This is a genomic window from Kitasatospora indigofera, assembly GCF_014655955.1.
Taxonomy (GTDB): domain Bacteria; phylum Actinomycetota; class Actinomycetes; order Streptomycetales; family Streptomycetaceae; genus Kitasatospora; species Kitasatospora indigofera.
In genome coordinates this window covers 225941-307839 of record NZ_BNBO01000004.1, presented here as the reverse complement: position 1 = coordinate 307839, position 81899 = coordinate 225941, and the positions used below count along the sequence as shown (strand labels likewise).

Here is an 81899-nt window from a genome sequence, read left to right as displayed (position 1 = left end):
GCGCCGGCCGGGTCACCGGCCGCACCCCGCCAGTGGGCCAGGCTGCTCCGGGTGCCCAAGGTCTTGGGGTGGTCCGGCCCGAGGACACGCAGCCGGTCGGCCAGCAGCTCCTCGAACGCCGCCACCGCGCCGGCCGGGTCACCGGCCGCACCCCGCCAGTGGGCCAGGCTGCTCCGGGTGCTCAAGGTCTTGGGGTGGTCCGGCCCGAGGACGCGCAGCCGGTCGGCCAGCACTCCCTCGAACAGGGCCGCCGCGCCGGCCGGATCGCCCGCCTCCCCCCGCCACCGCGCCAGGCTGCTCCGGGCGGTCAGGGTGTCGGGGTGGTCGGGGCCCAGCCGGTGGCGCCGGTCGGCGAGCAGCTCCTCGAACGCGGCCGCCGCACCGGCCGGGTCACCCGCCTCCCCCCGCAGCCGGGCCAGCAGGTGCCGGGTGCCGAGCGAACCACCGTGGTCCGGCCCGAGCACCCGGAGCTCGTCCACCAGCAGGGCTTCGAGCGCAGCCACCGCACCGGCGAGGTCGCCGTCCACCTCGCCACGCCAGCGGACGAGGTTGTGGCGGCCGGCGAGGGTGACCAGGTCGTCCGGTCCCAGCACGCGGAGCGCGTCGGGGAGCAGGTCCTCGAAGGCCGCGTGCGCGCCGGTCGCGTCCCCGGCCTCCCCGCGCCAGTGGGCGAGGTCGATCCGGGTGGTCAGGGTGTCGGGGTGGTCGGCGCCCAGCCGGTGGCGCCGGTCGGCGAGCAGCTTCTCGAACGCGGCCGCCGCACCGGCCGGGTCACCCGCCTCCCCCCGCAGCCGGGCCAGCAGGTGCCGGGTCCCCAGCACGTCGGCGTGGTCCGGCCCGAGCAGCCGGAGCTCGTCCACCAGCAGCGCTTCGAGCGCCGCCACCGCGCCGCCGAGGTCACCCGCCTCACCGCGCAGCTGGGCCAGGTCGTACCGGGCGGCCAGCACCTGCGGATCGTCCGGTCCGTGGGTGGCGCGCCGGCCGACCATCGCGGCGCGGAGCTTGCGCCGCGCACCGGTGAAGTCACCGCGCCGGCCGAGCTCATGGGCGTCCGCCTCCGGGGCGGGCCGCCCTTCGGACCGGTCGTCCACCGGTGTCTCCTGGTCGCGCCGGGCCAGCAGGAGGCGGGCCATCTCCTGCTCCAGCGCCTCGGCCCGGGACTCCGCCGCGGCCTGCGCGGCCTCCGCCGCCCGCGCGGCCGTCTCCCAGCGGGTACGTTCGGAGTCCCCCTGCCGGGCCGCCTCGTCCGCCTGCTCCTCGGCCTGCTCCAGCCGGTGCTCGGCGGCGGTGCAGCGGGTCTCGGCGGCCACGGCCCGGTCCTTGGCCCGGCGCAGCGCACGCTCCAGCCTGGCCACCCGTTCGCGCAGGTCGTCGCGTTCGGTGCGCAGTTCCTCCCGCTCCTCGACCAGCAGGTCGAGCTCGACGCTGTGCCGGGCCTCCCGCGTCCGGGCCTGTTCCAGGGCCCTGCGCACCTCGACGAACCCCTGCTCCGCCCGCTCGGTGGCCCTGGCCAGCCGCTCCTCCAGCAGGTCGGCGGTCGCCTCGGCCGTGGCGAGTTCCTCCTCCAGCACGGCGACGGTGTCCTCGGCCTCGTCCTGCCTGCGGCGGGCCACCGCCACCTCGTCCCGGAGGGCCTGGAGCCGGGCGGCGTTGGGCCTGGCCTCGTGCAGGGCGGCGCGGTGGAGCTGCCGCAGGGCCTCCCGGGTCTCGGTGGTCACCGGGCGTCCCGTGTGGAGGTCGCCGTCGTCCAGCAGGCGTTCGACGAAGTCGGCCCCGGGGATCTCCTGGCCGCTGAACCAGCGGGAGAGCGTGGAGCGGTTGCGGTGGAGCGAGGCGGCGTAGCCGGTCATCGTGTCGTTCAGCCGGGCGGCCTGCATCCGGAGGTTCTCCGCGAGCGCGCGGACGGGCGCCGGCAGGTCCTCGTCGATGTCGCCGGCGAACTCGACGCGGCGGCGGGTGCGTCCGCGCCGCCCGGCCGGCCCGGGCGCGGCAGGCACCCCGCCCGTGACGTCCCTGGCGGCCGGTACCGCCGGCAGCCGGGCCTCGGCGGCCCGCCCGTCCCGGTCGGACGACGCTTGCTGGTCCGGCACCCGTCCCCCTGGTGTTTCGCGATCCTCGCAACGCGTTGCGGCTTACCGCAACACCGGCCATCCAACCAGGCTGATGGCAGTCGCACCGACAATCGGTGCATCCGGAAACGGAGTTGATCATGCGTCAGGGAACAACGGACGCCGGCGCCGGCCGCGCCGCCGGCCGGGTCCTGCCGGGACTCACGGCCGGCGCGGGGCTCGCCGGCGGCGGCGCCGGGCTGGCCGGCCTGGCGGGCGCGCCGTGGTGGGTGAGCGCCGCGAGCCTCGCACTGGCGGGCGCGCAGATCGCGGCGGCCGCCGTGGTGGCCGTCGTCCAGGCGGTGGTCCCGCAGTCCTCCGGCGACCGGCGCCGGGTGTGGGAGGCGCTGCTCGCCGGCGGACGGCGGGCGCGGCACCCCGGCGCCACCGGCCGCGAGGATGCCGGCCGCGAGGATGCCGGCCCGACGGACGACGGCCCCGCGGACGAAGGCACCGCGGACGAAGGCACCCGGGGCGCCGACCCCCGGCCGGCCGGTCCCGTGAGGGCCGGAACGAGCCATGGTTCACACCACCGCAGCACAACGTTCGCACTCCGCCGCCACCCTGGGACAGGGGCGGACGGTCCGTCACCGCGAAGCACCCGGGAGTGACCATGACCGCCGGACGTCAGCTGCATCTCGCCGTATCCCTGGACGGGTTCGGGGCTCACCCGGCCGCCTGGCGGCGCACCGCGCGCACCCCGGAGTCGGCCTTCGGCTCCGCCGCGCTGCACCTGGACGCGGTGCGGCGGGCCGAGGAGGGACTGCTCGACTTCGTCACGCTGGACGACTCCCGGCCGATCCACGCGCAGCGGGACGGCCGGGCGCACGGCCGGCTGGAGGCGGCCCAGGTGTTGGCGGTCGCGGCCGCGGCGACCAGCAGGATCGGGCTGGTGCCGACCGGCCTGACCGGCCGCCCCCCGGGCGAGCTCGCGGACCGGATCGCGACCCTGGACCACCTCAGTGCGGGCCGGGCCGGCTGGCGGCCCCGGGTGAACGTCACGCCGGAGCAGCTGCAGCTGGCGCTGGAGCCCGACGGCGGGCCGCTGTTCGTCGAACTCTTCGACGAGGCGGACGAGTTCACCCGGGCGGTACTGGGCTACTGGGACAGCTGGGCCCCCGGCGCGCTGCTCGGCGACCTGGCGGGCGGGCAGTTCGTCGACCAGGCGCTGATCCGCCCGGTGGACTTCGACGGCGTCCACGTGCGGGCCACCGGCAGCGCCGCCGTCCCGCGCCCGCCGCAGGGCCGGCCGGTGACCGCGATCCTCGGGCACGCCACCATCCCGTACCGGCTGGTGGCCCGGCACGCCGAGGTCGGCTTCGTCACGCCGGTGGACACCGCCGGGCTGCTGGAGATCCGCGAGGAGGTGGAGGGGCTGCGCAAGGAGGCCGGCCGGGCCGACACGCCCTTCCGGCTGTTCGCGGACCTGAACGTGGTGCTGGCGGACACCGAGGCGGCCGCCCGGGAGCGGCTGGCGGAGCTGGACGCCCTCGACGGCGAGCCCTTCACCAGCGACGCCGCCGTGTACGCCGGCACCCCGGCCGGGCTGGCGGACCGCCTGGAGGAGTGGTTCCGCGACGGCGGGGCGGACGGGTTCCGGCTGCGGCCCGCCCTGCTCGCCGAGGACCTCGACGCGCTGGTGGACGGCCTGGTGCCGGAGCTCCAGCGGCGCGGGGTGTTCCGGACGGCCTACACGGCAGAGACCCTGCGCGGCCACCTGGGCCTGCCGGAGGCCGGGAGCGAGAACGGGAACGGGAGCGGCCAGGCGTAGCCACCCGTAGGACGGGCCCCTCCTCCGGGGGTGCGGCGGACCGCTCCGGCGGCCGGTAGGCATCGCGACCGGCCGGCCGCCGCGACCGGCACTCAGTCAGTCATGCAGCCGGGCCAGTTCGAGCAGTAGCTCCACTCCATGTTCGCCTGCCTGCTGCCACCGTAGATCCATTGACGGGCCGGCGCACCGTTGTCGGTGCGCCAGTCCGCGATCTCCAGCAGCAGGGCACTGTTGAGGTTCAGCAGGTACTCGGCCGTGTGGCTGTCGGCCGGGATGCCCGGGCCGACCTCCATGTACTGCCACTTCTGGTTTGCGCCGCCGGTGCAGTCCCACTGGCGGGCGGGCGCGCCGTTGTCCTTGCGCCAGTCCGCGATCTCCAGGCACTTCCCGCTGTTCACGTTGACGATGGCCAGCGCGCCATCGCTGTTGGCGAACACCCACTTCTGGTTTGCGCCGCCGGTGCAGTCCCACTGGCGGGCGGGCGCGCCGTTGTCGGTGCGCCAGTCCGCGATCTCCAGGCACTTCCCGCTGCTGTGGTTGACGAACGGTCTCCCGGTGGCCGCCCCCGCGGGCGAACCCGCGACACCTACCAGCAGCCCCACCGTGACGAGCACCGTCCCGAAGGCCCCGAACCGCCCTGGACCACTACGCATCGTTCTCCCCCTACGCCCGGCTGCGGAACGGTCCAGCGAGCGACCGTTCCGCGGCAAATTGCCGTCAGCCTAGGGCACACCCGCAACAAGAGACAGGTGGTTTCCGGCGCGCTCCCGCAGGGACCTCCTGCGCCGAAGGCCGACTCGTGTCCCTGCCGCCCGCGGTCGGACAGGCGCCGCGCGGTACCGACCCCGGGACCGTGCCCGGGGCCGGCGCCGCGCCGGTCACTCCTCGGGGTAGCGGCGCGGGGTCCAGACCACCTCGGTGCCGTTGTCCCGTTCGACGATCCGGGTCTGCGAGGAGCCGATCAGCAGCAGGGTCCGCATGTCGACCTCCGCCGGGTCCAGGTCGGCCAGCCGGACGGTCCGCACCCGCTCGGTGGGGCCGCCGACGTCCCGGGCCATCACCACGGGGGTGTCCGGGGCGCGGTGTTCGAGCAACAGGTCGCGGGCCAGGCCGACCTGCGTGGTGCGGCTCTTCGAACCGGGGTTGTAGAGCGCCAACACCAGGTCGGCCTCCGCGGCGGCGCGCAGCCGGCGGGCGATCGCCGTCCAGGGCTTGAGCCGGTCGGAGAGCGAGACCACCGCGTAGTCGTGGCCGAGCGGCGCGCCGACCCGGGAGGCGGCGGCGTGCGCGGCGGTCATGCCGGGCAGCACCCGGACGGGCACCGAGCGGTACGGGTCGGCGCCGGCGGCCTCCAGGACGGCGGTGGCCATCGCGAAGACGCCGGGGTCGCCGGAGGAGACCACGGCCACCTTGTGGCCGCGCCGGGCCAGGTCGAGGGCGAACTCGGCCCGCTCGGCCTCCACCTTGTTGTCCGAGCCGTGCCGCTGCTGGCCGGCCCGGACCGGCACCCGGTCCAGGTAGGTGGTGTAGCCGACCAGGTCGGTGGCGCCGGCGAGGGCGCCGCGGGCCTCCGGGGTGAGCCAGAGCGGTCCGGCGGGGCCGGTGCCGACCACCACCACCTCGCCCTCGCCGGGCACGGGCGCGGGGACGGGCCGGTCGATCCGGCTCGGCAGCACGGCCACCGAGAAGTACGGGACGGTGTCCGGGTCGACCTCGGCCAGCGGGGCCGTCCGCTCGGCGGCCATGGTGGCCCGCTCGACGTACTGGGCGTCCTCCAGCCGGCCGGCCCGCTCCAGCGCGCGGCGCACGGTGGGGAAGGTCCGGCCGAGCTTCATGATCACGGCCGAGTCGGTGGAGGCCAGCCGGGCCGCCAGCTCCTCCTCCGGCAGGGTGCCGGGCAGGATGGTCAGCACCTCCTCGGCCTCCACCAGCGGGCGGCCGAGCCGGGCGGCGGCGGCACTGACCGAGGTCACGCCGGGCACCACCTCGGTCGGGTAGCGGTGCGCGAGCCGCTTGTGCATGTGCTGGTAGGAGCCGTAGAAGAGCGGGTCGCCCTCGGCGAGCACCACCACGTCGCGGCCGGCGTCCAGGTGGGCGGCCAGCCGGGCGGCGGCCTCCTCGTAGAACTCGTCGATGGCGCCGCGGTATCCGCCCGGGTGGTCGGTGGTCTCGACGGTCAGCGGGTAGACCAGCTTCTCCTCCAGCTGGCCCGCGGTCAGGTAGCGCTCGGCGATGGAGCGGGCGATCGAGCGGCCGTGCCGGGCGCTGTGGTACGCCACCACGTCGGCCTTGCCGATGAGTTCGGCCGCGCGCACGGTGACCAGCGAGGGGTCGCCGGGGCCCAGGCCGACGCCGTAGAGCCGCCCGGTACCGCCTATGGTTGCCTGACTGTCCGTCACTCTTCCTCACTCGCAATCGCGTTGATGGCCGCGGCGGCCATCGCACTGCCGCCGCGCCGGCCGCGGACCACCAGGTGCTCCAGCCGGGAGGGGTGCTCGGCCAGGGCCTGCTTGGACTCGGCGGCGCCGATGAAGCCGACCGGCACGCCGATCACGGCGGCCGGGCGCGGCGCGCCCGCCTCGATCAGCTCCAGCAGCCGGAACAGCGAGGTCGGCGCGTTGCCGACGGCGACCACGGCGCCCTCCAGCCGGGGCAGCCACAGCTCCATGGCGGCGGCGCTGCGGGTGTTGCCCATCTTCTTCGCCAGCTCGGGCACCGAGGGGTCGGAGAGGGTGCAGATCACCTCGTTGTCGGCGGGCAGCCGCTTGCGGGTCACCCCGCTGGCGACCATCGACACGTCGCAGAGGACGGGTGCGCCGGCGCGCAGCGCCCTGCGGGCGTCCGCCACCACGCCCGGGGACCAGAGCAGGTCCTCGACCAGGTCGGTCATGCCGCACGCGTGGATCATGCGCACCGCGACCTGCGAGACGTCGGCGGGCAGGCCCGCCAGGTCGGCCTCGGCCCGGATGGTGGCAAAGGACTCGCGGTAGATCGCCGCCCCGTCCTTCTCGTACTCGATCACTTGGTCCTCCGGGCCCGGGCCACTGCGTCGGCCATCTGTTGCGTTGTCGTTGCTTGGTAGGTGGGTGTGGTGTCCGGGCGGCGGACGGCCACCCGGTACCCGTCCGGCGTGGCGAGCGCGTCCACCCACTCGCCGGCCGGGTGCCCGCAGCGCCGCTCGCAGCCCGACCAGTGCACGGGCAGCAGCCGTCCGCCGCCGGGCCCCGCGGCCGCCAGTGCGCGGGCCGCGTCGCCGCGGACGTCCGCCAGGGACTTGGCGCAGCCCGGGGTCCCGGTGCAGGCCATGGCGCGTTCCCACGGGGAGTGCGGGTCGAGCCCGAGTCCGGCGGCGGCCAGCCGGCCGGCCCACCCGGGCGACCGGGCCGGGTCGAGGCCGGGGAGCACCACGCCGCGCCAGGGGGTCACCCGCAGTTCGCCGGCGCCGTCGGCGGCGGCCGCGGCGAGCAGCCGCCACTGTGCGACGCCGGCCCGTCCGAACGGCAGCCCGGCCGCCAGGCCGTGCCGCCCTCCGGCCCCGGTCACCGGGCCGGCCTGCGGCAGCGTGCCGGGCAGGGCGGGCAGCGGGACGACCGGCGCTCCGGGCGGGGTCAGCCGGGTGCCGTCCGGGTCGGCCTCGCGGATCCGCCAGGCCTTGGTGCCGGTCCCGCGCAGCAGGGCGAGGAAGTCCTCGGCGGCGCGCAGCGCGGCGGCGACGGCCTCGCCGGGCGGCACCGGGAGCGCGGTGGTGGCACGCCCGAGGCGCAGGAGTGCCCCGCCGCCGGGGCTTGCGATCAATGTCACATCGGCGTCGAGCCCGGCGACGTCGCCGCGGCCGTCGTCGAGGGCGAACAGGAAGCGGCCGGAGAGCGCGCTCGTCCAGTCGGCGGCGCACAGGGCGGCGTCCAGCTCGCGGGCCCAAGTGGTCACGTCCGCATGCCCGTTGCCGTCGACACCGGCGAGCGGCGAGGCGACGATGTTGCGGACCCGCTCGTGCCGGTCGGAGGGCAGCAGGCCGGCCGCCCGCAGCCGGGCGCCGAGGTCCTGCCCGCAGTCCTCGGGGAGGCCGCGCAGCTGGACGTTGCCGCGCGAGGTGGTCTCCAGGTGGGCGTCCCCGAGCTGCTCGGCGGCGTCGGCCAGCACGAGGACCTGATCGACCGTCAGCAGACCACCGGGCAGCCGGACTCGGGCGAGCGAGCCGTCGTCGGCGGTGTGTAGGCGAAGGGCCCCCGGACACGCGTCCCCGCGCGCCCGGTCGGGCACGCCGGGGCCCGGTCCTGCGGGGTCGGGTGAGGGTGACATGGCGGCGAGCATACCCAGGATCCGGCCGGGGACTCTGTCCCGTGGATCACCCTCAGCACCTACTATGCTCCCGGGCGGATCCTTCGGGGTCCGCTCACGCCAGAGACGGCGCAAAGGGGAGGAAACCGGTGAGAACCCGGTGCGGTCCCGCCACTGTGACCACGGTTCACCGACCGTGGGAGCCAGGAACTCCTGCCGTCCCGATCCCCCCGGCCCGACGGCCGGGGATCCCCCACGGGGCGCGGACCCCGAGGAAGGCTCGACCTATGCGCTGCCGCATGCCTGCGCCCGGGCTCCCGCCCGCGCCGGGCGCCGTGCCCCTGCCCGGGCCCGGACCCGCGCCGACACCCGTGCTCGTGCCCCTGCCCGCCATCGAGGCCGGGAGGGCCTTCGCATGATCCTGCTTCTGTCGACCTCCGACACCGACCTGCTGAGCGCCCGTGCCTCCGAGGGCCCGGTCGGCTACCGCCTCGGCAACCCCGCCCGGCTCACCGCCGCCGACCTCCCGGCGCTGGTCGAGGGCACCGACCTGGTGGTGGTCCGGCTGCTGGGCGGGCGCCGCGCCTGGCAGGAGGGCCTGGACGCGCTGCTGGCCGGCCCCCGCCCGGTGATCGTGCTGACCGGCGAGCAGGCCCCGGACGCCCAGTTGATGGAGCTGTCGACCGTCCCGGCCGGCATCGCCGCCGAGGCGCACGCCTACCTCGCGCACGGCGGCCCGGCGAACCTCGCCGAGCTCGGTGCCTTCCTCTCCGACACCGTCCTGCTGACCGGCCACGGCTTCGCCGCACCCGCCTCCGCGCCCGAGTGGGGCCCGCTGGAGCGCACCGCGACGGCCGCGAACGCCGACGGCCCGGTGATCGCGGTGCTCTACTACCGCGCCCACCACATGAGCGGCAACACCGCCTTCGTCGAGACGCTCTGCCGGGCGATCGAGGACAAGGGCGCCCGCCCGCGCCCGCTGTACTGCTCCTCGCTGCGCGGCGCCGAGCCCGGACTGCTGGCCGAGCTGGGGCAGGCGGACGCGATCGTCACCACCGTGCTCGCGGCCGGCGGCACCCGCCCCGCCGACGCCTCGGCCGGCGGCGACGAGGAGGCCTGGGACGCGGGCGCGCTGGCCGCGCTGGACCGCCCGATCCTCCAGGCGCTCTGCCTGACCTGGTCCCGCGCCGCCTGGGAGGCCAGCGACGACGGCCTGTCCCCGCTGGACACCGCCACCCAGGTCGCCGTCCCCGAGTTCGACGGCCGCCTGATCACCGTCCCGTTCTCCTTCAAGGAGCTGGACGAGGACGGCCTGACCGTCTACGCCGCCGACCCCGAGCGGGCCGCCCGGGTGGCCGGCATCGCGGTGCGGCACGCCCGGCTGCGGCACATCCCGGCCGCCGAGCGGCGGCTCGCGCTGGTGCTCTCCGCGTACCCGACCAAGCACGCCCGGGTCGGCAACGCGGTCGGCCTGGACACCCCGGCCAGCGCGGTGCGCCTGCTGACCCGGCTGCGCGAGGAGGGCATGGACCTCGGGCCGCTGGACGGGCCGGACGCGCTGCCGGGCCTGGCGCCCGCACCCGGCTCGCCCCGAGCCGAAGGGGCCGCCGGTGCCGAAAGCGACGAGCGACGAGCGACCGAGGGACGAGGGAGCGCGGGAGCGAGGAACGTCGGCGCCGGGTCGGAGAGCCCGGAGGCGAGTGGGCGAGTACTGAACGACGCCCACGAGGGCGACGCGCTGATCCATGCCCTGATCGCGGCCGGCGGCTACGACCAGGACTGGCTGACCGAGGACCAGCTCGCCCGCAACCCGGTGCGGATCCCGGCCGCGGACTACCGCCGCTGGTACGCCGAACTGCCCGCGGGCCTGCGCGAGGAGGTCGAGCGGCACTGGGGCCCGGCCCCCGGCGAGCTGTACGTGGACCGCAGCGTCAACCCGGACGGCGACATCGTGCTGGCGGCGCTGCGGGCCGGCAACCTGCTGGTGCTGATCCAGCCGCCGCGCGGCTTCGGCGAGAACCCGGTCGCGATCTACCACGACCCCGACCTGCCGCCCTCGCACCACTACCTGGCCGCCTACCGCTGGATCGCGGCCGCCCAGGAGGACGGCGGCTTCGGCGCCGACGCGGTCGTCCACCTCGGCAAGCACGGCAACCTGGAGTGGCTGCCCGGCAAGACCGCCGCGCTGTCCGCGGAGTGCGGCCCGGACGCCGCGCTCGGCGACCTGCCGCTGGTCTACCCCTTCCTGGTGAACGACCCGGGCGAGGGCACCCAGGCCAAGCGCCGCGCGCACGCCACCCTGGTCGACCACCTGGTGCCGCCGATGGCCCGCGCCGAGAGCTACGGCGACATCGCCCGGCTGGAGCAACTGCTCGACGAGCACGCCAACATCGCCGCGATGGACCCGGCCAAGCTGCCGGCCGTCCGGGCCCAGATCTGGACGCTGATCCAGGCCGCCCGCCTCGACCACGACCTCGGCCTGGACGAGCGGCCCGAGGACGACGGCTTCGACGACTTCCTGCTGCACGTCGACGGCTGGCTCTGCGAGGTGAAGGACGCCCAGATCCGGGACGGCCTGCACGTGCTGGGGCAGGCCCCGGCCGGCGTCGACCGGGTCAACATCGTGCTGGCCATCCTGCGGGCCCGGCAGATCTGGGGCGGCGTCGCCGCGCTGCCCGGCCTGCGCGAGGCGCTCGGCCTGGACGAGGCGGCACTGAAGCTGGGCGCCACCGACGCGGCCGAGGCGAAGGCCCGCGAGCTGGTCGAGGCGATGGAGGCCGAGGACTGGGCGCCGGAGGCGGTCGAGAAGGTCGCCGCGGGGCTGCCGCCGGCCGTCGCCGAGGTGCTGGACTTCGGCGCCCGCCAGCTCGTCCCGCGACTCGCGGCGACCACCGACGAGCTGGACGCGGTGCTGCACGCGCTGCGCGGCGGCTTCGTCAAGGCGGGCCCGTCCGGCTCGCCGCTGCGCGGGCTGGTCAACGTGCTGCCGACCGGTCGCAACTTCTACTCCGTCGACCCGAAGGCGGTGCCCAGCCGGCTCGCCTGGGAGACCGGCCAGGCGCTGGCCGCCTCGCTGGTCGAGCGCTACCAGGCCGACAACGACGGTGCGTTCCCGGTCTCGGTCGGCCTCTCGCTCTGGGGCACCAGCGCGATGCGCACCGCCGGCGACGACATCGCGGAGGCCTTCGCCCTGCTCGGCGTCCGCCCGGTCTGGGACGACGCCTCGCGCCGGGTGACCGGCCTGGAGGCGATCGGCCTGGCCGAGCTCGGCCGGCCGCGGATCGACGTGACGCTGCGCATCTCGGGCTTCTTCCGGGACGCCTTCCCGCACGTGGTCAACCTGCTGGACGACGCGGTGCGGCTGGCCGCCCGCCAGGAGGAGGCGGACGAGGATAACCACGTCCGCGCGCACGTCCAGGCGGACCTCGCGGTGCACGGCGACGAGCGCCGGGCCACCGTCCGGGTGTTCGGCTCCCGTCCGGGCACCTACGGCGCCGGGCTGCTCCAGCTGATCGACAGCCGGGACTGGCGCACCGACGCCGACCTGGCCGAGGTCTACACGGTCTGGGGCGGCTACGCCTACGGCCGCGACCTGGGCGGCCGCCCGGCCCGCGAGGAGATGGAGACGGCGTACAAGCGGATCACCGTGGCGGCGAAGAACACCGACACCCGCGAGCACGACATCGCCGACTCGGACGACTACTTCCAGTACCACGGCGGCATGGTGGCCACCGTCCGGGCGCTCACCGGGAAGGCCCCGACGGCGTACATCGGCGACTCGACCCGCCCGGAGACCGTCCGCACCCGCACCCTCACCGAGGAGGCGGCCCGGGTCTTCCGCGCCCGGGTGGTCAACCCGCGCTGGATCGAGGCGATGCGCCGGCACGGCTACAAGGGCGCCTTCGAGATGGCCGCGACCGTGGACTACCTCTTCGGCTACGACGCCACCACCGGTGTGGTCGCCGACTGGATGTACGAGAAGCTCACCCAGGAGTACGTGCTCGACCCGACCAACCGGGAGTTCCTGGCCGGCGCCAACCCGTGGGCGCTGCACGGGATCAGCGAGCGGCTGCTGGAGGCGGCGAGCCGCGGCCTGTGGGCCGAGCCCGACCCGGAGCTGATCGAGCAGTTGCAGGCGGCTTTCCTGGAGACCGAGGGCGACCTGGAGGGCGAGGGCTGAGCCCCGCCCGACCGCCCCGGCCCTGACCGGCCGCACCCGGCTGCCCCGACCTGCACGGTCGGGGCAGCCTTTTTCACGCCCTCGCGGCGCCCTCGCGCCCTCGCCCGCGCCCTCGCCCTCGCGCCCAGGTCGCCACACCCCTCCAATGTCAAATAATCTGGACATGGTGTCTGTTGTTCTTTACATTGATGCCATGCCACTCGAAGAGAAACGCGTATGGATCATGGGCGTGGTCACCGTCGTGGTCTACGCCGGGTACCTCGCCACCGTGCTCGCCGGGGACGGCGGCGCCCCGCTCGACCGGCTGCCCTACGCGGCCGCACTGCTGTGGAGCGTCCTCGCCGCGGTGGTGGCGACGATCGTGCTGAACATCGCGGCCGCGCTCACCACCCGCGAGGACTGCGGGGGCAAGGACCAGCGGGACCGCGAGATCCACCGCTTCGGCGAGCGGGTCGGGCAGGCCTTCGTGGTGCTCGGCGGGGTGAGCGCCCTCGGGATGGCGCTGGCCCGGCTCGACCCGTTCTGGATCGCCAACGCGACCTACCTGGCCTTCGTCCTGTCCGCCGTGCTCGGCTCCGCCGCCAAGATCGTCGCCTACCGCCGGGGGCTCCCGGCATGGTGAGGCCGACCAGGGTCACCAATGTGATCCGCGCCCTGCGGTTCACCCACGGCGAGATGACCCAGGCGGAGCTGGCGGCCCGGATCGGCGTCACCCGGCAGACCGTGATCGCCATCGAGCAGGGCCGCTACTCCCCCTCGCTGGAGATGGCCTTCCAGATCGCCGGGGCCTTCGGCGTCCCGCTCGACGACGTCTTCCAGTACCCGGACGACCAGCCGGCCGGCGGGCCGGACAGTGCGGGAGGCCGACCGTGAAGGCCGTCGTCCAGGACAGCTACGGACCGCCCGAGGTACTGGAACTGCGGGAGGTGGAAAGGCCGGTGCCGGGCCCCGGTGAAGTGCTGGTGCGGGTGCGCGCGGCCGGTCTCGACCCCGGCGTCGGGCACCTCACCACCGGACTTCCCTACCTGGTGCGGCTCGGCGTCGGGCTCCGGGCGCCCCGGGTACGGACCCGGGGCATGGACGTCAGCGGGCAGGTGACGGCGCTCGGCCCCGAGGTGACCGGCCTCCGGGTCGGCGACGAGGTGTTCGGCACCTGCGCGGGCTCCTTCGCCGAGTACGCCGTGGTCCGGCAGGACCGGTGCGCGCCGAAGCCGGCGAACCTGACCTTCGAACAGGCGGCCGTCGTCCCGGTGTCCGCGGTCACCGCCCTGCGGGCGCTGCGCGACGCCGGGCGGGTACGGCCCGGGCAGCACGTGCTGGTGATCGGCGCGGGCGGAGGGGTGGGGTCGTTCGCGACCCAACTGGCCAAGGCCTTCGGCGCGGAGGTCACCGGGTTGTGCGGCCCCGCGAAGGCGGAGCTGGTCCGTTCCCTCGGCGCCGACCACGTCAGCGACTACACCCGCGAGGACTTCGCCGACGGGCCGCGGCGCTACGACCTGATCGTCGACACGGCCGGCAACCGCCCGCTGTCGCGGCTGCGGCGCGCGCTGACCCCGCGGGGGACGCTGGTGATCGTCGGCGGGGAGCACGACGGCCGGTGGCTGGGCGGCACCGACCGGGCGCTCCGGGCCCTGCTGCTGTCGCCCTTCGTCCGGCAGCGGCTGCGCGGCCTGCTCGCCGTGCCGGGCCGGGCCGACCTGGGCGGGCTGGCCGGGCTGATCGAGGCGGGCCGGGTCACCCCGCTGCTCGACCGGAGCTTCCGGCTGGACGAAGTCCCCCGGGCCGTCCGGTACCTCGCCGGGGGTCACGCGCGCGGCAAGGTGGCGATCACCATGGCCGGTCCGGCGGAGACCGGCCCGGAGACCGGCCCGGAGGTGACCGACGCGGCGGAGGGCCCGACGGCCTGAGCGAGCCGCCGCGGCATGCCCCGGCGGGAAGCCGGGCAGGCGGGCGGGGTGGAACTCTTCGACCGTCACCGGCCGCGTGGCCTGGTGACATTACGCACCGAAGCGGACAATCGGAGGATGTCACTCCGAGCCGCCCTGACCCAGCCCGCTCGCTACGCCTCACTGGTCGCGGGAGCCGTCCCCGTGCTCTGCTTCCCGGCCGCCGGGCTCGGCAGCCTGGCGTGGGTCTGTCTGGTCCCCGGCCTGCTGCTGATGCAGCGGTCCCCGGGGGCCCGGGAGGCGGCCGTCCGGGGCTGGTGGTTCGGCGCCGGGTTCATCCTCACCGCGATGTACTGGCTGATCCCCTCGATCGGGCCGGGACTGCTGCCGCTCGCGCTGCTGTTCGGCGCCCTGCAGGGCGCCGTCGGCCTGGCGGTGTGGCGGCTGCTGCGCCCGCCGGTGACCGCCCGGCGCGCGCTGGCCGCGCTGGTGGTCGTCCCGGCGGTCTGGGTGACCACCGAGTTCGCGCGCTCCTGGCACGCGCTCGGCGGCCCCTGGGCCCTGCTCGGCGCGACCCAGTGGCAGCACCCGGCGGTGCTCGCGCTGGCCTCGGTCGGCGGGATCTGGCTGGTCAGCGCGGCGGTGGTGGCCGCCAACACGGCGGTCACCGTGCTGTTGTGCGCCCGGCGGCGGCAGGTCCGTGCCCTGGCGGCGGGCGCGGCCGCCGCCGTGCTGCTGGCCGGCCCGCTGCTGTTCGCGCTGCGGACGGCGCCCTCGCCGCAGGGGTCCGCGACGGTCGCGCTGGTCCAGCCCGGCGTGGTCGAGGACGCCGGGCAGCGGCTGGACGCGAGCGTGCGGGCCACCGCCGCGCTGGCCGGGCAGCCGCTGGACCTGGTGGTCTGGGGCGAGAGCAGCACCACCGCCGACCTGGACCGGGACCCGGCCACGCTGGCCGTCCTGCGCGGCCTGTCGGCCGCCACCGGCGCCCAGCTGCTGGCCGGCGAGGACGCCCGCAAGGCCGACGGGCGGATCTCCAAGGACACCGTGCTGATCGACCGGGACGGCATCGTCGACCGCTACCGCAAGATCCGCCTGGTGCCGTTCGGCGAGTACATCCCGCTGCGGCCGGCGCTCGGCTGGATCGCCGGGGTCTCCCGCGCGGCCGGCGAGAACCGGGCCCCCGGCACCGCCTTCCACGTCCTGCCGGCCACCGGCCGGACGGGCACGCCGCTGCCGGTGGGCGCGCTGATCTGCTTCGAGTCGGCCTTCCCGGACATGTCCAGGGCCGCCGTGAACGAGGGCGCCCGGGTGCTGGTCTACCAGTCGTCGACGTCCACCTTCCAGCACACCTGGGCGCCCGAGCAGCACGTCTCGCTGGGCGCGCTGCGGGCCGCCGAGACCGGGCGCCCGGTCGTCCAGGCCTCGCTCACCGGGGTCTCGGCGGCCTTCGACGCCCAGGGCCGGGAGCTGGCCCGGCTGGGTACCGACCGCACCGGCGCGCTGACCGTGCGGCTGCCCCTGACCGCCCCGCAGGCGCGCACGGTGTACGACCGGATCGGTGACGTGGTGCCGCTGACGGCGGTGACCGTGACGGCCGTGGCCGGCGCCCTCGCGCTGCGGTCCCGGCGGCGGCCGGCGGCGGGGGCCGGGCCGGCCGCGCCGGTGGCGGGCGCGGATCAGCCCTCGGTGCCGGCCAGGTAGACGCCGAAGGCGGCGCCCTGCGGGTCCCGGAGGACGGCGATGCGCGGGCCGGCCGGCACCGAGGTGGGCGGCATCAGGACGTCCCCGCCGAGCGTGGCGGCCCGGGCCGCGGTGCCGTCGACGTCCGCGACCGCGAAGTACGGCAGCCAGTGCGGCGGGAGGTCGGGCGGGAACTGCTCGCCCATCGCGAGCATCCCGCCGAAGTCGGCGCCGTCCAGGCCCCACTGGGTGTAGGACTCGCCGGCGTCGACCGTCCAGCCGAAGACCTGGGGGTAGAAGGCCCGGGCCCCCTCGGTGTCGCGGGTGAGCAGCTCGGCCCAGCCGAGCGAGCCCGGCTCGTTGAAGACGCCGGCGCCGGCGAAGGTGCGGGCCTGCCAGAGCGAGAAGGCCGCGCCGGACGGGTCGGCGACCACCGCGAAACGGCCGATGTCGAGCACCTCCATGGGCTCCATCAGGACCTGCCCGCCGGCCGAGGTGACCCGGGCGACCGTGGCGTCGGCGTCCTGGACCGCGAACGAGACCGTCCACGCGGTGCGCTGCGCGGGCCCGTACAGCGGGCTGAGTCCGGCGGCCGCGGCGTCCCCCAGGTGCATGACGGTGTAGCCGCCGGCCTCCGGACGCGGGTCGGTCTCGGCGCGCCAGCCGAACAGCTCGCCGTAGAAGGCCTTGGCGGCCGCCGGGTCCGCGGTGGTGATCTCGGCCCAGCTGGGTGCTCCGACGGTCACTTCGGTCTGCTTCATCTGTCCGCGTTCCTCTCGGGCGGTCCGGGCGGGCGGGCGGGCCCCGGCGCTCGGGGACGCCCTTCCACAGAATGCGGCGCCGCGCGGTGGGTGGCGCGGGGCTGCTGGGCCGAACGTGGCGGCCGCTCCGAAAGGGAGTTGTTCAAATTGGAACTACGGGGTACGGTCGATCCTCGTCCACCGGTTCGAATCCGACCTTCCCGTCGCCCGGACCACCCCCCGCAGCATCGGAGGCCCGGCATGCCGCAGCACGGCACCGCCACCGTGCGCTCTCGCGTGCGCATCCCGCTGACCTTCCCCGACGGCTACCGCGCCGACGCCGAGGTCTTCACCTTCCACGGCCTCGACGACGGCGCCGAGCACCTGGCGCTCGCCCTCGGCGAGGTGCGCGGCACCCCGCTGGTGCGGCTGCACTCCGAGTGCCTCACCGGCGACGTCTTCGGCTCCGACCGCTGCGACTGCGGCCCGCAGCTGCGCGAGTCCGTCGAGCGGATCAGCGAGGCCGGCGGGTACCTGCTCTACCTGCGCCAGGAGGGCCGCGGCATCGGCCTCTACAACAAGCTGGACGCCTACGCGCTGCAGGACGCCGGCCTGGACACCTACGACGCCAACACCGCCCTCGGCCTGCCCGAGGACGGCCGGGACTACACGGCCGCCGCGCAGATGCTGGCCGCTCTCGGCGCCCCGGCGATCGACCTGCTCAGCAACAACCCCGACAAGGCGGCCCAGCTGTCGGCCCTGGGCGTCGAGGTGGGACGGCGGGTGCCGACCGGCGTGCACCTGTCCGAGAGCAACGTCCACTACCTGCGGGCCAAGGTCGAGCGCACCGGCCACTCGATCGCCCTGCCCAGCCTGGTCGGCTGACCGCGGGGCCGGGCGGGGCGGCCCCGGCGAACACCGGGCACGGCCCCGGCGGGCGCCGGGTGCGGCCGCCCTGGATGCCGGGCACGGCCGGGCGGTGCACCCTGGAACGGGGGGCTTCCGTCGAGGGAGGACACCGATGCCGGTGAACCACCGCACCCCGCCCGGCACGGGCCCGGGCCGTCCCGGGCGGCCGTCGTGACGGGCCCCGCCGCCGTCCCGGTCACCGTGGTCGGAGCCGGGCCGTACGGCCTCGCCACCGCCGCCCACCTGCGCGCCCGCCGGGTGCCCGCCCGGGTGCTGGGCGAGCCGATGGACGGCTGGCGGGACGCGATGCCGGCCGGGATGTACCTGAAGTCCACCCCCCGCGCCTCGAACATCTCGGACCCGGACGGAACCCACCGCTTGTGCGACTTCCGGGCCGGGGAGGGGCTGCCCCCGATCGGTGACCGGTACCCGATCCCGATCGACGAGTTCATCCGCTACGGCGACTGGTTCCAGCGGCGGTGCGTGCCCGAGGTCGAGCGCGCCGTGGTGACCGGCGTCGAGTACCGGCGCGACGGGTTCCAGGTCTCGCTGCGGGGCGGCGAGACGTACGTCAGCCGCGCGGTGGTGATGGCCACCGGACTGCGCCCGTACGCCCGGGTGCCCGCCGAGCTGGCTCCGCTGCTCGGCCTGGGCCTGGCCTCGCACACCTCCGACCACGCGGACCTGGCCGTGTTCGCCGGGCGGCGCGTCGCGGTGATCGGCGCCGGGCAGTCCGCGCTGGAGAGCGCCGCGCTGCTCAACGAGGCCGGCGCGACGGCGACCGTGGTCGCCAGGGCGCAACGGGTGCTGTTCGGCGACCCGCCGGAGAGCGACCTCAGCGCCGACCGCCCGCTGCCGGTCCGGCTGGCCAAGCCCGGCTCCACGCTCGGCCCCGGCTGGTCGCACGTGGCCTTCAGCCGTGTCCCGCAGGGGTTCCCGTACCTGCCGGACAACACCCGGGCGCACCTGGTGCGCACGGTGCTCGGCCCGTCCGGGGCCTGGTGGCTGCGGGACCGCGTCGAGGGGTGCCTGCCGCTGCTGACCGGGTACGCGATCCGCTCGGTCGAGCAGGCCGACGGGCAGCTGCGGCTCGGCCTGCGCGGGCCGCGCGGGCGGACCGAGACGCTGGAGGCCGACCACGTGCTGGCCGCCACCGGGTACGGGGTCGACATCGACCGGCTCGACCTGCTGGACGAGGGGCTGCGCCGGGCGGTCCGCCGCGGGAACGGCGGTGCGCCGCGGCTCTCCGGCACCTTCGAGTCCTCCGTCCCGGGGCTGTACTTCACCGGGCTCTCCGCGGCGGACACCTTCGGCCCGGTCCTGCGCTTCGTCTGCGGCACGGCCTTCGCCGCCGGCCGGGTGAGCCGGGGGATCGCCGCCGCGCAGGGACACTGACCGCAGGGACACTGACTGCCGGGACACCGGCCGCAGGGATACAGGCCGGCGCGCGCCAACCCGGACGTGGCCGGGGGTGGCCGCGCAGACGGCCGGCCGGCGTCCGCCGGCCGGGTCAGCCCCGGCGGACGCTCCCGGCCAGCACCCGCACCACCGAACAGCCGAACCGGGCGGCCTCCGCGACCGTGGGCGCGAGGTCGTCCCGGCAGAGCCAGGCCCGCTCGGTGCTCCGGCGGGGCCAGACGTCCCGCGGCGGGCGGCGCTCCCCCCAGGACGTGGCCAGCACGGACAGCAGGTCGATCTGCCCCACCCCGAAGCTGCGCGAGAGCTGGGCGCCCGCGGGCACCGGGCGCCCGGTGAGCGAGAGGTGCAGGGCGCGCAGCACGTCCACCCCGTCCACCGTCTCGAAGAGGCGGAACTGGGCGCCCGTCCGGGGGTTGAAGTCGACCAGCTTGTAGCGGCCGTCGCGCAGGTCCAGGCGCCAGTCCAGGTCGGCGACGCCGCGGTAGCCGATCCGCCGGCAGAGCCGGGCGGCCAGCTCGGCCAGCTCCGGGTTGGGGCAGGCCCGGGCCCGCGCGGTGACGCCCCGCCCGGGCGGCCAGGAGCGCAGCTTGAGGCCGGTGAAGACCACCAGCGGCTCGCCGTCGGGACCGCAGCAGAGATGGGTGATCCAGTCCTGCGACTGCTCCGCCGGCAGGTACTCCTGGGCGAGCACGGAGGCCCGGCCGTCGGCGGGCGCGGCCCGGGCCCAGGCGGCGAGCAGCTCCTGCTCGCTCCTGATCACCGTGGTGTGGCCGACCACCGGGTGGCGCAGCCGGGTGAAGGGCTCCAGGTTCTTCAGCACCAGCGGGTACCCCCAGCGGCGGCCCGCCTCGACCAGGCCGGCCCGGTCCGGCGGGGCGCAAGCCTGCGGGGTGGGCACGCCGGCCTCCTGGCAGATCGCGTGCAGGTCCACCTTGTTGGCGAGCCGGCGGGGCAGCGCGGCGGGCACCGGCGGCAGCAGGAAGTACGGCGCCAGCTCCTCGCGGTGCTCGGCGAGCAGGACGGCGGACTCGTCGTCGGTGGCCACCACCACGCTGGGCCGGCCGATCGCCCGGCCGGCCGCCACGATGGCCGCGAGCAGCTGCTCGGGGGGCTCGCGCCCGGTGCTGGGCCGGACGAAGGCCCCGGTCAGGTACCGCGAGACGGCCGTCGGGGTGAACCGGTCCTCGACCATGGCGTAGACGGGGACGCCGAGCCGGCCGAAGGAGCGCACCGCGCCGAGGTGGCTCGGCGTCTGCGGGTAGCGCCCCACCTTGACGGCGAGCACCGGGACCTCGGGGTCCAGGGCCGGTCCGCTGCGTCCCATGCCGGTGTCTCCTCCGCTCAGTGCTGCCAGACCCCGACCCACTGGACGTGGAGCTGGGCGGTGTCGACGGTGGGCGGCGGTGACTGCAGGTAGCCCACCGCGAGGTTGATCACCAGCTCCATCGCCACGTTCGGGACCTGCGAGGGATCGGCGACCTTGAACCTTTCTACCCCGTCGACGTACCAGGTGACGGAGTCGCGCTCCCAGTCCAGCGCGAGGACGTGGTACCCGGAGGCGAACTCCGCCGGGCCGTAGCGGCGTCCGACGTGCGCGTCGTTGCCGTCGGGGGTGCGCCAGTGCAGGTTCATGTCCAGGTACTGGTTGGTGTTGGGGAACTCGGCGATGTCCAGCTCGGGCGGGGTGCCCCGGGTGGCGGCGGGGATCAGCCAGAAGGCCGGGAAGAAGCCGGCCGGCTCCGCCGGGACGTTGACCGCCGCGGCGAAGTACCCGTAGGTGAAGGTGTGGCGGGGTGTACCGCTGTACGAGTCACGGCCGGTGCTGACCATGCCGGAGGCCCAGGGGTACGTCCGGCCGTCGCTGCCGTGCTGCTTGCCGCGCTGGGCGTTCAGCGTCAGGACACCGTCGGACACCTCGACCTGGCCGGGCTGGTACCACTCCTCCTCGCCGTTGCCCGCGTTGGTGCAGCCGCCGCCGAGCACCCAGTCGTAGCAGGTCACCCAGTCGGAGGCGTTCAGGGTCGTCCCGTCGAAGTCGTCCCGGAAGACCTGGTGCCAGGGGCCCGGGGCCACCGGCTGGTCGGTGGGAGCGGGCGTGCCCAGCCTCCCGGGGGTGTCGGACGGCTCGGGGTCGGCGGTCAGCGGCCGTCCGGAGCTGGTGAGGGCGCCGGCGCAGGCCGTGCTGAGCAGGAGCAGGACGGCGACGGACAGCCCGGCGGCCTGCCGCCGCGCCGTCCCCCGACCGGACGGGGAGCCGGGCAGGGAGCCGGACGGGGAGCCGGACGGGGAGCCTGGCCGCTCCGGGACCGGGGCGGCGGCCCGCCGCGGCTCACTCCCCTGCGGTCCGTGCTCCTCCGGGGCCCGCTTCCACGGCTCGGGGACGGCCCGGCGGCGGCGCGGCAGCAGCACCAGCGCCGTGGTCAGCGCCGCCAGCACGGCCAGTGCCCTGGCCACGGTGAACGCGCCGCCCAGGAAGAGCGGCACGGCCACCAGCAGCGACGCCGACGTGCTCAGCGCCACCACCAGGGCGGCCGTGGCCGTCCGGCCGGGCCGGGTGGCCAGCGGGGCCGGCGTGGGCCGGGCCCGCAGGAGCAGCGCGAAGCCCGGGCAGACCAGCAGGAAGGCGGCCGTCAGCGCGACCCGCAGCGGGCCGCCGGCCGGCAGCAGGGTGGCCGCCAGGGCCGCCCAGCCGGAGAGGGCGAGCACCCCGCGCGGGGTGATCCACCGCGGCCGCCTCATCACTGTTCCCACCTCCTCACTGTGCCCGCGTCCCGGTCACCGTGCCCACCTCAGCGCGGGTGGGCGGCGAACAGGCCGGTGCCGACCACGGGCGTGACGTGGCGGTAGATCACCGCGTCGTGGTTGGCGAAGACCGGTCGCAGGGTCGGCATGCCGGACGCCGCGAGCCGGACCTTCCCCAGGGTGTCCGTGGGGAAGACGCCGGTCAGCTCGCACTCGGCGGCCTGGGCCCGGGTCAGCACCAGGAAGGACGGCCCGACCACCGCGGGGTCGGACATGGTGCTCTCCAGCGTGGACGCCGGATCGGCCAGCAGGGCGCGCCGGTCGGCGACGGTCTGCTGGGCCAGCACGGTGCGGACCCGCTGCTCGTAGCGGAGTTCGAACCCGGGCAGGTCCGCGGTGAGCACCACGATCTGCGAACCGGGCGGCGCGTTCTGGGCGAGGTACTGCCCGGCGGCGACCTCCTGCGGGGTGAAGTAGTTGATGGCCTCCTTGCTGTAGTAGCCGCAGAGCGTCCCGGCGAGCAGGGCCAGCAGCACGACCGAGTGGACCACCGTCCCGGTCCGGGGGTGGCGCGGGGTGCGGGCGATCAGGGTCGCGATCAGGAAGGCGGCGGCCGGCAGCGCGAAGAGGTAGGCCCGGAAGATCATCTCTCCGCCGTACGGGTTGGCCAGCAGCAGCGGGAACGGCGCCAGCAGGAGCAGCGGCAGCGGTGTCCGGCGCCAGCGGCGGCGGCACGCCGCCGCGAGGGCCAGCAGCAGGACGGTGGCGGTCAGCCCGCGGTCCACCCAGGAGGCCATCACCTGGGCCGGCGCCGCGGCGGCCAGCCCGGCGAAGCCCGACACCGCGTTGCGGTCCGGCGAGGAGAGCGCGCCGACCAGGGCGCTGATGTTGGACGCCAGGTACGGGCGGGCCACGGTGGCGTCCCAGAGCAGGGTCAGGCCGGCCGCGGCGGCCAGCACCGGCAGCACCACCGCGCGGTTCGCCCGGGGCAGCGAGAGCAGCAGCAGGAAGCTGATCAGCATCATCGGGGTCAGCGGGTGGGAGGTGACGATCGCCCCGGTCAGCACCAGCAGCAGACCGAACGGGGCGAGCCGCCAGCCGCCGCGCGCGGGGGCGTCGGTGAACAGGCTCAGGGCCCGCGCGCCCGGCACCCCGGGTACCGCGGACGGCGCCACGGGCGGTGCGGCGGACGGCTCCGGGGAGGGGGCGCCGGGCGCGCGGGCGGCCGCCCGCCGGGCCGCCAGCTGCCGCAGGACCAGCCCGATCACGATCAGGAACAGGAAGTAGGCGAAGGCCTGCGGCGCGAAGTAGTCCTGCCCGACCCAGGAGGTCGCGAAGTAGAGCCAGACCCCGCCCCAGATCAGCCGGCGGTCCTTGGTGAGCGAGCGGTAGATCAGCAGCAGCGGGCCGATCAGCAGGACGTTGGCCAGCAGCGGGTACCAGGAGGCGTAGCCGAGCGCCGAGTGCAGGCCGGTCGCCCGCAGGAAGAGCACGTTCAGGTCGAAGAAGCCGGGCCACCGGTTGTAGATGTCCAGCTCGTGGGCGTTCGGGACGGTGCCGTTGTGCCGCATCACGGCGTCGACGATCGCGATGTGCTTCCAGGCCCAGGCGTAGCGCAGGGTCGGGTAGAGCACGCTGGGGGTGGCGTGGACCATCGTGATCAGGCCCAGCACGTAGGCGGCCGGCCAGCGCTGCGGCAGCCTGGGGTCGCGCAGCGCGGCGGCGAAGCCGACGGTGATGACGACCAGGCCCAGCCAGTAGGGCAGCGGGAGCGCCTGGAGCAGCCCGAGGGTGCCCATCCGGTCGAGCCGCGCGCCGCGCAGCGCCACCAGCCAGAGCACCAGGGCGACCGGCAGCGGGGCCCGCACCGCCCAGCCGGCGACCCCGGGGGCGGCGAGCCGCTGCCGGAGGGTCCGGCGGACGGGCCGGACGGCCGGGCCCGAGCGGCGGGCCCAGCGGATGGGCGGGCGCGGCGTGTCGGTGATCTGCTGCTCAATCATCCGACTGCCTCCTCGGGAGGGCCCCGCACGGTGACGGGTCTCGCACGGTGTCCATCACAGCAGCTCCGGTCCGCCGACCGGGCTGCCCAGCGCGGCCCGCAGGCGGCGGTACGTCCGCCAGCCCTTGGTCGCCAGGCGTTCCGGGGCCGGCGCCACGCCGGCCCCGCGGCCCGCCGTCCAGTCTTCGAACACGGCCGGCGGGGTGTCGCCCCGGACCATCAGCCGGGAGATCCGCATCGGGTCGTCCGCGTTCGAGCTGAACCGGTTGCCCACCGCGGTCGCCGAGGTCCACCCGGCCTGGCGCACCTTGGTGCGCAGCCCCGGGCTGGAGTACCCGTGCGGGTAGGCGAAGGCCGTGACCTCGTGGCCGAGCGCCTCCTCCAGCCGGCGTTTGCTGCCGACGACCTCGTCGGCGCACTGCCGGGCCTGGACGGTGTCCAGCTGGGCGTGGGTCTGGGAGTGGCCGCCGATCTCGATGCCGACCGCGTCCAGCATGGTGACCTGGCGCCAGTTCAGCATCCGGGCGGGCGGCAGCAGGCTGCCGGTGGGCTGCCCGCCGGGCGGGTGGACGGCCCCGACGGTGACGTAGAGGGTGGCCGGCATGCCCAGGTCGGCGAGGACCGGCGCGACCGTCCAGTAGAAGTCGGCGAATCCGTCGTCGAAGGTCAGGACGGCCGATCCGGGCGGCAGCGGGGGTCCGCCGTGGAGGGCGGAGACCAGCCGGCGCAGCGGTACCACCGACAGGCCGCTGTCCGTGATCCGGTCGAGCTGCTCCCGGAAGACGCGTGGGGTCACGGTGAAGGGCGCGATCCACGACGGCGGGTCGTCCGAGACCGAGTGGTAGAGGAAGACCGGCACGGCCATCATGATCAATACTCCTCACGCGCTCCGCGGCCCGGCGGTGGCGGACCCCTCGGTGGCCGGCGCCTCGGCGGCGGGCACCCGCGGGGCGGGCCCGCCGCGGCGGCCGGACCGCCCCGGCGGCACCGGCCGGGCGAGCCTGCCGAGCGCGTACCCGAAGGCGGTGGTCCCGGCGCCGGCGAGGGTCGCCCCGACGCTCCGCAGTTCGCCCCGGCGCAGCCCGCGGGCGATCGCACCGGGCAGGGTGTGCAGCAGGTAGCCGCGTTCGCTGGAGAGCGCCGGGCGGGCGCCGGCCAGCCGTGCCACCACGGCCTTGGAGCGGCCCTCCGCGTAGCAGCGGGCCCGGAAGTACGCCCAGCTGGTGCGGGCGGGCGGGACGTGGTGGCGGACCACCGCGCCGGGTTCGTGGCGCAGCAGGGCGGCCGGGGTGCGGGCGGCGATCCGCAGGCACAGCTCGGTCTCCTCGCAGCCGAGCGGCCTGCTGCCGACCCGGCCGAGTTCGGTGCGGAACCCTCCGGCGGCGAGCGCCTCGGCCCGCCGGAAGGACATGTTGGCGCCGATGAAGTTCCTGACCGCACAGGCGTGCCGGGGAAGACCGCGGTAGGAGCAGCCGACCACCCAGTCGAACTCGGGCGGGAACCAGCGGGGGCGGCCGGTCTCCCACCACGGCTCGACCAGGCCGCCGACGCCGAGCACGGCGGGGTCGCGGTAGCCGGCCAGCAGCCGGGCCGCCCAGCCGGGGGCGGCGACGGCGTCGTCGTCCAGGAAGGCCACGACCTCGCCGGCGGCGGCCGCCATCCCGGTGTTGCGGGCCCCGGAGAGGCCCTTGGGGCCGGTGTTGGCGAGCACCCGGGCCGGCAGTTCGGCGGCGGCCCGGCGCTCCAGCCCGGGGCAGTGGTCGATCACCAGCAGCAGTTCGGCGGGCGGCGGGTGCTGGGCGCGGACGGAGGCGACCGCGGCGCAGATGTCGTCCCAGCGGTCCGGGGTGTAGGCGCAGACGACGACGGACAGGGTGGGTTCGGCTGGGGCGGTCATGTCGGCCTCCGGTTCGCGAGGGGCAGCCAGCGCCGCAGGGTCAGCAGCAGCGGGACGGCGAGGGCGCATTCGGCGGCCAGCCAGGCGAGGCCGACCCCGTTGAGGCCCAGCAGCGGCAGCAGGCCCGCGGCGAGGCTGATCACCACGACGGCGAAGGCCAGCCGCAGTCCGATCATCCAGGTCACCGACCGGCGCACCCGGGCCACCTGGATGGCGACGCTGAGCACCGCGTTGGGTACCGCGGCGAGCACCATCAGGCGCAGCACGGTGGTGCCGTGCGAGGCGTAGTCGGGCCCGAAGAGCCCGAGGATCCAGGGGGCGGCGGCCACCACCACGGCCACCGCGCCGGCCAGCAGCAGGCCGGAGTGGCGCAGCATGTGCCGGGCCAGCTCCACCAGCCGCTCGGGGGCGTCGGCCCCCTCGACGACCAGCGAGTGGCCCATGCTGAACGCGGCCACGTACAGGGTGTCGGCGATGATGAAGGCCAGCGAGTAGTAGGCGCTCTGCCCGGCGCCGAGGTGGTTGAGCACCAGCAGCGGCACGACGCTGTAGGTGGCGACGCTGCACAGGTTGCCGACGTAGTCGGCGGTGGCGTACCGCGCGACCCGCTGGGGCGGCGCGGCGTCGGGCGGGCCGGACCCGTCGGACCGCAGCCGCGCGGGCATCGCCCGGCCGAACAGCACCAGGTTGGTGAGAAGGATCGCGAGGACCAGCGCCACCGACCAGGAGACCAGGATGCCCGTCCCCACGGCCAGCGCGGCGCACAGGGCCAGCATCCCCGACTTGGCGATCGCGAACAGGGCGTTCTCGCCCAGTACCCAGCCGGTGCGGCGCAGTCCGGTCAGCGCGCCGTCCTGGAGGACGAACAGCGCGTAGCCGGCCGTCGCGGCCATGAAGGCGGCCGCCATCACCGGCTCGCGCAGGTACGCCAGGCCCGGTGCGATCAGCGGGATCAGCAGCAGGAAGGCGCCGGCCGCCAGCGCGCTGAACACGGCGCTGGTGACGTAGCAGCGCAGGACCAGCCGGCGGGTGTGCCGGCCGGCGGTCGGCACGAACCGCACCAGGACGTCCCCGAGGTTGAAGCTGCCCAGGGTGGAGAGGAAGGAGGCGGCCGCGAGGGCGGCGTAGCTGCGGCCGACCGTCTCGGCGCTGTAGGAGCGGGTGGCGAGGATCCAGAACATCGAGCCCAGGCCCGCCGCCAGCAGCGAACTGGCCGCCAGGATGTGGCCGTTGCGCAGCAGGGGCTCCCCGCGGCCGGTCACCCGGACGGCCTTGACGCGGGCCTTGAGCAGGGTGGCGTACGAGCACTGGCAGGGGAGGGGCTGCGGGCAGGAGCACGGCCGCGCGGAGGCGGTCCGCCGGGCGGCGAGGACGGACATCACGGCCACTCCCCCGGCTGCAGGCCGCGCTGCTTCCACAGGCTCACCAGGTAGGCGAACGGGCCGCAGAGCAGGCCGCCGAACTCCAGGTGCCCGAGCCGCCGCTGGACGGTCCGGGCGGACGGCGCGGACCGCACGTGGCGGCGGCGGGCGGCCTGCCAGTTCCAGACCCCGCGGGGCAGCCGCCGCACCAGCTCGACCAGCAGGCCGGGCTCGCGGGACACCGCCGCGGCCAGGAAGGCCCCGTACCCCACCCCGAAGTTGAAGACCTGGGTGGTGAGGGCGTCCATGGTGCGCCGGTGGCGGTGCCAGACGATCGCGTCGGGCTGGTAGGTCACGGTGCGGCCGCTGCTCAGCACGTGCAGGAAGGCCAGCAGGTCCTCCCCGCCGCGGGCGGGGGTGCCGGCGCCGGTCGCGGTGTCGAAGCCGCCGAACCCGCGGAGCACGTCGGTGCGGAAGGCCATGTTGGCGCCGCAGCCGAAGCGGCCGACCGAGAACTGGACCAGCGGGTCGTCCGCGCTGTCGCGCAGCGACCAGCTCCGGGCCGCGTAGCCGCGGGCGGAGCTGCCGTACTGCTCCAGCAGGACCTGGGCCTCGGTCTCCAGCTCGGCGGCCAGGACCAGCCCGGTCACGCAGCCGACGGCCTCGTCCTGGGCGAAGGTCTCCACCACGGCGTCCACCCAGTGCGGGTCGGCGATGGCGTCGTCGTCGGTGAAGGCGCAGATCTCGCCGCGGGCCTCGGCCAGGCCCCGGTTGCGGGCCCAGGACAGACCGGGCACCGGCTCGCGGACGTAGCGGATCCGGTCCGGGTAGCGGGTGCGGACGAGCTGCTCGGTGGCGTCGCTGGTCGGCGCGTTGTCGACCACGATGATCTCGGCCTCGGGGTAGACGGTGCGGACCACCGAGTCCAGGCTCCGCCGGAGCATCTCCGTCCGGTCGCGGGTGCAGACGATCACGCTGACCAGCGGCCGCCGGGCGGTCGCGGGGGGCCCGGACACCGGGGCGGGCCCGTCGGGCCGGTCCGGGAGCGGGAGTTCGCGGGCCGCCTCGACCAGGGCCCGGCGCAGGCCGGCCGGGTCGCCGGCCGCGCCGTTGCCCATGACCAGTCCGATCGGGTGCCCCTGGGAGCGCACCAGCGCGAGCACCGGGCCGGCCGGCTCGACGGTGCCGGCCGCACCGGGCGGGCGCAGGCCGCTCGGCTCGTCCAGGTCGAGTTCGACGATCCGGGCCAGCGCGGGGGCCGGGCCGGCAGTGCGGTCAGACATCACGGACAACTCTCTGCTCGGACGCCGCGCTGCTTCCAGACGCTGCGCAGGTAGCCGACGGGCCCGTAGACCAGGCCCTGGATCTCCAGCCGGGCGAGGCGCAGCGAGGGCCGGCCGCCGGCGGCGGGCCGGCTGCGGACCCGGCCGGCCGCGAGGCCGAGGCCCTGCGGGAGCCTGCGCAGCAGCGCGGGCAGCATGGCGGGTTCATGGGTGAGGGCAGCGGCCAGGTAGGCGCCGAAGCCGGCGCCGTAGCCGAAGGCCTGGGCGGGCAGGGCGTCCATGGTGCGCCGGTGGCGGTGCCAGATCAGCGCGTCGGGCGCGTAGGCCAGGGTGTGCCCGGCGACCAGCATCCGGAAGAAGGCCAGCAGGTCGTCGCCGCCGTGGGCGGGTGTCCCGGTGCCGGTGGCGGGGTCGAACCCGCCGATGGCGCGCAGTTCGGCGGTCCGGAAGGCCATGTTGGCGCCGGAGCCGAAGCGCCCGGCCGCGAACGGGAAGAGCGGCTCGTGGCGGCGGTCGGCGAGCGACCACGTCCGGGCGGCGAAGCCCTTGCCGAAGCCGCCGTGGTTCTCCAGGGCGGCCTGGGCGGGGGTCTCCAGCTCGGCCGGCAGGATCAGGCCGGTGACGCACCCGATCCGGCGGTCGGCGGCGAAGGCGGCGGCCAGCGAGGTGAGCCAGGCCGGGTCGGCGAGGGTGTCGTCGTCGGTGAAGGCGCACAGCTCGCCGTGGGCCGCGTCGAGGCCGCAGTTGTGGGCCCGGGCCAGGCCCGCCACCGGCTCGCGCAGGTAGCGGACCCGGCCCGGGTACCGCCCGCGGACCAGCGTTTCGGCGGCGTCGCTCGCCGGGGCGTTGTCCACGACGATGATCTCGACCTGCGGATAGCCGTTCCGCAGCAGGGAGTCGAGGCACTGGCGCAGCATGCCTTCCCGGTTGTGGGTGGCGACGATGACGCTGATCAGGGGCGGGTCCGCCGGCACCCGGGCGCGGCCGGCCCGACCCGGGCGCGCCGCGGGTGCCGCGGTGGTCTGTCCGGCCGGCTCGGCCGGTCGGGGTGCGGCGGCGGGGAGCCGGGGCACGGAGGGTGCGGTGAACGGTGCCGGGGTCATCGCGGCCGGTGTCCGGTCGGACCGGGCGGGTACCCGCAGCTCGCGATGGGCGGCATCGACCAGCGCCCGGCGCAGCCCGGCGAGGTCGCCGCGCGCGCCGGTGGCTTTCACCAATCCGAGCGGGTGTCCGTGCAGCCGCACCAACGCCAACACGCGGCCTTCCGGGTCGACGGCGCCGGAGCCCCCCGGCGGGCGCAGCCCGCTCGGTTCGTCCAGGTCCAGTTCGACGATCCGAACGGGGGTGTAGAGCGAGTCGCGGGCGACTGGGCAGGGGCAGGCCGCTGCGGTGCGCCGGTCGGAGCCATTCATCATCCCTCCCCCACGGCAAGGGGCGCCGCGGACCGGGCGCCGGGGCGCTCGGCGAGCAGGGTCCGCAGTACCCTTCGGCCGTCGGAGACGGCGTGCAGGTGCGAGCGACCACTGCGGCGGGGAAGTTCGAGGCTCGGCACCTCGGCGATGCGCAGGCCGGAGCGCAGAGCGTGCGCGATCATCTCGGCCTCGATCTCGAAGCCCGAGGAGCGCAGGTCCAGTTCGTCCAGGAACTCGCGGCGGAAGGCGCAGAACCCGTAGCACAGGTCGGTCAGCCTGCTGTCGTACAGCCGGTTGACCACGGCGAGCAGCGCCCGGTTGCCGAGCGCGCGGATCCTGGTGAGGTCCAGCGAGCCGCCGCCGGCGATGCAGCGCGAGCCCTTGACGAAGTCGTAGCCGTTGTCGAGGAAGTGCAGGTAGTGCGGGATCTCGCCGGGCCACATGGAGCCGTCGGCGTCCATCATCACGATGTACTCGCCGGTGGCGGCCGCGAAGCCGGAGCGCAGGGCGTTGCCCTTGCCGGGGGCGCTCTGCTTGACGCTGCGGACGGTCGGCAGGCAGCGCCTGGCCACCGTGATCGTCGCGTCGACCGAGGCGCCGTCGACCAGCAGGACCTCGTCGACGCAGCGGGGGATCTGCTCGAACACCCAGGGGATGTTGCGGGCCTCGTCCCTGGCCGGGATGACCAGGCTCACGGTGTGCGTGGTGGCGACGGTGTCGCCGGAACGGCGCATCGGCCGCCGGCTGCTGACCGGGTCGGTCGACCGGCGCAGGGGGCGGCGGCTGGTGACGCGGTCGCTCGCCCGCCGGCTCGGCCGGCCGTCGTCGGCCGGGTGGGGCGGGGCGTCAGGGGGCAGAGTGGTACTCATCGAAGGCTGCCTCTCGGGAGGCGACGGGTACGCCGGTGTCCTCGGCGTACCGGTCGTGACGGAGCGGGCGCCCGCTGTGGTTGTCGGCAGGGCGCGGCCCGGGTGGGAATCCCCCGGACGGGAGGGCGGTGCGCGGGTCACGACGGTCGGGCCGCAGGGCGCGGCCGTGCCGCTCGTGAGGTGCTGCGCAGCTGGTGACGCACTACGCGCCGGCTGCTGCCGGTGACGCGGTCTCTGCCGGCCTGACGTGCGCCGGAACCGTGTCCGCCTGACGTGCGCTGGGCGCGAGTTGCGGAGTGCCGGTCCGCTGGGGCGCCGGAGCGCCGGTACTGCGTGGGCGCCGAAGCGCCGGACTTGCCTGAACTGGCCAATGTGCTCTCCGCACGAGGTGCGGTGCCAGGGCCTCATCGTGCCCATGAACCCGAGGGCAAGTCAAGAGCTTTGAACACATTTGTCCGTATTTTCTTGACGGGCTCCGAACGGGCCCCGCGAAGCCCCGGCCGTGCCCGCCCGGCCGTGCCCGCCCGGCCATGCGCGCCCGGCCGTGCGCGCCCGCACCGGGACTCCGGGTGCCGCGGGCTCCTGGTCCGGAGTCCGCGGCGCCCGGCCGGACGGGGCGCGGGTGGTTACCTGGGCGGCCCGCCCTCGGCGATCCGGCGGGCGATCTCCGCCGGACGCACCGGCCGGCCGAAGTGCCAGCCCTGCGCCCAGTCGCAGCCGATCGCGCGCAGCCGGTCGGCGTCGCCGCGGGTCTCCACGCCTTCCGCCGTGACCGTCAGGCCGAGCGTGTGCGCCAGGGACACCAGGCCGCTGACGATCCGCCACCCGGTGGGCTCGTCCTTGCGCGGGTCGTGCAGGTCCCCCACGAAGGAGCCGGCGATCTTCAGGCCGGAGACCGGCAGGTCGCGCAGGTAGGCGAGGTTGGACCAGCCGGTGCCGAAGTCGTCGATGGCCAGCGAGACGCCCATGTCGACCAGCTTGTGCAGCGTTTTCAGCGCCTCGTCCTCGGGCCCCACCACGGTGCTCTCGGTGATCTCCAGCTGCAGCCGGCTCGGATTCAGGCCGGTGGTCTGCAGGATCCGGCCGACGTCGCCCACCAGGCCGGCGTTGCGGGCCTGACGGACCGCCAGGTTGACGTTCATCTGCGGCGCGGCGGCGCCGAACCGCCGCTCCCAGTCCGCCGCCTGACCGCACGCCTGCTCCAGCACCCAGCGCCCGAGCGGCATGATCAGACCGGTCTCCTCGGCCGTCGCCACGAACTCGTCCGGGCCGAGCACCCCCAGCTGCGGGTGCCGCCAGCGCACCAGCGCCTCGACCGCGGCCAGCGAGCCGTCGGCCAGCGCGTGCAGCGGCTGGTAGTCGATGAAGAACTCGCCCCGGTCCAGCGCGGCCGGCATCCGCACCGACACCGCGTAGCGGCTCACCGCCCGCGCGGTCTCCTTCGGGTCGAAGAGGGTCCAGCGTCCGCGCCCGGCCTCCTTGGCGCGGTAGAGCGTGAGGTCCGCGGCCCGGACGGCCGCGCCCGGGGTGGTGGTGGCCACCCGGCGCTCCAGCACTCCGACGCTGGCGCCGACGGCGAGGCGGTGGTCGCCGATGTGCACCGGGCCGTCCAACGCGTTGAGCACCGTCTTCGCCGCGGCGACGGCCTCCTGCTCGCCGCGGCAGTTCTCCAGCAGCACCACGAACTCGTCGCCGCCGAGCCGGGCCACCAGGTGCCCGAGCGGGGTCAGCGCGGCCTTCAGCCGGTCCGCGACGGCGGTCAGCAACTGGTCTCCGGTCTCGTGGCCGAGGCTGTCGTTGACCACCTTGAAGCCGTCCAGGTCCACGTAGCAGAGGCCGAACCGGGCGCCCGGCTCCGGCTCCTCGAAGATCTTCTCCAGCCGTTCGAAGAAGGCCGCCCGGTTGGGCAGGCCGGTGAGCGAGTCGTGGGTCGCCTGGTGGCGCAGCCGCTCCTGCAGGCGGTAGCGGTCGGTGATGTCCTCCAGCATCGCCACCTGGTACTGCGGGGCGCCGTCGTCGTCACGGATCAGCGAGACGGTCAGCTGGGTCCACACCACCTCGCCGTCGCGGCGGTAGTACGGCTTGTCGAACTGCAGGTACTCGCGCTTGCCGCTGACCAGGTCCTCGTAGGCCTCCCACACGCCCGGGGTGTCCTCCGGGTGGACCAGCTCGTTGACCTTGTGGCCCTGGAGGTCCTCCGGGCCGGCGCCGAAGATCTCCTGGAGGGCCTTGTTGACCGCCAGGATGTTGCCCTCGGTGTCCCCGATGCCGATGCCGATCGCCGCGCTCTCGAACAGCGCGCGGAACCGGGCCTCGGAGGCCCGCAGCGCCTTCTCGGCCTCCTTGCGGGCGCTGTCGGCGGCCGTCCTGATCGCCTCCTGCTCACGCAGCGTGCGCTCGCGCAGCGCCGCCGCCCAGCCGGCCGCGAAGGCACCGCAGACCGCCGGGCCGCGCCCGTTGCCGTCCGGCTGGCGGTGCAGCAGGGCGATCGCCCTCGCCAGCACCGCCGGGTCGGTGAAGTGGGCGTCCACCAGCAGCGCGCCCGCCTGCTCGGCGAAGTGCACCTCGAACGGGTCCTCGCGGCGGGCCCGGTGCAGCAGGCCGGCGGTGCGGGCGACCAGGCGGTGCAGGATGCCCGGGTGCACGGCCGCGCCGTGCCCGGCCGCCAGCAGGCCGGCCCAGTCGTCGCGGAACCGGGCCGCCTCCGCCTCCGCCGGCTCGGCGCTCACGGCCGGAGCCCTACACCCGCCATGCCGGTCATCCGCTCAGGGTGCTCGCCGACGGCGGCGGGGTTCTCCGGGTGCCACTGCGGCAGGTACACCACCCCGGGATCGACCAGCTCGAAGCCCTCGAAGAGCGAGGCGATCTGGTCGTGCGTACGCATCGTCAGCGGAGTGGGCGTCATCCGGTACAGGGCCTGGTGGTCCTCCGCCTGGTCGGGCCGGCCCTCCAGCGAGGCGTGCGAGAGCACCAGCGCGCTGCCGGACGGGAGCGCGTCCCGCAGCACCGACACCGAACGCCACGGGTCCTCCGCGTCGGTGACGAAGTGCAGCACCGCGACCAGCAGCACCGCGACCGGCTCACCGGGGGCCAGCAGCTCCCGCACCTCGGGCCGGGACAGGATGTCCTCCGGCTCGCGCAGGTCGGCCTGGACGACGTGGCTGAGCAGGTCGTGCTCCAGCAGCAGCCGGCTGTGCGCGACCGCCACCGGGTCGCGGTCCACGTAGACCACCTCGGAGCCGGGGCGGATCGCCCTGGCCACCTCGTGCACCGCGCCGAAGGTCGGGATGCCGGAGCCGATGTCCAGGAAGCGCGAGATGCCGGACTCGGCCACGAACTGGACCGCGCGGCGCAGGAAGGCCCGGTTCGACCGCATGATCATCGGAAGGTCGGGCCAGAGGGCCATCGCCTTGCGCGCCATCTCGCGGTCGACCTCGAAGTTGTGCGAGCCGCCCAGGTAGTAGTCGTAGACCCGGGCCGCGTTGGGCTTGTCCAGGTCTGTTCCAGCCGGTACCCAGTCCGGTCGCCGCATGGCGGTACCCCTTTAGTTTCCCGGCTATATCCGGCTCGGAGGAGACAACAGGCACAGAAGATCATCCTCCGCACGCCGAAGGGGTGCAACCGGAGGCTCCCGGCCTGCCGGGGCAGGCGGAGGGCCGGATAATAGCACCGATGAGTGGACGGATTGAGGACTACGCCCTGATCGGGGACCTGCAGACCGCCGCCCTGATCGGACGGGACGGATCGGTCGACTGGCTCTGCCTGCCCCGGTTCGACTCCCCCAGTTGCTTCGCCGCGCTGCTCGGCGAACAGCGCCACGGCAGTTGGCGGCTGGCCCCGGCCGGCGCCGGGCCGTGCGACGCGCGCAGGTACCGCGGCGACAGCCTCGTCCTGGAGTCCGAGTGGCACACCGCCACCGGCAGCGTCCGGGTCACCGACTTCATGCCGCAGCGGGACAAGGTCCCCCGGCTGGTCCGGATCGTCGAGGGCCTCACCGGCAGCGTCGAGATGCGCGGCGAACTGCGGCTGAGCTTCAACTACGGCCGGATCGACCCCTGGGTGCGCCGCACCGGGCACCACCGGGTGGCCGTCGCGGGGCCCGACTCCGCCTGGTTACGGGTACCACCCGGGGTGCACACCTACGGCGCGGACGGCACCACCGTCTCCGACTTCACCGTCACCGCCGGGCGCCGGGTCGCCTTCCTGCTCACCTGGCAGCCCTCCCACCTGCAGAGCACCCCGAACACCGACCCGGACCAGGCGCTGGCCGCCACCCTGGGGCGCTGGCAGGACTGGGCCGGCAGCTTCCGGTACCGGGGCGAGTGGCGCGATCCGGTGCTGCGTTCGCTGATCACCCTCAAGGCCCTCGCCTACGCGCCGACCGGCGGCATCGTCGCCGCGCCCACCGCCGCGCTGCCCGAGCTGATCGGCGGCACCCGCAACTGGGACTACCGGTTCTGCTGGCTGCGCGACTCCAGCATGACGCTCTCGGCGCTGCTGCGCGGCGGGTTCCGCGAGGAGGCCGCGGCCTGGCGGCAGTGGCTGCTGCGGGCCATCGCCGGCGACCCGCGCGACCTGCAGACCATGTACGGCGTCGCGGGCGAGCGGGTGGTCACCGAGACCGAGGCCGGCTGGCTGCCCGGCTACGAGGAGTCCCGGCCGGTCCGGTTCGGCAACGCGGCCGTCGCGCAGCTCCAACTGGACGTCTACGGGGAGGTGGTGGACACCCTTCATCTGGCGCTGCTGGCCGGCATCCCGATGGAACGGCACGTCTGGGGGCTGCTGCGGGCCCTGATGGGCTACCTGGAGCACCACTGGCAGGAGCCCGACGAGGGCCTCTGGGAGTTCCGCAGCGCCCGCCGCCACTTCGTCCATTCCAAGGTGATGGCCTGGGTCGCCGCCGACCGCGCGGTGAAGCTGGCCGAGGCCACCGGGCTGCCCGCACCCGTCGAGCGCTGGCGCGCGATGCGGGACGCCGTCCACGCCGACGTCTGTGCCAACGGGTACGACCGGCGTCGCGGCACCTTCGTCCAGCACTACGGCGGGACGGAGTTGGACGCGGCCACGCTGTTCGTGGTGAAGAGCGGGTTCCTGCCGCCGGACGACCCGCGGGTGGTCCGCACGGTGGACGCCGTCCGGGCCGGGCTCGACCACGGCGGCTTCGTCCGGCGGTACAACGGGGTGCGGCAGGGCCGTTCCGGCGGACGGGCCGGCGGGCGGGCGCGGGGCGACGGGCGGACGGAGGCCGTACGGGCGGCGGCCGGCGGGCCGGGACCGGCGGGGGGACCGGTCCGGGCGGACGGGCTGCCCGGCGGCGAAGGCGCCTTCCTGGCCTGCTCGTTCTGGCTGGCGGACGCCCTGGTCGCCACCGGACGCCGGGACGAGGCGAAGGAGTTGTTCACCCGGGTGGTGGCCATCGCCAACGACCTGGGCCTGCTCGCCGAGGAGTGGGACCCGCTGGAGAGCCGCCAACTGGGCAACATGCCGCAGGCGTTCACCCATGTCGCGCTGGTCAACACGGCCTTCACGCTGGCCGAGCCGCCCCCCGGGTCCTGACCTGCCGGGGCCCGGGCCCGGCCCCGCCCGGGCCTGACCTGCTCGGGCCCGGCCTGCCCGGGCCTGACCTGCCCGGACCTGACCTGCTCCCCGGCGGCACGGTCTCCCCGGTGGAGTCAGGTCCGGCGAAGACAGGTCCGGCCGGCCCCGTGGTTCGGGGCCGGCCGGAGGCTGGGCGGTCGTTCACCAGTGGTGCGCCGGGGACCGGCCGCCGGTGTGGTTCGTCAGCTCGCGGTGCAGGTGAGCGTCGGCACCGAGTTGCTGCCGGAGTAGCTGGCGCCGAAGCCGAAGCCCGCGGTGGCACCGGCGGCGAGCGCCCCGTTGTAGCCCGCGTCGGTCACCGAGACAGCGGCACCGGTCTGGGTCTTGTTGCCGTTCCAGAGGTTGGTGATCTGCTGGTTGCCACCGAAGTTCCAGGTGACCTTCCAATGGCTGGTGGCGGTGGTGCCGGTGTTCTTGACCGTCACGTCGGCGTTGAAGCCGGCGCCCCAGTCACTGCTGACGGTGTACGTCGCGGTGCAGCCCAGGTTGCCCGTGCCACCGGTCGAGGCGGTGGTGACCGTGACGCTGTTGGAGGCGGCCGAGACGTTGCCCGCCGCGTCCTTCGCCTTCACCGTGTAGCTGTACGCCGTCGAGGCGGTCAGGCCGCTGTCGGTGTAGCTGGTGGAGGTGGAGGAGCCGACCTTGGTCGCGCCGCGGTAGATGTCGTAGCCGGTGACGCCGACGTTGTCGGTCGAGGCACCCCAGGAGAGCGAGACGCTCGCCGAGGTGGTGCCGGTCGAGACCAGCGCCGAGGGCGCGGTGGGGGCGACGGTGTCGCCGGTCACCGCGGTGGTGGTGGCGGTCACGCTGTTGGAGGCGGCCGAGACGTTGCCCGCCGCGTCCTTCGCCTTCACCGTGTAGCTGTACGCCGTCGAGGCGGTCAGACCGGTGTCGGTGAAGGTGGTGGAGGTGGAGGAGCCGACCTTGGTCGCACCGCGGTAGATGTCGTAGCCGGTGACGCCGACGTTGTCGGTCGAAGCCGCCCAGGAGAGCGAGACGCTCGCCGAGGTGGTGCCGGTCGAGACCAGCGCGGACGGCGCGGACGGGGCGACGGTGTCGCCGGTGCCACCGGTGACCGGCGGGTACGCGTTCTTCAGGAGCTCCTGGAACTGCGCGGAGAACCAGGCACCGGCCAGCGGCGCGTCCGGCAGGGCGCCGGACATCTGGTTGCCGTTGCGGGCGTTGCCCGTGTAGGTCGGGTCGCACATGCGGTCGAAGCCCTTGCCCTGGTCATTCGCGATGACCTTGGACGCACCGTCGGACTCGCCCGGAGGCTTCACCCAGACGTAGGCGTCGATGCCGGCGGTGGGGGCCGCCGTCGGGCGCTCGCCGAGACCCGCACCGGACTGGTTGCACCAGTTGCCGGCCTGGAAGCGGCGGTCGATGCGGCCACCGTTGACGTAGGCGTCACCGCTGGTCGTCGGGCCGGGGCCGGTCGGACGGTTGGCACCGCCCCAGCCGTTGCGCGAGGTGTCGATCAGCATGCCGATGTTGCTGTCGAAGCCGGACGCGGCGGCCTTCTGGCGGAACGCGACGGCGTAGGACTGCTCGTCGACGTAGCGGTTCCAGTCGACCCACTTCGAGGTGGCGCGGATCGACTGGCCGCCGACCACGTCGTCGATCGTGAAGTAGGGCTCCTTCAGCGCCGAGTAGTTGGCGGTGTTGACGATGAAGCCGTGCACGTTGGCGACGGTGCTGCCGGAGGAGGTGGCAGCGGTCTTCAGCAGGTCGATGGTCGGCTGCAGGTTGGAGTCCCAGCCGAGCCAGCCGTGGTGACCGGCGTCGATGTAGTTGTAGACGTTGGAGATCGCGCCGAGCTTGTTCAGCGCGTAGCCGACACCGTTGACGTAGTTGCCGTTGGCCTTCATCACGTCGCAGTTGGCGGTCGCGGTGGCGGTGCCGCCCGCGTTCGTGATCAGGTTCGGCAGCGAGTCGATCTCGATCGTGGTCACGATGCGCAGGTTCGCGTAGGCCGGGTCGGCCAGGATCGCGGCGATCGGGTCGATGAACTCGCTCTTGTAACGCGGCAGGTCGGTCGGGCCGAGCTCACCGTTGGAGGCAAGGGCCGCACAGTCACGGCCGGGCAGGTCGTAAACGACGAGCTGCACGACGTACGGCTTGCCGGCGGCCTGGGCCACGGCGGCGTTCAGGTGGGCGCGCAGGCCCATCGAGGTGCTGCTGCCGTTGATGGCGGCGATCCGGTCCAGCCAGACCGCGGTCGGCTGGTTGGAGACCGCGCTGCCACCGGGCTCGGCGGCGGCGAGGGCGGACCACTCCGGGTTCACGTAAACCCCGGCGCCGACATACGGGTTGTCGACCTTCGCGGTCGCGGCCTGGGCCGGCGCCGCGGCGGCGAGCGGGAGGATGGCCGTGGCGCTGAGCGCAACGGCGACAGCTGCGGTTCTGAGCCGGGCAAGGAGCTGTGCTGACACTTCTTGGATCCTTTCGGGTGGGGGGGATCCAGGGGGAAATGAGTGGGAGCGCTCCCACCATCGGGGGGCGAAGTCGGAGGGCATCCCGTTCCTCACGGCATATAAAGCCATGGGGCAACTGCTCCGTCAAGGTCTAGGACTGATTTCGACGATTCGACAAACCCGCCTCCACTAGCCCGCGTTGACGTGTCAATCGTGGGAGCGCTCCCGGGCATACGGCCCACGAGCAGCGCGGAAGCCGCCCGGGAGCCGGGCCGGAAAGGGACCGGAACGGAGCCGGAACGAGGTCGGGAGGAGGCCGGCATGAGGCCGGAACGGAGCCGGAACGGGGCCGCGGCGGGTGGGGCCGGAGCCCGGGACCGGGCCGGGATCGAGCCCGAAGTCGGGCGGATCGGGCCCGAAGCCGGACGGGAAGTCGGCCCGAAGCCGGGCCGGAAGGTGTCCGGGAGAGGGCCTCGCAGGGGCCCTCTCCCGGGCGGCCCCGGCGCTCGGGCCGGGTTGCCGGTCGCTCCGAACGGGTAGCCCGGGCAGGAGGGTTCGGCCGATCGGCGGGACCGCGACGAGTCGCCCGCGGAGGCAGAGGTCGTCGAGCACGCACGGCCGGGACGCACGCGGCGCAGCCGCCCGGACGGCGGCGGCCGGCACCCGTCGGGCGCGCGGCGCGCCGGGGCGGCCGGCGTCACCACTCAGGGGGTACCGGATGGATCTCAGCACCTACCGCCTCAGCAGCGCCTGGCAGTTCGACTCCCCACCCGGCCCGGTGCTGACCGTACTGACGGACGTCGCCGGATATCCCCGCTGGTGGCCACAGGTCCGTACGGTCCGGCGGACGGCGGCCGACGCCGGGGAACTCGTCGTCCGCTCACTGCTCCCCTACCGGCTGGTCTTCACCGTCCACGCCGCCCGGCAGGACGAGGCCGCCGGCGTCCTGGAAGCCCGGATGACGGGTGACCTGGTCGGCTGGTCACGCTGGACCGTCACCGCTCAACCCCTGGGCACCCAGGTGCTGTTCGAGGAGGAGGCCCGCCTGGGCAAGCCGCTGCTGCGCCTGCTCGCCGTCCCCGCCCGGCCGGTCTTCCTGGCCAACCACGCGGCCATGATGCGCGGCGGCGAACGCGGTCTGCGCGATCACCTGGCTACCGTGGCCGGGCACTGACCGCTGCCGCCCGGACGCCCCGGAGGTCCGACGGCCCGCGGTCGCGGGCGGATGAAAGCCTGGGCGCATGACCAACGACGATCTTGTCCTCACCGTCCGGCCCGACCTGACGGACGAGGCCCTCAACGAACTGTTCACGGCGGCCTGGCCCGACCACCGGACGACCGCCTTCGAACCCCTGCTCGCACGCAGTCTGACCTGGGTCGCCCTGCACCGGGCCGGGCGGCTGGTCGGGTACGTCAACGTGGTCGGCGACGGCGGGGCGCACGCCTTCGTGCTGGACACCACGGTCCACCCCGACGAGCGGCGCACCGGACTCGGCGTACGCCTGGTGCGCGCGGCGGCGGAGGAGGCCCAGACGCTCGGAGCGCACTGGCTGCACGTCGACTACGAGCCCGAGCTCGAAGCCTTCTACGCGCGTTGCGGGTTCCGCCCGACGGCAGCCGGACTGATGCGGCTCTGAACCGGCGGTGCCGGTGACGCCGGGCGGTGGGCGGGGGCGGCAGAGGGTCCGGTGGGCGGGATGACGGATGACCGATGACAGATGACGGCTGACGGCTGACAGATGTCAGATTTCAGATGACAGAGAGCAGCTGACAACAGACGGCCCACGCCCAGCGAAACCCGCCCGCCCCCGCACCCCGGCAAGTCACTCCCGCCCCTCCCCCACCCGCGTTAGCGTGACAGCGAGCCGCCCGTACCCGCCCAGCCCCGGAGGTCCGCGTTGGAACCGCACCCCGCAGCCGACCCGCGCCCCGGGGCGGAGTTCGACCGGCTCTTCGACCGCACCGGCACCGGCAGCATCAAGTGGGCCCGGGCCGGGGCGGCTCCGGGCGGGGTGATCGCGATGGGCCTGGCCGACATGGACCTCCCCGGGCCGCCGGCCGTCGCCGAGGCGCTGGCCGCCCGGGCGGCCCATCGCGCGTACGGCTACACCCTCTGCGACCCGGGCGGTCGCGACCTCGTCTCCCGGTGGTACCGGGACCGGCACGGGGTGGCGGTCGACCCGGACTGGGTGCTGCTGCTGCCGTTCAGTCCGCGCACCGCGCTGCGGCTGCTCCTGGAGGCGATCGCGCCGGCCGGGCCGGTGCTGATCCCCACCCCCGAGTGGGCCGGGTTCGGCGAGATCTGCGCGGCGGCCGGCCTGCCCTACCAGGAGATCGCGCTGTCCGTCGAGGGCGACGGGTACCGGCTGCCGGCCGAGGAGTTCGCCCGCCGGCGGCCGGGGGCCGTCGTGCTGAGCAACCCGCACAACCCCTCCGGCCGGGTCTGGACCCATACCGAGATCCGCGCCCTCGCCGAGGCCGCCGCCGAGGGCGGCGCGGCCACGGCCGGGGCCGGCGGAGCCGGACCGGCGGGCGGGGTGCTGCTCTCCGACGAGGTGCACGGCGACCTCCTGCACCCCGACCACGGCCTGCGGCACCCGGTGGCGGTGGTCGCGGCGGGCGACCTGGCACGGCACACCGTCACCCTCAACTCGGTGGGCAAGACCTTCAACACCTCCGGGGTCCCCAGTTGCTTCGCCCTCGTCCCCGATCCGGCCCTGCGCAGCAGGCTGACCGGCCTGATGGCCGGGTTCGGGCTCTGGGAGGGCGGCCTGCTGGAGCAGACCGTGCAACGGGCGGCGCTGCGGTACGGCGGTCCGTGGCTGGACGCCCTGCTGCGCCACCTGGTCGGGGCCCGGGAGCGGCTCACCGGGGTGCTCGGCAGCGCGGTGGTGTCCCGCCCGCAGTCCTCGTACCTGCTCTGGCTGGACGCCGCCGAGCTCGGTCTGCCCGCCGAGGGCGCGCGCGCCGCGCTGCTGGACCGGTGCGGGCTGGAACTCTCCGAGGGCACCGGTTTCGGCCCGGCCGGGCACGGGCGGCTACGTCTCAACTACGCCCTCCCGACCCCCCTGCTGGAGACCGTGGAGGCCCGACTGCGTGCCCTCTGACCTGCATGGACACCCGTTCATCGGAACTTTGCACGGCGGATCCGCATGCCCCGTAGCAGACTGGGCAGGAAGACCGGGCCGCAATCGTGAACCCCGAGGATGGTGAGTCCGGTGATACCTGTTCGCCCGAACCGCCCATCGGTCCAGCCGGACGCCGAGCAGTCGCCGCAGGCCACCCAGGCCGCGCGGCCGCCGTCGGCGCAGCGTGCCGGATCCGCTCCGCAGTCCCGAGCGGGCTCCTGCTCCCGGCCGGACACCCAGGCCCCCCAGGCGGTCACCCCGCTGACCGAGTCGACGGCCGAGAGCCATATGGCCGGCGTCTGTTTCAAGATCGGTCCGCCCCGGCTGGTCGGGGTGGAGGTGGAGTGGTTCGTCCATGACGACCGATGTCCCGAGGCGACCGTCACACCGGAACGCGTGGCCGCCGCCCTGGAATCGCTACCGCGTCACCCCGACGGCCAGGGACACCCCGGCCAGGTACTCCCCTCAGGGTCGTTGATCACCCTGGAACCCGGTGGGCAGGTCGAGCTCAGCTCCCCGCCCGCCGACAGCCTCGGCTCATGCGTCGAGGAGACCCGGCGAGACCTCGCCGTCCTGCGGTCCGCCTTCGCCGCGCAGGGCCTGCGGCTCACCGGCACCGGCACCGACCCCCTGGACCGCGACCGCCGGATGGTCCTGGAACATCCCCGTTATCTGGCGATGGAACGATTCTTCGACCGGGGCGGCCCGTGGGGCCGGATCATGATGACCGGCACCGCCTCCGTCCAGGTCTGCGTGGACGCCGGCTCCGAACTGGGCCCGCACGCGCTGCACGAACGCTGGCGGCTGGCCCACCTGCTGGGCCCGGTCCTGGTCGCGGCCTTCGCCAACTCGCCGCTGCTGGACGGCAAGCCGACCGGTCACCGGTCCACCCGGCAGACCGTGTGGTCCCGGATGGACCCGAGCCGCACCCTCGCGCCCGGGACGGACGGCGGGGATCCCCGGGCCGCCTGGGCCTCGTACGTGCTGGACGCCGAGGTGCTGTGCATCCGGCGGCCGGACGGACAGCCCTGGACCGCGCCCGCCGGCCTGACCTTCCGGGACTGGCTGCGCGGCGGCGGCGAACGTCCGCCGACCTGGGCCGACCTGGACTACCACCGCACCACGCTCTTCCCGCCGGTCCGGCCGCGCGGTCACCTGGAACTGCGGATGATCGACGCGCAGCCCGGCGACGGCTGGGTGGTGCCCGCCGCGCTGACCGGCGCGCTGTTCGACGACCCGGTGGCCGCCGACGCGGCCCTGGCCGCCCTCGAACCGCTGGCCGCCGTCGACGGCACGCCCCCGCCGCGGAGCCCGGTCTGGCAGCGCGCGGCCACCCAGGCGGTCGGCGACCCGCAGTTGCGCCGCGCCGCGCTGGCCTGCTTCGCGGCCGCCGACGCCGCGCTCGGCAGGCTCGAAGGAGCCGGCCGACTGCGCACCGCCATGGCCGAGTTCGTCGAGCGCTACCCCGCCCGGGGCCGCTGCCCGGCGGACGACCAGCTGGACGCCCTGCGCTCCGGCACCCGACTCTCACCCCCGGAGGCCGCACCGTGCTGAACCACGACACCGACCCCGGCAGCAGGACGCCGGGCACCAGGACCGCCGACGGCGGGACTCGCGTCGGCAGGGCGTCCGACGGCGGGACTCCGGGCCAGGACTCCCCCGGCACCGAGGACCTGCGGGAGCTGATCGCCACCGAGCTGATCGCCGCCCGCGCCCGCACCGCGGCCCTCACCGACTGCGTCGAGGAGCCCGATCTCACCGCCCAGCACTCGCCGTTGATGTCGCCGCTGGTGTGGGACCTCGCGCACATCGGCAACCAGGAGGAACTCTGGCTGCTGCGCAACGTCGGCGGCCGGGACCCGATGCACCCGGAGATCGACCCGCTCTACGACGCCTTCGAGCACCCCCGGGCCGAGCGGCCCAGCCTGCCGTTGCTCCCGCCGCACGAGGCCCGGGCGTACGCGCACGAGGTCCGCGGACGGGTACTGGACCTGCTCGCGAGCAGCCCCCTGGAGGGCCCGCCGCTGCTGACCGACGGCTTCGCCTTCGGCATGGTCGCCCAGCACGAACAGCAGCACGACGAAACGATGCTGATCACCCATCAGCTGCGGCAGGGCCCGGTGGCGCTGACCGCCCCGGCGCCCCCGCCGGCCCCGGCCGACGCCGCCGCCCTGCCCGCCGAGGTGCTCATCCCCGGCGGCCCGTTCCGGATGGGCACCGACACCGAGCTCTGGGCCCTGGACAACGAACGCCCCTCCCATGAGCTGGAGTTGGCCGACTTCCTGTTGGACACCACGCCCGTCTCCAACGCCGCCTACCAACGGTTCATCGCCGACGGCGGTTACCAGGAACCCCGCTGGTGGACCCCCGAGGGCTGGGAGCACCGCACCCGGGCCGGGCTGGTCGCACCGCTGTTCTGGAGCCGGGAGGGCGGCCAGTGGCTGCGCCGACGGTTCGGCGCCGTCGAACCCGTCCCCGGTGACGAACCCGTGCTGCACGTCAGCTGGTACGAGGCGGACGCGTACGCCCGGTGGGCCGGACGGCGGCTGCCCACCGAGGCCGAGTGGGAGAAGGCCGCCCGGTACGACCCGGTCAGCGGCCGCTCGCGCCGCTACCCCTGGGGCGACCAGGCCCCCGGGCCGGAGCACGCCAACCTCGGCCAGCGCCACCTGCGCCCGGCCCCCGTGGGCAGCTACCCGGCCGGCGCGTCCCCGTACGGCGTACGGCAGTTGATGGGCGACGTCTGGGAGTGGACGGCGAGCGACTTCCGGCCGTACCCGGGGTTCCGGGCCTGGCCGTACAAGGAGTACTCGGAGGTGTTCTTCGGCCCGGAGTACAAGGTGCTGCGCGGCGGCTGCTTCGCGGTGGCCCCGGTCGCCTGCCGGGGGACGTTCCGGAACTGGGACTACCCGGTCCGGCGGCAGATCTTCGCCGGGTTCCGCACCGCCCGCGACCCGGAGCGGCGCTGATGTGCCGTCATCTGGCCTATCTGGGCGCACCGGTGGCCCTGGGCGAACTGATCGTCGAGCCGCCGTTCGGGCTCCACCGGCAGTCCTGGGCGCCCAGGATGCAGCGGTACGGCACGGTGAACGTCGACGGGTTCGGGGTCGGCTGGTACGCGGACGGCGATCCGGTGCCGGCCCGGTACCGCCGGGCCGGCCCGATCTGGGCCGACCCGTCCTTCGCCGACCTGGCCCGGGTGGTGCGCAGCCGTGCCGTGCTGGCGGCCGTCCGCTCCGCGACCGAGGGCTGTGCGGCCGGCGAAGCCGCGGCCGCGCCGTTCGGGGCCGACGGCTGGCTGTTCAGCCACAACGGCGCCGTACAGGGCTGGCCGGACAAGCTCGACGCGGTCGCCGCCCTGCTGCCGCCCGCCGAACTGCTCTCCCTGGAGGCCCGCAGCGACTCGGCCCTGGTCTGGGCCCTGGTGCTGCACCGGCTGAGAGCCGGCGCGGGCCCCGGCGAGGCGTTGGCCGCGACCGTGCGGGACGTCGCCGCCTGCACGGACGCCCGGCTGAACCTGCTGCTGACGGACGGCCGCACGATCGCCGCCACCACCTACGGCGACACGCTGTTCCGGCGCAGCCGCCCGGGGCACGGCGTGCTGCTCGCCTCGGAGCCCGGCGACGACGGCCCCGACTGGGCGCCCGTCCCGGACCGCTCCCTGGTGCTGGCGACCACGGAGGGCGTGACCGTACGCCCGCTGTGACCGTACGGCCGCTGTGACCGTGGGCCCGGGCCGGGCCCACGGATCACCCGTCGCACGCACCCCGGGCACCTCACCGCACCCCACCTCACCCCACTCCACCCGAGGCACCCCGAACACCCCACCGCACCCACCCGCGCATCCGACCCGAGAGGACGAGCCACCATGCAACCCTTCGATCTCACCCGTCTGCTGCCCGCCGACCACTTCAGCCAGGCCCTGCGCCACGACGTGCAGCACGGTCTGACCTCCGAACCCAAGTGGCTGCCGCCGAAGTGGTTCTACGACGCCCGGGGCAGCGACCTCTTCGAGGAGATCACCCGGCTGCCCGAGTACTACCCGACCCGGGCCGAGCGGGCCATCCTGACCGAGCGGGCGGGCGAGATCGCGGCCGCCTCCAAGGCCCGGACGCTGGTCGAGCTGGGCTCGGGCTCCTCGGAGAAGACCCGCCTGCTGCTGGACGCGCTGCACGAGCTGGGCACGCTGGAGACCTACGTGCCGGTGGACGTCAGCGAGAGCGCGCTGACCGCCGCCGGGCAGGCCCTGGCCGAGGAGTACCCGGAGCTCACGGTGCGGGCGGTGCTCTCCGACTTCACCGCCGGGCCCGGGCTGCCGCCGGACGGCGGCCCCCGGCTGGTGGCCTTCCTCGGGGGCACGCTCGGGAACCTGCTGCCGCCGGAGCGGGCGGAGTTCCTGACCACCCTGCGCGGCATGGTGGACCACGGCGACTCCCTGCTGCTGGGCACCGACCTGGTGAAGGACCCGGCGGTGCTGGTCGCCGCCTACGACGACTCGGCCGGAGTGACGGCGGAGTTCAACAAGAACGTGCTGAACGTGCTGAACCGTGAGCTGGCGGCCGACTTCGACCCGGCGGCCTTCGAGCACGTGGCGCTCTGGGACGCCGAGCAGGAGTGGATCGAGATGCGGCTGCGCTCGCTGCGCACCCAGACCGTGAAGATCCCGGCGCTGGATCTGCCGGTGCACTTCGAGGCGGGCGAGGAGCTGCGCACCGAGGTGTCGGCGAAGTTCCGCCGGGAGCGGGTCGCGGACGAGTTGGCGGCGGCCGGGTTTCGGCTCTCCCGGTGGTGGACAGACGAGGCGGGCAGGTTCGGGCTTTCACTGGCCGAGCCGATGTAACCGGCGTCATATGTTCAACACCTGAATGTAAGGATGCCGGGTCCTTCCTAGTTTGAGCTTGCTGTTTCGATTCATACGAACATATCTTGAACGCGCGTTGCGGCAACCCGGCCGCAAAGTGTTCATGCTATGCAGGCTCAGTGTTGAGCACCGGGAGAGAGATTCCGTGACCGCCACCCAGTCGTCAGCCCGGCCCGGCCCGGCCCCGGAGGCTTCGGCCCCGGCCCCCGACCGCCTCGGCTTCGTCGTCTTCATCACCGCCGCGGCCGCCCTCGGCGGGTTCCTGTTCGGCTACGACAGCTCCGTGATCAACGGCGCCGTCTCCGGCATCCAGGACAGGTTCGGTGTCGGCGACGGCGTGACCGGCCTGATCGTCTCCTCCGCCCTGCTCGGCTCGGCGGTCGGCGCCGCGCTGGCCGGCCGCTTCGCCGACCGGTACGGACGGATCAGGGTGATGAAGGCGGGCGCGGTCCTCTTCGGGATCAGCGCCGTCGGCTCGATGATGCCGTTCGCCGCCTGGGACCTCGCCCTCTGGCGGGTCCTGGGCGGTGCGGCGATCGGCATCGCCTCGGTGATCGCCCCGACCTACATCGCCGAGGTGGCGCCGACCCGCTACCGCGGGCGGCTCGCCTCCTTCCAGCAGGCCGCGATCGTGCTCGGCATCGCCATCTCGCAGCTGGTCAACTGGGTGCTGACGGAGTCGGCCGGCGGTGACACCCGGGGGCAGCTGCTCGGCCTGGAGGCCTGGCAGTGGATGCTCGGCGTCTGCGCCGTCCCCGCCGTGGTCTACTTCGTGCTCTCCTCGATGATCCCGGAGTCCCCGCGCTTCCTGATCTCGGCCGGACGGCTCGACGAGGCCCGCGGGGTGCTCAAGGAGGTCGAGGGCCCGGCGTCCGACACCGACGCCCGGATCGCCGAGATCCAGGGCCTGATCGCCTCCGACCACCGGCCCCGCTTCAAGGACCTGCTGGGCGGCCGCTTCGGCCTGCTGCCGATCGTCTGGACCGGCATCGGCCTGTCGGTCTTCCAGCAGCTGGTCGGCATCAACGTGATCTTCTACTACTCGTCGATCCTCTGGCAGTCCGTCGGCATCGACCAGAGCAACTCGCTGCTGATCAGCTTCTCCAGCTCGATCATCAACATCGTCGGCACCGTGATCGCGATCCTGCTGGTCGACCGGATCGGCCGCAAGCCGCTCGCCCTGGTCGGCTCGGCCGGCATGGCGATCTCGCTGGGCGCCTGCGCCTGGGCCTTCTCCTCGGCCACCGGCAGCGGGGACGACGTCGCCCTGCCCGATCTCCAGGGCACCGTGGCGCTGGTCGCCGCCAACGCCTTCGTGCTGTTCTTCGCGATGTCCTGGGGGGTCGTGGTCTGGGTGATGCTCGGCGAGATGTTCCCCAACCGGATCCGCGCCGCGGCCCTGTCGGTGGCGGCCTCCGCCCAGTGGATCGCCAACTGGGCGATCACGGTGTCCTTCCCGTCGATGGCGGGCTGGAACCTCTCCGCGACCTACCTGGCCTACGCGCTCTTCGCCGCCGGGTCGGTGTTCTTCGTGGCCAGGTTCATGAAGGAGACCAAGGGCGTCCGCCTGGAGGACATGGGCTGACCGGCCCCCACCGGCACGCACGGGCCCGCTCCCCCCGGGGCACCCCGGGCCGGGACCGGCGCCGCCACGGCCCTCGCACCCTAGCGTCATTCGCCGGGGGCGGGGGCCGATTCGTTCACTCTCTGCGGCCGCGGACACACATCCGGTACTCCTGGAGACCTGGGAGGGATGATTCTTGATCTTCAACCGGCTCCGCACCCGCAGACCCGTTCCGACGGGCGCCTGTCCGTACGGCCACACCGCACCGCCCGCCGGCACCCCGTCGACGGGCGGCCCGTCCGCCGGCGGGCCCTCCGCCGGGGCGCCGGCGACGCGAACCGCCCCGGCCGCCGCACCCACCGCCGCGCCCGCCGTGTTCACCGACCCCCGGCAGGCCACCGGCTTCGTCCGCCAGTTCCACCAGGAGCGGCCGGGTGCGGGCGGCCCCGGGCCCCGGCTGCGCCAGGTGCTGGACGAGATCGACCGGACCGGGACGTACGAGCACACGCCCGAGGAGCTGGCCTTCGGCGCCCGGCTGGCCTGGCGCAACGCCGCCCGCTGCATCGGGCGGCTGTACTGGCGCAGCCTGGTGGTGCGCGACCTGCGCCATCTCTCCGCCGCCGACGACATCGCCGAGCAGTGCTTCGAGCACCTGCGGCTGGCCACCAACGAAGGCCGGATCCGGCCGGTGGTCTCGGTGTTCGCCCCCGACCGGCCGGGCCGCCCGGCGCCCCGGATCCTCAACCAGCAGCTCGTCCGCTACGCCGGCCACCCGGCGCCCGGCGGCGGCTGGACGGGCGACCCGGCCGGGGCGCAGCTGGCCGCCCGCGCCCGCGACCTCGGGTGGAAGTGCGGCGAGGAGCCGTTCGAGGTGCTGCCGCTGCTGGTGCAGGAGCGCGCCGGGGCCCGGCCCGAGTGGTACGAGGTGCCGGACGACGCCGCACTGGAGGTGCGGCTGAGCCACCCGGACCACGGCTGGTTCGCCGAGCTGGGCCTGCGCTGGTACGCGGTGCCCGCGATCAGTGACATGACCTTGGAGATCGGCGGGGTGCGGTACCCGACGGCGCCGTTCAACGGCTGGTACATGGGCACCGAGATCGGGGCCCGCAACCTGGCGGACGCGGACCGCTACAACCTGCTGGCCGAGGTCGCCGGGCGGCTCGGGCTGGACACCTCCAGCGAGCGGACGCTCTGGCGGGACCGGACGCTGGTGGAGCTGAACGTGGCGGTGCTGCACTCGTTCCAGGAGGCCGGGGTGACGATGGCGGACCACCACACCGAGTCGGAGCGGTTCCTCAAGCACATCGCGCAGGAGAAGCGGCTCGGGCGGCCCACCCCGGCGGACTGGAGCTGGATCGTCCCGCCGGTGTCGGGCGGGCTGACGCCGGTGTACCACCGGTACTACGACCCGGTGGACCCCGCGCTGCGCCCGGCCTTCCTGGCCCGCGCACCGTGGTGACCGGCGCGCCTCCCCGGCCGGGCGGCCGGCATCGTCAGACCTGGCCGGGGGCGGTCCCGGCCGCGGAGCCGGGAGCGGGAGCCGTACCTGGAGCGGGAGCCGTACCAGGAGCAGGAGCCGTACCAGGAGCAGGACCGGGCCCGGGACCGGGGCGGACGGTGCGCAGGTAGCGCAGTTCGAGGCCGTCCAGCAGGGCCTCCAGGCCGGTCTCGAAGGCGCCCTCGTCGATCGAGCGGCGGTGCTCCGCGAGCAGGTGGGCCTCGCCGAGGTGCGGGTACTCGGCCGCGTACAGCCCGGCGTCCTCGGGGAACCCGGCGGCGAACGAGGCGAGCGCGGAGCCGGTGACGAAGTAGCGCATCAGGGCGCCGATCCGGGTGGCCTGGCCGCGCGGCCAGCCGGCGTCCACCAGGCAGCCGAAGACGGCGTCGGCCAGCCGCAGCGCGTTCGGCCGGCGGCCCGGGCCCTGGGCGAGGACGGGGACGATGCTGGGGTGCGCGGCCAGCGCCGCCCGGTAGGAGCGGGCCCAGTCGCGCAGCGGGGTCCGCCAGTCCGCGGCGCCGGCGGCAGCGCCGGGGCCGCCCGCGTCCCGGGTCCCCGCGGCGCCCGGGCCGAACATCGAGAGGTCCACCTCGCCCATCACCGAGTCGACCACCGCGTCGAGCAGTTCGTCCTTGGTGGCGAAGTGGTTGTAGAGGGAGGGGCCGCTGACCGAGAGCTCGGTGGCCAGCCGGCGGGTGGACAGCGCGTCCAGGCCCTCGGCGTCGGCCAGCGCGAGAGCTGCCGCGACGATGCGGTCGCGGCTGAGCAGAGGCGTGCGCGGGCGGGCCATCGTCGGTTCCTCCGGTCGGGTGGGCGGACACGCCCTGGGCGGTCATTCTCGCAGGCGGCCCTTCACAGATCGGCCGGGGCGGGCTAGAGTCCGAAAAAACTTGCACCGCTAGTTTAACGGATGGACGCCCCCATGAACCTGGAGCTCACCGAGGAGCAGACCGCCGTCCGCGCACTCGCGGCAAGCTTCACCGACCGCGAGATCGTGCCGTACGCCGCCGCCTGGGACCGCGCCGAGTCGGTGGACCGCGCGATCGTCGGGAAGCTGGCCGGGCTCGGCTTCCTGGGGCTGACCATCCCCGAGGAGTACGGCGGCAGCGGCGGCGACCACCTGGCGTACTGCCTGGTCCTGGAGGAGCTGGGCCGGGGTGACTCCGCGGTGCGCGGCATCGTCTCGGTCACGCTGGGCCTGGTCGCCAAGTCCGTGAACGCGTACGGCACCGAGGAGCAGAAGCGGCAGTGGCTGCCCGCGCTCACCTCGGGCCAGGCCCTCGGCTGCTTCGCCCTGACCGAACCGGGCACCGGTTCGGACGCCGCCAACCTGACCACCCGGGCGGTCCGCGACCGGCCCGGGGGCGCCTCCCGCCCGGAGAGCGGCGGAGACTGGCTGATCAGCGGCTCCAAGATGTTCATCACCAACGGGACGTGGGCCGACGTCGCCCTGGTCTTCGCCCGCACCGGCGGCGACGACCCGGAGCTGGCCGGCCACAAGGGCATCACCGCCTTCCTCGTCCCGACCGACCTGCCCGGATTCACCAGGACCGAGATCCACGGCAAGCTCGGACTGCGCGGCCAGGCCACCGCCGAACTCACCCTCGACGCCGTCCGGGTGCCGGACAGCGCCCGGCTCGGCCCCGAGGGCAAGGGCTTCACCGTGGCGATGGCGGCCCTGGCCAAGGGCCGGATGTCGGTGGCCGCCGGCTGCGTCGGGATCGCCCGGGCCTGCCTGGAGGCGGCCGTGCGGTACGCCGCCGAACGCGAGCAGTTCGGCCGGCCGATCGCCTCGCACCAGCTGGTCCAGGAGCTGCTCTCGGACATCGCGGTGGACCTGGACGCGGCCCGGCTGCTCACCTGGCGGGTGGCCGACCACATCGAGCGCGGGCTGCCGTTCGGCACCGAGTCCTCGGTCGCCAAGCTGTTCGCCAGTGAGGCCGCCGTCCGGGCCGCCAACAACGCGCTGCAGGTCTTCGGCGGGTACGGCTTCATCGACGAGTACCCGGTCGGCAAGTACCTCCGGGACGCCCGGGTGATGACCCTGTACGAGGGCACCAGCCAGATCCACAAACTGCTGATCGGGCGCTCGCTGACCGGCGTCAACGCCTTCTGAGCCGGGCCCGCCCGCCCCCTGCCCCCGCCCGCCCCCTGCCCCCCGCCCCCCGACCGTTCGACGTAGAGGAGCCCGACGAAGTGCGTCCCGTCTACTTCGCCGCCGCCCGCCGCACCCCCATCGGGCGGCTGCGCGGCGCCCTGTCCACCGTCCGGCCCGACGACCTGTCGGCCGCCGTGCTGCGCGGCCTGCTGGCCGACGTGCCCGGCCTCGACCCGGCCCGGATCGACGACGTCTACTGGGGCGCCGCCAACCAGGCGGGCGAGGACAACCGCAACGCCGCCCGGATGGCCGTCCTGCTGGCCGGACTGCCCGAGAGCGTCCCCGGTGCCACCGTGAACCGGCTCTGCGCCTCCGGCCTGGAGGCCGTCAGCACGGCGGCCCGGGCGATCGCCTCCGGCGAGGCCGAGATCGTGGTCGCGGGCGGCTGCGAGTCGATGAGCCGCGCGCCCTTCGTGCTGCCCCGCCCGGACGAGGCGCTGCCGCACAGGCTGGAGACCTTCGACACCCGGCTCGGCTGGCGGATCACCAACCCCCGGATGCACGAGCTGCACGGCGTGCTGAGCATGGGCGAGACCGCCGAGGAGGTGGCGAGCCGGTACGGGATCAGCCGCGAGCGGCAGGACGCCTTCGCGCTGCGCAGCCACCGGCGGGCCGCCGCCGCGCGCAAGGACGGCCACTTCGACGCGGAGCTGCTGCCCGTCGTCCGCCCGGACGGTGTGACGGTCGGCCAGGACGAGAGCATCCGGGAGGACTCCTCCCTGGAGCGGCTCGCCAAGCTCAAGCCGGTGTTCCGGGACGGCGGGACGGTCACCGCCGGCAACGCCTCCCCGATGAACGACGGCGCGGCCGCGCTGCTGCTGGTCAGCGAGCAGGTGCTGGCGGAGCTGGGCCTGGAGCCGCTCGGCCGGTACGCCGCCGGGGCCTCCGCCGGGGTGCACCCGGACGTGATGGGCATCGGGCCGGTGCCGGCCACCCGCAAGGTGCTCGGCCGGCTGGGCTGGAGCGTCCAGGACGTCCAGGAGGCGGAGTTCAACGAGGCCTTCGCCGCCCAGGCGCTGGCCTGCGTGGACGAGCTGGGCTTCGACCCCGAGCTGGTGAACCCGTCCGGCGGGGCGATCGCGCTCGGCCACCCGCTGGGCGGCTCCGGCGCCCGGATCCTCACCACCCTGCTGCACCGGATGCGCCGCACCGGGGCCCGGCGCGGCCTGGCCACCATGTGCGTGGGTGTCGGCCAGGGCACCGCCGTACTCGTCGAATCGGTCTGATCACTCTGAAGGGGCATCAGCACATGAGCAGGTTCTCGGACAAGGTCGCCGTCGTCACCGGCGCCGCCCAGGGCATCGGCGCGGCCACCGCACTGCGGCTGGCCGAGGAGGGCGCGACGGTCGCCGTGGTCGACCTGACCGCCGACCGCGCGCAGGCCACCGTCGACACGATCACCGCCAAGGGCGGCACCGCCCGCGCGTACGGCTGCGACGTGGCGGACCACGCGGCGGTCGAGGCGGTCTTCGCGCGGGTCGTGGAGGAGCTGGGCGGGCTGCACATCCTGGTGAACAACGCCGGGATCACCCGCGACAACCTCTTCTTCAAGATGCCGAAGGCGGACTGGGACGCCGTCCTGTCGGTCAATCTGACCAGCGCGTTCAACTGCGCGCAGGCCGCCCAGGCGTACATGGTGCGGCAGAAGTACGGCAAGATCGTCTCGCTCAGCTCGCGCTCGGCGCTGGGCGCCCGGGGGCAGGCGAACTACGCCGCCGCCAAGGCCGGCGTCCAGGGCCTGACCGCCACCCTGGCGATCGAGCTCGGCCCGTACAACATCAACGTCAACGCGGTGGCGCCCGGCTACATCGCCACCTCGATGACCGCGGCCACCGCGGAGCGGGTCGGCGCCACCCCCGAGGACCACCAGGCGGAGGTCTCGGCCCGGACACCGCTGCGCCGGGTCGGGCAGCCGGAGGAGATCGCCGCGGTGGTGGCGTTCCTGGCGAGCGAGGACGCCTCGTACGTGAGCGGCCAGACCCTGTACGTCAACGGCGGGGCGCGCTGACAGCCGCGCCGGAGGCCCGGCGGCAGGGGGACGTGACTACATGTCGACATGACCGTGCGTCGACCTGACTGTCACACAAATGGCTGGTCCCGGTGGTCCATGACCGAACCCGGGGCCAGCCTTTACCTAGTCCGGTGGCCTGGAGCGGTCATGCCAGGAGTACCAAATGACTATGGCATGATCATGTTCTGATCGATGGGATGGCCGGACCGACCCCAGCAGGCCGGACCCTCCGTCCCAAGGAGTTCCATGGGCACCTCCCCCGCCACCGCGGGCACCCGCCGCTCCGCCACCGTGCGCGCCCTCGCGCTGCTCGCCGTCGGGGCCACCGCCCTCAGTACCGGCGGCGCCGGAGCGACCGGCCTCGCCGCCGGCCCGGCCACCGGGAGCCGGCAGCCCTCCCCGCACGTCCGCCCCGCCTCCAGCGGCCACATCACCGCCGCCGGCCGGGTCGCCCCGCTGCCGACCTCGCAATGCGTCACCGAGATCGGCATCCACTGCTACTCCCCGCTGCAGTACCGCACCGCGTACAACCTCGACCCGCTCTACCGGCAGGGCATCACCGGCAAGGGCCGGACCATCGTGATCGTGGACTCCTTCGGCTCGCCGACCATCCAGCACGACCTGGAGGTCTTCGACCAGCAGTGGGGCATCCCCGACACCCAGGTCGAGGTGGTGAAGTGGGGCGAGGTGCCGCCGTTCGACCCCACCAACCCCGACCACACCGGCTGGGCCGGCGAGAGCACCCTGGACGTCGAGTACGCCCACGCCGTCGCCCCGGACGCCCACATCATCCTGGTCGAGACCGGCGTCGCCGAGACCGAGGGCGTCACCGGCCTGCCCGAGATGATGGACGCCGAGAAGGCGCTGATCAAGGCCGGGAGGGCCGACGTCATCTCGCAGAGCTTCGGGGCCACCGAGAACACCTTCCCCGGGTACGACAAGGGCGACTTCAAGTCGCTCACCGACCTGCGGTACGCCTTCCAGTACGCCGCCGCCCACGACGTCACCGTGCTGGCCGCCTCCGGCGACGCCGGCGCCACCGACTACCAGGCCGACGGCGAGAACCTCTACCCGTACAAGGTCAACTCCTGGCCGTCCTCGGACCCGCTGGTCACCTCGGTCGGCGGCACCCGGCTGACCCTGGACGACACCGGCCGGCGCACCGCGCCCGACCAGGTCTGGCACGACGACTACGGCGCGGCCGGCGGCGGCGTGTCCGGCGTCTTCGCGCGCCCCTGGTACCAGACCGGCGTGGCCAAGGTCACCGGGAACCACCGGGGCACGCCCGACATCAGCATGAGCGCGGCCGTCGACGGCGCCGCCTGGACGTACGAGTCCTACGACCCGGCGCGGGTCGGCTGGCACCTCACCGGCGGCACCAGCGAGGCCACCCCGATCTTCTCCGGCGTGGTCGCCCTGGCCGCCCAGCTGGCCGGCCACCGGCTCGGCCAGCTGGGGCCGCGACTGTACGGGCTGGCGCTCACCCCGCCGCAGTTCAGCGGCATCGTCGACGTGACGGCGGGCGACAACTCCTGGGACACCGTCACCGGCTACCAGGCCGCCAAGGGCTACGACCTCGCCTCGGGGCTCGGCACCATCGACGCGACGCGCTTCGTGCACGCCCTCGCCGGGCGCTGACCCCGCCCGCCCCGGGACGGCGGGCCCCCGTACCGTACGACCGGCCCGGCCGGGTGGCTCCGCGCCGCCCGGCCGGGCCCTCGTGCGGGCGGGCCGGCCGGGGCAGGCCCGCCCGTCACCCGGCGGGCGACGCGGCCAGCTGGGCCAGGTAGCGCTCGGCGGCGCGCAGCTTGCGGCCGTCCGGGCCCGGCAGGTAGGCCCGGAGCTCGATGATCTCCGGTGCCACCTTGAGCGCCTCGGCGCGGTCCGGGATGGCCCGCCAGCAGGCCTCGGCGTTGGTCGCGGCCTGCTGGGTCTCCGGGTGGTCGGCGCCCTGGGCCCGCAGCAGCACCAGGGCGACCGCGCGGTACAGGTCGGCGGCCTCGCCGGGCCGGCCCGCCAGCCGGGACACGTGCGCCCGCACCTGACGGACCTGAAGCACCGGTGCCGCCGTCGGCCCGTGCACCTCCACCGTCCGCTCCTCCAGTGCCAGGGCGAGTTCGGCCGCGGCCGCGTGCTCGCCGGCCTCGGCACTCCGGACGATCCGGCCGATCGCCTCGCGGTAGTCGTCGGGCAGGGGCGGACGGTCCTCGGCGACAGCCTCAGCCTCGGTCGCGGCCTGGGTCGCGGCCTCCGGTCCGGCGGTGGGTCCGGCGTCGGATCCGCTCTCGGGCCCGGCGGCGGTCCCGGCAGGTGCCGCCGCGGTCGGGGCCGGTCCGGCGGGGGGCGCGGGGGCGGCCTCGGGCGCCGGGTTGCCCCAGAGCGAGTTCTGCGGCGCCGCCGCGGGCTCGGGCGGGGGCACGGCCAGCCCGGTCAGGGTCGGCTGAGCCGTCGCCGCCGGGTCGACGGCCACCGCGGCCCAGGGCGAGGCGCTCCCGGACACCGGCTCGGAGAGCGGCGCCGACTTCGACTCGGACACCGGCGCCGGCTTCGGCTTCGGCTCGGACACGGCCTGCGACACCGGCTCGGAGAGCGGCTCGGACACCGGCTCGGACACGGACTGCGACACCGGCTCGGGGAGCGGCTGCCCGGCGGCGGCCGACAGCGCCTCCAGCAGGACGGCGCCGGGCCCGCGCTTCGCCAGGGTGACCGGGCGGGCGGCGGGTTCGGGCGCCTCGTCCGCCACCGGCGGGGCCTCGGCGGGTCGGGCAGCCACCGGGGCTGCCGACGGCTCGGGTGCCGGCACGGTGGCCTGCGCTGCCGGGGCTTCCGCCGCCGGGACGTCGGCGGCCGACAGGTCCGTGGCAGGGTCGTCGGTGGGAGGGCCGTCCGTACCGGGACCGGCCGTGGCCGGGGCGTCCTCGGGCGTCCAGGTGGTCCTCTTCCGGAGCGTCACCGGCCGGGCCCCGGCGGGGGCCACCGGCGAGGCGTCCCCCTTGCTGAGGCTGACGACCGGCCCGGCCGCCGGGCCGGCCCCGGTGCCGGACGCGTCGGGCGCGGTGCCGGGCTTGTCCAGCAGGACCCGGGGGGTGCTCGCGGGTACGCCGGCCTGCTCCGGGAGCGGCTTGTCGAGCCGCACCCGGGCCGTCGGCGCGGGCGGCGGACCGGACGGCGCCGCCCCGGCGGCGGGCGGCGGCCCGGACACCGGGGACGCCCCGGCGGCGGGCGGCGGCACGAGGGCGTCCCGCCGGCCAGCCGGACGCGGCTGGACGGCGGCCGGGCGCGGGCCCTCATAGGCCACCGCGTCGATCACCGGCGCGTGCTCCGTCCGGCGGGCGGTGTTGCGGAACACCGGCCGGTCGGGGGCGTGCGAGCTGAGGATCACCACGTCCGGGCGCAGCACCGAGTAGACCTGCTGGCGCAGTTGCTCGGGCGCCAGCACCGCGTCGGCGCCGGGCCGGCCGCCGTGCAGGGCCTCGATCAGGGCGCGGGTGAAGGTGCCGATCTGCTCCGGGTCAGGGCTGACCACCGCCCACAGCGGGATGCCGTCGGTGAGCGGGGAGATCTGGGTCTGCAGCTGCGGCCAGGCCTGCTGGTCGGCGCTCAGGTCGGCGATCACCAGGGTCTGCCAGTCGCGCGGGCGGTGCTGCAGCTCGCCGGCGATGGCCTGCCAGGACAGCCCGTCCTGCCGGACCGAGCCGGGCTTGGAGTCACGCAGCGTCAGGTACAGCTGGCCGCCGCGCTTGTCGGCCACCAGGTGGCCGCCGAGGTGCACCAGGAGCGGGCCGGGGTGCCGGGAGGCGGCCCGCAGGTGGGCGAGCACGGTCTGCGGGTCGTTGGCCCCCGGCAGGTGCACGGCGTCCACGGCGTCCGCCGCGAGCAGCATCTGCGGCGACACGGCGGCCAGCATCGCCGACAGGACGGGTGCCTGGTTCGCGCCACCACGCCCCCAGGGGCGTCGGCCTGACGTGCCGTAGCCGCCCTCGACGACGAGGATCCGGCCGCGCGGCGCGGCACCGAGGCCACCGGGCGCCGGCGCCGGCCCGCCCGGCCAGGGGGCGGGGGCGGCCACCGGCCCGCCCGCCGGGGCGGGCGCGGGGACGCCGGTCACCGGCCCCGGCGCGGGGACGGGCCCGGCCGGCGGGACGGGACCCTGCACGGGTACCGGACCGGGTGCGGCCGCCGGGCCCGGCAGCGACGCCGGGTTGATGACCGGCATCGTCACCGTCCAGCCGGTGGAGGGCTGGGCGGGCGGTGCGGCCGGGGGCGGCGGGGCCTGTCCCGGCAGGCCCGGCTGCGGGGCCTGGGCCTGGGACGGACCGTTGTGGGCCGCCGGCTGGGGCTGGGGAGACTGCGGCTGCGGCGTGAACCGCTGCGGCTGGAACTGGCCCGGGACGCCGGCCGACTCCGGCGTCTGGTCGAACGCCCCCTGCCGGGTCGTCCGGACCGGCCCGTCGAAGGGGCCCGGTGCGTCGAAGGGATTGCGGGCGTCGAAGGGCCCGGGAGCGTCGAAGGGGTTGGCCTGCGCGGCGGCCGGCGGCGCCTCGGCGGGCTCCCGCCCGGCAACGCCGATCCGGGGCATCCGGGCCGTCTCCTCCATCGCCGAATCGTCGTCGTCCGGGAACGCCGGCATCCTCGTGGTCTCCTCCACGGAGGCCGGGCCGCCGGCCCAGGGGCCGCCGTCTCCCGGACCGTCCGGACCGCCGGGCATCACTGTTGCGTCCGACACCGCTGGTCACCACCCCGCCCCGCCGCTGCCGCGGCGTCAGCCCGTCCACCGTGGTGCCGGTCGTCCACCACTCCCGTTGCGCCACCCTACGGCGTCCGGGCTCGCCCGATCCAGGCCGGGTGGGCGATGGCGCAGGCCGGGCACGGTCGGGGTTGCCCCCGAGTCCCGTGGGCCGGGGCCCGGAGGGGCCGGGCGGGCGCCCAGGAGGTCACCCGGGCGTGGGCCCCTCGGCCGTCCGGCAGTGCGCAGGCCGGCACGCCAGGACGGACGGACGCGCCGTCAGAGCAGCCCGAGCGCCGCACCGGCGGCCGCCGCGCCCAGCCCCGTGCCGGCCACCGTCTGGGCGACCGTGTGGTACCCCAGCGCCACCCTGGTCCAGCAGACCACGGCGACCACCGCGTACCCGGCCAGCCACCAGGGCGAGTGGACGACGGCCAGCATCCCGGCCACGGCGGAGGCCACCGCGCAGTCCACGCTGATCTTCCAGACGGTGTTCACCGCCAGCAGCAGGACGGTCATCGCCCAGAGCGCCAGCATCGCGACCAGGATCCCGCCGGGCGCGCCGCCGACGGTCATCAGCGCGGCCCCGGCGCCGATCGAACCGAGGATGACCAGGAAGATCGGTGCCCGCTGGGTCCGGTCGACCACATGGCGGTCGCCCCAGGTGCCCCGTCTGCGCTCCCACTCGATGTAGGAGGCCGGCACGATCCCCGCGCAGAGCGCACCGAGCAGACCCCACGGGACGCCCGTCCAGTCCCCGGCCGCCGCCAGGCCGATGGCGGGCATCCCGGCGAGCAGGACGTTCCGGGGCTGGAGCACATCGGTGACGACGCGTGCGGTGGTGGTGGTGTCGGTCATGCGCACGACCCTCTCAGAGCCGGACCGACGCCGACGACCCGGCCGGCCGGGAGCGGAGGGCGGCCGGGGAGCGTGCCGCTCCCCGCCGCCCCCGGCCGCCCCGGCCGACGGGCCGTCACGAACCGGAGAGCAGGTCCCGGAGCAGCGCCACCGTGTCGGCGTCGAGCTCCCGGCCGGTGCGGCGGCTGAGGGCGTCGAGGCGGTTGACGGCGCGGACCAGCTGGTCGCGGGCGCCGGCCGAGGCGTACGCGTAGAACAGGTCCCGGTGCAGGAGTTCGACGTCCGGGGCGACCGCCAGGCCCCGGAAGACGGCTGCCTCGGCACTGCGGTGGTCGCCGTACTGGAGGCGGCGGGCGGCGAGTTCGTGCGCGGTGTCGACGATCGCGGCGATCATGTCCTGCCGCTCCGCCTCCGCCCAGCCGAAGGCGGCCGGCGGCGCCTCGGCGAACGGCGCGCCCCGGACCAGGGCCAGCGCGTGGGCGAGCGCCGCGTCGGCGGTGGCGCTGGTGCTGCGCATCCCCCGGCGGTAGAGGCTGCGGAACTCGTCCCAGTCGCAGGTGACCGTCGGGGCGAAGGCGTACCCCTCGGCGGTGTCCGTCCGCAGGAAGGCCCGGCCGTCCGGCGAGCTGCCGAACCAGGCCGCCAGGTCGGCGAGTTTGGCCGGCAGCGGAGTGCTCGGGCCGTCGCCGTGGCCGCCCGCGGGGTGCGGTTCGAGGTGGGCCGCGCCGGGGTGCAGGTCATGGTCGAGGGCGGTGTGGTCGGCGCCCGGGCGCAGCGCCAGGTAGGCGGCCAGTTCGGTCAGCCGCAGCAGCGCGGCGGGTTCGGCGGGGCCGGCGGCACCGAGGACGTCGACGGGGCCGAGCAGGCGGATCCGGGGCGCGGTGCGGGTGGCGTGCGCCTCCGGCGAGCGGAGGATCGCGAGCAGGTCGTCGGCGTCGGAGCGGACGGAACCGGGGGCCGGGCGCGCGGGGGTGTGCGGCTCGGAGGCGGCGGGTGCGGGCGCCGGGTCGTGGGTGGTCACGGGCTCGCGCACCGGCTCGGGCTCGGGTGCCGGGGCCGGGTCCGGGCCGGCCGGGGCCGTCGGCACGGCGGGCGGCAGTGCGGCGGCCGGGAACGCCCCGGGGCCGGGCAGCTGCGCCGGGGGCACCGGAGCACCGGGAGCGGCCGGCGCCGCGGCGGCCGCGGGCTGCACGGGGAGGACCGGCTGGACCGGGGGCGTCTTGTCGAAGCTGGGCCCGGTGGCCGGTACCGGGGTCTCACCCTGGGCGGGCACCGGCGCACCGGTGGCCGAGGGGCCGGCGTTGACCACCCGGCGGCCCCGGCCGTTGATCCCGGCCCGGCCGCCCGCCCCCGGGGGGACGGGCCCGGGCGCGCCCGGTCCGAAGGCCCGGCCCGGCCCGGGCGGCGCGAAGGCCTGGCCGGGCCCCGGCGGCACGGCGGCCGACGGACCGGCCGGCGCAGGGGCGGCGGCGAGCGGTGCGGCCGGGTCGGTGCCGGCGAACGGGCTGACGCCGGTGCCGATCACCCGGGCCAGCAGCCGCGGGCCCGCGGCGGCCTCGCCGGAGCCGGAGCCGGCCCCGACGGCCACCAGCACCGGTACCGGCACGGGCAGTTCGGTCGGTTCGAGGTCGATGCCGGGGCCGTCGATCGTCCAGGCCGGCGCCGGGTGCTGGGTCTCGTCGCAGGAGGAGCGCAGCAGTTCCGAGACCTGGTCGTACTGCCGGCCGGTCAGGCGCTGGAGTTCCAGGCCGAGGTGCAGCCCGGGCAGGGTGGTCTGGCCGGTGCTCGGCAGGGTCCACCGGGCGACCGGGCCGGTGCCGCGCTCGGGGGCGCGGGTGATCACGGCAACGCAGGTCCGGGGCCGGGCGTCGAGCAGCCGGCCCAGTTCGGCGGGGATGTTGCCGCCGGGCTGCTGGGCGCAGAGCACGATCTCCGGGATCCAGGACTCGTCGGCGGCGCCGCGGCTGCGGGCGTCCCGGGGGCTGGTGGCCTCGGCGGCCACCAGCGTGGCGCGCGCCTTGGCGGTCCGCGGGCCGAGGGCCGTCAGCGCGGCCTCCAGGCTCGGGTGCCGGTGGATCCGCTCCGCGGCCGGGCCGGAGATCGGCAACTCCTCGGCGAGGTCGACGAGATGGAGGTGCAGGCGGTCGGCGAGCGGACTGTGGGCCAGTTCGAGCGCGAGGGTCCGCAGCACGTCGCGGGCGTCGTCGGGGTGGCCCGAGAGGTGCAGCAGCCGGACGGTCTCAAGGTCCGCCAGCACCACCGACCCGTCCGGGGACGTGCCGAGGGTGACCAGCGCCGGGTAGGGCGCGGCGGTCTTGCCGGCCTGGCCGGCCGAGAGCAGGTCGGAGGCGTCCTCCGGGCACCACCAGACGTTGGCGGCGTGCGCGGCCCGGAACGGCGCGATGGGGGTGGCGGGGGCGGAGAGGTGCAGTTCGACCGTGCGTCCGGGGGTGACCCGGGCGGCCACCAGGGCGGGCAGCCGCTTGCCGGAGCGGACGGTGTTGCGGGCCATCGTGCGCAGGGCGCGGTTGAGCAGGTCCAGCCCGGTGGCGTCCTGGCGGGCCTTCAGTTCGGCCTCGAAGGCCGCGGCGGGGGCCGCGGGCAGGGCGACCCGGTGGCGCGGGCGGCGGGCGCGCTGCTGGCCGCCACGGCGGCGGGCCACCGTGCCGATCATGATCGCGGCGAGCAGGACGCTGACCGTCGAGGCGGCCAGGGCGACGCTGTAGTCGTCGCTGGGGGCCTGCGCCTTCTCCGGGTCCTGGGCGGTGGCCGGGGCCTGGGCCGGAGCCGGGGCACCCGGGGCCTCGGCGGCGGGGCTCGCGGTGGCGGGCGCCGGGGCCGGTGGGGCCTCGGCCGCCGGGGCGGTCGGGGCCGGGGTTGCGGGGGCCGGCGGCGCCGGGGTCGGCGTGGTCTGCGGCTCCGGTGCCTGGGCGGGCGGCTGGGCCGGGGCCGGCTCGGGCACGCCCGGCACCGCCAGGACCATCCCCGGCACGACCTCGTCCGGGTCGCTCAGCCGCTCACCGTCCGGTGCCTGTACGCCCTTGTTGGCCTCGAAGAGCTGCGGCCAGGCCTCGGCGCTCCCCAACTCCCGTTCCGCGATGGCGGAGAGGGTGTCCCCCTCGGCTACGGTGACCTTCGCGTGCCGCCCGCCGCCCGGCTGCGCGCCCTCCGCCGCCGGCTGCGCGGGGGCCGGCGGGGCCGGGGCGGGGGCCGGCGACTGCTCGTCCGGCTTGGCGTCGGCGGGCATCAGCAGCTTCCAGCCGGGCTGGATCGGCCGGTCCGCGTCGAACCGGAGGCCCGAATCGTCCATCACCCGGCCGTCGTTGAGCTTGGCGATCTCCGTCCAGCGCGAGCCGGAGCCGAGCTGGCGCTCGGCGATGGACCAGAGGCTGTCGGCCGGCCGGCTGTCCCGCACGGTGTACCCGGCCTGCGGCTCGGCGGCCGGCGCCAGGGCCGGGGCGGCCTGGGCGGCCGGCAGCGCCGCGTACTGCGGCCCGGCCGTCAACTGCGGTGCGGAGACCACGGCCTGCGACCGGTCGGGGGTGGCCGCGAAGGCCGAGCCGGCCACCGGCAGCAGGGCGATCACCGAGCCCACCAGCCCGGCGGCGATCCGCTGGCTCCAGCCGAAGGCCGGGATCCGGCGGGCGATCCGGCCGCGCAGCTGTGCCGGGATCTCCAGCAGGACCGAGAACGCGAAACAGGCCCAGCCGAGCCAGCCGGCCACGACCAGCAGCCAGAGGAACAGCCGGCCGTCGTCGGGGCTGGTCAGCGCCTGCCCGAGGCCGTCGGGCGCGAGGTCGCCCATCCCGGCGACCGCCGCGGTGCCGTACAGCAGCAGGGCCGGGAGGCCGGCCAGCAGGGCGACCAGGGTGAGCAGCGCCACGAGGGCGCCGGCCACCGCTCCGACGCCGCCGCGGCGTCGGCCGCGCGGGGCGGGCGCCGGCCGTCGGCCGGACTCGGCCCGGCGGTCGGTTCGGGCGTGGTTCTTGGCACGTGGCGCGGCCATCAGCCGTTCTCCGCTTCCTTGACTCCGTGGACGAGGAGTGCGCTGCCCCTGCCCGTGATCCCCCAGCCGCCGGACGGCACCAGGTCGAGCAGGGCGGGTTCGTAGGTGGTGTTCACCGTGACCACCACCCTGGTGCCGCCGTCGGCGAGCCCGACGCTGCCGGTGAGCCCGCAGGTCCGCAGGTAGGCGTCGGCGGCCCGCTGGACGTAGTCCTGGCGGACCTTGAAGCCGTCGCCCTGGAGGACGCCGGCCTCGTCCAGCTGCTGGCCGGCCGCCCGGGCCGCCTCCTGGGCACAGGCGTCGGTCCGCTCGACCGCGCGCAGCCTGCCCCCGGCGTCGACCACCACGCCGATGATGCTGACGAACCCCGTGGCGACGACGGCGACGAACAGCGAGATGGTGCCGGCGTCCGGCCGGCTCCCGCGGCGGCCGCGCCACGGCCGGGCCGGCCGCCCGCGGCCCGGCTCGCCCTGAGCTGCCTGCCCACCCGGTCTCCCCGGCTTCCTCGGTCTCTCCGGTCTGCGGAGCATCGCTTCCCCACCCCCACGTGCGCTACACACTTCTGTCTACTGTCCTCGGTACCGGTCGACGACCGAGGTGAAGTCACCGGTCAGGGTCTTGGTCCCGGGCAGGCCGGGCACCACCAGGTCACGCAGGCCGATCGTGCAGCCGACCCGCACCCTGACGGTGGCGACCGGGCCCGCCGGGGTGCCCAGCGTGCCCCGCTCGATGTCGACGCGCAGTTGCTGGCAGGACACGCCGTCCTGGCGCAGGACGTCGTCCGCGGCGGCCCGGGCGGCGCTGTCGACGGCGCCGGGCTCGCGGGTGATCGAGGCGGTCCGGGCCGCGGCGCGTGCCGCCGCGTCCACCGTGCCGCCCGCCGTCTGCATCCGTCCCGCCGCGATCGCCAGCAGGACGAAGACGACCACCGCGGGAGCCAGGATCGCCGCCTCGACGGCCACGCTGCCCCGGTCCGGCCGGCTCCGGCCGGACCGCGCCGCGCGGAGCGGCCCCGGGCCGCGACGGCCGCTCACGAGGTGCCCGGCCGCGGCACGAACCGCTCGCGCGGCCCCGAGGCGTGCTGGGTGAACTCCGGGGTGGGGACGCCGGGGATCAGGAAGCGCGGTGCGACCACCACGGTGACCTGGATCAGCTCGGCCGAACTCCCGTCCGTGCTCACCGAGTAGCGGCCGACGACACTGCCCTCCCGGTCGAGGAAGTCCGTCGCCTGGCGCACGGCGGCGTCGTTCTTCGCCGCGTCGGCGGCGGGGCCCTGCAACCGCCCGGCGTCCACGCCCTCGCGGGCCGCGACCAGCGCGACCTGCCGGGCGTACCACCACATCGATCCCTGCACGACGAGCATGACAAGGAACAGCATGACCGGGAAGACGACGGCCAGGCTCAGGCTCATCGCCCCCCGGTCCCGCTGCGGCGGTGCGGACGACGGGCGGCGCGGGCTGCGGATCACGGCACCGGGTCCGTCTTGGGGACCTTGCTGGTGACGTCGGTGGCGAGGGCCTTGATGGCGAAGATGACCCCGCCGGCGATCACCATCAGGGCGATCACCGCCAGCGCCAGCTCGATGCTGATCGCGCCGCGGTCGCCCGAGGCGCGGGCCGCGCGCAGCCGGCCGGCCCGGAAGTGGAAGAGCATCGAGGCGAGTTGGACCGGTAGCAGGAAGGGCAGCAGCAGGGCACCGGCCAGCTGACGCAGGCGAGCGTTCATCGTGACTCCAGGTGTCGGGTCGGGGGACGTGCCGGGGAGGTACCGGGGGGTACCGGTCCAGGTGCTTCTTCCCGGCGTTCAGGCCGAGTTGAGCATCTGGTAGAGCGCGGGGAAGACGATCAGGGTGGTCATCAGCAGGGTGAGCGCCGAGCCGGGGGCGACCATCCGCTCGCTGTCGGTGTTGGCGCGGGCCAGGTCCTCGGCGAGGAGTTCGCCGCGCAGGCTCTTGGCCCGGGCGCGCAGCGTGTCGTACACCGCCGCGCCGTCCGTGCCGGAGATCCGCATGATGTCGGCGACGTCCTGCAAGGGCGTCAGGCCGAGCTCGACGGAGAGCGCGTCCAGGCCGTCCCAGGGCGGCAGCCGGTCGGTCGCGGCCCGCTCCAGGGCGTCGCGGATGCGCCGGAACACGGTGCCCCGGCCGACCGCGGCGGCCCTGCGCAGCGCCTCGGCCGGGCCGCAGTCGGCGGCGCGTTCCAGGGCGACGAGCTCCAGGTAGGTGGCGATGCCGTGCAGGTACTCGGTCCTGGCCTCCTTGGCCTCGCCGCGCACGATGCCGTCGGGGACGAACCAGAACAGCCCGGCGAGCAGCGGCCCGACCACGAACGGCACCGCCAGCGGGAGGCCGCTGTCCGCCAGCGCGGCCATCGCGGAGATGTAGGCCGGCAGCACCAGCCCGAGGAAGGCGAACAGCAGTTTGTGCGCCATGAACCGGGCGGGGGTGCGGCCGATCAACGACAGTTCGCGGTGCGGGAGGCGCAGTCCGGGCAGGCCGGTCGCGCCGGCGCCGATCCGGTCGAACCAGCGCGGGGGCTCCTGCTCGTCCTCCGACAGGCCGCCGCTGGGGGTGCGGTGGAGCCGGTCCAGGGCCTGGCCCAGATCCGGCGCGGCCGGCCGGAGTTCGGAGACGAGCAGGGCGATTCCACCGGCTGCGACGGCGCCGGCCAGGACCGACCAGGGCGAGATCACCGGGCCTCCTTGGACAGCGGGTCGAGGGATTCGGCGGCCTGTTCGCCGGGGTCGCGGTCGGTGGCGAGCCGGCCGGCCTTGCTGCGCCGGTCGGGCTCCAGGACGCGGGCCAGCGGCGGGTGCGCCGCCAGCGCGCGCATCCAGGCGATCACCGCGACGAACAGTGCGGCGAGCACGCCGAGCACGACCTGCCCGACGAAGGTGCTGTAGGGCGCGGTGTAGCCGGTGTTGAACGAGCCGACCACGACGACCAGCAGGATGATGCCCACCAGCCAGCGGATGGTGGTGCGGTGCTTGGCCCGGTCGGCCTCGATGGAACGGCGCTGGCGGACCTCCTCGCGGACCGACTCGGCGAGGTCCGCGAGGGCCCGGGCCAGGCCCGGTCCGCTGTCGCCGGAGCGCAGCAGCAGCGCGCCGAGCACCTTGTCGGCGGTGGCGTCGGCGAGGGCGTCCGCGAAGGCCCGCAGCGCGTCCTCGGGCCGCCAGCGGGACTGCAGCCGGGAGGCGAGCTCGGCGATCTCCGGCTCCAGGGCGGCGGGCGCGGTCCGGCGGCTGGTGACGATGGCCTGGTTCAGGCCGACGCCGAGCAGCAGCACGTCCGCGATCCGCTGGGTCCACTCGGCGAGCGCCTCCAGCTGCTCGACCCGGTGGGTGTCGGAGCGGGTGGAGTCGAAGAGCCAGGGCAGTCCGAACACGGCGAGCGGGACCATCAGGGCGACCAGCGGGATGCCGGTGAACAGCCAGCCGAGCGGGGCGCCGGCGAGCGCCAGCGGCAGCTGGATCCGGCGCAGGCGGGCCACCCGGGGGGAGGCGGCGCCGGGGCCGCCGTGCCAGAAGACGTGCAGGCGGCCCGGCGGCGCGTGGCCGGCCGGCTCCTCGTCGGCCTCGGTGCCGCGCAGGCCGACCACCAGGACGGCCAGGCCGCCGGCCACCAGCAGGCCGCAGAGGGCGTAGAGCAGCATCATCGGGCACCACCGATCCGCAGGTGCAGGGGCGCGGCCCAGGTCCCGTAGCGGGACTGCAGGAGCGAGGCGTCGAAACCGGCCCGGCGCAGGTCGTCCAGGCAGTTCGGCTGGGTGTGCGGGACGGCCCGGGGCTCGCCCTGCTCGGCGCGCGGCCCGAACACGGTGTTCAGCGCCGGCCGGCCGTGCTCGCCGAGGCCGGCCACCTCCAGGACGTGCGAGACGAACCGGTGCCGGCGCCCGCCGACGGCGGTCTCGTCGACCATGGTGACGTGCACGATGAGGTCGATCGCGTTGGCGGTCAGCCGGTAGGCGAGGCTGTCGGTCATGTGGGAGCCGTACTCCAGGCACAGTTCGGCGATCCGGTCGACCACCATGTGGGGGCCGCGGGCGTGCAGGGTGCACATCGAGCCGCCCTCGCCGTTGGTCATGACCCGCAGCATCGGGACGACCTCGCCGGAGCGGACCTCGCCGACGATGATCCGCGACAGGGTCATCCGCAGGGCGGCGGGGATCAGCTCACCGATCGTCAGTTCGCCGGCCATCCTGCCCTCGACGCGCTCCCCGTTGCCCTCCCGGGCCTCCATCGGGACGACCTGGCGCAGGTGCCCGAGGGTGTGCAGCCAGAGTTCGAACTCCGACTCCAGGGTGCCGATCCGCTCGTCCGGCGGGATCTCGGCGGCCATCGCGCGCAGCAGGCTGGTCTTGCCGACGCCCTGGGTGCCGGTGATCATCACGTTCTTCCTGGCCCGGATCGCGGCGGCCAGGAAGGCGGCCAGGGTCGGGTCCACGGTGCCGAGCTGGACCAGGTCGGAGAGGGTCGCGGAGGCCACCCGGTGGCGGCGGATCGCGACGTAGGGGCGCGGGGTGACCTCGGTCATCGCCTGGAGGCGCATCCCGCCCTCCAGCCGCAGCGCCAGGGTCGGGCTGGCGGTGGAGAGGCTGCGCTCGCCGCCGCCGTGCTGGCGGGCCAGGTCCTGGAGCAGCTCGATGAGTTCGTCGTCGCTGTCGGCCACCGGCGGCACCTGGCGCAGCGGCTGGTGGACCCGCGAGATCCAGACGTCGTCACAGCCGTTGATCAGGATGTTCTCGATGTCGGGGTCGTCGAGGTAGGGCTGGAGCCGCCCGGCCCGGAACAGCAGGTCGAAGACGGCTTCGGCGAGCGCGCGGTCCTGCTCCCGGGTGGGCGGGATGCCGTGGGTCTGCGCGTACGCGTCGGACCACCTGGCGACGGCCTCCTCGATCAGCGCCCGGCCGCGCTGGCGCCGGGTGGCCCGGTCCGCGTCGGTGCCGGAGGTGGCGGCCAACCGGGTGAGCTGCTGGTGCAGTTCGGCCGCCACCTGGCGCTTGAGCTCCCGCGCGACCTGCGGGTCGACGGCCGGTCTGGTGGCCGAGCCGCGCTTGTCCAGCGAGGGCAGCGCGGACGGGACGGCGGTGGGTGCGGCCGCCGCCGGGTGGCCGCCGGCCGGCACCGGGCCGGGCCGGACGGGACCGGTCGCGGCCGGGCCGGGCACGCCGGGGCCGCCCGGGGCCGGCAGCGGCGCCGCCCAGGGCAGGGCGGCGGGGTCGGCGGCGGGCCGCTGGTTCAGGGGGCTACCGCGCACGGAGCACCTGCCCGTACTTGATCTGCGGGGTCTGCGGCTGCGCGGTCTGCGGGTCGTCGGGGCTCCCGGTGCCGGGCTCGCCGGCCTGCTCCGGCCGGCCGGCGAAGGACGGCGTCACGGCGGACGGCGTCACGGCGGTCGGCACGAGGGGCGACGGCGCGAGCGGCGACGGCGCGAGGGGGGACGGGCCCTGCGGCGGCCGGGCCCCGGCCGGCTCCTGCGACCAGTACCCCGGCGGGGGCTGGGGCCACGACGGCTGCCCGGACTGCGGGTGGGCCTGCGGCGCGAACGGGGCCGCCCCCGGTTCCTGCGGCGCGAACGGGGCCGCCCCCGGTTCCTGCGCCCCGGACGTCACCGCCCCGGACGGCTGCGGACCGCCGTACGCCTGCGCGGCGTCGGCCTGCGGTGCGGCGTACGCCTGCTGGGAGTACTGCTGCGAGTACGCCTGCTGCGAGTGCGCCTGCTGGGGGTAGGACGGCTGGGGGTAGGACGGCTGGGGGTACGCCTGCGGCGGCTGCTGCCCGGGGAACGGCGCGGGTGCGGCCGGTTGCGGGGCGAGCCCGGCCAGCGACGCCGACCCGTACGAGGGAGCCGTCCCGTACGGCGGCGTCGTCCCGTGGGCGGGCGGGCCGGACTGCTGCGGGTACGCGAGCGGGTGGCCGGTGGGGCCGGACTGCCAGGACCCGCGCGGGGGTTGGTGTTCCACCGGGAGGCCTCCGGGCACCGGGCGGGCAGGCCCGGGCGGCACCGGCGCCCCCGTCGGCCGGAGCTGGGCGGGCTGGGCGTCGGCGGACCGGAACGGACCGGAGCGGTCCTGGACGGCCTGCCCCTGGACGGCCTGCTCACGGACGGCCTGCTCACGGACGGCCTGGTCCCGGACGCCTTGGTCCTGGACGGTCCGGGCGTAGGCCGGCTGCCCGTCGGGGATGTGCGGGCCGAGCGGCTCCGCGGGCCGGCCCGCGGCGAGCGGTACGGCCGCGCCCTGCGCGGGCGACCCGCCGGGTGCCAGCCGGCGCCGGCGGCTGCGGGTGAGCAGCTGGATCTGGTCGGCGGCCGAGCGGGCCGTGCGCATCAGTTCGGAGCGGATGAACCGGCGGTCGGTGCTGTCCCCGCCGTCCGAGAGCACCCGGGCCGTCCGCGGCGCGTGCGGCAGCAGGCCCAGGGTGGGCAGGCCGAACTCGCGCGAGACCTCGGAGGCGGAGTAGGGGCCCTCGGCGATCAGCAGCAGGCCGAGCGCGTCCGCGCCGCTGCCGGCGTTGTCGAGGTCCTCGCGCAGCGCGGCCAGTCGCGGCCGGGCGGCGCTGAGCCCGCGCAGGGTGGTCCGCAGGGTGGCCACGACCACGTCGGCTCGGCGGGCCAGCACCGCGCTGGGCCCGGTGGCGCCGGAGCGTCCGAGGTCCAGGATCACGTCGTAGCCCTGCTGTTCGAGCCCGTGCAGGGTCTCGACCAGCGGCTCCCAGGTGTACGCCAGGCCGGGGGCCTGGGTGGGGTCGGTGAGGCCGGGGAGCAGCAGGCGCTCGGTGGTGCCCTCCGGGGAGAGGTCGATGAGCTGGTCCCAGAGGGTCTGGGCGAGCAGGCCGCGCCGGTCGGCGACGGCCAGGTTGCGCAGGCCGTAGACGGCCTCCACCCGGCCCTCCAGGGCGCCCGCGAGGACGGCTCCGCCGTCCGGGTCGCACTCAACCAGCAGGATCTTGCGTCCGGACTCCAGCGGCCAGGCGAGCAGCAGGGCGAGGGCCGCCGTGGTGGCGCCCGGCGCGCCCGGGCCGCCGACGACCGCGATCACCGCCATCAGGTGCCGCTCCTCTGCGTCGCGCTCCCCGACGGCGCCGCCCCCGGGGTACCGGTGGCCGGTGCGCCGCTCGCGGCGGGGGCGGACGGCGCCGCACCGGCCGGCGCCGCGGCCTCGCCGCGCGGGGCGAGCACGACCTGGAACCTGGCACTGGCCACCCAGGCCGCCAGCCGGGCGCCGTCGGCCGCCGGCACCGCCACGTCGATCACCTGGCTGCCGTCGGTGTCGGTCTTGCCGACCGCGGTGACCACGGCCGCCAGCGCCTCCGGCGTCCTGGTGCCGCCGCCCTGGCCCGAGGACTGGTCGGGGGTGGACACGACGAGGACCGCCAGCCCCGGCTGCAGCCTGGTCGCCGGCAGCTGGGTGCGCTTGGCCGCGATGCCGACGACCAGCTGGCCCGGCTGCACGGTCAGGGTCTGCGCGACGTCCGCCTTGACCAGCAGCGCGCCCTGCTTGAGGTCGGTGGCGGCGCGCATCCCGACGACCCGCCCCTGGTCGGCGGCGGACAGCGGCTTGATCGCGGGGTCGCCGGCGATCCTGGCCACCACCAGGTCGTTCGCCGTCAGCACTTGGCCGAACGGGACGTCACGGGCCAGTGCCAGTACGGCGATCCGCTGGCCGGTGCTGTTGTAGAGCACCGCGCCGCCCAGGCCGCCCGCCGCGATCAGGGCCACCGCCATGGCCAGCACGGCCGGCCGTCGCCGGCGGGCCCGCAGGGTGCGTGGCGGGGTGTGCGGGGTGCCGCGCGCGGGCTCCGGCACGAGTGTGGCCGTGCCGGTACCCGGCGTCGGATAGGTTCGGTTCTCCACCGGGGTTCGGCCTTTCGTGCGGGTCGGTGCTGGAGCGGGAGGGGTCGGGTCGGGCGGCGGTGACGGTCAGTTCAGCACCTGGACCTCGCCGACCTTCAGCTCGAACGGCGCGCTGGTCGTCGACAGCAGGATCGGCTGGCCGACCTTGGTGCCCGCGCCGACGATGACCGAGTCGGTCTGCCACTCCACCGTGACGGTCACCGAGAACGAGCCGTTGGCCCGGAGCGCGGAGCTGGCCGTGAAGAGGTACGGGCAGTCGGGGGACGGTCCGGTGGCGCCGGGCGGGTACGGGGTGCCCGGCCCCTTGCACTGCACGGTGTGACCGTCGCCGAGGTCCCAGGTCACCTTGTGGACCGAGGGCGTGGCGGTGACCGAGATGTAGTTGCCCTTCACCGTGACGGGCTGGGGGGCCCTGGCGGCGCCGCTCCAGTCGTACCAGAGCCAGACCGGCAGGCCGACCAGGGCCTTCTCGGCCGGTGCGATGTGCGGCTGCGGGGCGGTGAAGACGATCCGGTCGCGGGCGTCCTTGGCGAGGGTGGCCGGGTTGTCCGGCGGCGGGCCGCCGGGGGCCTGGGCGAGGAAGACCGGGTCCTGCGGCAGCAGGCCGCCGGCCGTCTGCCGGCAGTTGACCTCGTAGACGGCGCCGTCCGCCGGGTCGTGGCCGTCCCAGTCCTTGCTGCCGGCCGGCGGCTGCGGGCTGGAGCGGTGGTAGTAGCACCCGTTCGAACTGTCGAACCAGCCCAGGTCGTTGTCCCAGCACGGCCACTGCTGGCCGTTCCAGGCGCAGGTCTGGACTCCGCCGCCGCCGTTGTTCGTACCGGTGCCGCCGGTGCTTCCCGGTGTCGGCGTCGTCCCCGGTTCGTGCACATCGGTGCAGATGGTGGTCACCTCGCACTGGTGCACATCACCGTCCGGGCCCTCCGCCCGGGCGGGGCCCGCCGGGGTGAGCAGCAGCCCGGCCGCCAGCATCACCCGAATCGTCATTCGCCCAATAGACTTCAGCATGTTCGGTCCACCTCGCGTTTGAACTCGACGATCAGCCAGCGTGCTCCGGACTTGCGCAGGGAAACGGTCGCGATGTACCTCGTCAGGCGCTTCTGTGGATCCTTTGTCGCACGGGTGGTGGCATCGGCCTGATGCCAGTCGGCGACATCCAGACAGTCCTCGACCACCGCGGTCTGCGGATCGGCCTTCAGATCAATGGCCTTCACCACCGGGGAATTGCGTGGACTTCCGATCATCACCAGCTTCGCCTCGTGCAACTGGTGCAGGTTGGCGACCGCTTCGCTGAGGGCCTTCCCGGTCGACAGGGCCTGAAGCTGGGAAGCGTCGGAATCGGACCGGCCGAAGGCGTCCGTCTGGGCGGCCCACCAGTCCTGATACGTCCTCAGGGCGGCCCGTCCGATGGCTCCTTCCGGGCCGTCGGTCGGCGCGATCCCGTCCGTGCCGGAACCACCCGAAGGTGTTACCGGAGTCACCACCGCAACACTGGGAGCGGAAGTCCCGAGCCGATCAGCAGAACCGGCACCACCACTGGCCCCACAGGAGCTCAGCAGCACCACCAATACCGCCCCACCAACCCCAACCGCCCCAGGACGCAACACATTTCCGCGCTGCCGCATCGCCCCACCTCGTCGCGACCGACCCCGTCCGTGGTCACTGGCCGCCGATAACAATCCGCTGTCCCCGCCGTGTCTGCCGCCAGAGCATCGATTCTTCGCCAAACCGGCCCATCTCGGCAACACCTCGGGCCCCCCGACCTTACGCGGAAGGGGGATCTGTCGGGGCATTTTCTCGCCACAGAACGGCCAACAGTTCTTCGGAAAGCGACAATCCGGCCAATGCGCCCCGCACCGCCGCCCGATTGCGCATCAACAACCTTCCGCCCTGCGGCGGTACGAGCACCCGGGCCGGGGCCGGCCCGGCCGCCGCCTCGGCCTGCTCCACCTGCGCGAGGACGGCCGGCTGCAGCTCCAGCGGGCCGACCGCGGCCGGCCCGCCCGGCAGCCCGTGCTCCAGCACCCGGACCAGCGAGCGGCTGAACGAGCCCTCGCCGCCCGGCAGGACGTCCGTCCGGCCGCGTCTGCCGCCCGAGTGCCGGGCGACCCGGCCCCACAACGGCACCCGGGAGTAGCTGAGCAGCTCCCCCACCCCGTCCTCGCCGCCCCCGCGTTCGAGTGCCGTCCAGGTGTCCCGGTCGGTGACCGCGTCGACCAGCAGCAGGGTCTCCTCCTGGTCGCCGTGGACCATGGCGCTGACCACCCAGTCCCAGGCCAGCCCGCGCCGGTAGGCGTTGTCGGGCGTACTGCCGCCCGTCACCAGCGCCAGCCGGCGCCCCTTCGGGTCGGTCACCAGCTGGCCGATCAGGCAGACCACCAGCCAGCGCCCGCCGCGCCCGGCCGCCTCCCGCAGGGCGGTCAGCATCCGGTTGGCGTCCGCCTCCGGCTCCAGCAGGGTGACCCGGCAGCCGGCGGCGCCGGTGTCGAAGCACATCCCGGGCAGCACGTCGGCCAGCAGCCGCGCCCCCTGCGCCGCCATGGCCGAGCCCCCGTAACTGCGCTCCGGGCCGCCGTCCGCCCCGATCACGACCAGATCGACTCCACTGACCATCCGCGCACCCCTCCTTGCCGGTCCCGCCGTACCAGGGACCGCTGCGCCGTACCGCGTACGGAATGCCCCGTACCGCCGCCAAGCTACCGCCGCGCGGGCCGCCGGAAGGGCGGCGTCCGGAATCCGGCCCCGATCGGCCGGCCGGAACGCCCGGACCGCCGGGGCCGGCGGCGCGGGGGGACGGCCGGCCGGGCATTGCGGCCGGGCCGGTCCGGGACCATGGGCCCTATGGCGCGGCCGCGCCGAGGGGGACCATTCACCACATGGACCGTGACAACCGTGTGGAGTCGCTGAGCGAGGAGGAGTGCCTCCACCTGCTCGGCACCGTGCCCGTCGGGCGGGTGGTGTACACCGCCCACGCGCTGCCCGCCGTGCTGCCGGTGGCGTTCGAGGTCACGGCGGACGGCCGGCTGGTGCTGGCCCTGCGGCAGGGCGTGGCCGTCCGGCGGGCCCTGGACGACACCGTAGCGGCCTTCCAGGCCGACCTGCTGGACGCCGTCACCCGGACGGGGTGGAGCGTGCTGGTGCACGGGCGGGCCCAGGTGGTGTCCGACCCGGCGCTGCACGACCGGCTGCTGCGGACCGGCCCGCGCCCCTGGGAGGACGGCGCCGGGGCCGCCGAGCCGATGTTCGTCCTGATCCTCCCGGAGCTGGTCAGCGGCCGGCGGCAGCTGCCGCTCGGCCGGGCGATGCAGCAGAGCTGAGCGGCGGGGCCGGACGGGGCCGGACGCGGAGGGGCCGGCCGCGGGAAGCGCCGGGCCCCGGCGGGCGGGCCACCGGGAGCACCGCTGACAGGTGACCGGCGAGTAGGCATACTCTGCGGAGGCACCGGCGGCCCGCGCCCCGCGCACCCCGGGCCGCCCACCACCCCGGAGCATCCCCGCCCCCTGGAGCGCACCTTGACGATCTTCGCCTCCCTCGCCGACCTGACCTCGGCCGTCGGCACCGTGCTGGGCACCAGCGAGTGGCACACCGTCGACCAGGCCAGGATCGACCTGTTCGCGGAGGCCACCGGCGACCACCAGTGGATCCACGTCGACCCGGCGCGCGCCAAGGAGAGCCCGTTCGGCTCGACCATCGCGCACGGCTACCTGACGCTCTCGCTGATCCCGGTGCTGGCCAAGGAGTGCTACGGCGTCGAGGGCGTCCGGATGGCGCTGAACTACGGCTCCGAGAAGGTCCGGTTCCCGGCGCCCGTCCCGGTCGGCACGGCGCTGCGGGCGACGGCCGAGCTGGTCTCCGCCACCGAGGTGCCGGGCGGGGTGCAGGCGGTGGTGCGGTTCACCGTCGTCAGCGAGGAGAGCGCCAAGCCGCACTGCGTCGCCGAGACCATCACCCGCTTCTACCTCTGACCCCGGGGAGGGAGCCGCGCCGCCCGGGGCCCGGTCCGTCCGGCCCCGGCGGGCGGTACGCCGAACGGCGCCGCGCGGGCGGTTCCACCGGGTCCGGGCCGCCCCCGGCCGGTATGGTCCGACGAGATGGTTGTCGTACGGCAACGGCTCCCGCGTCGCTGTCGCGCGGCCCTCGGCATGCCGGTATTCGAACCGCAACAGTTGGGCAGTAGACGCTCGTACGACGGCCGTACGACGGCAACCCCGCCGGTGCGGCCCGGATGCTCCCGTCCTTGGAGGTACCGTGCCCAGCTCCCTCCCGTGGTACTCCCGCGTCACCGGTCTGACCTCGCAGTTCTCCTCCCCTCCTCGGTTGTCCGGGCTGCCGCGCACCGCCTGGCACCAGATCCGGACGGAGGCCTTCGGCGCCGATCCGCGCGGTGAGCGGCTGGCCCGGATCCATCGCTCGCCCCAGTTCGTGGACGGTGCGTTCCGCAATCCGGTGCCGACCCGCCGCCTGGTGTACGAGAGGTCACCGCTGGAGGTCACCCACGCGCAGCTGACCGCCGACCGGGTCCGCCGGATGCCGGCCGCCGCCGTACCGCTGCACCGGCTGCTGCCGGGCGAGCTGGCCGAGCAGCCGGCCTCGGGACTGCGGCTGACCTGGCTGGGCCACGCGACCGTGCTGGCCGAGCTGGACGGCCGGCGGGTGCTGTTCGACCCGGTCTGGGGCGAACGCTGCTCACCGTTCGGCTGGACCGGTCCCAAGCGGCTGCACCCCGTGCCGATCCCGCTCCAGGAGCTGGGCCCGGTCGACGTGGTGGTGGTCTCGCACGACCACTACGACCACCTGGACATGGCGACGATCCGGGCCCTGATCGGCACCGGCGCGGCCTTCGCCGTGCCGCTCGGCGTCGGCGCGCACCTGGAGCACTGGGGCGTCCCGGCCGGACGGATCGTCGAACTGGACTGGTGGGAGACGGCGGAGGTCGCCGGACTCACCCTGACCGCCACCCCGGCGCGGCACTACTGCAGCCGGGGGCCGCGCACCAGCCCGCTGTTCCTCTGGGCGTCCTGGGTGGTGGCCGGCCCGCGGCACCGGGTGTTCCACAGCGGCGACACCGGTTACTTCCCCGGCTTCGCCGAGATCGGCCGGCGGCTCGGACCGTTCGACGCCACCATGATGCAGGTCGGCGCCTACAGCGACTTCTGGCCCGAGGTGCACATGACGCCGGAGGAGGGGGTCCGGGCCCACCTGGACCTCGGCGGCGAGGTCATGCTGCCGATCCACTGGTGCACCTTCAACCTCGCGCCGCACCCGTGGGAGGAGCCGCCGGAGCGCAGCGTCGCGGCCGCCGAGGCGCTGGGCGCGACGCTGGCGGTGCCGCGGCCCGGCAAGCCCTTCGAGCCGGCCGCGCCGCCGCCGCTCAAGCTGTGGTGGCGGGCCGTGGCCTCGATGCCCGCGGGCGCCGGGCTGGTCGTCCCCGACACGCTGGCCGACGAGGACCCGGTCGCCGGGATCGCCGGGGCCACGGCGGCCGCGCGGTCCGCGGAGTCCGCGCAGGGCAACCGGCCCGCACAGGGCGCACCCGCCGTCGCCGGCGGGCCGCAGGTGGCGGCGGCGGAGGGCGACGGGGTCGCGGTCTGACCCGCCGGGGCGGCCACCCCGGCGGTACGGGACGCCGGAGCGGCCTCCCCGGCAGTGGGGAGCGCCGGAATCCCGGGCTTCCGGCCGCCGGGGCCGGTCCGCGGGCGGCCTCGTCCGGCCGGCGGATCAGCCGTCGACGCCGCCCGCCCGGGGCGGCCCGGCCACCCGGCCCCGGCGCCGGGTCAGCCACCAGGCGCCCCGCTGCACCGTCAGGGTCAGCGTCCCCGCCAGCAGGATGCCGGCCGTGTTCAGCGCCAGCTGGGTGCTCGAACCCCAGAACTGCCCCAGGTCGTCGTAGGCGAGCGCGACGGCCGCGTTGGCGGCGGCCGGCACCGTGGTCACCGAGATGGCGACGCCGACCAGCATCCCGGCCTTGGCGGAGGTCAGCGAGAGCAGGCCGGCGATGCCCGCCAGGAAGGCCACCACGAAGGACGTCGCGTCCGGCTTCCAGATGAACGAGGTGTTGGGCCGCGCGGCCTCGAAGGCCTCATGGCTGAACAGCCCCAGGGCGTCCATCAGCAGGGTGAACCCGGCGGTCAGGGCCATCGCCACCGCGAACCCCACCACCAGCGCCGTGAGCGAGCGCAGCGCGGGCCGGGCCCGCCGCTGGACGAGGGCCACGCAGAGGCCGGCCAGCGGACCGAACTCGGGCCCGACCGCCATCGCGCCGACCACCAGGATCGCGCTGTCGAGCACCGCGCCGCAGGCGGCCAGCATGGTGGCGACGGCCAGAAAGGCCAGGTAGACGCCGGTGAGGGTGGATTCCTCGTGGGTGATCTCGGAGACCTCCTCCCAGACCAGGGCGTCGGCGCCCTCCCCCGGTGCCAGCCGCTCGGCCTCGTCGGCGGCGGCCGAGAGGGTGAGCTCGACCTGCTCGACGCCGATCGCGCCGTGCTCGGTGATCCCGGTCGCGCGGAGCGCCCCGAGCACCTCGTCGGCGGCCTCGCGGGCCACGTCGCAGAGCACCACGTCACCGGCGGGCCGGACCGCGGCGTCCGGCAGGGTGATCAGATGGGTCACGCCGACCGAACCGTCGAGCAGCTCGCGCACGGGCTCGCGGAGGTCGGCGGGCACGATCAGTCGCAGGTGCAGCACAGGTGCTCCGGGCGGGTTCGGCGGCGGGGACGGCCCACTCTAGAGGCGCCCCGTCCCCCGCCCGGGCCGGGCCCCGCGCGCCGAGCGGACCGCCCGGACCTGGCGCGCGCTCGGACCGGACGCGGGCTCAGACCGGACGCTTGGCCTCCTCGATCAGCCGGACGGTCGCCCGCGGGTCGGCGACCTCGAGGATCAGGCGGGTGTAGTTCTCGTCGGCGAGCTCGATGACGATCGCTCCCGCCGGGTTCTTGACGTCCCAGAAGACCCGGTCGCCGTGGGAGCGGAAGGTGCCGGCGGTGATCAGGCCGGGCATGTGGGTGCCGAGCAGCTTGATGCCCCTGGACTCCTGCGCCATCCCGGGGTCGATCGTCGCCCCCCGGACGTTGGCCAGCGGGATCTCCAGCCGGCTCTTCAGGGCCCAGAGCTTGTCGATCCCCTCGACCTCGACCACCAGGGTGCCGTCGGTGACGCTGACACGGGCCATGGAACGCTCCTCTGCTGCTGCTTCGCTACGGGGTGGGTGGTGCGGTGTGCGGTGCGGACGGCGGTGCGCGGTGCGCGGTGCGCGGTACCGGGCCTAGGCCGGCCGGGGCGGCTGCGGCAGGGTCGCCGCGAGCCGGCCGGCGAAGCCCAGGACGGCCTCGGCCGGCGGCGGGGTGCCGGCCGCCCTGGCCCGCAGGCGCAGGCCGAGGACGGCCGCGCCGAGGATCCCGGCCAGGCCGTCGGCCGGTCCGCCGGGCGGCGCCGCCGCCGTCCCGAGGACGGCCGCGACCGCCGTGTCCAGGGCGGCCAGCCCCTCCTCCACCAGCGCGGCCACCTCCGGGTCGGCCGGTGCCCGCTCGGCGGCGGCCAGCAGCAGGAACCCGGCGGCGGGCCCGCCGTCGTAGGCGGCGACGGCCCGGGTCAGCAGACCGGCCAGATCGGTGGCGGTGGCGAGGGCGGCGGCCGTCGGGAGGACCTCCTGGTCCAGGTGCCGGCGCAGGGCCGCCAGATAGAGGCCGCGCTTGCTGCCGAACACCTTGTAGAGGCTGCCCCGGTGGACGCCGAGCCCGTTGACCAGGTCGTCCACCGAGGTGCCCTCGTACCCCTGGGCGGCGAACAGCCCGGATGCCGCCCGGACGGCCTCGTCCTCGTCGAAAGCGCGTGGTCTTCCCATGCCCCAGACCGTACGGGTTCAAGAACGTTCAGTCAAGAACGACCGTTCTTAAACCCGTACGGCCAACACCGCCCCCTTCCGGCGGCCCTGAGACGCCGTCACCCCGGAGCGCACCCAGCCCCAGCCCCACCCCCGGCCCCGGTCCCCGCGTCCCCCGTCACCGTTCCGCCGGCTCCTCCCCCAGCGCGTCCCGCAGCGCCCGCGCCTCGCGCACCAGCCGGCTCGACCCGCCCCGCGCGGCCAGCGCCGTCACCCCGGCGACGGCGCCCCTGGCCCCGGAGCGCCGCGCGCAGTCCGCCGCCACGGCGAACAGCTCCGCGCTCCCCCGGGGCGACCCACCCTCCGGCAGCGAGGCCGACAGCCCGGGCAGCGCACCGGCCAGCACCGACCAGACCGTCCCGTAGGCGCCCGTCCCGGCCGCGCCGGCCAGCGCCGGTGCCAGCCGGCTCGGCTTCAGCGCGCCGACACCCGCGAGCTCCGCCAGCTCCGTGCCGAGCAGCCCCCCGTCCAGGTCCCCCCGGGCCGCCAGGACGAGCAGCGCGTCCACGGCCGCCGCCCGGTCCTCCTCGTGACGCGCCGCCAGCCCGTAGGCCAGCGCCAGGTGCACCGCCGGCCCGGCCGGGCCGTCCGCCTCGGCGAGGTACGGGAGCAGCTGCGGGGCTCCCCGCTCGTCCCGGTCGGCGGCTCCGGCGAAGCCGTCCAGCAGGCGGGCCGCCAGCTCCTCGCGGTGGTTCGGCAGCGCGGCCAGCCAGTGCGGGGTCGGGTTCCAGTTCCACTCGACCTGGCTCCTGGCCCGCTGCACGCCGGGCCCGGTCGCGGCGAGCAGGTCCAGGCACTCCTGGGCCAGGCCCTCGCCGCCCGGCCCCTCGGGCACCTGCGGCCCCGGCTGGGCGACCTCGTACCGGACCAGGCCCTCCCACCAGCGTTCCTGGTAGCGGTGGTCCGGCCTGCCGCCCCGGCCCGGCGCGAACCGGACCCGCTCGGACGGCTGCGGCGGCAGCCCGCCCGCCCGCAGCCAGGCGGCCACCCACAGCCCCGCCGGGGAGATCAGCCGGCCGGCCGCGGCCAGCACCGCGGCGTCGCCGGTCGGCACCACCCGCAGCAGCGCGCAGGAGAGGTCCACCCGGCCCGGCCGGGTGCCGGCGGCCTCGTGGGCGGCCACCCTGGCCACCAGCTCGGCGGCGTCCAGCGCGCCGCTCGCCACCGACGGGACGGCCAGCAGCAGCGGCGGCCGGGCCGCCGTGACCTGCCAGGCGGCCTCCTCCAGCCGGGCCGCGAACCAGCGCCCGAACAGGGTGCTGTTCCCCTGGCCGCGCAGCGGGGAGCGGCCCCGTCCGTGCAGTCCGTCCCAGACCCGCTGGGGCGGGACCAGCCCGGCGACGGCGGCGGCCACGTACAGGACGTCCGACGGGCCGCAGTCGGCCCACCGCTGCCCGTCCTGCCACCGATGGACCCGCAGCACCGGCTCCAGGGCCTCGACCAGGGCCTGGCGGTCCTGGTGGGCGTGCCGGACCAGGCCGTCCAGGGTGCGTTCGAAGGCCGCCACGTCGGCCCCGCCGGCCAGCACCGCGGCGAGTTCCTCGGCCACCTCGGCCGGGGTGGCGATCGGCGCGGCCAGCGGCTGCGGCCGCGGGACGGGCGGCAGCAGGTCGGCGGGGGCGCCGGCCGGGGCCGGGAGCGCCAGGCCGAGCAGGCCGGCGGCCCGCCCGTGGTGGACCGGGTTGAGGCCCTCGGCGGCCAGGCGCAGCTCCGGCAGCACGGCCGGGCCGGCCGCCGGGAGGTGCCGGGCGATCACGTTCAGGGCGCGTTCCTGGAGCGCGGTGTCCGGGTGCCCGAAGGCGCCGGCGGCCGCCAGCACCACCGATCCGGCCCGGGCCGGGTCGCGCCGGGCGGCCTTGTCCAGCCAGGCCAACTGGGCGCGGACGAGCTTCTTCTCGGTGCGGAACAGCACCACGTCGGAGGCCTCGGCGAGCAGGTCGGAGGCCAGCAGGCCGCTCTCGTCCAGGCCGGCCAGCACCTGCTGGGCCCGGGCCGCGACGGTCGACAGCCCGTCGAGCATGGCCACGTGGTCGCGGACGTGACGGACGTTCTCCTCCGCCGTCGGCGCGAGCGCCTCCAGCACGGCGAGGAAGGCCCGTTGGTCGTTGGCCCGGCCGCCGCGCACCAGCCTGGCCAGGCAGAGCGCGAGCAGTTCGGCGCGGTCCAGCCCACCCGTCCGGGCCAGCTCGGCCAGGGCCCCCGGCCAGGTGTCCTCCGGCTTGCGGTTCGGCGCCGGGGCCAGGCTGCCGGCGACCTCGGCGAGTTCGAACAGCCTCGGCAGCAGGGCCGGCAGCAGGTCGTCCGCGCGCAGGACGTCCAGCAGCGAACCCGGGCGACGGCTCCCGCCGGTGCCCCAGGTGCGGTCCCGCAGCCAGCCCTCGACGAAGGCGTCCGAGGTCGGCACGGGGCAGCCGGACCTGCGGACCAGCCGCTCGATCGCCGGGTAGTCGTTCCACCCCCAGGCCGTGGAGCGGCGGGCGGCCAGCCTGGCGACCACGTCGGCCTGCCAGTCGGCCGGCTGCTGCTCGATCACGGTGACCAGCGCGGGGGTGTCCAGGCCGGCCCGGCCGGCGATGTCGCCGGCGCCGATCCAGGTCGCGGCCGCCGCGGGCGCGGTGTGGCAGCCGGCACCTGCCACCTGGAGGGCCTCGCGGACCGGACGGCTGCTGGTGGACCAGTCCTCGCGCACCTGCTTGCGCAGTTCCTTCAGCTCGGGCAGGCAGGCCCGGCGCTCGGCCGGTGCCATGCCGGCCAGCAGCCCGGGGAGCAGGGAGGGCTTGCCCGTGCGGCAGGCGTCCACGACCTTCTC

64 protein-coding genes and 1 riboswitch (1 of these 65 cut by a window edge) are annotated in these 81899 nt (G+C 75.5%); of the genes, 26 read left to right on the top strand and 38 right to left on the bottom strand.

Annotated elements, in window-relative coordinates; genetic code table 11:
* The coding region (locus tag IE329_RS06505) for a tetratricopeptide repeat protein (protein ID WP_229927213.1) at nt 1–2090 on the bottom strand (2090 nt) is incomplete at its 3' end.
* A gap of 119 nt (nt 2091–2209) precedes the next feature.
* Here IE329_RS06505 and IE329_RS06500 point away from each other — a divergent pair.
* Complete coding sequence (locus IE329_RS06500; RefSeq protein WP_190209824.1) at nt 2210–2719, top strand: hypothetical protein; 510 nt, start codon at nt 2210–2212, stop codon at nt 2717–2719.
* A 2-nt stretch (nt 2720–2721) separates the two neighbouring features.
* On the top strand, nt 2722–3879 hold the full coding sequence (locus IE329_RS06495; RefSeq protein ID WP_190209823.1) for an LLM class flavin-dependent oxidoreductase: 1158 nt from the start codon (nt 2722–2724) through the stop codon (nt 3877–3879).
* A 92-nt stretch (nt 3880–3971) separates the two neighbouring features.
* Here the strand turns inward: IE329_RS06495 and IE329_RS06490 are convergent, their stop codons facing one another.
* From IE329_RS06490 to cobG, 4 genes are all read right to left on the bottom strand, one after another.
* Complete coding sequence (locus IE329_RS06490) at nt 3972–4532, bottom strand: RICIN domain-containing protein (RefSeq protein ID WP_190209822.1); 561 nt, start codon at nt 4530–4532, stop codon at nt 3972–3974.
* Between the two features lie 225 nt (nt 4533–4757).
* Nucleotides 4758–6278, bottom strand: a complete 1521-nt coding sequence (locus IE329_RS06485) for a precorrin-2 C(20)-methyltransferase (RefSeq protein WP_190209821.1) — start codon at nt 6276–6278, stop codon at nt 4758–4760.
* Nucleotides 6275–6901, bottom strand: a complete 627-nt coding sequence (locus tag IE329_RS06480; protein ID WP_190209820.1) for a precorrin-8X methylmutase — start codon at nt 6899–6901, stop codon at nt 6275–6277. The genes IE329_RS06485 and IE329_RS06480 overlap by 4 nt, the downstream gene beginning before the upstream one ends.
* Nucleotides 6898–8178, bottom strand: a complete 1281-nt coding sequence (cobG, locus tag IE329_RS06475) for a precorrin-3B synthase (protein WP_229927212.1) — start codon at nt 8176–8178, stop codon at nt 6898–6900. The genes IE329_RS06480 and cobG overlap by 4 nt, the downstream gene beginning before the upstream one ends.
* A gap of 89 nt (nt 8179–8267) precedes the next feature.
* Nucleotides 8268–8392, top strand: a riboswitch (cobalamin riboswitch).
* Between the two features lie 180 nt (nt 8393–8572).
* Here cobG and cobN point away from each other — a divergent pair.
* The 5 genes from cobN (at nt 8573) to lnt (ending at nt 15924) form a co-directional block, all read left to right on the top strand.
* Nucleotides 8573–12337 carry a cobaltochelatase subunit CobN gene (gene cobN, locus IE329_RS06470; protein WP_190209818.1) on the top strand — a complete coding sequence of 1255 codons (3765 nt, stop codon included), beginning with the start codon at nt 8573–8575 and terminating at the stop codon, nt 12335–12337.
* Nucleotides 12338–12530: 193 nt separating this feature from the next.
* A complete protein-coding gene (locus tag IE329_RS06465) occupies nt 12531–12959 on the top strand; it encodes a hypothetical protein (protein WP_190209817.1) in 429 nt (142 codons plus the stop codon).
* Nucleotides 12953–13210 (top strand): helix-turn-helix transcriptional regulator, encoded by a 258-nt coding sequence (locus IE329_RS06460; protein ID WP_190209816.1) that lies wholly within the window; start codon nt 12953–12955, stop codon nt 13208–13210. The genes IE329_RS06465 and IE329_RS06460 overlap by 7 nt, the downstream gene beginning before the upstream one ends.
* Nucleotides 13207–14244: an NAD(P)-dependent alcohol dehydrogenase gene (locus IE329_RS06455; RefSeq protein WP_190209815.1), complete on the top strand. Its 1038-nt coding sequence runs from the start codon at nt 13207–13209 to the stop codon at nt 14242–14244. The genes IE329_RS06460 and IE329_RS06455 overlap by 4 nt, the downstream gene beginning before the upstream one ends.
* 117 nt (nt 14245–14361) lie before the next feature.
* Nucleotides 14362–15924 (top strand): apolipoprotein N-acyltransferase, encoded by a 1563-nt coding sequence (gene lnt, locus IE329_RS06450; RefSeq protein ID WP_190209814.1) that lies wholly within the window; start codon nt 14362–14364, stop codon nt 15922–15924.
* Here the strand turns inward: lnt and IE329_RS06445 are convergent.
* On the bottom strand, nt 15900–16664 hold the full coding sequence (locus IE329_RS06445; RefSeq protein ID WP_190209813.1) for a VOC family protein: 765 nt from the start codon (nt 16662–16664) through the stop codon (nt 15900–15902). The genes lnt and IE329_RS06445 overlap by 25 nt on opposite strands.
* Before the next feature lie 240 nt (nt 16665–16904).
* On the opposite strand from IE329_RS06445, the gene IE329_RS06440 reads away from it, so the two are divergent.
* Both IE329_RS06440 and IE329_RS06435 read left to right on the top strand, forming a co-directional pair.
* The gene (locus IE329_RS06440) at nt 16905–17528 is read left to right on the top strand and encodes a GTP cyclohydrolase II (protein WP_190209812.1); all 624 of its coding nucleotides are present in this window, start codon (nt 16905–16907) and stop codon (nt 17526–17528) included.
* A 195-nt stretch (nt 17529–17723) separates the two neighbouring features.
* A complete protein-coding gene (locus IE329_RS06435) occupies nt 17724–18947 on the top strand; it encodes an NAD(P)-binding domain-containing protein (protein WP_229927211.1) in 1224 nt (407 codons plus the stop codon).
* Between the two features lie 115 nt (nt 18948–19062).
* Here IE329_RS06435 and IE329_RS06430 read toward each other — a convergent pair whose 3' ends face one another.
* The 11 genes from IE329_RS06430 to IE329_RS06380 form a co-directional block, all read right to left on the bottom strand.
* The gene (locus tag IE329_RS06430) at nt 19063–20295 is read right to left on the bottom strand and encodes a carboxylate--amine ligase (RefSeq protein ID WP_190209811.1); all 1233 of its coding nucleotides are present in this window, start codon (nt 20293–20295) and stop codon (nt 19063–19065) included.
* 17 nt (nt 20296–20312) lie between these two features.
* Nucleotides 20313–21710, bottom strand: coding sequence for a glycoside hydrolase family 16 protein (locus tag IE329_RS06425; RefSeq protein ID WP_190209810.1), 1398 nt, complete (start codon nt 21708–21710; stop codon nt 20313–20315).
* A gap of 50 nt (nt 21711–21760) precedes the next feature.
* Entirely contained in the window at nt 21761–23713 is a 1953-nt protein-coding gene (locus IE329_RS06420) for a glycosyltransferase (RefSeq protein WP_190209809.1), read from the bottom strand.
* A 54-nt stretch (nt 23714–23767) separates the two neighbouring features.
* Nucleotides 23768–24580 (bottom strand): polysaccharide deacetylase family protein, encoded by an 813-nt coding sequence (locus IE329_RS06415; RefSeq protein WP_190209808.1) that lies wholly within the window; start codon nt 24578–24580, stop codon nt 23768–23770.
* Nucleotides 24581–24592: 12 nt separating this feature from the next.
* Nucleotides 24593–25609 carry a glycosyltransferase family 2 protein gene (locus IE329_RS06410; RefSeq protein WP_190209807.1) on the bottom strand — a complete coding sequence of 339 codons (1017 nt, stop codon included), beginning with the start codon at nt 25607–25609 and terminating at the stop codon, nt 24593–24595.
* Nucleotides 25606–26988, bottom strand: coding sequence for a lipopolysaccharide biosynthesis protein (locus tag IE329_RS06405; RefSeq protein WP_190209806.1), 1383 nt, complete (start codon nt 26986–26988; stop codon nt 25606–25608). Before IE329_RS06405 ends, IE329_RS06410 begins: the two co-directional genes overlap by 4 nt.
* The gene (locus tag IE329_RS06400) at nt 26988–28253 is read right to left on the bottom strand and encodes a glycosyltransferase family 2 protein (RefSeq protein ID WP_190209805.1); all 1266 of its coding nucleotides are present in this window, start codon (nt 28251–28253) and stop codon (nt 26988–26990) included. Before IE329_RS06400 ends, IE329_RS06405 begins: the two co-directional genes overlap by 1 nt.
* Nucleotides 28253–29668: a glycosyltransferase family 2 protein gene (locus IE329_RS06395; protein WP_229927210.1), complete on the bottom strand. Its 1416-nt coding sequence runs from the start codon at nt 29666–29668 to the stop codon at nt 28253–28255. Before IE329_RS06395 ends, IE329_RS06400 begins: the two co-directional genes overlap by 1 nt.
* Nucleotides 29665–30534, bottom strand: a complete 870-nt coding sequence (locus IE329_RS06390) for a glycosyltransferase family 2 protein (RefSeq protein ID WP_229927209.1) — start codon at nt 30532–30534, stop codon at nt 29665–29667. Before IE329_RS06390 ends, IE329_RS06395 begins: the two co-directional genes overlap by 4 nt.
* A 626-nt stretch (nt 30535–31160) precedes the next feature.
* The gene (locus IE329_RS06385; RefSeq protein ID WP_190209804.1) at nt 31161–33263 is read right to left on the bottom strand and encodes a putative bifunctional diguanylate cyclase/phosphodiesterase; all 2103 of its coding nucleotides are present in this window, start codon (nt 33261–33263) and stop codon (nt 31161–31163) included.
* The gene (locus tag IE329_RS06380) at nt 33260–34066 is read right to left on the bottom strand and encodes an SAM-dependent methyltransferase (protein WP_190209803.1); all 807 of its coding nucleotides are present in this window, start codon (nt 34064–34066) and stop codon (nt 33260–33262) included. Before IE329_RS06380 ends, IE329_RS06385 begins: the two co-directional genes overlap by 4 nt.
* A gap of 140 nt (nt 34067–34206) precedes the next feature.
* Here IE329_RS06380 and IE329_RS06375 point away from each other — a divergent pair, with 140 nt between their 5' ends.
* A complete protein-coding gene (locus tag IE329_RS06375) occupies nt 34207–36090 on the top strand; it encodes a glycoside hydrolase family 15 protein (RefSeq protein WP_190209802.1) in 1884 nt (627 codons plus the stop codon).
* 224 nt (nt 36091–36314) lie between these two features.
* On the opposite strand, the gene IE329_RS06370 is transcribed toward IE329_RS06375, so the two are convergent.
* Nucleotides 36315–38648 carry a glycoside hydrolase family 6 protein gene (locus IE329_RS06370; RefSeq protein ID WP_373311084.1) on the bottom strand — a complete coding sequence of 778 codons (2334 nt, stop codon included), beginning with the start codon at nt 38646–38648 and terminating at the stop codon, nt 36315–36317.
* Nucleotides 38649–39264: 616 nt separating this feature from the next.
* On the opposite strand from IE329_RS06370, the gene IE329_RS06365 reads away from it, so the two are divergent.
* From IE329_RS06365 to IE329_RS06325, 9 genes are all read left to right on the top strand, one after another.
* A complete protein-coding gene (locus IE329_RS06365; protein ID WP_190209800.1) occupies nt 39265–39720 on the top strand; it encodes an SRPBCC family protein in 456 nt (151 codons plus the stop codon).
* Nucleotides 39721–39787: 67 nt separating this feature from the next.
* Nucleotides 39788–40183, top strand: coding sequence for a GNAT family N-acetyltransferase (locus IE329_RS06360; RefSeq protein ID WP_190209799.1), 396 nt, complete (start codon nt 39788–39790; stop codon nt 40181–40183).
* Nucleotides 40184–40444: 261 nt separating this feature from the next.
* Entirely contained in the window at nt 40445–41653 is a 1209-nt protein-coding gene (locus IE329_RS06355) for an aminotransferase class I/II-fold pyridoxal phosphate-dependent enzyme (RefSeq protein ID WP_190209798.1), read from the top strand.
* A gap of 111 nt (nt 41654–41764) precedes the next feature.
* Nucleotides 41765–43228, top strand: coding sequence for an ergothioneine biosynthesis glutamate--cysteine ligase EgtA (egtA, locus tag IE329_RS06350; RefSeq protein WP_308438342.1), 1464 nt, complete (start codon nt 41765–41767; stop codon nt 43226–43228).
* 119 nt (nt 43229–43347) lie between these two features.
* Nucleotides 43348–44643, top strand: coding sequence for an ergothioneine biosynthesis protein EgtB (gene egtB, locus IE329_RS06345; RefSeq protein ID WP_190209882.1), 1296 nt, complete (start codon nt 43348–43350; stop codon nt 44641–44643).
* Nucleotides 44643–45380 (top strand): ergothioneine biosynthesis protein EgtC, encoded by a 738-nt coding sequence (egtC, locus tag IE329_RS06340; RefSeq protein ID WP_190209797.1) that lies wholly within the window; start codon nt 44643–44645, stop codon nt 45378–45380. Before egtB ends, egtC begins: the two co-directional genes overlap by 1 nt.
* 162 nt (nt 45381–45542) lie before the next feature.
* Nucleotides 45543–46514 (top strand): L-histidine N(alpha)-methyltransferase, encoded by a 972-nt coding sequence (gene egtD, locus IE329_RS06335; RefSeq protein ID WP_190209796.1) that lies wholly within the window; start codon nt 45543–45545, stop codon nt 46512–46514.
* Nucleotides 46515–46638: 124 nt separating this feature from the next.
* Nucleotides 46639–48120, top strand: a complete 1482-nt coding sequence (locus IE329_RS06330; protein WP_190209795.1) for a sugar porter family MFS transporter — start codon at nt 46639–46641, stop codon at nt 48118–48120.
* A 175-nt stretch (nt 48121–48295) separates the two neighbouring features.
* Nucleotides 48296–49558 (top strand): nitric oxide synthase oxygenase, encoded by a 1263-nt coding sequence (locus IE329_RS06325; RefSeq protein WP_373311083.1) that lies wholly within the window; start codon nt 48296–48298, stop codon nt 49556–49558.
* A gap of 34 nt (nt 49559–49592) precedes the next feature.
* On the opposite strand, the gene IE329_RS06320 is transcribed toward IE329_RS06325, so the two are convergent.
* Complete coding sequence (locus IE329_RS06320) at nt 49593–50387, bottom strand: TetR/AcrR family transcriptional regulator (RefSeq protein WP_190209794.1); 795 nt, start codon at nt 50385–50387, stop codon at nt 49593–49595.
* 132 nt (nt 50388–50519) lie between these two features.
* On the opposite strand from IE329_RS06320, the gene IE329_RS06315 reads away from it, so the two are divergent.
* The 4 genes from IE329_RS06315 (at nt 50520) to IE329_RS06300 (ending at nt 55404) form a co-directional block, all read left to right on the top strand.
* Entirely contained in the window at nt 50520–51713 is a 1194-nt protein-coding gene (locus IE329_RS06315; RefSeq protein WP_190209880.1) for an acyl-CoA dehydrogenase family protein, read from the top strand.
* An 80-nt stretch (nt 51714–51793) separates the two neighbouring features.
* Entirely contained in the window at nt 51794–52981 is a 1188-nt protein-coding gene (locus tag IE329_RS06310; protein WP_190209793.1) for a thiolase family protein, read from the top strand.
* A 23-nt stretch (nt 52982–53004) separates the two neighbouring features.
* Nucleotides 53005–53763 (top strand): 3-oxoacyl-ACP reductase FabG, encoded by a 759-nt coding sequence (gene fabG, locus IE329_RS06305; RefSeq protein WP_190209792.1) that lies wholly within the window; start codon nt 53005–53007, stop codon nt 53761–53763.
* A 249-nt stretch (nt 53764–54012) separates the two neighbouring features.
* Nucleotides 54013–55404 (top strand): S53 family peptidase, encoded by a 1392-nt coding sequence (locus IE329_RS06300; RefSeq protein WP_190209791.1) that lies wholly within the window; start codon nt 54013–54015, stop codon nt 55402–55404.
* 115 nt (nt 55405–55519) lie between these two features.
* Here the strand turns inward: IE329_RS06300 and IE329_RS06295 are convergent, their stop codons facing one another.
* From IE329_RS06295 to IE329_RS06225, 15 genes are all read right to left on the bottom strand, one after another.
* Nucleotides 55520–58396, bottom strand: coding sequence for a hypothetical protein (locus IE329_RS06295; RefSeq protein ID WP_190209790.1), 2877 nt, complete (start codon nt 58394–58396; stop codon nt 55520–55522).
* Between the two features lie 375 nt (nt 58397–58771).
* Nucleotides 58772–59350 carry a hypothetical protein gene (locus IE329_RS06290; protein WP_190209789.1) on the bottom strand — a complete coding sequence of 193 codons (579 nt, stop codon included), beginning with the start codon at nt 59348–59350 and terminating at the stop codon, nt 58772–58774.
* 115 nt (nt 59351–59465) lie between these two features.
* Entirely contained in the window at nt 59466–63356 is a 3891-nt protein-coding gene (locus IE329_RS06285) for a LysM peptidoglycan-binding domain-containing protein (protein ID WP_190209788.1), read from the bottom strand.
* A complete protein-coding gene (locus IE329_RS06280; protein WP_190209787.1) occupies nt 63356–63886 on the bottom strand; it encodes a hypothetical protein in 531 nt (176 codons plus the stop codon). Before IE329_RS06280 ends, IE329_RS06285 begins: the two co-directional genes overlap by 1 nt.
* 36 nt (nt 63887–63922) lie before the next feature.
* Nucleotides 63923–64318 carry a TadE/TadG family type IV pilus assembly protein gene (locus IE329_RS06275; RefSeq protein ID WP_229927207.1) on the bottom strand — a complete coding sequence of 132 codons (396 nt, stop codon included), beginning with the start codon at nt 64316–64318 and terminating at the stop codon, nt 63923–63925.
* A gap of 68 nt (nt 64319–64386) precedes the next feature.
* Nucleotides 64387–64767 carry a TadE family protein gene (locus IE329_RS06270; protein WP_229927206.1) on the bottom strand — a complete coding sequence of 127 codons (381 nt, stop codon included), beginning with the start codon at nt 64765–64767 and terminating at the stop codon, nt 64387–64389.
* A 53-nt stretch (nt 64768–64820) separates the two neighbouring features.
* Nucleotides 64821–65081: a hypothetical protein gene (locus IE329_RS06265; protein WP_073921693.1), complete on the bottom strand. Its 261-nt coding sequence runs from the start codon at nt 65079–65081 to the stop codon at nt 64821–64823.
* 78 nt (nt 65082–65159) lie between these two features.
* Entirely contained in the window at nt 65160–66047 is an 888-nt protein-coding gene (locus tag IE329_RS06260) for a type II secretion system F family protein (protein WP_190209785.1), read from the bottom strand.
* On the bottom strand, nt 66044–67012 hold the full coding sequence (locus IE329_RS06255) for a type II secretion system F family protein (RefSeq protein WP_190209784.1): 969 nt from the start codon (nt 67010–67012) through the stop codon (nt 66044–66046). Before IE329_RS06255 ends, IE329_RS06260 begins: the two co-directional genes overlap by 4 nt.
* Entirely contained in the window at nt 67009–68613 is a 1605-nt protein-coding gene (locus IE329_RS06250; protein ID WP_229927205.1) for a CpaF family protein, read from the bottom strand. Before IE329_RS06250 ends, IE329_RS06255 begins: the two co-directional genes overlap by 4 nt.
* Nucleotides 68603–70402 carry a CpaE-like family protein gene (locus IE329_RS06245; RefSeq protein ID WP_190209783.1) on the bottom strand — a complete coding sequence of 600 codons (1800 nt, stop codon included), beginning with the start codon at nt 70400–70402 and terminating at the stop codon, nt 68603–68605. Before IE329_RS06245 ends, IE329_RS06250 begins: the two co-directional genes overlap by 11 nt.
* Nucleotides 70402–71163: an SAF domain-containing protein gene (locus IE329_RS06240; RefSeq protein WP_229927204.1), complete on the bottom strand. Its 762-nt coding sequence runs from the start codon at nt 71161–71163 to the stop codon at nt 70402–70404. Before IE329_RS06240 ends, IE329_RS06245 begins: the two co-directional genes overlap by 1 nt.
* 114 nt (nt 71164–71277) lie before the next feature.
* Entirely contained in the window at nt 71278–72195 is a 918-nt protein-coding gene (locus tag IE329_RS06235; RefSeq protein ID WP_190209782.1) for a hypothetical protein, read from the bottom strand.
* Between the two features lie 14 nt (nt 72196–72209).
* Complete coding sequence (locus tag IE329_RS06230) at nt 72210–72773, bottom strand: hypothetical protein (RefSeq protein WP_190209781.1); 564 nt, start codon at nt 72771–72773, stop codon at nt 72210–72212.
* A gap of 199 nt (nt 72774–72972) precedes the next feature.
* Nucleotides 72973–73821, bottom strand: a complete 849-nt coding sequence (locus IE329_RS06225; RefSeq protein ID WP_190209780.1) for a hypothetical protein — start codon at nt 73819–73821, stop codon at nt 72973–72975.
* Nucleotides 73822–74084: 263 nt separating this feature from the next.
* Between IE329_RS06225 and IE329_RS06220 the strand changes: the two genes are divergently transcribed.
* The 3 genes from IE329_RS06220 (at nt 74085) to IE329_RS06210 (ending at nt 76800) form a co-directional block, all read left to right on the top strand.
* The gene (locus tag IE329_RS06220) at nt 74085–74525 is read left to right on the top strand and encodes a pyridoxamine 5'-phosphate oxidase family protein (RefSeq protein WP_190209779.1); all 441 of its coding nucleotides are present in this window, start codon (nt 74085–74087) and stop codon (nt 74523–74525) included.
* A gap of 195 nt (nt 74526–74720) precedes the next feature.
* A complete protein-coding gene (locus IE329_RS06215; RefSeq protein WP_190209778.1) occupies nt 74721–75173 on the top strand; it encodes a MaoC family dehydratase in 453 nt (150 codons plus the stop codon).
* A gap of 352 nt (nt 75174–75525) precedes the next feature.
* Nucleotides 75526–76800, top strand: coding sequence for an MBL fold metallo-hydrolase (locus tag IE329_RS06210; protein ID WP_190209876.1), 1275 nt, complete (start codon nt 75526–75528; stop codon nt 76798–76800).
* Between the two features lie 126 nt (nt 76801–76926).
* Here the strand turns inward: IE329_RS06210 and IE329_RS06205 are convergent, their stop codons facing one another.
* The 4 genes from IE329_RS06205 to IE329_RS06190 all read right to left on the bottom strand — a co-directional run.
* Nucleotides 76927–77895, bottom strand: coding sequence for a DUF389 domain-containing protein (locus tag IE329_RS06205; protein ID WP_190209777.1), 969 nt, complete (start codon nt 77893–77895; stop codon nt 76927–76929).
* A 127-nt stretch (nt 77896–78022) separates the two neighbouring features.
* Nucleotides 78023–78379, bottom strand: coding sequence for a hypothetical protein (locus tag IE329_RS06200; protein ID WP_190209776.1), 357 nt, complete (start codon nt 78377–78379; stop codon nt 78023–78025).
* Nucleotides 78380–78472: 93 nt separating this feature from the next.
* Nucleotides 78473–79051, bottom strand: a complete 579-nt coding sequence (locus IE329_RS06195) for a TetR/AcrR family transcriptional regulator (RefSeq protein ID WP_190209775.1) — start codon at nt 79049–79051, stop codon at nt 78473–78475.
* 157 nt (nt 79052–79208) lie between these two features.
* Nucleotides 79209–81899, bottom strand: the 3' portion of a protein-coding gene (locus IE329_RS06190; protein ID WP_190209774.1) for a DUF7825 domain-containing protein. The gene runs 60 nt beyond the window's last position; 2691 of the gene's 2751 nt are visible here — the last part of the coding sequence; its start codon lies beyond the right edge, outside the window; it ends in the stop codon at nt 79209–79211.

Bases quoted from the DNA above. Each gene is read 5' to 3' on its own strand.
- IE329_RS06415 (WP_190209808.1), bottom strand. From the start codon at position 24,580: ATGATGGCCGTGCCGGTCTTCCTCTACCACTCGGTCTCGGACGACCCG.
- IE329_RS06375 (WP_190209802.1), top strand. From the start codon at position 34,207: ATGAGTGGACGGATTGAGGACTACGCCCTGATCGGGGACCTGCAGACC.
- IE329_RS06420 (WP_190209809.1), bottom strand. From the start codon at position 23,713: ATGATTGAGCAGCAGATCACCGACACGCCGCGCCCGCCCATCCGCTGG.
- IE329_RS06255 (WP_190209784.1), bottom strand. From the start codon at position 67,012: ATGATGCTGCTCTACGCCCTCTGCGGCCTGCTGGTGGCCGGCGGCCTG.
- IE329_RS06500 (WP_190209824.1), top strand. From the start codon at position 2,210: ATGCGTCAGGGAACAACGGACGCCGGCGCCGGCCGCGCCGCCGGCCGG.
- IE329_RS06220 (WP_190209779.1), top strand. From the start codon at position 74,085: ATGGACCGTGACAACCGTGTGGAGTCGCTGAGCGAGGAGGAGTGCCTC.
- IE329_RS06495 (WP_190209823.1), top strand. From the start codon at position 2,722: ATGACCGCCGGACGTCAGCTGCATCTCGCCGTATCCCTGGACGGGTTC.
- egtC (WP_190209797.1), top strand. From the start codon at position 44,643: ATGTGCCGTCATCTGGCCTATCTGGGCGCACCGGTGGCCCTGGGCGAA.
- IE329_RS06400 (WP_190209805.1), bottom strand. From the start codon at position 28,253: ATGTCTGACCGCACTGCCGGCCCGGCCCCCGCGCTGGCCCGGATCGTC.
- IE329_RS06195 (WP_190209775.1), bottom strand. From the start codon at position 79,051: ATGGGAAGACCACGCGCTTTCGACGAGGACGAGGCCGTCCGGGCGGCA.
- IE329_RS06280 (WP_190209787.1), bottom strand. From the start codon at position 63,886: ATGCTCCGCAGACCGGAGAGACCGAGGAAGCCGGGGAGACCGGGTGGG.
- IE329_RS06315 (WP_190209880.1), top strand. From the start codon at position 50,520: ATGAACCTGGAGCTCACCGAGGAGCAGACCGCCGTCCGCGCACTCGCG.
- IE329_RS06265 (WP_073921693.1), bottom strand. From the start codon at position 65,081: ATGAACGCTCGCCTGCGTCAGCTGGCCGGTGCCCTGCTGCTGCCCTTC.
- IE329_RS06390 (WP_229927209.1), bottom strand. From the start codon at position 30,534: ATGAGTACCACTCTGCCCCCTGACGCCCCGCCCCACCCGGCCGACGAC.
- IE329_RS06465 (WP_190209817.1), top strand. From the start codon at position 12,531: ATGCCACTCGAAGAGAAACGCGTATGGATCATGGGCGTGGTCACCGTC.
- IE329_RS06360 (WP_190209799.1), top strand. From the start codon at position 39,788: ATGACCAACGACGATCTTGTCCTCACCGTCCGGCCCGACCTGACGGAC.
- IE329_RS06395 (WP_229927210.1), bottom strand. From the start codon at position 29,668: ATGATGAATGGCTCCGACCGGCGCACCGCAGCGGCCTGCCCCTGCCCA.
- IE329_RS06270 (WP_229927206.1), bottom strand. From the start codon at position 64,767: ATGAGCCTGAGCCTGGCCGTCGTCTTCCCGGTCATGCTGTTCCTTGTC.
- IE329_RS06405 (WP_190209806.1), bottom strand. From the start codon at position 26,988: ATGTCCGTCCTCGCCGCCCGGCGGACCGCCTCCGCGCGGCCGTGCTCC.
- IE329_RS06320 (WP_190209794.1), bottom strand. From the start codon at position 50,387: ATGGCCCGCCCGCGCACGCCTCTGCTCAGCCGCGACCGCATCGTCGCG.
- IE329_RS06425 (WP_190209810.1), bottom strand. From the start codon at position 21,710: ATGAGGCGGCCGCGGTGGATCACCCCGCGCGGGGTGCTCGCCCTCTCC.
- IE329_RS06295 (WP_190209790.1), bottom strand. From the start codon at position 58,396: ATGCCGGCGTTCCCGGACGACGACGATTCGGCGATGGAGGAGACGGCC.
- IE329_RS06200 (WP_190209776.1), bottom strand. From the start codon at position 78,379: ATGGCCCGTGTCAGCGTCACCGACGGCACCCTGGTGGTCGAGGTCGAG.
- cobG (WP_229927212.1), bottom strand. From the start codon at position 8,178: ATGTCACCCTCACCCGACCCCGCAGGACCGGGCCCCGGCGTGCCCGAC.
- egtD (WP_190209796.1), top strand. From the start codon at position 45,543: ATGCAACCCTTCGATCTCACCCGTCTGCTGCCCGCCGACCACTTCAGC.
- IE329_RS06290 (WP_190209789.1), bottom strand. From the start codon at position 59,350: ATGACCGACACCACCACCACCGCACGCGTCGTCACCGATGTGCTCCAG.
- IE329_RS06330 (WP_190209795.1), top strand. From the start codon at position 46,639: ATGCTATGCAGGCTCAGTGTTGAGCACCGGGAGAGAGATTCCGTGACC.
- IE329_RS06245 (WP_190209783.1), bottom strand. From the start codon at position 70,402: ATGGCGGTGATCGCGGTCGTCGGCGGCCCGGGCGCGCCGGGCGCCACC.
- IE329_RS06235 (WP_190209782.1), bottom strand. From the start codon at position 72,195: ATGACGATTCGGGTGATGCTGGCGGCCGGGCTGCTGCTCACCCCGGCG.
- IE329_RS06365 (WP_190209800.1), top strand. From the start codon at position 39,265: ATGGATCTCAGCACCTACCGCCTCAGCAGCGCCTGGCAGTTCGACTCC.
- cobN (WP_190209818.1), top strand. From the start codon at position 8,573: ATGATCCTGCTTCTGTCGACCTCCGACACCGACCTGCTGAGCGCCCGT.
- fabG (WP_190209792.1), top strand. From the start codon at position 53,005: ATGAGCAGGTTCTCGGACAAGGTCGCCGTCGTCACCGGCGCCGCCCAG.
- IE329_RS06440 (WP_190209812.1), top strand. From the start codon at position 16,905: ATGCCGCAGCACGGCACCGCCACCGTGCGCTCTCGCGTGCGCATCCCG.
- IE329_RS06410 (WP_190209807.1), bottom strand. From the start codon at position 25,609: ATGACCGCCCCAGCCGAACCCACCCTGTCCGTCGTCGTCTGCGCCTAC.
- lnt (WP_190209814.1), top strand. From the start codon at position 14,362: ATGTCACTCCGAGCCGCCCTGACCCAGCCCGCTCGCTACGCCTCACTG.
- IE329_RS06460 (WP_190209816.1), top strand. From the start codon at position 12,953: ATGGTGAGGCCGACCAGGGTCACCAATGTGATCCGCGCCCTGCGGTTC.
- IE329_RS06300 (WP_190209791.1), top strand. From the start codon at position 54,013: ATGGGCACCTCCCCCGCCACCGCGGGCACCCGCCGCTCCGCCACCGTG.
- IE329_RS06285 (WP_190209788.1), bottom strand. From the start codon at position 63,356: ATGGCCGCGCCACGTGCCAAGAACCACGCCCGAACCGACCGCCGGGCC.
- IE329_RS06445 (WP_190209813.1), bottom strand. From the start codon at position 16,664: ATGAAGCAGACCGAAGTGACCGTCGGAGCACCCAGCTGGGCCGAGATC.
- IE329_RS06370 (WP_373311084.1), bottom strand. From the start codon at position 38,648: ATGCCCTCCGACTTCGCCCCCCGATGGTGGGAGCGCTCCCACTCATTT.
- IE329_RS06225 (WP_190209780.1), bottom strand. From the start codon at position 73,821: ATGGTCAGTGGAGTCGATCTGGTCGTGATCGGGGCGGACGGCGGCCCG.
- IE329_RS06430 (WP_190209811.1), bottom strand. From the start codon at position 20,295: ATGGGACGCAGCGGACCGGCCCTGGACCCCGAGGTCCCGGTGCTCGCC.
- IE329_RS06490 (WP_190209822.1), bottom strand. From the start codon at position 4,532: ATGCGTAGTGGTCCAGGGCGGTTCGGGGCCTTCGGGACGGTGCTCGTC.
- IE329_RS06380 (WP_190209803.1), bottom strand. From the start codon at position 34,066: ATGCGGCGACCGGACTGGGTACCGGCTGGAACAGACCTGGACAAGCCC.